The sequence below is a fragment of the Pseudochrobactrum algeriensis genome, assembly GCF_018436245.1.
GTDB classification, from domain to species: domain Bacteria; phylum Pseudomonadota; class Alphaproteobacteria; order Rhizobiales; family Rhizobiaceae; genus Pseudochrobactrum; species Pseudochrobactrum saccharolyticum.
In genome coordinates, this window is the sequence record NZ_CP075361.1 from 3,206,662 (window position 1) to 3,320,836 (window position 114,175).

Annotated in this window: 114 protein-coding genes, 1 tRNA gene and 1 pseudogene (2 of these 116 running past the window's edge); 62 read left to right on the forward strand and 54 right to left on the reverse strand. The window is 50.8% G+C overall.

The window, feature by feature from the left end; all coding sequences use genetic code 11:
- Window positions 1–299, reverse strand: the 5' end (the start) of a protein-coding gene (locus tag KHQ09_RS16950; RefSeq protein WP_213599493.1) for a class I SAM-dependent methyltransferase. Its footprint begins 481 nt before the window's first position; only the first 299 of its 780 coding nucleotides appear in the window; the start codon lies at window positions 297–299; its stop codon lies beyond the left edge, outside the window.
- Window positions 300–368: 69 nt separating this feature from the next.
- Window positions 369–638 (reverse strand): hypothetical protein, encoded by a 270-nt coding sequence (locus KHQ09_RS16955; protein ID WP_075653856.1) that lies wholly within the window; start codon window positions 636–638, stop codon window positions 369–371.
- 392 nt (window positions 639–1,030) lie between these two features.
- Between KHQ09_RS16955 and aqpZ the strand changes: the two genes are divergently transcribed.
- Window positions 1,031–1,717 (forward strand): aquaporin Z, encoded by a 687-nt coding sequence (gene aqpZ / locus KHQ09_RS16960; RefSeq protein WP_028233318.1) that lies wholly within the window; start codon window positions 1,031–1,033, stop codon window positions 1,715–1,717.
- 62 nt (window positions 1,718–1,779) lie between these two features.
- Here aqpZ and KHQ09_RS16965 read toward each other — a convergent pair whose 3' ends face one another.
- The 5 genes from KHQ09_RS16965 to hemC all read right to left on the reverse strand — a co-directional run bounded on the left by KHQ09_RS16965 (window position 1,780) and on the right by hemC (window position 7,357).
- Window positions 1,780–2,316 carry a tellurite resistance TerB family protein gene (locus tag KHQ09_RS16965; protein ID WP_022709665.1) on the reverse strand — a complete coding sequence of 179 codons (537 nt, stop codon included), beginning with the start codon at window positions 2,314–2,316 and terminating at the stop codon, window positions 1,780–1,782.
- Between the two features lie 194 nt (window positions 2,317–2,510).
- The gene (locus KHQ09_RS16970) at window positions 2,511–4,220 is read right to left on the reverse strand and encodes a heme biosynthesis protein HemY (RefSeq protein ID WP_213599495.1); all 1,710 of its coding nucleotides are present in this window, start codon (window positions 4,218–4,220) and stop codon (window positions 2,511–2,513) included.
- A gap of 24 nt (window positions 4,221–4,244) precedes the next feature.
- Window positions 4,245–5,633 (reverse strand): COG4223 family protein, encoded by a 1,389-nt coding sequence (locus tag KHQ09_RS16975; protein WP_213599497.1) that lies wholly within the window; start codon window positions 5,631–5,633, stop codon window positions 4,245–4,247.
- A gap of 80 nt (window positions 5,634–5,713) precedes the next feature.
- Window positions 5,714–6,424 (reverse strand): uroporphyrinogen-III synthase, encoded by a 711-nt coding sequence (locus KHQ09_RS16980; protein WP_213599499.1) that lies wholly within the window; start codon window positions 6,422–6,424, stop codon window positions 5,714–5,716.
- 3 nt (window positions 6,425–6,427) lie between these two features.
- The gene (gene hemC / locus KHQ09_RS16985) at window positions 6,428–7,357 is read right to left on the reverse strand and encodes a hydroxymethylbilane synthase (RefSeq protein ID WP_213599501.1); all 930 of its coding nucleotides are present in this window, start codon (window positions 7,355–7,357) and stop codon (window positions 6,428–6,430) included.
- Window positions 7,358–7,571: 214 nt separating this feature from the next.
- On the opposite strand from hemC, the gene tsaD reads away from it, so the two are divergent.
- The 5 genes from tsaD (at window position 7,572) to KHQ09_RS17010 (ending at window position 11,178) form a co-directional block, all read left to right on the forward strand.
- Window positions 7,572–8,663: a tRNA (adenosine(37)-N6)-threonylcarbamoyltransferase complex transferase subunit TsaD gene (gene tsaD / locus KHQ09_RS16990; protein WP_213599503.1), complete on the forward strand. Its 1,092-nt coding sequence runs from the start codon at window positions 7,572–7,574 to the stop codon at window positions 8,661–8,663.
- Window positions 8,660–9,640, forward strand: coding sequence for an NAD(P)H-dependent glycerol-3-phosphate dehydrogenase (locus KHQ09_RS16995; RefSeq protein ID WP_213599505.1), 981 nt, complete (start codon window positions 8,660–8,662; stop codon window positions 9,638–9,640). The genes tsaD and KHQ09_RS16995 overlap by 4 nt, the downstream gene beginning before the upstream one ends.
- A gap of 12 nt (window positions 9,641–9,652) precedes the next feature.
- The gene (locus KHQ09_RS17000) at window positions 9,653–9,943 is read left to right on the forward strand and encodes a YciI-like protein (protein WP_022709672.1); all 291 of its coding nucleotides are present in this window, start codon (window positions 9,653–9,655) and stop codon (window positions 9,941–9,943) included.
- Window positions 9,944–9,975: 32 nt separating this feature from the next.
- The gene (locus KHQ09_RS17005) at window positions 9,976–10,404 is read left to right on the forward strand and encodes an EVE domain-containing protein (RefSeq protein WP_022709673.1); all 429 of its coding nucleotides are present in this window, start codon (window positions 9,976–9,978) and stop codon (window positions 10,402–10,404) included.
- 90 nt (window positions 10,405–10,494) lie between these two features.
- Window positions 10,495–11,178: a class I SAM-dependent methyltransferase gene (locus tag KHQ09_RS17010; protein WP_213599507.1), complete on the forward strand. Its 684-nt coding sequence runs from the start codon at window positions 10,495–10,497 to the stop codon at window positions 11,176–11,178.
- 98 nt (window positions 11,179–11,276) lie between these two features.
- Here KHQ09_RS17010 and KHQ09_RS17015 read toward each other — a convergent pair whose 3' ends face one another.
- On the reverse strand, window positions 11,277–12,158 hold the full coding sequence (locus tag KHQ09_RS17015; protein ID WP_116088596.1) for a DMT family transporter: 882 nt from the start codon (window positions 12,156–12,158) through the stop codon (window positions 11,277–11,279).
- 237 nt (window positions 12,159–12,395) lie between these two features.
- On the opposite strand from KHQ09_RS17015, the gene KHQ09_RS17020 reads away from it, so the two are divergent.
- Window positions 12,396–13,769 carry an aminotransferase-like domain-containing protein gene (locus KHQ09_RS17020; protein WP_238481757.1) on the forward strand — a complete coding sequence of 458 codons (1,374 nt, stop codon included), beginning with the start codon at window positions 12,396–12,398 and terminating at the stop codon, window positions 13,767–13,769.
- 12 nt (window positions 13,770–13,781) lie between these two features.
- On the opposite strand, the gene KHQ09_RS17025 is transcribed toward KHQ09_RS17020, so the two are convergent.
- Window positions 13,782–14,345, reverse strand: a complete 564-nt coding sequence (locus KHQ09_RS17025; protein ID WP_213600075.1) for a L,D-transpeptidase family protein — start codon at window positions 14,343–14,345, stop codon at window positions 13,782–13,784.
- A gap of 310 nt (window positions 14,346–14,655) precedes the next feature.
- Here KHQ09_RS17025 and KHQ09_RS17030 point away from each other — a divergent pair, with 310 nt between their 5' ends.
- Window positions 14,656–15,336: a response regulator transcription factor gene (locus tag KHQ09_RS17030; protein ID WP_028233341.1), complete on the forward strand. Its 681-nt coding sequence runs from the start codon at window positions 14,656–14,658 to the stop codon at window positions 15,334–15,336.
- A 187-nt stretch (window positions 15,337–15,523) separates the two neighbouring features.
- The gene (locus KHQ09_RS17035) at window positions 15,524–15,979 is read left to right on the forward strand and encodes a cyclic nucleotide-binding domain-containing protein (protein ID WP_022709734.1); all 456 of its coding nucleotides are present in this window, start codon (window positions 15,524–15,526) and stop codon (window positions 15,977–15,979) included.
- 27 nt (window positions 15,980–16,006) lie between these two features.
- Here the strand turns inward: KHQ09_RS17035 and KHQ09_RS17040 are convergent, their stop codons facing one another.
- The 5 genes from KHQ09_RS17040 to tesB all read right to left on the reverse strand — a co-directional run bounded on the left by KHQ09_RS17040 (window position 16,007) and on the right by tesB (window position 23,091).
- Window positions 16,007–17,599 (reverse strand): ABC-F family ATP-binding cassette domain-containing protein, encoded by a 1,593-nt coding sequence (locus KHQ09_RS17040; RefSeq protein ID WP_213600076.1) that lies wholly within the window; start codon window positions 17,597–17,599, stop codon window positions 16,007–16,009.
- A 153-nt stretch (window positions 17,600–17,752) separates the two neighbouring features.
- Window positions 17,753–18,559, reverse strand: a complete 807-nt coding sequence (locus KHQ09_RS17045) for an exodeoxyribonuclease III (RefSeq protein ID WP_116088598.1) — start codon at window positions 18,557–18,559, stop codon at window positions 17,753–17,755.
- Window positions 18,560–18,716: 157 nt separating this feature from the next.
- Entirely contained in the window at window positions 18,717–19,358 is a 642-nt protein-coding gene (locus tag KHQ09_RS17050) for an outer membrane lipoprotein carrier protein LolA (RefSeq protein ID WP_238481679.1), read from the reverse strand.
- 94 nt (window positions 19,359–19,452) lie between these two features.
- Entirely contained in the window at window positions 19,453–22,011 is a 2,559-nt protein-coding gene (locus KHQ09_RS17055; protein ID WP_213600077.1) for an FtsK/SpoIIIE family DNA translocase, read from the reverse strand.
- 216 nt (window positions 22,012–22,227) lie between these two features.
- Window positions 22,228–23,091: an acyl-CoA thioesterase II gene (tesB, locus tag KHQ09_RS17060; RefSeq protein WP_033315854.1), complete on the reverse strand. Its 864-nt coding sequence runs from the start codon at window positions 23,089–23,091 to the stop codon at window positions 22,228–22,230.
- 202 nt (window positions 23,092–23,293) lie between these two features.
- Between tesB and KHQ09_RS17065 the strand changes: the two genes are divergently transcribed.
- Window positions 23,294–24,565 carry a ubiquinone biosynthesis hydroxylase gene (locus KHQ09_RS17065; protein WP_213599511.1) on the forward strand — a complete coding sequence of 424 codons (1,272 nt, stop codon included), beginning with the start codon at window positions 23,294–23,296 and terminating at the stop codon, window positions 24,563–24,565.
- Between the two features lie 93 nt (window positions 24,566–24,658).
- Window positions 24,659–25,096 (forward strand): OsmC family protein, encoded by a 438-nt coding sequence (locus KHQ09_RS17070; RefSeq protein WP_213599513.1) that lies wholly within the window; start codon window positions 24,659–24,661, stop codon window positions 25,094–25,096.
- 152 nt (window positions 25,097–25,248) lie between these two features.
- On the opposite strand, the gene KHQ09_RS17075 is transcribed toward KHQ09_RS17070, so the two are convergent.
- The 11 genes from KHQ09_RS17075 to rimM form a co-directional block, all read right to left on the reverse strand.
- Complete coding sequence (locus KHQ09_RS17075) at window positions 25,249–25,620, reverse strand: VOC family protein (RefSeq protein ID WP_122093025.1); 372 nt, start codon at window positions 25,618–25,620, stop codon at window positions 25,249–25,251.
- 268 nt (window positions 25,621–25,888) lie between these two features.
- Complete coding sequence (locus KHQ09_RS17080) at window positions 25,889–26,668, reverse strand: succinate dehydrogenase iron-sulfur subunit (protein WP_022709743.1); 780 nt, start codon at window positions 26,666–26,668, stop codon at window positions 25,889–25,891.
- 17 nt (window positions 26,669–26,685) lie between these two features.
- Window positions 26,686–28,521 carry a succinate dehydrogenase flavoprotein subunit gene (gene sdhA / locus KHQ09_RS17085; protein ID WP_121992197.1) on the reverse strand — a complete coding sequence of 612 codons (1,836 nt, stop codon included), beginning with the start codon at window positions 28,519–28,521 and terminating at the stop codon, window positions 26,686–26,688.
- Between the two features lie 8 nt (window positions 28,522–28,529).
- Window positions 28,530–28,913 carry a succinate dehydrogenase, hydrophobic membrane anchor protein gene (gene sdhD / locus KHQ09_RS17090; RefSeq protein WP_022709745.1) on the reverse strand — a complete coding sequence of 128 codons (384 nt, stop codon included), beginning with the start codon at window positions 28,911–28,913 and terminating at the stop codon, window positions 28,530–28,532.
- A 12-nt stretch (window positions 28,914–28,925) separates the two neighbouring features.
- The gene (sdhC, locus tag KHQ09_RS17095; RefSeq protein ID WP_213599515.1) at window positions 28,926–29,327 is read right to left on the reverse strand and encodes a succinate dehydrogenase, cytochrome b556 subunit; all 402 of its coding nucleotides are present in this window, start codon (window positions 29,325–29,327) and stop codon (window positions 28,926–28,928) included.
- A gap of 431 nt (window positions 29,328–29,758) precedes the next feature.
- Window positions 29,759–30,226, reverse strand: coding sequence for a GNAT family N-acetyltransferase (locus KHQ09_RS17100; protein ID WP_022709747.1), 468 nt, complete (start codon window positions 30,224–30,226; stop codon window positions 29,759–29,761).
- Between the two features lie 377 nt (window positions 30,227–30,603).
- Complete coding sequence (leuC, locus tag KHQ09_RS17105) at window positions 30,604–32,013, reverse strand: 3-isopropylmalate dehydratase large subunit (RefSeq protein WP_213599517.1); 1,410 nt, start codon at window positions 32,011–32,013, stop codon at window positions 30,604–30,606.
- A 246-nt stretch (window positions 32,014–32,259) separates the two neighbouring features.
- The gene (gene rplS, locus KHQ09_RS17110) at window positions 32,260–32,694 is read right to left on the reverse strand and encodes a 50S ribosomal protein L19 (protein ID WP_022709749.1); all 435 of its coding nucleotides are present in this window, start codon (window positions 32,692–32,694) and stop codon (window positions 32,260–32,262) included.
- Window positions 32,695–32,906: 212 nt separating this feature from the next.
- Entirely contained in the window at window positions 32,907–33,260 is a 354-nt protein-coding gene (locus tag KHQ09_RS17115; protein WP_213599519.1) for a DUF4260 domain-containing protein, read from the reverse strand.
- Window positions 33,260–33,955 (reverse strand): tRNA (guanosine(37)-N1)-methyltransferase TrmD, encoded by a 696-nt coding sequence (gene trmD, locus KHQ09_RS17120; RefSeq protein WP_213599521.1) that lies wholly within the window; start codon window positions 33,953–33,955, stop codon window positions 33,260–33,262. Before trmD ends, KHQ09_RS17115 begins: the two co-directional genes overlap by 1 nt.
- Complete coding sequence (rimM, locus tag KHQ09_RS17125) at window positions 33,955–34,578, reverse strand: ribosome maturation factor RimM (protein ID WP_213599523.1); 624 nt, start codon at window positions 34,576–34,578, stop codon at window positions 33,955–33,957. The genes trmD and rimM overlap by 1 nt, the downstream gene beginning before the upstream one ends.
- 91 nt (window positions 34,579–34,669) lie before the next feature.
- Here rimM and KHQ09_RS17130 point away from each other — a divergent pair, with 91 nt between their 5' ends.
- From KHQ09_RS17130 to aroB, 3 genes are all read left to right on the forward strand, one after another.
- The gene (locus tag KHQ09_RS17130; RefSeq protein WP_213599525.1) at window positions 34,670–35,641 is read left to right on the forward strand and encodes a tyrosine recombinase XerC; all 972 of its coding nucleotides are present in this window, start codon (window positions 34,670–34,672) and stop codon (window positions 35,639–35,641) included.
- Window positions 35,642–35,753: 112 nt separating this feature from the next.
- Complete coding sequence (locus KHQ09_RS17135) at window positions 35,754–36,362, forward strand: shikimate kinase (protein ID WP_213599527.1); 609 nt, start codon at window positions 35,754–35,756, stop codon at window positions 36,360–36,362.
- 22 nt (window positions 36,363–36,384) lie between these two features.
- Window positions 36,385–37,509: a 3-dehydroquinate synthase gene (gene aroB, locus KHQ09_RS17140; RefSeq protein WP_213599529.1), complete on the forward strand. Its 1,125-nt coding sequence runs from the start codon at window positions 36,385–36,387 to the stop codon at window positions 37,507–37,509.
- Window positions 37,510–37,575: 66 nt separating this feature from the next.
- Here the strand turns inward: aroB and KHQ09_RS17145 are convergent, their stop codons facing one another.
- The gene (locus KHQ09_RS17145; protein ID WP_022709756.1) at window positions 37,576–37,836 is read right to left on the reverse strand and encodes a DUF2798 domain-containing protein; all 261 of its coding nucleotides are present in this window, start codon (window positions 37,834–37,836) and stop codon (window positions 37,576–37,578) included.
- 202 nt (window positions 37,837–38,038) lie between these two features.
- Window positions 38,039–38,368 (reverse strand): BolA family protein, encoded by a 330-nt coding sequence (locus tag KHQ09_RS17150; RefSeq protein ID WP_022709757.1) that lies wholly within the window; start codon window positions 38,366–38,368, stop codon window positions 38,039–38,041.
- 180 nt (window positions 38,369–38,548) lie between these two features.
- Between KHQ09_RS17150 and KHQ09_RS17155 the strand changes: the two genes are divergently transcribed.
- From KHQ09_RS17155 to cobT, 3 genes are all read left to right on the forward strand, one after another.
- Entirely contained in the window at window positions 38,549–39,172 is a 624-nt protein-coding gene (locus KHQ09_RS17155; RefSeq protein ID WP_022709758.1) for a J domain-containing protein, read from the forward strand.
- Window positions 39,173–39,490: 318 nt separating this feature from the next.
- Complete coding sequence (cobS, locus tag KHQ09_RS17160; RefSeq protein ID WP_022709759.1) at window positions 39,491–40,477, forward strand: cobaltochelatase subunit CobS; 987 nt, start codon at window positions 39,491–39,493, stop codon at window positions 40,475–40,477.
- Window positions 40,478–40,571: 94 nt separating this feature from the next.
- Entirely contained in the window at window positions 40,572–42,458 is a 1,887-nt protein-coding gene (cobT, locus tag KHQ09_RS17165) for a cobaltochelatase subunit CobT (protein ID WP_116088610.1), read from the forward strand.
- 77 nt (window positions 42,459–42,535) lie between these two features.
- Here the strand turns inward: cobT and KHQ09_RS17170 are convergent, their stop codons facing one another.
- Together KHQ09_RS17170 and rpmB are read right to left on the reverse strand one after the other, a co-directional pair.
- On the reverse strand, window positions 42,536–43,204 hold the full coding sequence (locus KHQ09_RS17170; RefSeq protein ID WP_238481680.1) for a VUT family protein: 669 nt from the start codon (window positions 43,202–43,204) through the stop codon (window positions 42,536–42,538).
- An 81-nt stretch (window positions 43,205–43,285) separates the two neighbouring features.
- On the reverse strand, window positions 43,286–43,579 hold the full coding sequence (gene rpmB, locus KHQ09_RS17175) for a 50S ribosomal protein L28 (protein WP_022712289.1): 294 nt from the start codon (window positions 43,577–43,579) through the stop codon (window positions 43,286–43,288).
- 337 nt (window positions 43,580–43,916) lie between these two features.
- Here rpmB and KHQ09_RS17180 point away from each other — a divergent pair, with 337 nt between their 5' ends.
- A complete protein-coding gene (locus tag KHQ09_RS17180; protein ID WP_213599531.1) occupies window positions 43,917–44,765 on the forward strand; it encodes a DUF3108 domain-containing protein in 849 nt (282 codons plus the stop codon).
- A gap of 128 nt (window positions 44,766–44,893) precedes the next feature.
- Here the strand turns inward: KHQ09_RS17180 and KHQ09_RS18480 are convergent, their stop codons facing one another.
- The 6 genes and pseudogenes from KHQ09_RS18480 to dapF all read right to left on the reverse strand — a co-directional run bounded on the left by KHQ09_RS18480 (window position 44,894) and on the right by dapF (window position 50,502).
- Window positions 44,894–45,397 carry a hypothetical protein gene (locus tag KHQ09_RS18480; RefSeq protein ID WP_238481681.1) on the reverse strand — a complete coding sequence of 168 codons (504 nt, stop codon included), beginning with the start codon at window positions 45,395–45,397 and terminating at the stop codon, window positions 44,894–44,896.
- 28 nt (window positions 45,398–45,425) lie between these two features.
- The gene (gene gloB / locus KHQ09_RS17190) at window positions 45,426–46,190 is read right to left on the reverse strand and encodes a hydroxyacylglutathione hydrolase (protein WP_022712286.1); all 765 of its coding nucleotides are present in this window, start codon (window positions 46,188–46,190) and stop codon (window positions 45,426–45,428) included.
- A gap of 15 nt (window positions 46,191–46,205) precedes the next feature.
- The gene (locus tag KHQ09_RS17195) at window positions 46,206–46,880 is read right to left on the reverse strand and encodes a septation protein A (protein ID WP_022712285.1); all 675 of its coding nucleotides are present in this window, start codon (window positions 46,878–46,880) and stop codon (window positions 46,206–46,208) included.
- Window positions 46,877–47,884, reverse strand: a pseudogene (gene ftsY / locus KHQ09_RS17200) (signal recognition particle-docking protein FtsY); the annotation flags it as partial. The pseudogene ftsY and the gene KHQ09_RS17195, both read right to left, overlap by 4 nt.
- A 450-nt stretch (window positions 47,885–48,334) precedes the next feature.
- Window positions 48,335–49,615: a tRNA (N(6)-L-threonylcarbamoyladenosine(37)-C(2))-methylthiotransferase MtaB gene (gene mtaB / locus KHQ09_RS17205; RefSeq protein WP_213599535.1), complete on the reverse strand. Its 1,281-nt coding sequence runs from the start codon at window positions 49,613–49,615 to the stop codon at window positions 48,335–48,337.
- A 2-nt stretch (window positions 49,616–49,617) separates the two neighbouring features.
- Window positions 49,618–50,502, reverse strand: coding sequence for a diaminopimelate epimerase (gene dapF / locus KHQ09_RS17210; RefSeq protein WP_213600079.1), 885 nt, complete (start codon window positions 50,500–50,502; stop codon window positions 49,618–49,620).
- A 568-nt stretch (window positions 50,503–51,070) separates the two neighbouring features.
- Here dapF and KHQ09_RS17215 point away from each other — a divergent pair.
- The 15 genes from KHQ09_RS17215 (at window position 51,071) to KHQ09_RS17285 (ending at window position 68,170) form a co-directional block, all read left to right on the forward strand.
- Window positions 51,071–51,613: a protease inhibitor Inh/omp19 family protein gene (locus tag KHQ09_RS17215; RefSeq protein WP_028233952.1), complete on the forward strand. Its 543-nt coding sequence runs from the start codon at window positions 51,071–51,073 to the stop codon at window positions 51,611–51,613.
- 96 nt (window positions 51,614–51,709) lie between these two features.
- Entirely contained in the window at window positions 51,710–52,894 is a 1,185-nt protein-coding gene (zapE, locus tag KHQ09_RS17220; protein ID WP_213599537.1) for a cell division protein ZapE, read from the forward strand.
- 439 nt (window positions 52,895–53,333) lie between these two features.
- Window positions 53,334–54,296 carry a malate dehydrogenase gene (mdh, locus tag KHQ09_RS17225; protein WP_022712278.1) on the forward strand — a complete coding sequence of 321 codons (963 nt, stop codon included), beginning with the start codon at window positions 53,334–53,336 and terminating at the stop codon, window positions 54,294–54,296.
- 152 nt (window positions 54,297–54,448) lie between these two features.
- The gene (gene sucC, locus KHQ09_RS17230) at window positions 54,449–55,645 is read left to right on the forward strand and encodes an ADP-forming succinate--CoA ligase subunit beta (RefSeq protein WP_022712277.1); all 1,197 of its coding nucleotides are present in this window, start codon (window positions 54,449–54,451) and stop codon (window positions 55,643–55,645) included.
- Window positions 55,646–55,648: 3 nt separating this feature from the next.
- A complete protein-coding gene (sucD, locus tag KHQ09_RS17235) occupies window positions 55,649–56,551 on the forward strand; it encodes a succinate--CoA ligase subunit alpha (protein ID WP_022712276.1) in 903 nt (300 codons plus the stop codon).
- Window positions 56,552–56,835: 284 nt separating this feature from the next.
- Complete coding sequence (locus tag KHQ09_RS17240; protein ID WP_116088615.1) at window positions 56,836–59,832, forward strand: 2-oxoglutarate dehydrogenase E1 component; 2,997 nt, start codon at window positions 56,836–56,838, stop codon at window positions 59,830–59,832.
- A gap of 79 nt (window positions 59,833–59,911) precedes the next feature.
- A complete protein-coding gene (gene odhB, locus KHQ09_RS17245; RefSeq protein ID WP_213599539.1) occupies window positions 59,912–61,129 on the forward strand; it encodes a 2-oxoglutarate dehydrogenase complex dihydrolipoyllysine-residue succinyltransferase in 1,218 nt (405 codons plus the stop codon).
- A 99-nt stretch (window positions 61,130–61,228) separates the two neighbouring features.
- A complete protein-coding gene (locus KHQ09_RS17250; RefSeq protein WP_116088617.1) occupies window positions 61,229–61,888 on the forward strand; it encodes a LysE family translocator in 660 nt (219 codons plus the stop codon).
- 163 nt (window positions 61,889–62,051) lie between these two features.
- The gene (locus KHQ09_RS17255) at window positions 62,052–62,489 is read left to right on the forward strand and encodes a hypothetical protein (protein ID WP_420801487.1); all 438 of its coding nucleotides are present in this window, start codon (window positions 62,052–62,054) and stop codon (window positions 62,487–62,489) included.
- A 72-nt stretch (window positions 62,490–62,561) separates the two neighbouring features.
- Window positions 62,562–63,968 (forward strand): dihydrolipoyl dehydrogenase, encoded by a 1,407-nt coding sequence (gene lpdA / locus KHQ09_RS17260; RefSeq protein WP_213599543.1) that lies wholly within the window; start codon window positions 62,562–62,564, stop codon window positions 63,966–63,968.
- A gap of 154 nt (window positions 63,969–64,122) precedes the next feature.
- Window positions 64,123–64,350 (forward strand): hypothetical protein, encoded by a 228-nt coding sequence (locus KHQ09_RS17265; RefSeq protein WP_075653904.1) that lies wholly within the window; start codon window positions 64,123–64,125, stop codon window positions 64,348–64,350.
- Window positions 64,340–65,275, forward strand: coding sequence for a site-specific tyrosine recombinase XerD (gene xerD / locus KHQ09_RS17270; protein WP_213599545.1), 936 nt, complete (start codon window positions 64,340–64,342; stop codon window positions 65,273–65,275). Before KHQ09_RS17265 ends, xerD begins: the two co-directional genes overlap by 11 nt.
- A gap of 134 nt (window positions 65,276–65,409) precedes the next feature.
- The gene (locus KHQ09_RS17275) at window positions 65,410–66,363 is read left to right on the forward strand and encodes an acetyl-CoA carboxylase carboxyltransferase subunit alpha (RefSeq protein ID WP_075653906.1); all 954 of its coding nucleotides are present in this window, start codon (window positions 65,410–65,412) and stop codon (window positions 66,361–66,363) included.
- Window positions 66,364–66,705: 342 nt separating this feature from the next.
- Window positions 66,706–67,935 (forward strand): L,D-transpeptidase family protein, encoded by a 1,230-nt coding sequence (locus KHQ09_RS17280; RefSeq protein WP_213599547.1) that lies wholly within the window; start codon window positions 66,706–66,708, stop codon window positions 67,933–67,935.
- A 1-nt stretch (window position 67,936) separates the two neighbouring features.
- Window positions 67,937–68,170: a sulfurtransferase TusA family protein gene (locus KHQ09_RS17285; protein ID WP_213599549.1), complete on the forward strand. Its 234-nt coding sequence runs from the start codon at window positions 67,937–67,939 to the stop codon at window positions 68,168–68,170.
- Between the two features lie 110 nt (window positions 68,171–68,280).
- Here KHQ09_RS17285 and KHQ09_RS17290 read toward each other — a convergent pair whose 3' ends face one another.
- Both KHQ09_RS17290 and KHQ09_RS17295 read right to left on the reverse strand, forming a co-directional pair.
- Window positions 68,281–69,438 (reverse strand): CobW family GTP-binding protein, encoded by a 1,158-nt coding sequence (locus KHQ09_RS17290; protein ID WP_213599551.1) that lies wholly within the window; start codon window positions 69,436–69,438, stop codon window positions 68,281–68,283.
- 1 nt (window position 69,439) lies between these two features.
- A complete protein-coding gene (locus KHQ09_RS17295; protein ID WP_213600080.1) occupies window positions 69,440–70,522 on the reverse strand; it encodes a D-alanyl-D-alanine carboxypeptidase family protein in 1,083 nt (360 codons plus the stop codon).
- 425 nt (window positions 70,523–70,947) lie between these two features.
- Between KHQ09_RS17295 and KHQ09_RS17300 the strand changes: the two genes are divergently transcribed.
- The 7 genes from KHQ09_RS17300 (at window position 70,948) to holA (ending at window position 77,850) form a co-directional block, all read left to right on the forward strand.
- Window positions 70,948–72,144: a M20 aminoacylase family protein gene (locus tag KHQ09_RS17300; RefSeq protein ID WP_213599553.1), complete on the forward strand. Its 1,197-nt coding sequence runs from the start codon at window positions 70,948–70,950 to the stop codon at window positions 72,142–72,144.
- A gap of 151 nt (window positions 72,145–72,295) precedes the next feature.
- A tRNA-Arg gene (locus tag KHQ09_RS17305) sits at window positions 72,296–72,372 on the forward strand.
- Window positions 72,373–72,456: 84 nt separating this feature from the next.
- Entirely contained in the window at window positions 72,457–73,584 is a 1,128-nt protein-coding gene (locus tag KHQ09_RS17310) for an NAD(P)-binding domain-containing protein (protein WP_213599556.1), read from the forward strand.
- A gap of 221 nt (window positions 73,585–73,805) precedes the next feature.
- The gene (locus KHQ09_RS17315) at window positions 73,806–74,774 is read left to right on the forward strand and encodes an ABC transporter substrate-binding protein (protein ID WP_075653910.1); all 969 of its coding nucleotides are present in this window, start codon (window positions 73,806–73,808) and stop codon (window positions 74,772–74,774) included.
- Between the two features lie 248 nt (window positions 74,775–75,022).
- A complete protein-coding gene (locus KHQ09_RS17320; RefSeq protein ID WP_022709105.1) occupies window positions 75,023–75,904 on the forward strand; it encodes an ABC transporter permease in 882 nt (293 codons plus the stop codon).
- Window positions 75,901–76,695 carry an ABC transporter ATP-binding protein gene (locus KHQ09_RS17325; protein WP_022709106.1) on the forward strand — a complete coding sequence of 265 codons (795 nt, stop codon included), beginning with the start codon at window positions 75,901–75,903 and terminating at the stop codon, window positions 76,693–76,695. Before KHQ09_RS17320 ends, KHQ09_RS17325 begins: the two co-directional genes overlap by 4 nt.
- A 108-nt stretch (window positions 76,696–76,803) precedes the next feature.
- The gene (holA, locus tag KHQ09_RS17330; protein WP_213599558.1) at window positions 76,804–77,850 is read left to right on the forward strand and encodes a DNA polymerase III subunit delta; all 1,047 of its coding nucleotides are present in this window, start codon (window positions 76,804–76,806) and stop codon (window positions 77,848–77,850) included.
- A 58-nt stretch (window positions 77,851–77,908) separates the two neighbouring features.
- Here the strand turns inward: holA and KHQ09_RS17335 are convergent, their stop codons facing one another.
- From KHQ09_RS17335 to mnmE, 5 genes are all read right to left on the reverse strand, one after another.
- The gene (locus KHQ09_RS17335; protein WP_075653913.1) at window positions 77,909–78,787 is read right to left on the reverse strand and encodes a ParB/RepB/Spo0J family partition protein; all 879 of its coding nucleotides are present in this window, start codon (window positions 78,785–78,787) and stop codon (window positions 77,909–77,911) included.
- A gap of 51 nt (window positions 78,788–78,838) precedes the next feature.
- Window positions 78,839–79,639 carry a ParA family protein gene (locus KHQ09_RS17340; protein WP_022709109.1) on the reverse strand — a complete coding sequence of 267 codons (801 nt, stop codon included), beginning with the start codon at window positions 79,637–79,639 and terminating at the stop codon, window positions 78,839–78,841.
- A gap of 54 nt (window positions 79,640–79,693) precedes the next feature.
- The gene (gene rsmG, locus KHQ09_RS17345; RefSeq protein WP_213599559.1) at window positions 79,694–80,326 is read right to left on the reverse strand and encodes a 16S rRNA (guanine(527)-N(7))-methyltransferase RsmG; all 633 of its coding nucleotides are present in this window, start codon (window positions 80,324–80,326) and stop codon (window positions 79,694–79,696) included.
- Window positions 80,323–82,218 carry a tRNA uridine-5-carboxymethylaminomethyl(34) synthesis enzyme MnmG gene (mnmG, locus tag KHQ09_RS17350; protein ID WP_213599562.1) on the reverse strand — a complete coding sequence of 632 codons (1,896 nt, stop codon included), beginning with the start codon at window positions 82,216–82,218 and terminating at the stop codon, window positions 80,323–80,325. The genes rsmG and mnmG overlap by 4 nt, the downstream gene beginning before the upstream one ends.
- Before the next feature lie 219 nt (window positions 82,219–82,437).
- Window positions 82,438–83,766, reverse strand: coding sequence for a tRNA uridine-5-carboxymethylaminomethyl(34) synthesis GTPase MnmE (gene mnmE / locus KHQ09_RS17355; protein ID WP_213599564.1), 1,329 nt, complete (start codon window positions 83,764–83,766; stop codon window positions 82,438–82,440).
- A 91-nt stretch (window positions 83,767–83,857) separates the two neighbouring features.
- On the opposite strand from mnmE, the gene KHQ09_RS17360 reads away from it, so the two are divergent.
- Window positions 83,858–85,882: a thioredoxin domain-containing protein gene (locus KHQ09_RS17360; protein WP_213599566.1), complete on the forward strand. Its 2,025-nt coding sequence runs from the start codon at window positions 83,858–83,860 to the stop codon at window positions 85,880–85,882.
- A 55-nt stretch (window positions 85,883–85,937) separates the two neighbouring features.
- On the opposite strand, the gene rho is transcribed toward KHQ09_RS17360, so the two are convergent.
- The 3 genes from rho to hemE form a co-directional block, all read right to left on the reverse strand.
- The gene (gene rho / locus KHQ09_RS17365; protein WP_022709829.1) at window positions 85,938–87,203 is read right to left on the reverse strand and encodes a transcription termination factor Rho; all 1,266 of its coding nucleotides are present in this window, start codon (window positions 87,201–87,203) and stop codon (window positions 85,938–85,940) included.
- 244 nt (window positions 87,204–87,447) lie between these two features.
- Window positions 87,448–87,978 (reverse strand): protoporphyrinogen oxidase HemJ, encoded by a 531-nt coding sequence (gene hemJ, locus KHQ09_RS17370; RefSeq protein WP_213599568.1) that lies wholly within the window; start codon window positions 87,976–87,978, stop codon window positions 87,448–87,450.
- Window positions 87,978–89,003 carry a uroporphyrinogen decarboxylase gene (gene hemE / locus KHQ09_RS17375; protein WP_213599570.1) on the reverse strand — a complete coding sequence of 342 codons (1,026 nt, stop codon included), beginning with the start codon at window positions 89,001–89,003 and terminating at the stop codon, window positions 87,978–87,980. The genes hemJ and hemE overlap by 1 nt, the downstream gene beginning before the upstream one ends.
- 330 nt (window positions 89,004–89,333) lie before the next feature.
- Between hemE and KHQ09_RS17380 the strand changes: the two genes are divergently transcribed.
- The 5 genes from KHQ09_RS17380 (at window position 89,334) to dnaQ (ending at window position 93,135) form a co-directional block, all read left to right on the forward strand.
- Window positions 89,334–90,257 carry a pyruvate, water dikinase regulatory protein gene (locus tag KHQ09_RS17380; protein ID WP_370627017.1) on the forward strand — a complete coding sequence of 308 codons (924 nt, stop codon included), beginning with the start codon at window positions 89,334–89,336 and terminating at the stop codon, window positions 90,255–90,257.
- 111 nt (window positions 90,258–90,368) lie between these two features.
- Window positions 90,369–90,968, forward strand: coding sequence for a Maf-like protein (locus KHQ09_RS17385; RefSeq protein WP_116088633.1), 600 nt, complete (start codon window positions 90,369–90,371; stop codon window positions 90,966–90,968).
- Window positions 90,961–91,812, forward strand: a complete 852-nt coding sequence (locus tag KHQ09_RS17390) for a shikimate dehydrogenase (RefSeq protein WP_213599572.1) — start codon at window positions 90,961–90,963, stop codon at window positions 91,810–91,812. The genes KHQ09_RS17385 and KHQ09_RS17390 overlap by 8 nt, the downstream gene beginning before the upstream one ends.
- Window positions 91,813–91,823: 11 nt before the next feature.
- Complete coding sequence (gene coaE / locus KHQ09_RS17395; protein ID WP_213599574.1) at window positions 91,824–92,414, forward strand: dephospho-CoA kinase; 591 nt, start codon at window positions 91,824–91,826, stop codon at window positions 92,412–92,414.
- Window positions 92,415–92,433: 19 nt separating this feature from the next.
- Entirely contained in the window at window positions 92,434–93,135 is a 702-nt protein-coding gene (gene dnaQ / locus KHQ09_RS17400; RefSeq protein ID WP_213599576.1) for a DNA polymerase III subunit epsilon, read from the forward strand.
- A 71-nt stretch (window positions 93,136–93,206) separates the two neighbouring features.
- On the opposite strand, the gene secB is transcribed toward dnaQ, so the two are convergent.
- Window positions 93,207–93,692: a protein-export chaperone SecB gene (gene secB, locus KHQ09_RS17405; protein WP_022709144.1), complete on the reverse strand. Its 486-nt coding sequence runs from the start codon at window positions 93,690–93,692 to the stop codon at window positions 93,207–93,209.
- A 324-nt stretch (window positions 93,693–94,016) separates the two neighbouring features.
- Window positions 94,017–94,559, reverse strand: coding sequence for an FxsA family protein (locus KHQ09_RS17410; protein ID WP_116088637.1), 543 nt, complete (start codon window positions 94,557–94,559; stop codon window positions 94,017–94,019).
- A gap of 489 nt (window positions 94,560–95,048) precedes the next feature.
- Here KHQ09_RS17410 and KHQ09_RS17415 point away from each other — a divergent pair, with 489 nt between their 5' ends.
- The 4 genes from KHQ09_RS17415 to KHQ09_RS17430 all read left to right on the forward strand — a co-directional run bounded on the left by KHQ09_RS17415 (window position 95,049) and on the right by KHQ09_RS17430 (window position 98,155).
- Window positions 95,049–95,753 carry a Tim44/TimA family putative adaptor protein gene (locus KHQ09_RS17415; RefSeq protein ID WP_213599578.1) on the forward strand — a complete coding sequence of 235 codons (705 nt, stop codon included), beginning with the start codon at window positions 95,049–95,051 and terminating at the stop codon, window positions 95,751–95,753.
- 164 nt (window positions 95,754–95,917) lie between these two features.
- Window positions 95,918–97,033, forward strand: a complete 1,116-nt coding sequence (gene mltA / locus KHQ09_RS17420; RefSeq protein WP_213599580.1) for a murein transglycosylase A — start codon at window positions 95,918–95,920, stop codon at window positions 97,031–97,033.
- A gap of 58 nt (window positions 97,034–97,091) precedes the next feature.
- Entirely contained in the window at window positions 97,092–97,781 is a 690-nt protein-coding gene (locus tag KHQ09_RS17425) for a Smr/MutS family protein (RefSeq protein ID WP_213599582.1), read from the forward strand.
- Window positions 97,778–98,155, forward strand: a complete 378-nt coding sequence (locus tag KHQ09_RS17430) for a helix-turn-helix domain-containing protein (RefSeq protein WP_022709150.1) — start codon at window positions 97,778–97,780, stop codon at window positions 98,153–98,155. Before KHQ09_RS17425 ends, KHQ09_RS17430 begins: the two co-directional genes overlap by 4 nt.
- 218 nt (window positions 98,156–98,373) lie before the next feature.
- Here the strand turns inward: KHQ09_RS17430 and KHQ09_RS17435 are convergent, their stop codons facing one another.
- The 4 genes from KHQ09_RS17435 to hslV all read right to left on the reverse strand — a co-directional run bounded on the left by KHQ09_RS17435 (window position 98,374) and on the right by hslV (window position 102,050).
- Window positions 98,374–99,342 (reverse strand): DUF1402 family protein, encoded by a 969-nt coding sequence (locus tag KHQ09_RS17435; protein ID WP_213599584.1) that lies wholly within the window; start codon window positions 99,340–99,342, stop codon window positions 98,374–98,376.
- A 180-nt stretch (window positions 99,343–99,522) separates the two neighbouring features.
- Window positions 99,523–100,830, reverse strand: coding sequence for an ATP-dependent protease ATPase subunit HslU (hslU, locus tag KHQ09_RS17440; protein ID WP_075653920.1), 1,308 nt, complete (start codon window positions 100,828–100,830; stop codon window positions 99,523–99,525).
- Window positions 100,831–100,835: 5 nt separating this feature from the next.
- Window positions 100,836–101,435 carry a DUF2585 domain-containing protein gene (locus tag KHQ09_RS17445; protein ID WP_213599586.1) on the reverse strand — a complete coding sequence of 200 codons (600 nt, stop codon included), beginning with the start codon at window positions 101,433–101,435 and terminating at the stop codon, window positions 100,836–100,838.
- A 57-nt stretch (window positions 101,436–101,492) separates the two neighbouring features.
- Entirely contained in the window at window positions 101,493–102,050 is a 558-nt protein-coding gene (gene hslV, locus KHQ09_RS17450; protein WP_022709154.1) for an ATP-dependent protease subunit HslV, read from the reverse strand.
- Between the two features lie 166 nt (window positions 102,051–102,216).
- On the opposite strand from hslV, the gene hisB reads away from it, so the two are divergent.
- From hisB to coaA, 7 genes are all read left to right on the forward strand, one after another.
- A complete protein-coding gene (hisB, locus tag KHQ09_RS17455; protein WP_420801460.1) occupies window positions 102,217–102,819 on the forward strand; it encodes an imidazoleglycerol-phosphate dehydratase HisB in 603 nt (200 codons plus the stop codon).
- Window positions 102,820–102,821: 2 nt separating this feature from the next.
- Window positions 102,822–103,355: a DUF2628 domain-containing protein gene (locus tag KHQ09_RS17460; RefSeq protein WP_022709156.1), complete on the forward strand. Its 534-nt coding sequence runs from the start codon at window positions 102,822–102,824 to the stop codon at window positions 103,353–103,355.
- A 1-nt stretch (window position 103,356) separates the two neighbouring features.
- Window positions 103,357–104,007: an imidazole glycerol phosphate synthase subunit HisH gene (gene hisH / locus KHQ09_RS17465; protein ID WP_022709157.1), complete on the forward strand. Its 651-nt coding sequence runs from the start codon at window positions 103,357–103,359 to the stop codon at window positions 104,005–104,007.
- On the forward strand, window positions 104,004–104,747 hold the full coding sequence (hisA, locus tag KHQ09_RS17470; RefSeq protein ID WP_075653924.1) for a 1-(5-phosphoribosyl)-5-[(5-phosphoribosylamino)methylideneamino]imidazole-4-carboxamide isomerase: 744 nt from the start codon (window positions 104,004–104,006) through the stop codon (window positions 104,745–104,747). The genes hisH and hisA overlap by 4 nt, the downstream gene beginning before the upstream one ends.
- The gene (hisF, locus tag KHQ09_RS17475) at window positions 104,744–105,532 is read left to right on the forward strand and encodes an imidazole glycerol phosphate synthase subunit HisF (RefSeq protein WP_213599588.1); all 789 of its coding nucleotides are present in this window, start codon (window positions 104,744–104,746) and stop codon (window positions 105,530–105,532) included. The genes hisA and hisF overlap by 4 nt, the downstream gene beginning before the upstream one ends.
- 171 nt (window positions 105,533–105,703) lie before the next feature.
- Window positions 105,704–106,027, forward strand: a complete 324-nt coding sequence (locus KHQ09_RS17480) for a phosphoribosyl-ATP diphosphatase (protein WP_075653926.1) — start codon at window positions 105,704–105,706, stop codon at window positions 106,025–106,027.
- A 52-nt stretch (window positions 106,028–106,079) separates the two neighbouring features.
- Window positions 106,080–107,036 (forward strand): type I pantothenate kinase, encoded by a 957-nt coding sequence (gene coaA / locus KHQ09_RS17485; protein WP_022709266.1) that lies wholly within the window; start codon window positions 106,080–106,082, stop codon window positions 107,034–107,036.
- A gap of 62 nt (window positions 107,037–107,098) precedes the next feature.
- On the opposite strand, the gene lysM is transcribed toward coaA, so the two are convergent.
- The 3 genes from lysM to KHQ09_RS17500 form a co-directional block, all read right to left on the reverse strand.
- On the reverse strand, window positions 107,099–107,548 hold the full coding sequence (gene lysM, locus KHQ09_RS17490; RefSeq protein ID WP_022709265.1) for a peptidoglycan-binding protein LysM: 450 nt from the start codon (window positions 107,546–107,548) through the stop codon (window positions 107,099–107,101).
- A 102-nt stretch (window positions 107,549–107,650) separates the two neighbouring features.
- On the reverse strand, window positions 107,651–108,091 hold the full coding sequence (gene arfB / locus KHQ09_RS17495; RefSeq protein ID WP_151158834.1) for an alternative ribosome rescue aminoacyl-tRNA hydrolase ArfB: 441 nt from the start codon (window positions 108,089–108,091) through the stop codon (window positions 107,651–107,653).
- A gap of 104 nt (window positions 108,092–108,195) precedes the next feature.
- Entirely contained in the window at window positions 108,196–109,806 is a 1,611-nt protein-coding gene (locus tag KHQ09_RS17500; RefSeq protein ID WP_213599596.1) for a phosphoenolpyruvate carboxykinase, read from the reverse strand.
- 311 nt (window positions 109,807–110,117) lie between these two features.
- On the opposite strand from KHQ09_RS17500, the gene KHQ09_RS17505 reads away from it, so the two are divergent.
- The 5 genes from KHQ09_RS17505 to KHQ09_RS17525 form a co-directional block, all read left to right on the forward strand.
- Window positions 110,118–110,837, forward strand: a complete 720-nt coding sequence (locus KHQ09_RS17505; RefSeq protein ID WP_022709262.1) for a response regulator transcription factor — start codon at window positions 110,118–110,120, stop codon at window positions 110,835–110,837.
- A 196-nt stretch (window positions 110,838–111,033) separates the two neighbouring features.
- Window positions 111,034–112,875, forward strand: coding sequence for a sensor histidine kinase (locus KHQ09_RS17510; RefSeq protein WP_213599598.1), 1,842 nt, complete (start codon window positions 111,034–111,036; stop codon window positions 112,873–112,875).
- Window positions 112,876–112,894: 19 nt separating this feature from the next.
- Window positions 112,895–113,377 carry an HPr kinase/phosphorylase gene (locus KHQ09_RS17515; protein WP_213599600.1) on the forward strand — a complete coding sequence of 161 codons (483 nt, stop codon included), beginning with the start codon at window positions 112,895–112,897 and terminating at the stop codon, window positions 113,375–113,377.
- A gap of 285 nt (window positions 113,378–113,662) precedes the next feature.
- Window positions 113,663–114,064 (forward strand): PTS sugar transporter subunit IIA, encoded by a 402-nt coding sequence (locus KHQ09_RS17520; protein WP_022709258.1) that lies wholly within the window; start codon window positions 113,663–113,665, stop codon window positions 114,062–114,064.
- Between the two features lie 81 nt (window positions 114,065–114,145).
- Window positions 114,146–114,175, forward strand: partial view of an HPr family phosphocarrier protein gene (locus tag KHQ09_RS17525; protein WP_022709257.1) — the start only. It continues 282 nt past the right edge of the window; 30 of the gene's 312 nt are visible here — the first part of the coding sequence; the start codon lies at window positions 114,146–114,148; its stop codon lies beyond the right edge, outside the window.

The window sequence follows — 114,175 nt, forward strand, 5'->3', positions numbered from 1 at the left end:
AAGATGCGGTCTACAGAACTATCCGGCAAAGGCAGTTCCTCATCATAGACCAGCGCCGTGCTCAGCGCCTCGCCATGCGGCCAGCCGGTTGCGCCCTGCCGTGCAGGCATAAAAGCAAATGCACGCTCTGCCTGTGATGCAAAATGATCCAGATAAGGCAGCGTATAGCCGATCCCGACAAGCCGCTCCTGCGGCATTGATAGCCATAAAGGATCCAGTGCTGAAGTAATAACCGAAGCAGCCAGTTTGCCCAATGCTGTCGAATAAAATGACTGCAACTCTATAATATCCAGATGCATCATTTACCCTGAATCAATTGAGCAGCCCTGCATGTTTCAATGAAGCTGCCATGTCACACCGGCATATGGCTATTGCCAGCAACCAAGATTTTTACCCTTAAGATTATGGGAATCAATTTCCATAATCAGCGCAGGATCATCACGCATCAGCATGTAATAAGCACGCTGTTTCATATTAATCTTTTGCCATCCGGCGCATTCTTTTGGCAGTTCAACCTGTTCAATCGTGACTTTTTCAGTCCATGCCGTTGCAGTCCCTGTGCAACCTGCCAGTACAGCAGCCAAAGGCAAACAGAACAGTTTGAAATTAAAAGCCAGTCGGCGCTCGAACCTAGACATCAAGCCGGTACTCCGGAAACCGTTAATATTATCCCGAAACCTTATAAAGCGTCGAAACCGCTCATGAATTCCCAAGACGGTACAACACTTTAAAACACCATAACAGCCCGAAAAAATGAAAACCGCCACAATCCTGCAATCAGCCGTCTGTTGCTACCGGTTAATAACAGGATAGTTGCTTATCCTCGGCCTGACATCTGCGCCTATTTTATAATAATTATAATATAAGACAGAATATTTCTTTGTAAGACAAATATTTACACCAATTGTGTTCAAAAAAAGACTGTTCAATCCTGACAAATCTGTCCATATTCGGCGGGCAATATAAGTTCCGTGCAGATTTCATTTTTGTTCAATCGTCTACGGGGATTAACATGCAAGATACGCCTTCCATGATGAATAAATTGTCGGCAGAGTGTTTTGGCACCTTCTGGCTGGTCTTCGGCGGTTGCGGCAGCGCCGTTCTCGCTGCAGCCTTTCCGGAACTGGGTATCGGCTTTGCCGGTGTCGCGCTGGCATTCGGTCTGACTGTTCTGACAATGGCCTATGCTGTCGGTGGTATTTCGGGCGGACATTTCAATCCGGCTGTCACTCTCGGCCTTACTCTGGGCGGGCGCTTTGAGGCTAAAGACCTCATTCCCTACTGGATTGCACAGCTGGTCGGCGGCATTATTGCTGCTGCAATTCTGTATTTTATTGCCAGCGGTAAAGCTGATTTCAGCGCTGGCGGCTTCGCTTCCAACGGCTACGGCGATCTTTCACCAGGCAAATATAGCCTTGGGGCAGCCCTTGCCATTGAAGTCGTGCTGACTGCCTTCTTCCTGATTATTATTCTCGGCTCCACCTCATCACGGGCACCGGCCGGTTTTGCACCAATCGCGATTGGTCTCGGTCTGACACTGATCCACCTGATTTCAATTCCGGTGACCAATACATCCGTCAATCCGGCCCGCTCCACAGCTGCAGCCCTGTTCGCAGATACAGCTGCCATCAGCCAGCTCTGGTTGTTCTGGGTTGCTCCGCTGATCGGTGCCGCTATCGGCGCAATCATCTGGAAAGGTCTTCTCGCGAAAGACTGATTGACCGCAACAAATAAAAAAGGCCGTCAATGACGGCCTTCACTCTTTCAAATCCGCTGCTTTTATTCAGCCTTTTCGGCCTCGGCATTGGTCTGCTCTTCAGCCATGGATATCGAAGCCAAGGCATCGCGCATTGAACGGGCACGCTCAGCGACCCGTAATTTAATCCCGATGCGCTGCTCCTGATCCACACCGATCAGCTCGGCAATACGCCACATAATATTATCTTCGATTTCGCCGACATCACCATCGGCATAGACCATTTCCCACAGCACCTCGATAAAGCTCAAACGAGCCGGCACATCCAGATGACGTTTCAAAACACTGGTGAAACGATAAAGATCAATCGATTCCTGATCCGCAACTTCTGCCGCTTTAATCAAAGCCTGCAAGTCATCGCCCTGCAAATCATAGGCCTGCGACAGCAAATCCGACAGACGTTTGCGCTCTTTTTCGTGCTGCTCACCATCCGCTTCAATGACATGAAACATCAATGCAGCAGCGGCCAGACGTGGATCTTCATCAGAGAATGTTTGTTTTTTCTTCGAGGGATCAAAACCCGGCAATTCTTTGAAAAAACTGATCAGACGCTCAAACATACATGCTCCAGTGCTTATACAGCCTTTGACAGGTCTTACACATAGACCAGCATCCGGAAGGATGCCAAGCATACAGACATGTTTTGTCTTACAAGTATCTTCTAATCTTTCTCAGAGTCACCAAGCTGCAACAAAAATACTGTTTTGCAACGGAATTAACGGAATTCACTCTGTAAACCCGACCGGACGCAGTATTAAAACAGCCGGAACGTCCCTTCCTTGCGTATCGGCACATCATGTTCTGCCGCCACACCCGGATCATCAACAATCAGACTATGCTTATCCTTCGCAGCGTCGGAACTATCAGGCTGCGAATCCTTTGCGGCCTGTACCGCAGGATTATCGCCCGTCTCAGTGAGAATAGTTACTTTGGCATTGCGCAGATTATTGTCCTGCGGTTCCGTTTTCTTCGGAGCAGCTTTAGTTTTATCCGCAACAAGAGGCATAGTTTCCGCATCATCAGGATCATCGGCAAAGACCGGCTCCTTCACGGCAGGCATGTTTGACGTCTCAGCCTCTTCCGCACGCGAATAAGTGACGGGTAAAAACGGCTCTTTCAAACTGTCATCATCGAGAACCGGAGACGTATCCGCAGCTATTTCCGTAAACGGCACCTTCCATTCAAATGCGTTCAGACGGCCTGTCACCGGCGAGGCCGGCGCCCAATGGTCAGAAACAATACCGTCAGCCGTCCATGCCGGATCGCGCGGCGCTTTGACAGCCCGTGCAAGCCATTCACGCACGCGCCCCTGATCGCCTGTCTGCGCTTCTTCAATATCAGCCATCAGCAAATAAGCGCTTTCACGCGGATTAAGCTTCAATGCAGCTTCGGCATTTTCCCGTGCCAGTGTCAGCTCTCCGGCATCCAGCGCAGCCCGCGCAACAATCAAAACCGATTCCGCATGGTGACTGCGCAGACTTGCGAGTTGGCGCGCTTTTTTCAGCCGGTCAAGCGCCGTATCTCCGGCGCGTCCGTGAATATAGGCTTCGGCAATCTCAGGATGCGGCTCGCGTTTCCATGCCGCTTCAAGAATCCGATTACCCTTGCGGATACTACCGTCACGCAGCAAGCAACGCGCAGCAATCAATGCAGCCGGTATCAGTTCCGGTTCCAGCTTGAACGCCTCATTCGCTGCCTCGCGGGAAGCCACAGCATCCGTTTCAAAACTGTCCATCGCCTGTGCCGTCAGCAAAACCGCACGGTTGCGCTTCAATGTCTCACGGGCAGCTTTACCGTCTTTGCCATAAGGAATAACCGCTTTGCGTGCCTCCAGCACCCGCAATGCACCGGTAACATCGCCCTGCAAAACCTTATGTCCGAGCACTGCATTCGACGCCCATTCCAGCTGCGGTGCCATCGTACTGGCTTCCTGCGCATATTGGTAGGCTGCTTCCTGTACGCCTTCGCGGCTGGCCTCGAGATATAATCCCCGCAAACCCAGCAATTTGGTTTCAGGATCGGCAATCATTTCTTCAAAATAACGGCGCACATCATCTTTGCGCCCTTCCAGCAATGCGGTTTGCGCATCAAGCAGCCGGATCAGCGGCTCCTGATCCACGCTCAGCAATTTGGACGCCTGTTTACTCATACGACGCGCCGCTTCGGCATCACCGGCACCGGCAGCAATCAGGCCGGTTGAGAGTGACTGATAGCCACGGTCGCGTTTGCGGGCGCGAAAATGACGCTGCAAAATATAAGGCGAGCGAATAAGATTTTTGACGATCCACCACAACAGCATGGCACAGGCAATAGCGGCCACAACCATACTGGCGGCGGTCATCAGGGAAATATTGTGCCGCTCTCCGGCAAAAGTGAACACCAGATCACCGGGACGATCCGCCAGCCAGCCAAACCCCAGCCCCAGCAATGCGACTACAACAAGAAACAGGATTACCCGTATCATACCGTTCTCCCTTTCCTGTTTCGCTTATTGCGCAGGCTGTGCTGTTACAGCAATCAACTGTGCCAGCAATGCATCCGCATCGCGCCGTGCATTCAATGCATTATAAAAGCTCTGGCCAACCTGTTTGGCGGCTTCCGGCAATTGCGCCCATTCGGTCATAGCCCGCTGCACGTCACCATTCTGCAAAGCAAATTCAATACGGGCAGTCACCGGCCCGACACCGGAACCGGCGACATCACCGATTGGCCGTGACCGTACCAGATTTTTTGCACTGCCCACCAGCTGATCCCAGATACCGGCATCTGCTGCAGGCTTGTTAACTGCGGCCACCATATCATCAGCCAATGATGCAAATTGAGTGTTCAGGTGGCTTAGTGTCGGAATACCGGTTTCCGCCTGCGCCTCAAGCGCGGCAACAGAACCTGTCTGCTCCGGCAGCAATGATTTATAGGTCTGCAATTCATTCAGATAAGAACCGCCGCGATCAATCGCGGATTTCAAAGCATTAGCCGCAATAATCGCCGCCATATCCGGCTGCGTGGCCTGCGCATCAATCTTCGTCTGCAAAGCACCCAATTGCTGTTGCAGCGCTTTGACCTCGTCCGTATCGGTATTTAATGCGGCACTGGCCTGTTCTGCCTGAGAACCGATCGTATTGAGTTTTGTTTCCATCGCATTCAAGCGCTCGATCAGACCATTCACCAGCGCGCTATCCGCAGGCTGCGCCTGCCCTGCCAGTGCCTTCAGTTGCTCCTGCAAAGCTGTCATATCGGCACGGATCGCCTCATCATTTCCGGTTGGTGTTTCACTGGCCTGCGGCAGTGCATTCAGGCGTTGCTGAGCTTCTGCAGCATTTTTCTCTGCAGCTTCCAGACGTGTCAGTAAATCCGTATCCGGTTTGGTTGCGGCCTGCAAACCGGCAATCTGCTGTTTCAGATCTGCGATTTCTGCAATTGCCGCCTCATCACGATTGCTGGTCTGTGCCGGAAACAGACCCAGCCCCGCCCACTGCAGTGCGGTCGTGCCCAGCAGAACAATCACACCACCCGCCAGTCCGGCAATCCAGGGCGAAGTTGTTTTTTTCGTCTGCGGTGCGGAACTACTGGCAGAATTCATGGTTTTTCCTGATGCAAAAGGATTAGGGCCGGAAACACCGGCGGAAGAAGCCGGTCGGGATGTGTTCTGCGGCGGAACCGAGGTTGCAGGTTTCGCTTCGGCTTCAGATTTCGGCGCAGGCGACACAGAGGGTTTTATCGCTGGTTTCGGATCACCCACCGGCTCTGCATCCGGCACAGTTTTACCCGCAGATTTTGCAGCGGATGCCTCAACAGCTTTCACATCAGACGGATCAAGATCAATCACCACCGGTTTACGGGTGGTCTTGCTATGACGTGACACTGTGGATTTAGCCATGAGCCCTCTCGCAAAATCTGTATTTTAAACTTCAGATGCAACCTAAATGACGAAATTGAACAAATGGTTGCATATTTTCGTCAGATCAATGCCAGCAAGCGTAATAAAGCATCCTCATCCGGCGTTTCACTGATACGTACCTGTGCACTGCAATTATCTGGTAATTCTGCAGCAATCCGCTGCGAAAGACAAAAAATATATTTCGCGCCTTTGATAAAAGCCCCCTTTGCCTGCTTGTCCAGTGCAACAAACTGTCTGGCAGCGACAGCGGAATAGAGCAAAATCACCTCTGCCCTGCCGGTATCAGCAATCCGGTTCAGCTCGGCATCACTATAGGCAACAGGGCGGGTATCATAGGTCTCAGCAACCGTCAGATTGATACCAGCAGCAGACAATTGCGCCTCAAAATCCGGCCTCCGGATTTTGCCGGTCATATAAAGCACATGGCTGCCCGTTGGCATAACAGCTGCCACATGGCGCCCCAGATGCAGCCCCCAGCCATCACCGGCATAGATTGTCTCAAAGCCCGCATCCCGCGCTACAGATGCCGTTTTTTCACCCACCGCATAAAGCTGCAAATGCCGGTAAGGTGCCAGTAAATCAGGATTGATATGGCGCAAGGCATTGGCGCTGGTCACAGCAACGGCATCAAAACTGCCCAGCGGCAATGATGCGCCCGTCGCCACAGTTTCACTCACCGGCAGACAAACCGGCTGATAACCTGCCGCTTCAAGTTTAGCGGCGGTTAAAGCTGCATCCGGTTGCGGGCGTGTAACCAGAACCCTGCGCATGTTTCAAGCCCAGCTGGTGAAGAAGTCAGCACCGGCTTCTGCACGGATCCGCTCGGCAGCTTCCTTGCCCAACGCCGCCGCATCTGCTGCAGCACCATCAATGAAAACGCGATGCAGACGTGAACCGTCCGGTGTCAAAATCATACCGGAGAAATGCAAATACCCGTCTTTAACTTCCGCCAGACCGGCAATCGGCGTGCGGCAGGAACCGTCAAGCTGCGCCAGAAATGCGCGTTCGCAAGTCAGACGGATAAATGTTTCTTCATGATTGAGCGGCTTGAGCAGTGCATCGACACGTGCATCATTCACACGGCTTTCAATGGTGATCGCCCCCTGTCCCGGCGCAGGCAAAAACCGCTCGGTATCCATCAGCTCAGTCACCACATGCTCAAGCCCGAGGCGCTTCAGCCCTGCAAAAGCGAGAAATGTACCATCAACCTGACCTTCATCGAGCTTGCGCAGGCGGGAATTCACATTGCCACGGAAAATAATAACATTGAGATCAGGACGGATATGCCGGATTTGCGCCTGACGACGCAGACTGGATGAGCCGACCGTTGCCCCATGCGGCAGATCGGTCAGTTTTGCACTGGTTTTACCAACAAAAGCATCACGCGGGTCTTCGCGTTCGAGATAAGTGGAAAGATGCAAACCCTCCGGCAAAACCGTCGGCATATCTTTGGAGGAATGCACTGCAATATCAATACGCCCCTGCAAAAGCGCATCTTCGATCTCTTGGGTGAACAGGCCTTTACCACCAATCTCCGACAATGCACGATCCTGAATACGGTCGCCCTGTGTGGACATCGGCACGATTTCAACATCCGTTTCGCTTAAACCATGCGCAACCATCAGGCGTGCGCGTGTTTCCTCTGCCTGTGCCAGTGCTAAAGCGCTGGAACGTGTTCCGATTTTTAAACGTGGTGTTTGCATCTGGCTCTGTCCGTGATACGCGAATGTCAAAGGCTTCTCTAACTGCCTTTCACCTCAGGGGCAAATTCATGACTGTAATATCATGAATATAATGCCACTATCCGGTGCAAGACAGAAAGATCAGCGAAGTTTGTTTATTGAACGCATTCTCCTTATGCAAAAGTGCTCAGCGCTTTTTGCCGGAAATGCTTTGTTAATACGGGTCTAATCGCTTATGCGCGTGCTTGGAATAGAGACAAGTTGCGACGAAACAGCCGCAGCTATCATTGAACGCCATGAAAATGAACAAGGCGGGGTGTCTTCGCGCATCCTGTCTAATGTTGTTCTCAGCCAGATTGCCGAGCATGAACCCTATGGCGGCGTGGTGCCGGAAATCGCGGCACGCGCCCATGTGGAAGCGCTCGACGGGTTAATTGCCAAAGCACTTTCCGATGCGGATATGACCATCAATGATGTGGATGCTGTCGCTGCAACTGCAGGCCCCGGCCTGATCGGCGGGCTGATTGTCGGACTGATGACAGCAAAAGCCATGGCTTTTGCTGCAGACAAACCTTTCTATGCCGTCAACCATCTGGAAGGCCATGCCCTGACTGCGCGTCTGACCGACGGACTGGCCTTTCCTTATCTGTTGCTGCTTGTATCCGGCGGTCATACACAGGTTATTCTCGTGCACGGCCTCGGCCACTATGAGCGCCTCGGCACGACGATTGATGATGCGCTGGGTGAAGCTTTTGACAAGACCGCCAAGCTGCTGGGATTACCTTATCCTGGCGGCCCAGCCGTTGAACAGGCTGCACTCAAGGGCGATGCCTCACGGTTTGAACTGCCGCGCCCGCTCAAAGGTGAAGCACGGCTGGATTTCTCCTTCTCCGGCCTTAAAACCGCCGTGCGCCAGACAGCAACTCAGCTTGTACCGTTGAGCGATCAGGATGTGGCGGATATCTGCGCATCTTTTCAGACTGCGGTTGCCGATACGCTGAATGACCGTGTGAAGCGCTCACTACTCCGTTTTCGTGAAACCTATCCGGATAAAGCAAACCCGACGCTGGTTGTTGCCGGTGGCGTTGCCGCCAATAAAGTGCTGCGTAAAGGGCTTGAAACGCTTTGTGAAAAACACGGTTTCGATTTCCTCGCTCCGCCGCATATTTTGTGCACCGACAATGCAGCCATGATTGCATGGGCAGGTGCTGAACATGCAGCACGCACAGCGCCGGACAATCTCGATTTTGCACCGCGCTCGCGCTGGCCGCTGGACAGCACATCAGCGCCGTTGGTCGGTTTTGGCCGCAGGGGAGCAAAAGCATGAGTAAAAAGATTACGATCTTAGGTGGCGGCGCATGGGGAACAGCGCTCGGCTGCATGGCCGCGCAGAACGGACATGAGGTCGTGCTCTATGCCCGCGATCCGGCAACGGTTGATGATATCAACCACAACCACCGCAATGGCCGCTATCTTGGCAATATCGCCCTGCATGATAGTCTTCGCGCCACCAGCGATGCAACCGCAGCGCTGAACAATGCCGATACGGTTCTGGCCGTTATCCCTGCGCAATCCATGGCTGCCGCGCTGCAAGAGCTGAAACCACTCATTCCGGCTGATTGCCCTGTTGTGCTTTGCGCCAAAGGGATTGAACGCTCCACCGGACGTCTGATGTCGCAGATCATTGCCGATATTTTGCCCGATCATCCGATTGCAGCACTTTCGGGTCCGAGCTTTGCCAGCGATGTTGCCCGCGGCTTTCCGACTGCCGTGACAATTGCCTGTGAAAATATTGCCATTGCCGATGATCTGGCCACCCAATTTTCCGGCAGCACCTTCCGTTGCTATTCCTCCGATGATCTGACCGGCGTTGAAATCGGCGGCGCGTTGAAAAACGTCATTGCCGTTGCAGCCGGTGCCACGATCGGCAAAGGTCTGGGCGCATCGGCACAGGCAGCTTTGGTCACCCGCGCTTTTGCGGAACTGCGCCGCATTGCTGTAGCCTTTGGCGGGAGACCTGAAACCCTGATGGGATTGTCCGGCCTCGGCGATCTGATGCTGTCCTGCTCTTCACCGCAATCGCGCAATTACTCCTACGGGCTGGCCTTGGGACGCGGCGAACCGCTGGAAGGCCTGCTGCTTGCCGAAGGTGTGGCCACAGCGCCGGTGATTGCCGAGCTTTGCGCGCGCAAACAGATCAATGCACCAATCATCACCACAATTGCGGCTTTGCTCAATGGCAGTATTACCATTGATGCGGCTGTTACCGGATTATTGTCCCGTCCTTTGAAAAACGAAGATTAGGAACCTGACCTCATGCTGTTCGCCATTCTCTGCAATGACAAAGCCGACCATCTGCAACTGCGTCTTGATACCCGCCCTGCCCATCTCGATTATCTGAAAAGCCTCGGCGACAAGATCAAATTCGGCGGCCCTTTTCTGAGCGAAGCCGATCAGAAACCGGTTGGCAGCATGCTGATGGTTGAAGCTGAAACCATTGAAGATGCAAAAGCCGTTGCCGCGGCAGACCCTTATGCGCTGGCTGGCCTGTTCGACAATGTGACTGTGCGCCCGTGGAACTGGGTCATCAACAAACCTGCTGAATAAACCTGGCCTGCTGAATAAATCCGGAGAAAACTGTGGCATATTGGCTGTTTAAATCTGAACCATTCAAATGGTCGTGGGAAATGCAAAAGGCCAAAGGCGCTGTCGGCGAGCAATGGGACGGCGTGCGCAATTATCAGGCACGCAATAATATGCGCGCTATGCAGCTTGGCGATAAAGGCTTTTTCTATCATTCCAATGAAGGACTGGAAGTCGTCGGCATTGTGGAAGTTTGCGCGCTGGCGCATCCTGACAGCACAACGGACGATCACCGCTGGGAATGTGTGGATATCCGCGCCGTCTGCGATATGCCGAAGCCGGTGACACTGAAAGATGTGAAGGTCAATCCGCTGTTGAGCGATATGGCGCTGGTCACATCCATGCGTCTTTCCGTACAGCCGGTTAAAGAAGATGAATGGATCGAGGTCTGCCGGATGGGCGGATTAGATCACACAAAAATCTGAGATCATAAAGATGCAGAACGCAACCCAAACACTATTTCGGAAGCGTTCTGCATTTGCAGTCGCTTATCCTCTGCTTGATCCGGAGCGTCTATGCCCCTCCTGATCCCAGACGCAGACCGCGCAACACAATTCATCCTCCAAAATACCGGCATTCACCACCCGCCCCATGTGCCGGAAATCGCGCTTCATCTTGCCGATGAGGCCCATGAGCTTTGGCACAAGACCGAAGAAGAACTTTCCGAAATCGGATTACCGCCGCCCTATTGGGCTTTCGCATGGGCAGGCGGACAGGGCGTTGCCCGCTATATTCTCGATCATCCACAGGCTGTGCAAAATAAACGCGTACTGGATTTTGCCTCCGGCTCCGGTCTGGTCGGCATTGCAGCCCTTTTGAGCGGAGCAAGTTCTGTAACCACCAATGATATCGATCCTTTTGCCCGCCATGCCATCAACCTGAACAGTGTTTTGAACAAAGTATCCTGTGACTTCAGTGACGCTGATCTGATCGGTCAGGATGTGAGCGGCACCACCGATGTTCTGCTGGCCGGTGATGTTTTTTATGACAAGCCATTGGCCGACCGGCTGATCATCTGGTTTGACATGCTGGCTGCTAAAGGCGTGCAGATTATCGTCGGCGATCCCGGACGGTCTTATCTGCCGCGGCACCGCCTGACAGAGCTGGAAGTCTATTCCGTGCCAGTCACCCGCGCTCTGGAAGATGCAGACGTAAAGCGCACCACCGTCTGGCACTATGGTGAAATAAAAAAGGCGTAGCTGAACGCTACGCCTGATTTGTGTCTTATGCAGCACCTGCACATCGCTTCGCACATTTTTTAGTTTTGTCGCTAAGCGCTATATTTGAGCAATAGTGCTCAAATATAGCGCTTAGCTCCGGCAACACACATCACCACAACACAAGCCACAGCCATCATCGCGATGCTCACCGGTTCGCCAAGCACAAAGGCTGCCAGAGCGAGGCCAAAAAACGGCTGCAATAATTGCAACTGACCCACGCCTGCCGCACCGCCAAGTGCCAGCCCGTGATACCAGAAGAAAAAGCCGATCAGCATACTGAACAGCGATACATATCCCACACCCAGCCATGCAGGCGCTTCAATGGCCGCAAAATTATCCGGCCGCAATGCGACAGCCAGCACCAGCATTACCGGCAGCGCCAATACCAGCGCCCAGCAGATCACCTGCCAGCCACCAATCGTGCGGGACAGCCGCGCACCTTCCGCATAGCCATAGCCGCAGACAATGATCGACAACAGCATCATCACATTGCCATAGAGCGAAAATTCTCCACCCGACTGATCTTTCGCCAAGGCGAAAAATGCCACCGCTGCACTGCCCGCCAGCGAGAACATCCAGAACCTCCATGACGGATTACTGTCTCCCCGCAACACCGCAAAAATTGCAGTACTCAGCGGCAGCAGACCGATAAAGACAATTGCATGGGCAGAGGTCACATATTGCAAAGCCAGCGCCGTAAATAACGGGAACCCGACCACAACACCGCCTGAAACCAGCGCGAGTGAAATCAGCTCAGATGGCGTCGGCAATTTCTCGCGAAATGCCAGCAACAGAGCGCCGCCCAAAAGACCGGCTATGGTCGCCCGCAGCACTGTCAGAAAAACCGGATCAATCTGCAAAACAGCCAAACGTGTTGCAGGCAGAGAGCCGCTGAAAATTAAAACACCTATAAAACCGCTGATCCAGCCAGCACTTTGGCTATCCGCCTGCTTATTCATTTTCACATATTCTCGAAATTTATTGCGTATTTCGCGATAAATATTGATACACAGGCAAAATTGTCAGATACAATTTCAGTACAATTTAAACAAACTGTACTGCTCAATTCGGAGATACAGATGACTTATCATTCCGGATATACAGCGCCGGACGCGCTGCAAACAGCAAGCGATACGGCTGATCAGCTTTCCGTCAGTCAGGAAATTCTGGAAGCGACAACGCTGGTTGAGAAGGTGATGACAATCATCCGCGACCGTATCAGCGCCATGAGCCTGATGCCAGGCGCGCGCCTGCCTTCCATCCGCCGTCTGTCGGAAACCATGTCCATATCCAAATCCACAGTGGTGGAGGCCTATGACCGGCTGGTGGCTGAAGGCATTATTCAGGCGCGGCGCGGTGCCGGTTTTTATGTCGCTGAGAAAAATCATCCGCCGCTCATCAGCTCGGATTTTGCAGACACTCATAACCGCAATATCAATCCCTATTGGGTGATGCGGCAATCACTGAGCAATACAGAAACCACCTTCAGACCGGGTTGCGGCTGGCTGCCGTCAGACTGGCTGCCGGAAGAAGCCATCCGCCGCGCCTTGCGCCAGATCGCCCGCAACCCTGCATCGAATATATCGGAATATGACGAACCGCTCGGCCTGCCGCTGCTGCGCCAGTTGCTCAGCACCCGTCTTCGTGAACAGGGCGTTACAGCAGCCCCGTCACAAATCCTGCTCACCGATTCCGGCACCAATGCACTTGATCTGATCTGCCGTACCTTTATCCGTTCCGGTGATACGGTGCTGATTGATGATCCGTGTTATTTCAATTTCCGTGGCCTGTTACTGGCGCAGGGCGTCAATCTTGTCGGCGTGCCTTACACACCCCAAGGCCCTGATCTGGAAAGCTTCGCACGCCTTTGCACCCAATACCGGCCAAAACTCTATCTCTGCAATTCCGGCATTCACAATCCGACCGGTGCCACCATACAACCGGCAACGGCGCATCGCCTGCTCAAACTTGCCGAACAGCATGATCTGATTCTGGTTGAGGATAATATTTTTGCAGATTTTCATCAGAATCCGCCACCGCTCTTAGCAGAACTCGACGGTCTGGAGCGGGTGATCCATATTGGCAGCTTCTCCAAATCCCTGTCAGCGGCCACCCGTACCGGTTATATTGCCGCGCGTCCTGACTGGCTGGAAAATCTTACCGACATGAAACTGGCGACCAACTTCGCCAGTAATGCACTGTCCTCACAGATCATCTATCAATTGCTGACAGACGGCAGTTACCGCAGCCATATTGAGAAAATCCGCGTCCGGCTGGCAGAATGTCAGACACGGACGCGGCAGAAGCTTCTTAATGCAGGCTTCAAGCTCTGGTGTGAGCCGGTTGGCGGCATGTTTCTCTGGGCGCAATTGCCAGATGATCTGCCGGAGGGTGTGGACAGCGACATGATTGCCAGACGCGCTTTGGATCACAATATCGTTCTGGCGCCCGGTAATATTTTCAGCCAGTCACAAACATGCAGCCGGTTCATGCGCTTTAATGTTGCCCAGTCCGTTCATCCGAAGATTTTCGATACGCTCAGACAAATCATGTATCTGCCTGCGACATGAATGTGAGATAAATCAGCCGCGTCGCACACGGATAACCGTATCTCCCGAAAGATGCGGTAATAAACGCATCATGTCGCGACGGCTCAGAGCAATACAGCCTTCTGTCGGCGTATAGGTTTCCCGTGAAAGATGGAAAAATATCGCGCTGCCGCAGCCTTTTTTGCGCTCGGTAATATTCCAGTCCATGACCACGCAAATATCGTAGAGTTCATCCTTGCGCCACATCTTCTCATGGCTGCGCTTATAGGTGGCTGCGACCGGCCGGTTATAATTGCGGTCATTGGCGGCATCACACCAGCCATCCTGCAGCTGAGTAGCCCGAAAGCGCAATGCTGTTGCCGGCTGATCCCCGATCACCGGTGTCTGACGGCGATATCCGTAAAGCAGACGCATCTGCGTCAAAGGCGTTGCACCATCCCCTTCGCGCTTGCGGGAAGACACGCCGCCCTTGCCCAAAGCACAGCGCAGCACCAGTGGTCCGGCAACCAGATAACCCTGACTGCGATGCCCTGGACGCACATGAACATCCATAACTTTAATCGTGCGGGATGTTTTTCTGCCTGTGTCGCCCTGCATCAGGCCGCTTTGCTTTGCTTCTCTGCCGAGTATCATATGTATAGGCCCCCTCCGGACCGGTTTTGTATGCTATTTTCCGGTAACGCTCTGGAAACACCAGAGAATCATTTCCCATGCCATATATTTACACAGCTAATTTTATTCACATCCATAAACTGATGTCAGATCGCTTAAAAGCAGCATTAAAAGCGTATTTTATAAGGTAAATTTTGTTTCATCTGACCTCTCTTTAGTTTTTCTTCGTTAAATGTCATAAATCACCCATCTTGCTGATGTTCAGCTCCCGTTTTTGAAACCGAATGAGGCAGATATGATCGCCCATACACTTCTGATCGTTGATGATGATGAGGATCTTCGTTCCATCCTGATCGACCAGCTGTCACTTCATCCTGAATTTCAGATCCTGCAGGAAGACACTGCCGGCAAAGCAATTCAGACCGCACGGGCAAATAATATCAGCCTGCTGATTATGGATGTCGGCCTGCCGGATATGGATGGCCGTGATGCCGTCAAACAGCTGCGTGCCGGTGGTTTTACATCACCGATCATCATGCTGACCGGTCACGATACGGATTGCGACACCATTCTGGGCTTTGAGTCCGGTGCCAATGACTATGTGACCAAGCCGTTCCGTTTTGCAGTGCTGCTTGCCCGCATCCGCGCGCAGTTGCGCCAGCATGAACAGAGCGAAGACGCGACCTTTATCGTCGGGCCTTATACATTCAAACCAAGCCAGAAGCTGCTGCTTGACCAGAAAGGCGATAAAATCCGCCTCACTGAAAAAGAAGCGGCAATCATCAAATTCCTTTACCGCGCCGGTGGCGTGGTCGGACGCGATGTCTTGCTGGAAGAAGTCTGGGGCTATAATTCCGGCGTTACCACGCACACGCTGGAAACCCATGTCTATCGCCTGCGTCAGAAAATTGAGCTGGATCCGTCCAATGCCAGCCTGCTGATTACCGAAAGCGGCGGGTATAAACTGGTTCCCTGAGAATGAAGGCAGCCCGGCATTCATTCTGTCCGGGCTGCTTAATATTCTGCATAAAAGATGATTTTATCGAAAACTTTAGATATTTTTCGGTAATTTGGGTTACAGCATAATTCTTCCGGAACAGGACACGATTATTCCCGAGCGGGAACCGGTTCCGGAATAAGGATTATGTGTAAGAAAGAGACATATGGCGCTCGATGATGACATTCAGTTCCTGAGTACGATTGGCCTTTTCGAGGCCTTCTCGGCTCAGCACCTGCGGCTGCTTGCCTTTGGCGCAGAACGCATGGTTCTGCGTACCGGCAGGGAACTGTTTCATGAAGGGCAAAGTGCTGACTGCGCCTATATTGTTGTCAGCGGCAGCATTACCCTTTTTCATGAAGGCAAGCAGGGACGCGTCAATCTGCGCTCAATCAGCACCGGTTCAGTGCTGGGTGAAATGGCACTGATTGCACAGACCAGCCGCCTGACCGGCGCCGTCGCCGATACAGAAACCGAAGTCATCCGTCTCAGCCGCTCCATCTTCCACCGCATTCTGGAAGAATATCCGGAGCTTGCCGCTTCGCTCTATCTGCATATCAGCAATAATCTGAATGAGATGGTCGAGCAGATCGACAAGCTGTCATCCCGTTTTTCCGATTAAAGCATCTCCGGCTTTGCCTGACGTGCTTTAAAGCGGCAATTCGATACGCCGCGTAAGTGCGATTGCGTTCAAAAATACCTCATCATGGCTGGTAATCAGCAATGCGCCTTCATAGGAATTGAGCGCCGTTTCCACCGATTTTAACGCGACAATATCCAGATGATTGGTCGGCTCATCGAGAATAAGCAGTTCCGGCGCCTGAACACCACCCAGAACACAGGCCAAACCTGCCCGCAGCCTCTCACCGCCGCTGAGTTCTCCAACCTTTTGCAAGGCCGCATCAGCACGGAACATGAAGCGCGCCAGTGCGGCGCGGCAATCATTGTCCGTAGCTTCAGGTTGCAGAAGCTTGAAATTATCCCTGATACTCAGATCATCATCCAGCAGGCTCACATGCTGATCCAGCATGGCGTGACGGACATAATATTGTACGCTGCCCTGCTGCGGTGTCAGCTTTCCCGCCAACAGATGCAGCAAAGTCGTTTTTCCTGATCCGTTTGGCCCGCATAATGCAATGCGCTCCGGCCCTGTAATCTGCAAAGACAAATCCTGGAATAGTGGCTGACGATCATTAAAAGCCATTGTCAGATGTTCCGCAACGAGTACCGTTTTCGTTGCCGCAAGACTGAGATTGCCGAGAGCAAAATTCTGCGGGATCAGCCGCTCAAACTTGCTCTGCGCCTCACTCAGTGCCTGCTGGCTGCTTTCTGCCTGCTTTTGCGCCAGTTGATTATTACGACCGCCGGTTGCCTGTGCGCGATCTTCTCTGGCATCCAGCAACAATTTGCTTTGCCCTGCACTAAAACGTGATTTCTTACCGGCAGAATCCCGCTTTTCCTGCCGTTCCCTGATGAGCCGCGCCTGTTTCTCCGCCTGCTTGACGGCTGTTTCCGCCACAACAAGATCATGACGGGCAGCGGCAAGTTCTTCCGCTTTGCGCGTCTCATAAAAATCCCAGTTACCACTATAAGACGACACTCCAATCGGCGTCAGCTCAATAATCCGGTCCATCTCGCGCAATAATGTGCGGTCATGGCTGACCACTAGCGCCCCGCCACGCCAGTTGCGTAGCAGATGCAGCACAGCCTCACGCCCCTGCATGTCCAGATTGTTGGTCGGTTCATCCAGCAGGATCAGATCCGGCTCGTGGAAAATCAGAGCTGCCAGAGCGGCACGGGTTTTCTGCCCGCCGCTCAAACTATCCAGCTGCATTTGCGCGCTGAGTTTTGGCAGTCCCATTTGGGAAAGCGCATCCTCAATCCTGCTTTCCAATGTCCAGTCCGCATCAGCCAGATCATCGTCGCTGCCTTCACCTGCCAGAATACGCGCCTGTGCAGCCAGTTGCGCTGTCACACCAAACAAGTCGGCAATCGCTTCATGCGCTTCATTCGTATTCTGATGCAGGAAGCCGAGCTTGGCATGACTGGTCAGCGAACCACTGGCCGGTGCTGTTTCGCCCGCTATGATACGCAATAAAGTTGATTTACCCGTGCCGTTACGCCCGATCAGACCGGTACGTTCACGGGACAGATGAAGAGAAAGATTTTGGAAAAGACTACGGCCGTCAGGCGTTTGCGCAGAAATATTTTGCAGTGTGTACAGAGTTATCAAGAGCAGCATCCAGTGAAACAACAAAAACATCAGTTAAGAAAAACTGTGCTGTCTGCTTCATTGTGATGAACTCCTCAAATACACTTTTAACCTGCATGAGTAACCGTAACATTTATTTAGATAGGCATCGTGACTTATTCAAGTCACGATGCCTTGAATGTTTCAGTCGAGATCGAAGCGGGCAATAACCGGCACGTGATCGGAAGGACGCTCCCAGCCACGGGCATGGCGCAGAACCTGCAATTCTTTCATATGAGGTTCAAGATCTTTGGAACCCCAGACGTGATCAAGACGACGGCCGCGATCAGATGCATCCCAATCCTTGGCACGATAGCTCCACCAGGTGTAAATTTTCTGATCTGCAGGGATGACCTGCCGCATCAGATCACTCCAGCCGCCTTTCACCCGCAAATCTTCCAGTGTCTCGGTTTCAACCGGCGTATGGCTGACAATTTTCAGCATCTGCTTATGTGACCAGACATCATTTTCCAGCGGTGCAATATTGAGATCGCCCACCAAAATGGAAGAAAAACCATCACCGCGATCTGCCGTTACTGCCCGCATTTCCTCAAGGAAATTCAGCTTATGGGCAAATTTCGGATTGATCGTCACATCCGGCTCATCCCCGCCGGCAGGCACATAGAAATTATGGATGCGGATTGATTTACCACCCGCCTGCACAACACTGCTGAGGTGACGGCAGTCCCCCATATCACAGAAGCCAATAACTTCCGTATTTTCCATCGGCCTGCGCGACAGAGTGGCCACGCCGTGATAGCCCTTCTGACCGCTGATCGCGATATGTTCATAACCGGCATTGCGCAGCTCTTTGAGCGGAAACTGATTATCAGGACATTTGGTTTCCTGCAGACACAACACATCCGGTGTGTGCTTCTCCAGAAAGTCCAGAACCAGCGGCAAACGAAGGCGAACTGAATTGATATTCCAGGTGGCGACGGAAAAACTCATTAAACTGCTCAACGGGCTGAAGGGTAAAAGACAAAACAGGTGAGATCTCACCATAGTTTGCGTAACATAAGCCGCTTATGCAGGATGTGCAAATGCCGGATAAATAAAAAATGCCGCGCTAAAGCAGGCGCGGCATTTTCAATAGTTTTAACAAGGATCAGCGATTTTTGCGCTTCATAGCCAGACGCTGATAGTCAATCTTGAACATATTATCCGCAAAACGCACACCTTTCTGCACGTTGAAGATCATCACAGTGGTATCCTGACGCTGCGCATCAGTAATCGTCCACTGCTTCAGTTCCGCATTGGCCGGATCAAACATCAGCGCGATTGTGGCATCGGCAAAAACCGCTTTGTCGCCCAAAATCATGGTCAGCGCATCCGGTTCGTTTTTCAAACCGCGCAAACGGCCGCCGCCCAGATCAACATGGTCGCTCAACAAGAGTTTCAATGGTGTTTTCGACAGCGGATACAAATCCCATGTATCCAGCTTCTTATTATTGACGACGACAGATTCACCATCGGAAATCACGGTGATCGGCGATTTATCATAGTTGAAACGAATTTTACCCGGACGCTCAATGTAGAATTTACCGCCGGTCTGATCGCCTTTCGGGCCAAACTGCACAAATTCACCTGTCATGGTTTTCACAGCTGTAAACTGATTGGCAATAGCCTGTGCCTGTGCACCACTATTTGCTGATTGCGCCTGCGCAAAACCGGCAGGCAGCAGCACGCCCAGAGCAACGGATGCAACAGTGAGATATTTTACGACCATGAAAGGCAATTTCAGTTTCATCAGAGACATATGCTCCCGTATTCGGTATGACGGTTTTCACCGTGTTCTTTTATCTTTTAAACCGGCAGTTTGACCTGACTGTGGCAGAGCAGGATCAGTAATCATCATCCTGCGTCGGGACAAGAATATCACGTTTGCCCGCATGATTGGCAGGCCCCACAATACCTTCATCTTCCATACGCTCAATGATTGAAGCTGCGCGGTTATAGCCGATGCCGAGACGGCGCTGGATATAGCTTGTTGAAGCCTTTTTATCGCGCAGCACCACGGCTACAGCCTGATCGTAAGGATCATCGGAGTTTTCCAGATTGGACGTACCGGAAGGTGCGGAACCACCCTCGTCCTCATCATCTTCCATAACAGCATCCAGATATTCCGGCACACCCTGCGCTTTAAGGTGCTGAACCACCTGTTCAACTTCATCATCGCCGACAAAAGGCCCGTGAACACGCTGGATACGCCCGCCACCGGCCATAAATAACATATCACCCATACCGAGCAGCTGTTCAGCGCCCTGCTCGCCCAGCACCGTACGGCTGTCGATTTTGGAGGTAACCTGAAACGAAATACGGGTCGGGAAATTCGCTTTAATCGTACCGGTAATCACATCCACCGACGGGCGCTGCGTTGCCATAATAACATGGATACCGGCAGCACGTGCCATCTGCGCCAGACGTTGCACCGCGCCTTCAATATCCTTACCGGCAACCATCATCAGATCAGCCATTTCGTCGATAATCACGACGATATATGGCATTGGCGACAGATCCAGCTCTTCGGTTTCATAAACCGCCTCACCGGTATTGCGATCAAAGCCGGTCTGTACCGTACGGGAAATCTGCTCGCCTTTTTTCTCGGCCAGTGAAACACGGCTGTTGAAACCGTCAATATTGCGAACGCCGACTTTCGACATTTTGCGATAGCGGTCTTCCATCTCGCGCACTGCCCATTTCAGTGCGACAACCGCTTTCTTCGGATCAGTCACAACAGGGGTGAGCAAATGCGGAATCCCGTCATAAACGGAAAGTTCCAGCATTTTCGGATCAATCATAATCAGGCGGCATTCCTGCGGGGTCATGCGATAGACCAGCGACAGGATCATGGTATTAATCGCCACAGATTTACCGGAACCTGTGGTACCGGCTACCAGCACGTGAGGCATTTTGGCGAGATCGGCAATCACCGGTTCGCCATTAATGGTCTTGCCCAGTGCCAGTGCCAGTTTGGTTTTGGTCTGCATGAAATCGCGGCTCGCCAGCATTTCACGCAGGAATACCATTTCACGCTTTGGATTAGGCAGTTCAATACCAATGGCATTGCGCCCCGGCACCACCGCCACACGGGCAGAAATCGCACTCATGGAGCGGGCAATATCATCGGCCAGACCGATCACACGGGAAGATTTAATCCCCGGTGCCGGCTCCAGCTCATACATGGTCACAACCGGACCCGGCTTGACCTGAATAATCTCACCGCGCACGCCGAAATCTTCCAGCACACCTTCCAACACACGGGCATTCTGCTCCAGCGCTTCCTTTGACAATGACGGATCGCGTGCAACCACTTTCGGTTCGCTCAGATAATTGAGATCCGGCAGCATGAAGCGGCCGCCATTATTCACCGGATGCGTTGGTGCGCGGGCTGTCGGAGCTTTGCGTGCCGCCTGCATACGCGGAGCTTGTACAGCAGCAGGTTGCTGCGGCACCGGTGCATCATCATAATCATCATCGTCAAAATGCATGTCATCAACAGCATGACCGGCAGGTTCAAAGCCCGGTTCAAAGCGTTGACCAGCTCCCCGACGCGCAACTGTAACATCACCGAACGGATCATCATCACGGTTGCGTTTGCGCAATGAAGAAGGATTGCGCTTCAGACCAAACATGCGCCGTACCGATGCCTTGGCGCTCAGCATCCAGTGGGATGCAGCACCCAAGGTCGATGCGGACAGAGTTGAGAAGAAGCCCGCGCGAATTTCACCGGTTTCCTCATCATAGTCTTCATCAAAATGATCGTCTGCGACCTGACGTGCTTTGGCGCGGATAGGTTTTGTCAGGCTGCGCTCACGGCCGATCAGGCCGCTGGCAAAGGCGCATAACCACAAAGCCGGAACAGACAAAATAACGGCAATACCAAGTGCAATCACACCGGTAGGGAATTCACCTAAGAACACGCCCGGCACTTTGAGCACCATATCGCCGAACACACCGCCAAGGCCGATCTGCATCGGCCAGCTTTCCGGCGGCGTGACACAGCTGGCAATCGCAGCAAACAGCAATGATGCAAAAAACCATGCGGAAATACGTCGTGCCAAACGGTCAATACGACCATTGACGATCATCAAAATGCCCCAGAAAACCAGCGGCAGCAGCACAACAACACTGGAAAGACCATAAAACTGCATGGCAAGATCGGCAAAAACCGCACCCGGATAGCCTGCAGCATTGGTCACTTCATTGGCAGTCGCATGGCTGAAACTCGGATCAGCCACATTCCATGTGGCAAGTGCGGCAACAGCGCCCGCCACCAAAGCCAGCAGCAACAGGCCGGAGAAAATATCAATCTGACGACGCAGCAAAGCGCTGAGCCTCAGACGTTCTCCCCGAATTTCCTGTTCATCTGGCCCGTAGGACGGTGAATAGCCTTGCCGCATGAAACCTGCCTCAATTTTTTTCACCTGTTTCACCCCGCAGAAATGCGGAAGACAGGTAAATTTTATGAATCGCGTCCGATCATACAATAACGGTAGTTAAGACAGCATTAACCATGAGTCCGTCATTCCTTGACATATTCAGCAGGCTTAAAATACAAAAACACGCCCGTTTTCGGGCGTGTTTCTGTATTTTCACTCTGTTTTGCAGTGCATATCTCAATCGCGGACGCGGATCAGACCTTCCTGCGCCGTAGAAGCAATCAGCACACCGTCACGGGTAAAGATTGAACCACGGTTGAAACCACGTGCACCGGTCGCCATCGGGCTGTCCTGACTATAGAGCAGCCAGTCATTCAGCCGGCACGGATGATGGAACCACATCGAATGATCAAGACTGGCAACCTGCATCCCCGGATCAAACACCGCGCGTCCATGCGCATGAAGCGACGTATCCAGCAAAGTCATGTCTGAGAGATAGGCCAGAATTGCCGCCTGCAAGGCACGGTCATCCGGCACCTCACCACAGGCGCGCACCCAGACATTCTGCTCCGGCGGCAGCGGATCTTTGGTCAGATAATGACTGAGCGATACCGGTTTCATATCAATCGGCTGGTCGCGCTCCAGATATTTGCGCACGGCCTTTGGCGCCATCTGGATATATTGCTCTTTCATATCTTTGATGCTGAGCAGTTTTTCCGGCATCGGCACATGAAGCGGCATCGGAATCTGATGCTCAAGCCCTGCTTCATCAATCTGGAACGAGGCAGACAAAGTAAAAATAGCTTCGCCATGCTGGATCGCAACCACCTGACGGGTCGAGAAACTGGAACCATCACGCAGGCGTTCCACACGATAAATAATCGGAATTGAAGGATCACCGGGGCGCATGAAATAGCCGTGTAGGGAATGGACAAAGCGTCCTTCCTCAACGGTGCGTTGTGCCGCAACCAGCGCCTGACCGATCACCTGTCCGCCAAAAACCCGCTGCCAGCCCACCTGAGGGCTACGTCCGCGAAACAGATTATGTTCTAGCGGTTCCAGATCAAGGATCGACAAAAGTTCTTTCATTGCTTCAGACATAGGAAACTCATTTTCTGCAGTAGCTATACTATGGCTACAACCGGTCGTCTGACGGCGCAAGGGATTGCGGGTAAAAACTGCGGCATTTCCGCTTGAGACAAACCGGCTTAAAGCCTATCTACATCTATGTGTTATAAAGCACGAACTGGTTGAAAGAGAACTGACAGTCCTGCAAACCTGTCGTGCAGAGAAGGAAACCGTCATGGCCAAATCATCTCGCAAATCATCTACGGCTACTGCTGAAGCGGCATCTGCTCCGGTCAAAACAGATGTTCTGATCGCGGGCGCGGGTTATGTGGGGATGACCACGGCAGTTGCCATTAAAACCGGCGCACCTCAGTTGGATGTCACAATCATTGATGCCGCACCGGCCAGTCAGTGGAAAAAAGATCCGCGTGCTTCAGCGATTGCCGCCGCCGCAACCCGTATGCTGGAACAGCTTGGCTGCTGGCAGGCGATCAAACCGGATGCACAGCCGATCAATGACATGGTGATCACCGATTCCCGCGTGTCCGATCCGGTGCGCCCTGTTTTCCTGACCTTTGCCGGTGAAGTAAATCCGGGTGAACCTTTCGCCCATATGGTTGAAAACAAGGTTCTCAATGCCTCGCTCCATGCCAAGGCAGCTGAACTCGGCATTCATGTGATTGAAGGCTGCGGTGTTGACGGTTTTACCACCGAATCCAATGCCGTGACTGTAACACTGGCCGATGGACGCATACTGGAAACAAGACTGCTGGTCGGCGCCGATGGCGTGCGCTCACGCATGCGCGATCAGGCCGGTATCAAAACCGTTCACTGGAGCTATGGTCAGTCCGGCATTGTCTGCAATGTCTCCCATGAGCGTCCGCATGAAGGCCGCGCGATTGAACACTTCCTGCCTGCAGGACCGTTTGCCATTCTGCCGCTCAAAGGCAACCGCTCCTCCCTCGTCTGGGCAGAGCGCACTGAAGATGCAAACCGTCTGGTTGCGCAGGATGACTTCGTGTTTGAGGCTGAACTGGAACAGCGCCTCGGTCATCATCTGGGTGAAATCCGTATTGAAGGCAACAAGCGGGCTTTCCCGCTGGGTCTCACATTGGCGCGTGAATTTGTAAAGCCACGTTTCGCACTGGTCGGTGATGCCGCACACGGTATTCACCCGATTGCCGGACAGGGGCTGAATCTCGGTTTCCGCGATGCGGCAACGCTGGCACAGGTGATTGTTGATACCGAGCGCCTCGGTCTCGATATCGGCTCTTTTGCTGCGTTGGAAAAATACCAGACATGGCGTCGCTTCGACACCGTACAGATGGGCGTCAGCACCGATGTTCTGACCCGATTGTTTTCTAATGACAGTCTGGCACTGCGCACCGTACGTGACATCGGGCTCGGTCTTGTTGACCGCCTGCCGGTGATGAAAAACTATTTCATCAAACAGGCTGCAGGTTTCGGCAAGGAAAACCCGCGCCTGTTACAGGGTGAGGCGATCTGACAAAAATCTGCTTGGATTGCACTGGATAATAGGCACGTCAAAACTATTTCTTTTCATAGAGTCTCAGACACGGGATCAATTAGGAGAGAGACAATGAACCGAACTGCCACGGCCATCTGGAACGGCGACCTGAAAACCGGCACCGGAAAACTGACAACCCAGAGCACCGCACTCAATGAACTGCCTTACAGCTTTAAATCACGGACTGAAAATATACACGGTAATGCAGGCACCAATCCTGAAGAACTGATTGGTGCCGCCCATGCCGGTTGTTTTGCCATGATGCTGTCGTCCCTGCTTTCCACCAATGGCACACCACCAACGGAATTACAGGCAACCGCGACCATCAGCACCGTTCCGAATGAAGGCGGCGGTTTTTCCATTGCCAAAAGCGATCTGACCTTGCGCGCACGTGTTGCCAATATTTCGGAAGCTGATTTTCAGAAACTGGCCAAACAAGCCAAAGAAAATTGCCCCGTCTCCCGCGCTTTGAATGCGCTGGAAATCAATCTCACGGCCACATTGCTTTAAATCTGAGTACAATTAAAAAAAGCCGCAGATTTGATCTGCGGCTTTTTTCTTTCAAGCGCAGCCCGAAAAGTGTGAAGCGGTTTTCGGAATAAGATGCGCGTCAAATCATATAAAAAGAGCGGTTCTATCGATTAGCATTAACTGGAACCGCTCTAAGCGGGCATATGACAGACAACTTCTATCATATGCCCGTCAGGATCTTTTACCAACGCACTGTAATAATCGGCATGATAATTCGGGCGTAAAACCGGTGCGCTGTGCTCAACACCGCCTGCACTGAGTGCTGCCTGATAAAAGCGCTCAACCTCGCCACGTGTACCTGCCAGAAATGCCAGATGCATCTGCCCCTGATAGGCAGAACCTTTTTGCGAGCCGATCCAGAATTCCGGCTTGCCATGACGGCCATAACCCTGCCAGTTGCCGAATTCCGTGACAGCATCAATGCCCAGTGGTGCCAAAGCAGCAGAGTAAAAAGCCCGCGCCTTATCTTTATTGGTGACCATAAATCCGATCTGATCCAGCATAGCGGCCTCCGCCAAAGATTACACAACTTATGCAAACACGAAACGCTGACAGCGCGTAAGAGTTGCAGACTAAAGCATAAAAATTTAAGCGCGCTTAATCAGGCAGATTTATGAAGCCAATAAAAAAGGCACCGCGAACGGTGCCTTTTCTGGATAAATACTTGAGCAGCTTATACGCGGCGCTCAACCATCATCTTTTTGATTTCGCCGCCATGAGGCGTGGAAGCCGCAGGCTGACAGGGAAACAAGAAAAAAGCGATTGCCGCGATTACACGCGGCGCTCAACCATCATTTTCTTGATTTCGGCAATCGCCTTCGCAGGGTTCAGGCCTTTAGGGCATGTCTGCGCACAGTTCATGATTGTGTGGCAGCGATAAAGACGGAACGGATCTTCGAGATTGTCGAGACGTTCGCCTTTTGCTTCATCGCGGCTATCAATCAACCAGCGATAAGCCTGCAGCAATACGGCAGGTCCGAGATACCGATCACCGTTCCACCAGTAGCTCGGGCACGAAGTCGAGCAGCAGGCACAGAGAATGCACTCATAAAGGCCGTCCAGTTTAGCGCGGTCTTCATGGCTCTGCAGCCACTCTTTCTGCGGCTCAGGCGAAACCGTTTTCAGCCATGGCTCAATGGAGCGGTGCTGCGCATAGAAATGGCTGAGATCAGGCACCAGATCCTTCACAACCGGCATATGCGGCAGAGGATAGATCTTAACAGTGCCTTTGATGTCTTCCATGCCTTTAGTACATGCAAGCGTATTCGAACCATCAATATTCATGGCGCAGGAGCCGCAAATACCTTCACGGCAGGAGCGCCGCAGCGTCAGCGTCGGATCAATCTTGTTCTTGATATACAGAAGTGCATCGAGAACCATCGGGCCGCAATCATCAAGATCGACATAAAATGTGTCGAGACGCGGGTTCTGACCGTCATCCGGCGACCAGCGGTAAATCTTGAATTCACGCAGGTTCGTTGCACCCGCAGGCTTGTCCCAGACTTTGCCGGGACGGATCTGCGAATTCTTGGGAAGTGCCAGTTCTACCATTGCTCTTTCCCCAATCCTTAGTAAACACGCGCTTTAGGCGCAATTTTAGCGAGGCTGATACCACCGTCTTCTTCCTTGACCAGCGGGTCAAGATGAACTGGGCGGCTGCCAAGCGTAACTTTACCGTCTTCTGAGAGCCAGGACAGCGAATGCTTGCGCCAGTTCACGTCATCACGGTTCGGGAAATCCTCATGGGCATGGGCGCCACGGCTTTCCTTACGGGCTTCAGCGGCCACAACAGTGGTCATCGCATTGGCCATCAGGTTTTCCAGCTCCAGCGTTTCCATCAGATCGGAGTTCCAGATCAATGAGCGATCAGTCACTTTAATATCCGGCATTTCTTTCCAGATCGCGGCCATACGTTCACAACCCTGTTTCAGGGATTCTGAGGTACGGAACACTGCAGCATCTTCCTGCATGGTGCGCTGCATTTTTTCACGCAGAACAGCAGTCGGTGTGCCGCCGTCAGCAAAACGCAGACGGTCAAAACGTTCCATGATCTTATCGCAAGCTGCGAGATTGAGATCAGGAATTTTTGCAGCGCGGTCAATCACTTCACCGGCGCGGATTGCAGCCGCACGGCCGAATACCACGAGATCGATCAGCGAGTTTGAACCGAGACGGTTTGCACCATGCACAGACGCACAACCGGCTTCACCCACAGCCATCAGACCAGGCTGTACGCGATCAGGGTTCTCTTCCGTCGGGTTCAGCGCTTCGCCCCAATAGTTGGTCGGCACGCCGCCCATATTGTAGTGAACTGTCGGCAGAACCGGGATAGGCTCTTTGGTCAGATCAACACCGGCGAAAATCTTGGCGCTTTCCGAAATACCCGGCAGACGCTCATGCAGAATTGCCGGATCCAGATGATCCAGATGCAGATAGATGTGATCTTTGTTCTTGCCAACGCCGCGGCCTTCACGGATCTCAATGGTCATGCAGCGGGACACAACGTCACGCGATGCCAGATCTTTGGCGGAAGGTGCATAACGCTCCATGAAGCGCTCGCCTTCGGAGTTAACCAGATACCCGCCTTCACCGCGTGCGCCTTCAGTAATCAGGCAGCCTGCGCCGTAAATACCGGTCGGGTGGAACTGAACGAATTCCATATCCTGCAGCGGCAGACCGGCACGTGCAACCATACCGCCGCCATCGCCGGTGCAGGTATGGGCAGAAGTTGCCGAGAAATACGAACGACCGTAACCGCCGGTGGCCAGAACGACCATTTTGGCGGAGAAACGGTGAATTGTACCGTCATCGAGGTTCCAAGCCACAACACCGGTGCAAACACCGTCAGTCATGATCAGATCAAGCGCGAAATATTCGATAAAGAACTGCGCATTGTTCTTGAGCGACTGGCCGTAAAGCGTGTGCAGAATAGCGTGACCGGTACGGTCAGCAGCAGCACAGGTACGCTGTACCGGAGGGCCGTCACCGAAGTTCTGCATATGGCCGCCGAACGGACGCTGATAGATTTTGCCTTCCTCTGTACGGGAGAACGGCACGCCGTAATGTTCCAGCTCATAAACCGCCGCAGGCGCTTCACGGGCCAGATACTCCATAGCGTCTGTATCACCGAGCCAGTCGGAGCCTTTAACAGTGTCATACATATGCCACTGCCAGCTATCCGGTCCCATATTGGAAAGCGAAGCAGCAATACCGCCCTGCGCTGCAACCGTATGGGAGCGCGTCGGGAAAACCTTGGTAATACAGGCTGTTTTAAAGCCCTGCTCTGCCATACCCAGTGTTGCACGCAAACCTGCACCACCGGCACCGACAACCACAACGTCAAATTTGTGATCGACAAAGGTGTATTTGCTGCCGTTAGCAGCTGTGTCTTTAGTTGTTGCCATTTGGCCTATCAACCTCCGAAGCTGAGCTTGAGGATTGCAAATACACTCGCGCCGCCAACAACAATCGCAAAGAAGGTGTTGAGCATAACGCAAACAATCTTCAGGCCTTCGCCGTGAATATAATCTTCGATAATAACCTGCATGCCCAGACGCATGTGATAAACACCGGTCAGAACAAACAGCGCCATCACAATCGCATTAAACGGATGGGCGATTGCAGCGCGGACTTCTGCATAATCTGCACCATTGAGGCAGATAATCAGGCCGATGAAATAAATCACCAGCGGCACAAGTGCGACAGCACTCATACGCTGTGTCCAGAAATGACCGGTGCCTTCCTTGGCGGAACCAAGGCCGCGAACCTTACCCAGAGGGGTGCGCATATCTTGCATATATCAGTCCTCTCAGCGCAGGCTGTAAGCCACAACCCAGATCAGGATTGTCGCAACAACTGAAAACACCACCGTGGCCCAGGCCATTTTGCTGGCGGTGTGTTTTTCGAGGCCTGCGCCCATATCCCAGATGAAATGGCGGATACCGCCCGCCAGATGCTGCATCAAAGCCCATGTGTAGCCGAACAGCACAAGCTGTCCTACCCAGGAGCCGAACAGGCCATTAATGAGATTGAAGCAATCTTCACTGACGGCTGCGGAAATCAGCCATACGGCAAGCAATACAGTGCCGAAATAAAGAGCGCCGCCGGTAATACGGTGAATAATCGACGTCGTCATCGTGATTGCCGGTTTATAAATCGACAAATGCGGTGACAGCGGGCGCTGGCTTTTGACTATTGGTCTTGTTGTCATAGCTATCCTGGTAAATGTTACCGATAAACAGGCCTTGCTAAACATACCGGCAATCCGGCAAAATCTATGGTCTGTTCATGCCCAACAGAGTTTATATCTATGATGAACCTGCGCCCAGCATAGATATAAACTCTGTCATTTTAACATGCTGCGCAATTCTTGAAGCTTCACAGGCTCAGGAGCCGCGCAGTAGAGCGAATACGGCCAAGATCGTTTAAAGGACGACCATGTTAGGGCTTATCTACTGTGCTTTTGTCACCACGTCAAAGTCACAACCATGCGACCAGCCATGCAATTAGTCGCACCTGAGCAAGGAGAGGACGTTTTAAACGGTTTTATGCGGCCTATTACCTGACATCCGCGATAAAAATAAAATCCGGCGGCGTTTAAATTGTCCTGATTATGAGCCGCTGGACAGTGTTTCAACAGGTTTACTGAAGATGTGGTGCAAAACGAATCACAAAACTGCTCCAGTCGGCAGTTGCAGCCACCTGCTCATAGAGCTTGCGACCATCTTCCGGCTGACGCGGTGCATTGAGTGCCAGCTTGCTCCATGAGCGCTCTTCAGCCTTATCGGCCAGCACATCAATCAAAGCCTTGGCGATACCTTTTTTGCGGTGCTCGTGATGGACGTAAATATGATCCACCTGCCCTGCGCGCATACCCGATACCGGCTCCGGCAGATCGTAGAAAATCACAAAACCAACCAGCACGCCGTCGAGCCGTGCACCGAGCAATTCGGCACTGCGATCCTGCAGCAGCTTTTCCGCATAATATTCATCCGGACGGCGTGGTGCACCGCGCTTCAGCGCCTGCGCATAATCGGCTAGCAAAGGGGCAAGCTCACGGGCATCACGTAAGTGAAGCAATGAAATATCAATAGCGTGATCCTGTGTCATGATAGTTTCCCCATTGAGACTACGAAGCAGAGTAACTGCTTCTTTTAAAAACACCAGTCTAATCAGTGCTGTTTAGCTGAAAAGAAAAAACCGCCCATTGATCTTACGCAATGAGCGGGTTTTTTCTTAGGATCCCGAATTAATACCTGAATCAAAAAGCGACAGGCGCAAGCGAAAATGGTGATTTGCGAGCATCGGAACGGAGCGTACCTCTGCATAATCCTTTCATCATACGATGAAAGATAAGATTATGCAGCAACTAAAGATCATGGCGTCCTTTGCACGTCCTACGGACGTGCGGCGCCATGTGTACGTGAGTACCGAAGCACAGAAATTTGCCATTTGCAGCCAAGCATGGCGACTTTTAAATCAGCTATTTAGTTCCAGTCGCGGATATCAACAAAATGCCCTGCCACAGCTGCTGCCGCTGCCATTGCTGGCGACACCAGATGAGTACGGCCTTTAAAGCCCTGACGGCCTTCAAAGTTACGGTTAGAGGTCGATGCGCAACGCTCACCCGGCTTCAGACGGTCATCATTCATTGCCAGACACATCGAACAACCCGGCTCACGCCAGTCAAAGCCTGCTTCGATAAAAATCTTATCCAGACCTTCAGCTTCAGCCATTTCTTTTACAAGGCCGGAACCCGGAACAATCATCGCATTAACAGTGGAGGCAACTTTCTTGCCTTCAACCATGCGCGCAGCATCGCGCAGATCTTCAATACGGCCATTGGTGCAGGAGCCGATAAAGACGCGATCAATCGCGATATCTGTGATCTTGGTGCCAGGTTTCAGATCCATATATTCCAGCGCACGCCACTTTGATGAACGCTTGGTGTCGTCCTGAATATCATCCGGATTAGGCACTACATCGGTCACGAAAACCACATCTTCCGGTGAAGAGCCCCATGTGACAACCGGCGAGATTTCAGCGGCATCAAGGGTCACAATCTTATCGAAATGCGCGCCTTCATCGGAACTCAGCGTCTTCCAGTAAGCCAGTGCCTGTTCAAACTGCTCACCTTTTGGCGCGCGCGGCTTGCCACGGATATAATCAAAAGTTGTCGCATCAGGCGCGATCAGACCAGCGCGTGCACCGCCTTCAATCGACATGTTACAGACCGTCATACGGCCTTCCATGGTCAAAGAGGTGATTGCATCGCCGGCATATTCGATCACATAGCCGGTACCGCCGGCAGTGCCGATTTTACCGATGATCGCCAGTGTAATGTCTTTCGCAGTCACACCTGCTGCCAGTTTGCCATCCACACGCACCAGCATGTTTTTAGCTTTTTTCTGGATCAGGGTCTGGGTGGCCAGTACGTGCTCCACTTCGGATGTACCGATACCATGCGCCAGCGAACCGAAAGCGCCGTGGGTAGAAGTGTGGCTGTCGCCGCAAACAATCGTCATGCCCGGCAGGGTGAAGCCCTGTTCAGGACCAACAATATGCACAACGCCCTGACGCTTATCGCGCTCGGAATAATATTCAACGCCGAACTCGGCCGCATTTTTGGCCAGAGCTTCAACCTGAATACGGCTTTCTTCATTCTTGATGCCATTCACACGATCTGCCGAAGTCGGCACGTTATGGTCAACAACAGCAAGGGTGCGTTCCGGATGGCGCACTTTGCGGCCAGCCATACGCAGACCTTCAAAAGCCTGAGGGCTGGTCACTTCATGCACAAGATGGCGATCAATATAAAGCAGGCAGGTACCGTCATCCTGCTGATCTACCAGATGATCGTCCCAGATCTTGTCATAGAGTGTACGCGGCGCGCTCATGGCTCTTAGTATCCTTTGCAAGCGTTCTGCAGCCATTACCTCCCGGCAATCACAGGACCACAGAACCGATATGATTATGGTTCATATGCACCCGCTATGCGATTTCGTCAAGAAATGACAAGCGGAACAGGGTGTCGCAGCAAGATTATTACCCAAGCGGCATTTAATCTTTGCAAATAGAAAAAGGGCGACCCTGAGGCCGCCCTTATCCCTGGAAATTTTATAATCGCAGAAAGATGCAGAAAATTATTCTGCAGCTGCCTTGGCAGCAGCATCACGCTCAGCAGCGCGCTTGTCTGCTTCACGTTCAGCTTTCGAACGATTGTCTTTTTTCTCAACGATACGGGCAGCCTTACCGGTAAGGCCACGAAGGTAATAAAGTTTCGCACGACGGACTTTACCGCGGCGAACAACTTCAACGCCTTCAACCAGCGGAGAATAAACAGGGAATACGCGCTCTACGCCTTCGCCGTAAGAAATCTTACGAACGGTGAAGCTTTCCTGCAGACCTGCGCCCGAACGGCCGATGCAAACGCCTTCGTAAGCCTGTACACGGGTACGGGTACCTTCAGTTACGCGTACGAGAACGCGAACTGTGTCACCGGCGTCGAAATCTGGCAGAACGCGCTTTTCAGCAATCTTTGCAATCTGTTCAGCTTCAAGCTGCTTAATAATGTTCATAGTTTTAATCCTTCTGATTCTTCTCGAACAGTCAGAGCGCTATCACTTGCAAAACAGTCTTTGCCGTCATGCTATGCCGTTAAGGCAGGAGCGGTTTCACTACTCATTGATTTCAGGTCAACGAAAATCGGATTTCAGGAAATCCCGAAATGTGAGGCGGCAATACACCATTACCGCCTGTGAATCAACTCAACTCTGCAAGAAGTTCTGATTCAATTACGCCCGATACGCCCCAGATGCGTATCCTGAAAAGAGGACCCATATTTCAGCCCGTAGCCCAGCATCCGGTCAAAAGCGATATGGGCAGTCCAGATCAGCACATAAGGCCACAACCATTGCTGCCCTGAGACATACATCAGCAGACCAAGCGCGGCCACACTCAGAAAACTGTGACCGGCATTATAGACCAGCGCACCGATACGGTTGCCAAATACATAGCCTGCCATAGTAATGTCAGGCACCAGAAACAACAGCGCAAACCACCACCAGCCCTCACCGCTTTGCGCATAAAACCCCAGAGTAATCAGCAAAATAGCTGCATATTCCGCACGTCTCAGAATCTGCATTATTTACTCCTGTTCTGATAGGCCTCCCACAAATCGGGGCGGCGCTCACTGGTAATGCGTTTGGCTTCGTCCAGCCGCCACTGATCAACAGCCTTATGATTGCCGGAGGTCAGCACCGCAGGGATCGAGCGCCCTTCCCATTCCTGCGGACGGGTATAATGCGGATGCTCCAGCAGGCCGGTTTCAAAACTCTCGGTTTCACCGGATTCATGATTGCCCATCACACCCGGAATCAGGCGGACAATCGCGTCAAGCAGCACCAGCGCACCGGTTTCACCGCCGGAGAGAATATAATCCCCGACAGAGACTTCCATGAGATTTCGCGCTTCGATAACACGCTCATCCACTCCCTCAAAGCGCCCGCAGAGAATCACTGCGCCGTCGCCGCTTGCCAATTCACGCACCAGATCCTGTGTCAGCGGCCGCCCACGCGGGCTCATCAGAATACGCGGGCGATTATCCTGCTCCACACTATCCAGCGCTCTGGCCACGACATCCGGCTTCATCACCATACCCGCGCTGCCGCCAGCCGGTGTGTCATCAACCATCCGGTGTTTATCGAGCGCAAAATCTCTGATCTGGACGGTTTCAAGCTGCCATTTATCATCGCGCAAGGCGCGCCCTGCAAGGGCAGCGCCCAGCGGCCCCGGAAACATCTCAGGATAAAGGGTCAGGACAGATGCTTTGAAACTCATTACCGCGCCCATCCGTCATCATCAGTCTCAGGTGCCTCAGGCTCATCACCCTCTTCATCCGCAGAGGCTGAACCATCATCAACAAGACCTGCCGCCAGCGGATCAATCAGAATGGCACCTTCTTCCATCAGAATTTCCGGTACAGAAGTCAGTGTGAACGGGATCATAACCGGCTTTTTGCCGCTTTCCTTAATCTCCAGCACATCACCGCCGCCGAAATTAAACACGGCAGAGACTTTACCATAGGACACGCCTGCGCTGTCGCGCACGGCAAGGCCGATCAGATCAGTATAATAAAACTCGTCCTCATCAAGATCCTGCGGCAGCTGCGCATGATCGACATAGAGCTCTTTGCCATTCAGCGCTTCCGCCGCATTGCGATCCTCAACACCGGCAAAGCGCACCACGACTACGGTTTTACTCGGGCGGATCGATAGCACTTCATAGCTTTTACCGGATGCATCATAAAGCAGACCATAGGAGCCCAGATCCATAGGGTCGCCCGTATAGGTTTTAACGCGCACTTCCCCTTTGATGCCATGGGCAGCGCCGATAACGGCGAGCTGAACCGGATTATCAAGATTTGCAACCCGCACCGGACTGCCTTTTTTCTGAGAAGACATGAAAAACCTTAAACTGTGGCGGCAACGGTTCCGTAACCTCGCCGTGAGAAACTCTATTTTTATTAAGATAACCGGATTACAGATTCAATCCATGCAAACGGCCAAAACGGAAACCTCAAAAGCAGAATTTCTGATTATCGCTGCGCCCGACCTCAATCAGGCGCGTCAGGACTGGCTTGGCAGCTTAACCAACAGCCGCAGACTGGCCGCCCATACGCTGAATGCCTATGAGCGCGATACCCGTCAGTTTCTGCAATTCATGACCGGCCATCTGGGCACACCACCGGCTTTGAAAGATGTCTCGAATCTACGCATTACAGATTTGCGCTCCTATCTGGCCTCACGCCGTAATGACGGAGCCGGTGCCCGCACTCTCGGGCGCGGTCTTGCCGGTGTGCGCTCGCTGCTGCGCTATCTCGAAAAACAGGGGCTGGCCAATGCAGCTGGTGCCAGCGCTATACGCGCACCACGCCAGCCGAAATCTCTGCCCAAACCTTTGTCGGCTGATGCAGCTTTGCGGGTTGTCAACACACAGCAACAGCTGGCGGAAGAGCCATGGATTGCCGCACGCAATGCCGCTGTTCTCACTCTGCTTTACGGCTGCGGCTTGCGTATTTCAGAAGCGCTTGGTCTGACACCGGATGCCGTGGCCGACACAACAGCCCGCTCCCTGACAATTCAGGGTAAAGGCGGCAAAAGCCGCCTCGTACCGCTGCTGCCTGCTGTTCATCAGGCAATTGCCGAATATCGCCGCCTCTGCCCCTTTCATTTGAACGGCACAATGCCGCTGTTTCGCGGTGCTAAAGGTGGTGCACTCCATGCCGGTATTATTCAGCGGGAAATGCAGAAGATGCGCTCCGCGCTCAACCTGCCGGAAACCGCAACTCCCCATGCTTTGCGGCATTCTTTTGCGACCCATCTTCTGGCACGCGGCGGCGATCTTCGCACTATTCAGGAACTGCTCGGCCATGCCAGCCTTTCCACCACACAGGTCTATACCGGCGTGGATACCGATCGCCTGCTGGAGATTTACGACAAAGCACACCCCCGTGCGCATCCTTAAGCACCATCAATAGCGGCAGAAAATCTCCGATCTTTCTTGACAAGCAGCAGATCAGCAGCGATTGACTTTACTCAAGTGTTTCAAATGGAAGCACCGTCACGAGAAGAAGACGATGCCGAACCCAAATAAAAAAGCTGACCAGACGCATTTGCGCAGTCAGGCCGACGAAATTAAAGCCCTCCTGAACCAGCGCCCTGTGGTGCTTGTCGGACTTATGGGAGCAGGAAAATCCACCATCGGCAAGAAAATGGCCGCCATGCTGGATTTGCCGTTTTTCGATCTCGATACGGAAATCGAAAATGTCTCCCGTATGAGCGTTACTGAATTATTTGCCTCCTATGGCGAGCCGGAATTCCGCGATCTTGAACGCCGTGTCATGCAGCGCCTGCTGGAAGGCGGATCAATGATCCTCGCCACCGGCGGCGGTGCTTTCATGAATGAACAGACCCGCGAGAATATTGCGGAAGCCGGTATTTCCGTCTGGCTCAATGCGGAACTGGATGTGCTGATGGAGCGCGTATTGCGCCGTCAGGATCGTCCGCTTTTGAAAAATGACGATCCGCGTGCAGTGATGCAGAAGCTGATGACCGAACGTTATCCGGTCTATGCCACCGCTGATCTGAGTATCATCTCCCGCGATGAAAAACGTGAAGTGATTGCACAGGAAGTCATCACCTTGCTGCTCGATCATTTACGCAAGACCGAACCAATCCAAGACTAAATCATAATCACGAGTATCTCCCATGACATCTACCGGACATGTTGCAACCGAAACCGTTCATGTATCACTGGGAGACCGCTCTTATGACATTCTCATCGGCAGCGGCCTTATTGCCCGCGCGGGTGAGGAAATTGCTGCACGTCTGCCGGGCATCCGTGCGGCTGTGGTCACCGATGAAAATCTTGCCAAGCTGCATATGCCATCACTGCTCGACGCTTTGGAGGCTGCCGGTATTAATGCGACACCGGTTATTGTTGCAGCCGGTGAAAAGTCCAAAGGCTTTGCCACGCTTGAAACTGTGACCAACGACATTCTCAAAGCCCGTCTTGAGCGCGGCGATGCTGTTATTGCTCTGGGCGGTGGTGTGATCGGTGATCTTGCCGGTTTCGTTGCCGGTATTGTACGCCGCGGCATGAATTTCATCCAAATCCCGACTTCACTTCTGGCACAGGTTGATTCTTCTGTCGGTGGTAAAACCGGCATCAACACCGCTTACGGTAAAAACCTTGTCGGCGTTTTCAATCAACCGCAACTGGTGCTGGCCGATACGGATATTCTCGACACTTTGAGCAAGCGTGAATTTGCTGCGGGTTATGCAGAAGTTGCCAAATATGGTCTGATTGACCAGCCGGAATTTTTCGAATGGCTGGAAAACAACTGGCAGGGTATCTTTACAGGCGGTGCTGCACGACAAAAAGCCATTGCCACTTCCTGCCGCGCCAAGGCAGCCGTTGTTGCCCGCGATGAACGTGAAACCGGTGACCGCGCCTTGCTCAATCTCGGCCATACATTCGGCCATGCGCTGGAAACCGCCACCAATTATGATTCCTCACGCCTTGTGCATGGTGAAGCCGTTGCCATCGGCATGGTACTGGCGCATCAGTTCTCCGCACGTCTCGGCCTGATTTCAGAGGATATTGCTGCACGGGTTGAAGCGCATTTGAAAGCTGTCGGCCTGCCGGTTTCCATGAAAGAGATTGCCGGACTGCCTTCCGCAGATGTGCTGATGTCTTATATTGCACAGGATAAGAAAGTGTCGCGCGGCTCGCTGACTTTCATTCTGACCCGTGGTCTTGGCCAGTCTTTCATCGCCAAAGATGTCAATGCGGCTGATGTAGAGGCTTTCCTGCAGGAAAAACTGGCTTAAAGCTCGTATCATCAATTTAAAAAACCGCTCGCAAATGATCTTTGAGAGCGGTTTTTGTTTAAGCGCTTATGGCTTGTGACAGACAATGCCGACCAGACGCCGTACCAGCGGCAGCACCAGTAACAACACCGGAAATGCCACGATCCACGACAGCCCCCATGCGGGCATCCAGTGCGATAAAAGATCAGCCCTGAACCCGAGATTTTTCAGTGTGGCAATCAGAGACACAACAAAAGTCATCAGGACAGAGAGAATAAAAGGCATCACAACAGGAATGTAACGTGCCGGAAGTTTCGGAAAAGCAGGAACAGATTTGGAAGATTGCATAATCATTTCCGTAAATTTGCGGCCTTACACATCAGCACATCCCTCCCGCCCGAGGCAGGAGCTTGTCCAGTGTAAGACCGGCATGGATGCGTTGCTTAACGTTAAACGCTTACGGAAGAGCCAAAAGCTCACTGCCGTCTCATAACAGCAGATGACAAAGGAAACAAGTAACCGGAAGTCTGCGGTTACTTGTTTTGAATAATCAGGCCGGTTTGCGGGTACGGCGGGTCGGCTCCCCCGGTGCGCTCGGTTCCAGCGCAATCGCATGCAGACCCGATTGCAGTTCTTCATCCAGCTGCGCATTGATCGCACGATGACGGTCAACGCGGCTCAAACCTGTAAAAGCCTCTGCCACAATTATAACGCGGTAATGTGTTTCACCGGTACCGTCGAACACTTCCTCATGACCGCCGTCTGTGTGATGATGACCGGCATGAAGATGACTTTCATTGATGACATCAAGCAACACAGGCTGAAAAGCCTCAGATAGTTTTGCGGTAATCCGTTCTTGACGCGTCAAAGGAATAGACATTCTGATCTCCTGCCCCCATATAGGGACTATGTTATGTGCATGCGTTACCATTCCGGTATACATAATGCAGCTAAATCCCGATTTCACGTCTGCTTCGACTCTCGGCCCCGCAGGGTTCGGTCATGCGTCGTGAAATGTCAATTCTTGTATCATCAGATCTGACCCCGTAATATTGATATCATGGCAACGAATTCAAAATTTTTTGACAGCATCCGTATCCGTTCCCGCAAGGAAGACAAAAAACCGGCTGGCCCGCAGTGCCAGTGGGAAGGATGCGAAGAAACCGGAACACACAAAGCGCCTGCGGGCGGTGCGCGTGAAGGTCTTTATCTGCACTTCTGTCTGGATCACGTCCGCGAATATAATAAAAACTTCAATGCTTTCTCCGGTCTTAGCGATGAGGAAATCGCCAAGTTCCAGAAGAATGCGGCCGTTGGTGACCGTCCGACATGGACAACCACCAAAAACTCCACTTCGCGCCAGTCAGCCCCGCAATTTGCCCGTATGCGTTCAGGCACCGCAGCCTATCACAACAAGATCCGTGATCCGCTGAATCTCTTTGAACAAACACGCGCCCGTGCGGAAGCTGCGACCCCGACCAGACGCCCGCGTCCGCTCGAATCCAAGGCTTTTGCGACCCTGGGCATTGCGGCAAATTCGACCAGTGACGCGATCAAATCGCGCTATAAAGAGCTGGTAAAGCAGCATCATCCGGATGCCAATGGCGGCGATCGCGGTTCGGAAGAACGTTTCCGCGAAGTTGTGCAAGCTTATCAATTGCTAAAGACCGCAGGTTTTTGCTAAACAGGCAAAGACTAAAGCATGCCGCCCGAAAACGGATACCTGTTTCGGGTGAAAGACATGCGGTAAAATAAAGATTATTTGCAGGGAACAAAGGGAAATTACGGAAGCAAGAAACTTTCGTTCCCTGTTAACCTGCCGAAACAACTACACCGGCACAGCACTTCAGACAGTTTCAGCAAAAACCGGAACTGTTTGTGCCGGAAGAACTGAGCCAAGACGAACTGAAAGCGATAGAGGGGTTTTCCGCTGCAGGAAAAGGGAAAGGCTCTCTGAACATATGATGATACAGCGGCATGCAGGCGCCGCTCAGGAGGCATGATGAGCAAGGTTGATCTCGACATAAACAATATGCCGGACACAACTGTATCGGTGCGTGACGTGTTCGGGATTGATTCCGATATGATCGTGCCCGCTTACAGCAAAAAAGATCCGCATGTACCGGATGCAGATCCGGATTACATTTTTGACCGCCAGACAACCTTGGCGATTCTCGCCGGCTTTGCCTATAACCGCCGCGTTATGGTCTCCGGTTACCACGGTACCGGTAAATCCACCCATATTGAACAGGTTGCAGCCCGTCTGAACTGGCCTTGCGTGCGCGTCAATCTCGACAGCCATGTCAGCCGTATTGATCTGATCGGTAAAGATGCCATCGTTGTCAAAGACGGTATGCAGGTTACAGAATTCAAAGACGGTATTCTGCCATGGGCCTATCAGAACAATGTTGCTCTGGTTTTCGACGAATATGATGCCGGTCGTCCGGACGTGATGTTCGTTATCCAGCGTGTTCTGGAATCGTCCGGCCGTCTGACCCTGCTCGACCAGAGCCGCGTTATCAACCCGCATCCGGCATTCCGCATGTTTGCAACCGCAAACACTGTCGGTCTCGGTGACACCACCGGTCTTTACCACGGCACCCAGCAGATCAATCAGGCGCAGATGGACCGTTGGTCGATCGTCACCACGCTGAACTATCTGCCGCACGACAATGAAGTTGAGATCATTCTCGCCAAGTCCAAGCATTACCAGAATGCGGAAGGCCGTGAGATCGTCTCGAAAATGGTTCGCGTTGCCGATATGACCCGTCAGGCTTTCATCAATGGCGATCTGTCGACCGTTATGAGCCCGCGTACTGTGATTACATGGTCTGAAAATGCCAATATTTTCACCGATGTCGGCTTTGCATTCCGCTTAACCTTCCTGAACAAATGCGACGAGCTGGAACGCCCGATTGTTGCAGAGTTCTACCAGCGTGCTTTCGGACAGGAACTGCCTGAATCCGCAGTTAATGTCGTGCTTGCATAAAACGCACAAAGCGTCCCTGTCATCACAGGGGCGCTCTCGCTTCATTATGACAGCGAAACAAGGTTAAGTTCTTCTGATATAAGGCAGTTTCATCATGGCAGGCCCCGGCGATAACACACGTGAACGTCCTAAAGGTCCGGTCGATTCCGAACCTTTCAAACGCGCGGTCACAGCCTGTGTGCGTGCAATCGCCGGCAGCAATGAGTTTGAGGTCGGCTTCAGCCATGACCGTCCGGCACTGACCGGCAATCATGCCCGCCTGCCGGATCTGCCAAAGCGCCCGACTGCAGAAGATATTTCCATCATCCGTGGTCTTGGTGACTCAATGGCGCTGCGTCATGCACGTCATGATCCGCGCATTCATGCGCAGCTTGCGCCGCAAGGCCAACAGGCACGCGCAATTTACGATGCCGTTGAACAGGCACGCGTTGAAGCGATCGGCGCTCTGGCTATGGAGGGCGTGGCAAGCAATCTGTCGGCCATGCTGGCTGACAAATACAGCCGCGCCAATTATTCCGCGATTACCTCGCGCGATGATGCGCCGATTGAAGAAGCTATCTCCCTTCTGGTTCGTGAAAAACTCACCGGCTACCGCCCGCCGGTACAGGCAGGCAATGTTGTTGAACTGTGGCGCGACTGGATTGAAGACAAAATCGGTGACCGCCTCGAAACGCTCAGTGACCGCCTGAACAGCCAGCAGGATTATGCCCGTCTGGTGCGTGAAATGCTGGTTGCGCTGGATATGGCGGAAGAGCTGGCCGAACCATCCGAGAGTGACGACGAGGAAAGCCAGCAGGAAGAACAGGCTGATCCGGAAGAATCGCAGGAAGGTGCATCCGAAGAAGATGCAGAAAACCAGTCCGGCGACGGCGACAGTTCTGAAGATACCAATGATGACCGTGAGCGCGGCGATCTTGAAGCTGAAGATGCCGCCTATGAAGATGCTGATGACGGTGAAGAGGAAGATGCGGAAACACCGGGCGAAGCGCGCCGGTCTAACCAGCCGTTTTCCGATTTCGACAAGCATCATGACTATAAAGTTTTCACCCGTGAATTTGACGAGATCGTAGAAGCAACCGATCTCTGCGATGATGCGGAACTGGATCGTCTGCGTGGTTTCCTCGACAAGCAGCTTGCGAATTTGCAAGGCGTTGTCGGACGTCTCGCCAACCGCCTGCAGCGCCGTTTGATGGCGCAGCAGAACCGTTCATGGCTGTTTGATCTGGAAGAAGGTCATCTCGACAGCGCCAAGCTGGTACGTGTGGTGATTGACCCGACCCAGCCGCTGTCTTTCAAAACCGAACGCGATACCAATTTCCGCGATACGGTTGTGAGCCTGATTATCGACAATTCCGGTTCGATGCGCGGACGCCCGATTACTGTGGCTGCCACCTGTGCCGATATTCTGGCACGCACGCTGGAACGCTGCGGCGTGAAGGTTGAGATTCTCGGCTTTACCACCAAAGCGTGGAAAGGCGGCCAGTCCCGTGAGGCATGGCTCGATCGCGGCAAACCTGCCCAGCCGGGTCGCCTCAATGATCTGCGCCATATTGTTTATAAAGGCGCAGATGCGCCTTGGCGTCGCGCAAGACGCAATCTCGGCCTGATGATGCGTGAAGGGCTGCTGAAAGAGAATATCGACGGTGAAGCGCTGATGTGGGCGCATAACCGTCTGCTCGGCCGTCCTGAACAGCGCAAAATCCTGATGGTGATTTCTGATGGTGCGCCGGTTGATGATTCGACCCTGTCGGTTAATCCGGGCAATTATCTGGAACGTCATTTGCGCGCCGTGATTGATGAAATCGAAAACCGCTCACCGATTGAGCTGATTGCGATTGGTATCGGCCACGATGTGACCCGCTACTATCAGCGCGCGGTGACCATTGTTGACGCGGAAGAACTAGCCGGTGCGATGACCGAGCAGCTCGCCTCGCTGTTTGATGATCAGGACCAGCCAAAAGGCCGGACAGCACGGCGCTGATTTGCAATGCTGAATGAAAAGCCTCCCGAGGATGATCTCTTCGGGAGGCTTTTTTGATGTGCTTGTTCTGCAGGCGCTTACCGGATAGCCGGTTTAGTAGCATCGGATTTACCTGCGCCATAAATCGACGGGGCAAACAGTGCCAGAATCGCCCCGTAAGGCACCAGCATCACCACACTCATCAGAACCTTGATACCAAAGTCACCAAGCGCCAGAGACAGCCACAGTGGCATTGCAAGGCCAAACCACTGCACCTGATCGGTCATGGAGCTGTCAGCCAGCCCGAAAGCCGTATCAAGCATGCTGAACGGTGCCGCAAAAGCCAGCGAGAAGAACAGGATCGTATCCAGCACAGAACCGCAAAGTGCTGCCGCCAGCGGTGCTTTCCACCAGCGCAAACGACGCAAACGGCTGAACACACTGATATCCAGCAATTGTGCAAACAGAAATGCACTTCCTGAGGCCACAGCAAGGCGCGGGCTTGCAAGCCAGATCGACATGATAACACCCAGCGCAAAACCGGCATAAACGACCTGACGGGCGCGTTGCGGGCCAAAGCGGCGATTGGTCAGATCATTGACCAGAAAGGCAAACGGATAAGTAAATGCGCCATAGGTAAGAATATCCTGCAAGCCGAAATAATGAACCGGATATTGCACAAGGATATTGGAAGCGGCGACAGCCGCACACATGGCCAGAACGGGAAAAATCAACGCTTTAATAGCGGAATTATGCTGTAGAGGCATTTTTTTATCCTGGGTAATGGAACCAGCAAAAAGGCCGGACGAACCGGCCTTTAGCAAAACTAAATTCAGCCGTGAAAGCTATTAAGCAGCAGCTTCGGCCAGTTTCTTGGCAACCTGACGCTTCAGCAGACGTGCGCGCTGTGACAGTTCATTGTCAGAAGCTTTCGCAAGGAATGCATCCAGACCACCGCGATGCTCAACAGTACGCAGCGCATGCGCAGTAACGCGCAGACGGTAGCTCTGGCCCATTGCATCGGACATCAGGGTTACATTGCAAAGATTTGGCAAATAACGGCGACGCGACTTGTTGTTCGCATGGCTTACATTGTTGCCGTAGAGGACCGCTTTACCGGTCAGTTCACAAGCGCGGGACATTGGTCTCACCTTCAAAATTCTGTTTCAGGCCCCGGCACAAATATCCGATACCGTCTTCGCTACTATCATAATCAATCCGTGATTGATATGTCGCGGCGCGCAATATCGGACAGCGGCCCATTGGGAAAGTCGGGTTTCTATAGTGAAAGCAGCCCTTCCCGTCAAGCCGTTTCAAGCTGATTACGGGTTCAATTGCAGGAATGACAAGGAATTGACTGTCATTGACTGCATTTTGCCGCTTTTATCATACAAATAGCGGGCACAAAAGTCACCAGTTCTGCATTTTCAGACTGGGTGCTGCACATTATCCGCTCAGGTGAGTCTCAGGGAGATCTGAATGATGTTTACGGACAAGGCTGCAAGAATCCATACAGTAACCGGTCAAAACCGGATATTTGCAGCAGCAATTCTCACTGCCCTCTCCGTAATGCCCGCTACCGCTTTTGCCGCTGATTCCGGCTACCGCACGGAATATGGTATTTCCGTTTTTGGCATAACAATCGCGCGTTCCGAACTGAACACCAGAATCACGAATAATGCTTACGCACTCGACGGAAGTTTTCACAGCTCCGGCCTTGCCCGTATTTTTGACAGCACCAAAGGCTCCATCACTATTAATGGCAATATGCGCAAGCAAGGCGCAGCCGCCGCTGTTCAGCCCGTTTCTTATCTCACCACATATCGCAGCGGTAAAAAACACAAGCGCACAGCCATCAGCTTCAAAAACGGCTCGGTCAGTGCTTTTGACAATCAGCCGCCGATCCGGAAAAATGACCCGTGGGTAGAAACCCGCCCCGATGATCTGAAAGCAGTTTTTGATCCGATCAGCGCGATGATGATTACCAGCCCCACTGCCGCAGCAGTCTGCAACCGGACATTACAGATTTTTGACGGGCAGACGCGGGCACAGATAGTGTTAAGTCCTGCAGGCGCCGAGAAGCTTTCAGTGAAAGGTTTCGACGGCACCGCAATCATCTGCAATGCTAAATTTGTCCCTGTCTCCGGCTATGAGAAAGACAAGAAATCCGTGCGTTTTCTGGCTGACAAAAGCAAAATCACCATCAGCTTTGCCTCGCTGAATACAGATAAGCAGGGTGCAGGAATTTACGCCCCTGTGGCCGCCAGTGTCGGCACACAGATCGGCACGGTTAAAGTCCGTGCAACACGTTTCGAGCAGACGAAATGATTAGAGCGGCTTACGTTCATGTTGGATCGCAGTGCTTGCTCTAGATTCCTTAGTTTGTCGCATTATCCCGACGTCAAGTTAACCCAACTTGACTGTGAAATGCTCTAGCAATATGCCCAGAGGGTCAATTATTCGCCCAACAGCTTATGGATACGATCAATATACTGTTTGCCGAAAGTGACATGCGCCGGATTGATGCCTTTTAATTCATCAACAAGCTGTTCTTCATTTTCAGCTTCCACGGCGCTTACACTGCTGACCAGAGCGAAATAACCGTAAATATAATCCTGCGCGGTCAAGCCGTGTTTTTCGAGCACAGCCATTACTTTCGGCTGCTTTTCAATACGGGCAGCCAGCGCCTTTGGTGAATGATCGCCGGTTCCGGCCTCATCATCACCGGTGCCGGACATATCCATGGTGTTGAGCTCGGCCTGTGCGGCTTCCATTTTAGTCAGAAATTTCTCATCAAGCGGATAATTATTCACTTCCGCCGGTACTTCCGGTTTGGCCACTTCCGAAAAGCTCTGCGCAAATGCCGCATGACCGGTCAAAGGCATAACAGCGAAAAAACCCGCTGCGAGAAAAGAACCGGCGATAAATGTAACAGCCGGACGACGGAACAGACAAACCATACTATACCTTTGCCTCAAACGGCTTTTGTCAAAAATGATCTTTGCGTTTACGCAGTTCCGCAAAAACCTGCAACTCGCTGGCATCTTCCATCCCAAGCTGTTTGCGCACTGCACTGTCATGCACGCGCAAGAACGGATTGGTGGCCATTTCCAGCCCGATACTGGTCGGCAGGGTCGGCAGACCTTCCGCCCGCAGCCGCTCAATCTCACGACCGCGCTCTTTCAATGCCGGATTGGTACCGTCAACATCGAGCGCGAAACGCAGATTATTCAGCGTATATTCGTGCCCGCAATAGACTTTTGTATCAACCGGCAGCAAAGCCAGCTTTTGCAGCGATGCATACATATCTGCCGGCGTGCCTTCAAAAAGGCGGCCGCAACCCAGCGCGAATAATGTATCGCCCGTAAAAGCAACTTTTGCCTGCGGCAGATAATAACTCACCTCTCCGGCCGTATGACCGGGTGTAGAAATCACCTGCACTTCAAACGAGCCGAACTGAAACCTGTCACCGTCTTTCACACCGCGATCCGCGCCCGGAATTTTTTCCGCTGCGGGTCCTGTGATCTGTGCCCCATAGATGCGTTTTAAAGCTTCATTCGCATCGACATGATCGAGATGATGATGGGTCGTAAAAATATAATCGAGCTTCCAGCCGCGACGCGCCAAAGCCGAACGGATTGCCAGTTCTTCCGGCGCATCAATTGATGCTGTCAGCCCCGTTTCCGGATCATGAATCAGAACGCCGAAATTATCTTCGCGACAATAGAACTGTTCAATTTCAAGACGAGCCATCCGTTTTGCTCCCGATTATTTTTTATCCGCTGATGCTGCGTCATCTTCTGTGCCCCACGGCACCAGAGAATGTTTTTTAATCAATGGCAGCTGGAACATTGTAAAAGCAATGGTCAGCGGCATAACGCCCCACACTTTGAATGTGACCCATGTATCGGTCGGGAAATTCCGCCATACAACTTCATTAATCACAGCCAGCACGAAGAAAAACAAACCCCAGCGCAATGTCAGCTTACGCCAGCCTTCCGCATCCAGCTTGAAAGCCTGATCGAAGACATAGCCGAGCAAAGCTTTGCCAAACAGCAGACCGCCCAGCAGAATCGCACCGAACAGGCTGTTAACAATGGTTGGTTTCATTTTTATGAAAGTATCATTGTGCAGCCACAGCGTCAGCGCGCCGAAAACCAGCACCACAATACCCGAGACCAGCGGCATGATCGGCAGGCTGCGCGTCATGATCCATGATACAACCAGCGCAATCACCGTAGCGGCCATAAACAAGGCCGTTGCAATGAAAATCGGCTGACCGATCTGTGCCAGAACCGGAAAACGCTCAACCAGCCACTCACCGCGCGAATTGGCAAAAAAGAACACCAGCAAAGGTCCGAGTTCCAGCGCCAGCTTTAACAGCGGCGGCACTTCCTTGCGCTGCGGGTCAGACGGATCGCGCTCAAAAATATGATCGTTCATCGTGCTTCTCCTGCAATCGCCCCTGCAAAATCCTGCGCCGTAAACGGCTCAAGATCATCAATCTGCTCACCGACACCAACAAAATAGACCGGCAATTTATGTTTGGCGGCAATTGCCACCAGAATACCGCCACGTGCGGAACCGTCGAGCTTAGTCATCACCAAGCCGTTCACACCGGCAATATTCTTGAAAATTTCAACCTGATTAAGCGCATTCTGACCGGTGGTGGCATCCAGCGTTTGCAGCACTGTGTGCGGCGCTTCCGGATCATGTTTGCCAAGCACGCGCACGATTTTAGCCAACTCATCCATCAACTCGGCTTTGTTCTGTAAGCGCCCTGCCGTATCAATAATCAGCACGTCGCTGCCGGCATCTTTGGCCTGCTGCCATGCGTCATATGCCAGCCCCGCCGCATCAGCACCAAGCTTGGAAGATACGACCGGAGAACCGGTACGCTCGCCCCATATATGCAATTGCTCAATCGCTGCGGCACGGAATGTATCGCCCGCTGCCAGCATCACTTTCAATCCGCCTGCGGTCAGTTTTGCCGCCAGCTTGCCGATTGTTGTGGTTTTACCTGTGCCATTAACGCCGACTACGAGAATAACATGCGGCTTGTGTGACAGATCAAGTTCCAGAGGCTTCGCCACCGGAACCAGCACTTTTTCGATTTCGGAGCGCATAATGCGGCGCACTTCATCGGTCGAAATATCTTTGCCGTAACGACCCGAAGACAGGCTGTCTGTGATACGCATCGCGGTTTCCAGACCAAGATCGGCCTGAATCAGCACATCTTCCAATTCCTGAAGTGTGTCTTCATCCAGTTTGCGCTTGGTGAAAATGCCGCCAATAGAATCGCCCAGCTGTTGTGAAGAGCGCGACAGACCGCTGCGCAGTCGCTCAAACCATGACAGTTTCTTTTCCGGCTCAGCTTCGACAACAACCGGTTCCTGTTTTGCTTCAACCGCTTTACTGACTGTCACTTTCACCGGTTTTGGTGCAGGAACCACTTCCGCATCAGCATCGGTAATTTCAGGCTCGGTTTCAGGATAGACCGGTGTCAGTTCAATCGTTGCCGGATCAGCGATGACCGGCTGGGAAAGCAGTTCTTCTACCTTTTCCAGAAAAGTCTCGTGAGGCGGCTCTTCCGTCTGCAGCTTCTCTTCAAGGTCGGTCTCATCCGGCTCCGGCGTATCATAAACCGGTGTCAGTTCAATCGTCGCCGGATCAGCAATAACCGGCTGGGAAAGCAGCTCTTCGATCTTTTCCAGCACAGTCTCATGATGCGGTTCAACAAGAGCATGTTCTGCTGCAACCGGTGCGCCCTCTTCTGCTAAAGGCGACAGAACTTCCTCTGACGGAGCGGAAGAAGCCTCTTCCTTTTTGCCGAAAGAAAAAATCTTTTTTATAAAACCCATAGCCATGAATACAGCGCTTCTTATTTCGAATGATAATCAGATATTTTGCGGAACAGCCAGCAGCTTGTCACCATCATGACCGGAGATCATGCGGCTGACAATCTGTCCGGCGCTCAGATCGTCCGTATTCAGCCCTGCCAGTGTAAAGCCTTCCGTACGGCCTAAACCATCCCGCTCCACCAGAATATTCTGCACAGTGCCTTTGAGGCTTTCCAGATGCAAGCGATAAGCTGCATCACCGGCAACACGCAGACGGGCAGCCCGTTCCTTGATCACTTCACGACGCAATTGCGGCATACGCGCGGCAGGCGTGCCTTCACGCGGACTGTAAGGGAAAACATGCAAATGACTGAGGCCGCATTCTTCCACAATACGGATAGAATTCTGGAACATCTCTTCCGTTTCAGTAGGGAAACCGGCGATAATATCCGCACCAAACACCGCATCAGGACGCAGCTTGCGCACATCCTCACAGAAACGGATGGAGTCATCACGCAAATGACGGCGTTTCATCCGCTTGAGGATCATATTATCCCCTGACTGCAATGAGAGATGCAAATGCGGCATCAGACGCTTTTCGTTAGCCAGCGCTTCCATCAGGTCTTCATCCGCCTCAATCGAATCGATGGAAGACAAACGCAGACGCTGCAAATCCGGCACCTGTGCCAAAACGGTTTTCACCAGCTTGCCAAGGCGCAAATTGCCCGGCAGATCAGGCCCGTAGGAGGTCATGTCCACGCCGGTCAGCACCACTTCCGCATAGCCATTGCCAACCAGTCTCTTGACCTGTTCAACCACACCGCCCATCGGGACAGAACGGGAATTACCGCGGCCATAGGGAATAATGCAGAATGTGCAGCGATGATCACAGCCGTTCTGCACCTGTACAAAAGCACGCGCACGGCCTTCAATCGCGTCCACCATATGACTGGCGGTTTCGCGCACTTCCATAATATCGTTGACGCGCACCTTCTCGAACTGGTTCACACCAAAATCCGGCAACATGCGATAAGAATTGGATTTCAGTTTTTCTTCATTGCCGAGAACCAGATCAACCTCGTCCATCGCCGCAAAATCATCGGCACCGGTCTGCGCTGCACAACCGGTTACAATAATACGGGCTTCCGGATTATCACGACGTGCTTTACGAATGGCTTGCCGTGCCTGACGCACCGCTTCCGCCGTGACTGCACAGGTGTTGAAAATAATCGCGCCGTTTTCCAATGTACCGAGACCGGCCTCATCAGCTTCGCGTTTCATCACTTCGGATTCATAAGTATTCAGCCGGCAGCCGAATGTTACAACCTCAACCGCCATAATCAGGCACCTTCCGCTGTTGTGTCTTTTGCCCAAAGACCTGTTGCCGGATCAAACTGCCCCGAAAACTCCCATTCAGCCGGTCCTGTCATTAAAACATGATCGTCATCGCGCCAGTCGATCTGCAACGGCCCGCCCGGTACAATGACTTTTACATTGCGACCCGTACGGCGCGTGCGTGCCGCCGATACACCAGCGGCACAGGCAGCAGAGCCGCAAGCCCGCGTCAGACCAACACCACGCTCCCAGGTGCGGATGGTCAGCTCATCTTTGCCCGTGACCTGCGCGATTGAAATATTTGCCTTTTCCGGAAAGATCGGATGATTTTCCAGCAATGGCCCGAACTTATCCAGCTCATAGGACCAGACATCCTGATCAACCCAGAAAATCGCATGGGGATTGCCCATCGAAGCCACAGATGGCGAATGCAGCACCGGCGCATCAATCGGCCCGATCTGTAATTCGATCATCCGCGTATCACGAAATTCTTCTGCCAGCGGAATAGCCTGCCACTCGAAACGAGGCTTGCCCATATCGACACGGATCTGGCTGTCCGGTAGTTCCTCTGCCAGCAACAGTCCTGCCAATGTCTCAAAGGTGAATTGTGATTTGCCGGTTTCCGCAGCAAGTGCCTGCACCACACAGCGTGTGCCATTGCCGCAAGCCTGCGCTTCACTGCCATCGCAATTGATAATGCGGATATAATAATCCGTACCCGCCGTTTTCGGATCATGGATCGCCATGATCTGATCAAAACCGGTCGCAGCATCAGCATTCAGTGCGCGCGCGGCATCAGGCGTGATCCGGTCACTCCGGCCGCGCATATCCGCCACAATAATTTTATTGCCAAGGCCATTCATTTTGGCAAAAGCAGCATCAACTGACATAGCTACAGACATAGTTTCACAATTATAAGATATATTCCGGTTACGGCATATCAGCAGCCTTAATGCGGAACATCGACAAAATTCGGTTCGCAGAGATACGAAAAACAGGCAGCATCCGGAGATTTTGCCTGAAAGCACATCCTGAAAGCGCTTCACACTTTGCGCAAGGCACTCCGGACATACATTTACAGGCCTATATGGCGGAACTTCTCTCAAATTGCCAGTATATGTGCCAATGATTCGAAAAGCAGTGATGCGTTTTTGCCTGAATCTGCCGTAGAAGACAGATCACGCCTTGGCCTGCCGGTAAAATATGTTTATCTTTAAAACATAATCTGCTCAAATTTTGCTGCCAGACAGGCTTTCACATTGTCAGGCCATAACCTGTCAGATTAAAACAAGGCTGAAGCCGTAAAATCGTGCAACCAACCTTATTTCCCTTTTGTTCAATGATTCCTTTTGATTACAAAATGGTCTAAAGTGCAGCGGATTTTGCCTCATTATTGACCTGAGGACGGAACTGTTTCAAAGATTCCGCTTCAGAAACCACACTATCAAGGAGATGGGTATGGGAGTTTCTAAGATTGGCCTGCTCGGACTTGCAGCTGCCACCATTCTCGCCGGTTGCCAGAGTTCGCGTTTTGACAATATGGCCAGCAACACTCCCCCGCAGGCACAGCCTGCTCCTTTGCGCCCTGCTCCGACGACATCGGTTCAGTCCGGATCGCTGAATGATGTGAACGCATCGCAGTTTCCGGCTAATCCGAATGATATGAATTCACAGCCGCAGGGCAATACACAGGTTGCCAGCCTGCCGCCTGCATCTTCCGTAGACCTGACACCGGGCAAAGTTGCCGGTGTGTGGAATGCATCGCTTGCCGGTCAGAGCTGTAAAGTTGCCACCCCGCAGACCAAATTCGGTCAGGGTTATCGCGCGGGTCCGCTGCGTTGCCCGGGTGAACTCGCCAATCTGTCCTCATGGTCGGTCAACGGCAAGCAGCTGGTTCTCTATGATGCAAATGGCGGCACTGTAGCTTCGCTCTATTCGTCTGCTGACGGCCGCTTTGACGGTCAGACTTCCGGCGGCCAGCCGATCAGCCTGTCCCGCTAAAAACTTGCTGACATTATAGAATTATAAAAGCTGCAGACACAATCTGCGGCTTTTCATTTATAGAACAGCGCCTGAATGAGCCCGAATGAGGTTGTCATGTCTTTCAATGAAACGCTGAAAGCCTATCCGTCCGTATCAGAACGCTACGACTCTCTGGCCATGGCCGGAGATATTGAAGCAGATCCGCAGCAGCAAATTCTGGCAAAGCGCTTTGATGCTCTGATTGATGCAATTTGCAGCAAACGCCTTTCACGCAAATCCAGTGCTTTGGGCTGGCTGTTCGGCAAGTCCAAAAAAGTGGCTGAGCCGATCAAAGGTCTGTATATTCATGGTGAAGTCGGCCGCGGCAAGACCATGCTGATGGATATGTTCTTTGAATTGCTGCCGGTTGAACGCAAACGCCGTGCGCATTTCAATGATTTCATGGCCGATGTGCATGAGCGCATTCATGCCCATCGTCAGGCTTTCAAAAAAGGTGAAACCAAACAGGAAGACCCGATCCCGCCGGTTGCTGAAGCACTGGAAAAACAGGCATGGGTTCTGTGTTTTGATGAATTTACCGTCACAGATATTGCCGATGCGATGATCCTGTCGCGTTTGTTCTCAGCGCTGTTCGAGCGTGGCGTGGTGCTGGTTGCCACATCCAATGTGGCACCGGACAATCTCTATCCGAATGGTCTCAACCGTCAGCTGTTCCTGCCTTTTGTCAGCATTCTTAAAACCCGCGTTGATGTGATCAATCTGGATTCGCGCACAGATTACCGTCTTGAAAAGCTCGACCGCCAGCCGGTCTATCTCACACCGCTCGGGCTTAAAACAGATGCCAGAATGGACGAGGCATGGCATGTTCTGACAGAAGGCGGAATTGAGACAGCAGAGGTTATCAAGGTCAAAGGCCGCAGCATTCATCTGAACCGCACAGTCGGCAAAGCCGTTCGTGTTACTTTTGATGAACTCTGCGCCAAACCGCTGGCTGCCGCAGACTATCTGGCGATCATGGCGCGTTTCCGCACTATGTTTATCGATCATGTGCCGGTGCTGGATCTTGCTAAGAGAAATGAAGCCAAACGTTTCATTCTGCTGGTGGATACACTTTACGACCAGCGCGCCCGTGTTATCATCTCTGCCGCAGCGACACCCGACAAACTCTATAGTGCCTCCAGCGGCACAGAAGCTTTTGAATTTGACCGTACCGCATCGCGTCTTTTTGAGATGCAGAGTGCGGAATATCTTGAAGCATTTGAGACAAATGAATCAGCTGTAATACGGGCAACAGCCTGAGTAACACGTGAAACACAGGCCAATTCTCTGATCGTCACTATTTTGTGACGATCATGGCCTAATTTATGCCAGTCAGGGGAATCATAAGAGCACTTATGATTCATCAAATAAGCATTCCGCAATCGGGCTGACTGTAAGCCATTCTGAACAAACAAAAATCAGCTGTAAGCGGCCAAAAATTCCGGTAAAATTCCTTTCCCTGATTTCATGATATGAAACAGGAAAAACTTCGGCTTTTGTCAAAAATGACTTACGTTTACGTAAGAACATATTTAGCTAAACGATTGAAATCTTTAAATACAAAATTATTAGTTGAGTTATTTTGAAAACGGGCATATCGACCATACAGCGTAATGGCCTCTGCGGGCGTAACCGATCGGAAAGCTCAAGCAGAGGTAAAGCTGTTTTAGTTAGATTTTAGATCAGGGAAGTAACCAGCATGGCTCGCAATAAGATTGCTCTCATCGGTTCAGGCATGATCGGCGGAACGCTCGCCCATATGGCCGGTCTCAAAGAGCTCGGTGACATTGTGTTGTTCGATATCGCCGAAGGTATCCCGCAGGGCAAAGGCCTCGATATCGCGGAATCCTCACCGGTTGACGGTTTCGATGCCAAGTTCACCGGTGCCAATGACTATGCCGCCATCGAAGGCGCAGATGTTGTTATCGTTACCGCCGGTGTACCACGCAAGCCGGGCATGAGCCGCGATGACCTGCTGGGCATCAATCTGAAAGTCATGGAACAGGTCGGCGCCGGTATTGCCAAATACGCCCCTGATGCTTTCGTGATCTGCATCACCAACCCGCTTGATGCGATGGTTTGGGCTCTGCAGAAATTCTCCGGTCTGCCGGCAAACAAAGTTGTCGGTATGGCTGGCGTGCTTGATAGCGCCCGTTTCCGCTACTTCCTCGCTGAAGAATTCAACGTTTCCGTTGAAGACGTCACCGCATTCGTTCTCGGCGGTCACGGCGATACTATGGTTCCTTCCAGCCGCTATTCGACTGTTGCCGGTATTCCTCTGCCGGATCTGGTCAAAATGGGCTGGACCACTCAGGACAAGCTGGACAAGATCATTCAGCGTACCCGCGACGGCGGTGCTGAAATCGTCGGCCTGCTGAAAACCGGTTCTGCTTATTACGCACCGGCTTCTTCCGCTATCCAGATGGCTGAATCCTACCTCAAGGATAAGCGCCGCGTTCTGCCGGTTGCAGCTCAGCTGACCGGCCAGTACGGCGTGAAAGACATGTATGTCGGCGTACCGACCATTATCGGTGCGAACGGCGTTGAACAGGTTATCGAAATCCAGCTCGACAAAGAAGAACAGGCCGCATTTGAGAAATCAGTTGCTGCAGTTCAGGGTCTTTGCGACGCCTGCATCGCGATTGCACCAAATCTGAAATAAGCTCCCTTATTCAAGTTCTGGGATGTTTCGGGGCGCTTTTCCCAAAGTGGCCCCGAACTGGTCTCTGGAACTTCATATAAAAATCACGAAGCCTGTCTATCAACACAAGTTGAAACCACAGGTTTCAGGAGCGCCCTTAAAAGGACAACCAGATGAATATTCACGAATATCAGGCTAAGCGCCTGCTCCACTCCTACGGCGCACCGATTGCCAACGGCGTGGCTGTTTACTCCGCTGAACAGGCTGAAGAATGGGCAAAAACCCTTCCTGGCCCGCTTTATGTGGTCAAGAGCCAGATCCATGCCGGCGGCCGCGGTAAAGGTAAGTTCAAAGAACTGCCAGCCGATGCTAAAGGCGGCGTGCGTCTTGCCAAATCCATCGAAGAAGTTGTTGCGAACGTTAAAGAAATGCTCGGCAACACTCTGGTGACCAAGCAGACCGGTCCTGCCGGTAAGCAGGTTAACCGTCTTTACATCGAAGATGGTGCGGACATCGACCGCGAACTGTATCTCTCCCTGCTGATCGACCGCTCCGTCGGCCGTCCGGCTTTCGTTGTTTCCACCGAAGGCGGTATGGACATCGAAGCTGTTGCGGAAGAAACACCGGAAAAGATCATCAATGTTGCAATCGATCCTGCCAAAGGCGTGACCGATGAAGACAATGCCAAGCTTGCCGATGCTCTGAAGCTCGAAGGCGAAGCCCGTGAAGACGCTCTGAAGCTGTTCCCGATCCTCTACAAAGCTTTTGTTGAAAAAGACATGAGCCTTCTGGAGATCAACCCGCTGATCGTCATGACCAATGGTCGTGTACGCGTGCTGGATGCCAAAGTATCCTTCGACGGCAATGCTCTGTTCCGTCATCCTGACATTCAGGAACTGCGCGATCTGTCGGAAGAAGACGAAAAAGAAATCGAAGCTTCCAAGCATGATCTGGCTTATGTTGCCCTCGACGGTAATATCGGCTGCATGGTCAATGGTGCCGGTCTTGCTATGGCAACCATGGACATCATCAAGCTTTACGGCGCAGAACCGGCAAACTTCCTCGATGTTGGCGGCGGCGCTACCAAAGAAAAAGTAACAGCTGCATTCAAGATCATCACTGCTGATCCGGCTGTTGAAGGTATTCTCGTGAACATCTTCGGCGGCATCATGAAATGCGACGTTATCGCTGAAGGCGTGATCGCTGCTGTTAAAGAAGTTGGCCTTAAAGTTCCTCTGGTCGTTCGTCTCGAAGGCACCAATGTTGAGCTCGGCAAGAAAATCATCAACGAGAGCGGCCTGAATGTTATTTCAGCTGACGATCTCGACGATGCAGCGCAGAAAATCGTTGCTGCAGTGAAGGGAAATTGATCCATGTCTATTCTTGTAAACAAGGACACCAAGATTCTCGTTCAGGGTCTGACCGGTAAGACAGGTACTTTCCACACTGAACAGGCTCTTGCCTATTACGGCACCCAGATGGTCGGCGGTATCCACCCTAAAAAGGGCGGCGAAACCTGGACAGGCTCCAAGGGCGAAAACCTGCCGATTTTTGCAACTGTTGCTGAAGCTAAAGAACGTACCGGTGCAGATGCATCCGTAATCTACGTTCCGCCTGCAGGTGCAGCTGATGCCATCATCGAAGCAATCGAAGCTGAAGTCGGCTTCATCGTCTGCATCACCGAAGGTATTCCGGTTATGGACATGGTACGCGTGAAAGAACGTCTGGAACGTTCAAAATCACGCCTGCTCGGCCCTAACTGCCCGGGCATCCTGACCCCTGAAGAATGCAAAATCGGCATTATGCCAGGCAACATCTTCAAAAAAGGTTCGGTCGGCGTTGTTTCCCGTTCCGGTACACTGACTTACGAAGCTGTGTTCCAGACCTCCAATGAAGGCCTCGGCCAGACAACCGCTGTTGGTATCGGCGGCGATCCGGTTAAAGGCACAGAATTCATCGACGTGCTGGAAATGTTCCTCGCAGACGACAACACCAAGTCGATCGTTATGATCGGTGAAATCGGTGGTTCGGCTGAAGAAGAAGCAGCTCAGTTCCTCAAAGACGAAGCCAAGCGCGGCCGTAAGAAGCCAATGGTTGGCTTTATCGCCGGTCGTACTGCTCCGGAAGGCCGCACCATGGGTCATGCCGGTGCTGTTATCTCCGGTGGCAAGGGCGGCGCTGAAGACAAGATTGCAGCTATGGAAGAAGCCGGTATCCGCGTTTCCCCATCCCCTGCACAGCTCGGCAAGACTCTTGTTGAAGTTCTCAAAGGCTAATTGCCTTTGGGCTGAGGTGCTCAAGGGCTAATCCCTTGGAACTCTGACAATATTGGCAGTCGCGCAACGTGACTGCCTCTAAAAAGCCCGGTTCGTGGCCCATGGCACGCCTGAATCCCGAACCGGGTTCGCTAGACTAAAACTTATGCCCGTTTCTGTTGGAAATCAGTACAAACGTACTATTTCTCAGAACAGAGACAACAGACCAGCAACTTAAAACGGGACCGGAAGATTTTCCGGTATGGCCGGTATAAGGAGACGGAGTGGATACTCCGGCAAGGACAATGGCACGGCAAGAAGAAGCCAATGACGTTTTCGCCCTGACCTCGTTTCTCTATGGCGGCAATGCCGACTATATTGAGGAGCTCTATGCTGCATATGAAACCGATCCGAATTCGGTCAATGCAGAATGGCGCGATTTTTTCGCAAATCTCGGTGACAATCCGAAAGATGTGATTGAAAATGCCCGCGGTGCATCCTGGGAAAAAAGCAGCTGGCCTGTGACGCCGAAAGATGAGCTGACCAATGCTCTCGACGGCAACTGGGCAGATGTTGAAAAACATATGACAGACAAGCTGAAAGGCAAAGGCGGCAAAGCTGTTGCTGCTGCACCGGCTCTGTCTGAAGCAGAAATTACACAGGCAGCACGCGACAGTGTTCGCGCGATCATGATGATCCGCGCTTACCGTATGCGCGGCCACCTGCATGCCAATCTCGATCCGCTCGGTCTTTCCGAAAAGCCGAATGATCATAATGAACTGGCTCCGGAAAATTACGGTTTCACACCGGCTGATTTTGACCGCAAAATCTTCATCGACAACGTGCTCGGCCTCGAATATGCGACCGTTCGCGAAATGCTCGATATTCTGAAGCGCACCTATTGCTCGACAATCGGCTTTGAATTCATGCACATTTCTGATCCGGCTGAAAAAGCCTGGCTTCAGGAGCGCATCGAAGGCGCCAATAAGAGCATTGCTTTCACACCGGAAGGTAAGAAAGCCATCATGTCCAAACTGATCGAAGCTGAAGGCTTTGAACAGTTCATTGACGTGAAATACAAAGGCACCAAGCGCTTTGGTCTCGACGGTGGCGAGTCCCTGATCCCTGCCCTTGAACAGATCGTCAAGCGCGGCGGCTCCATGGGCGTAAAGGAAATCATTTTCGGTATGGCTCACCGTGGCCGTCTGAATGTGCTTTCGCAGGTTATGGGCAAGCCGCACCGTGCTATTTTCCACGAATTCAAAGGCGGCTCCTATGCGCCGGATGATGTGGAAGGTTCAGGCGACGTTAAATACCATCTGGGTGCGTCTTCCGACCGCGAATTTGACGGTAACTCCGTTCACCTGTCGCTGACAGCCAACCCTTCACATCTGGAAATCGTCAATCCGGTTGTTATGGGTAAAGCCCGCGCCAAGCAGGATCTGCTGGCTGGCCGCACCCGTGATGAAATCGTACCTTTGGCAGAACGCGCCAAAGTCATGCCGCTGCTGCTGCATGGTGATGCGGCATTTGCCGGTCAGGGCGTTGTTGCGGAATGTCTTGGTCTGTCGGGTCTGCGCGGTCACCGCGTTGCCGGTACAGTTCACTTCATCATCAATAACCAGATCGGCTTCACCACCAATCCGGCCTTCTCCCGTTCTTCGCCATATCCTTCCGATGTAGCGAAAATGATTGAAGCACCGATTTTCCACGTGAATGGTGATGATCCGGAAGCTGTTGTATTCGCTGCAAAAGTTGCAACCGAATTCCGCCAGACTTTCCATAAGCCGGTTGTTGTAGATATGTTCTGCTACCGCCGCTTCGGTCACAACGAAGGCGACGAGCCTGCGTTCACACAGCCTTTGATGTACAAAGAAATTCGCAAGCACAAAACCACTGTACAGCTCTACAGTGAAAAGCTGATCGGCGAAGGTCTTCTGACACAGGCTGACATCGACCAGATGAAAGCTGACTGGCGCGACAAGCTGGAAACAGAATTCGAAGCCGGCCAGAACTACAAGCCGAATAAAGCCGACTGGCTTGACGGTGCATGGGCAGGTCTGCGTACAGCTGACAATGCCGATGAACAGCGTCGTGGTAAAACCGGCGTACCAGCGAAGACACTCAAGGAAATCGGTAAGAAACTTTCCGAAACCCCTGAAGGCTTCAACGTACACCGCACCATTCAGCGCTTCCTCGACAATCGCTCGAAGATGATCGACAGCGGTGAAGGCATTGACTGGGCAACAGCTGAATCGCTGGCATTCGGTTCGCTGTCTCTCGAAGGCCATCCGATCCGTTTCTCCGGTCAGGACGTGGAACGCGGTACATTCTCGCAGCGCCACACTGTTCTTTACGATCAGGAAAATCAGAGCCGCTATATTCCTCTGAATAATCTTCAGAAGGGCCAGGCGATCTACGAAGCCATCAACTCGATGCTTTCGGAAGAAGCCGTGCTCGGTTACGAATATGGTTACTCGCTGACAGATCCGCGCGCACTCGTGTTGTGGGAAGCCCAGTTCGGTGACTTCGCCAACGGTGCTCAGGTTGTATTCGACCAGTTCATCTCTTCGGGTGAGCGCAAATGGCTGCGTATGTCCGGTCTCGTCTGTCTTCTGCCGCACGGCTATGAAGGTCAGGGGCCTGAACATTCGTCCGCACGTCTGGAACGTTATCTGCAGCTTTGCGCGGAAGATAATATGCAGGTTGCCAATGTTACGACACCGGCAAACTACTTCCACATTCTGCGTCGTCAGATGAAACGCGACTTCCGTAAGCCGCTGATCATGATGACACCGAAGTCCCTGCTGCGTCACAAGCGTGCGATTTCTTCCTTGAGCGAACTGTCCGGAGACAGCACATTCCACCGTCTGCTGTGGGATGATGCACAATATCTCAAGGATCAGCCGATCAAGCTGCAGAAAGATGCCAAGATTCGTCGCGTCGTTCTCTGCTCCGGTAAAGTCTATTACGATCTTTACGAAGAGCGTGAAAAACGCGGTATCGACGATATCTACCTGCTGCGCGTTGAACAGCTTTATCCGTTCCCGGCAAAAGCTCTCATCAACGAACTGTCCCGCTTCCGCGGTGCAGAAATCGTCTGGTGTCAGGAAGAGCCGAAGAATATGGGCGCATGGTCGTTCATTGAACCTTATCTGGAATGGGTTCTGGCGCATATTGATGCGAAATACCCGCGTGCCCGCTATGCTGGCCGTCCGGCTGCCGCATCGCCTGCAACAGGTCTGATGTCCAAGCATCTTGAACAGCTCGCAGCCTTCCTTGAAGATGCGCTCGGTTCTTAAAATTTAAATTTCTGACCCGCTGATTTATCCTCAGCGGGTCGCCTATCATTCAGATTAAAGATCCAGGGAAGATAAAACCATGGCAACCGAAATCCGCGTTCCCACCCTCGGGGAATCCGTCACAGAGGCAACTATCGGCAAATGGCTCAAAAAAGTCGGCGACGCTATCGTTGCTGATGAACCATTGGTTGAACTGGAAACTGACAAGGTTTCTATTGAAGTTCCTGCGCCTGTTTCCGGCGTTCTGACAGAAATCACCGCTCAGGAAGGTGACAATGTTGGTCTCGATGCCCTGCTCGGCCAGATTGATGCATCGGGCGCAGCTGCTGCTCCTGTTGCAAAACCTGCTGCTGCTGCGCCAGCCGCTGCACCTGTAGCCGCTGCTGCACCTGCCGCAGCTTCTTCTTCCATGCCTGCGGCACCGGCAGCTGCCAAGCTGATGGCTGAAGCCGGCCTGAACAGTGATCAGGTTGACGGTTCCGGCAAGCGTGGTCAGGTTCTTAAAGGCGATGTTCTTGCAGCGCTTGCAAAAGGCACTGCACCTGCAGCCGCCGCCGCTCCAGTTGCTGCACGTCCTACGTCCCCTGCCGGTGATGCACCACGCGAAGAACGCGTGAAAATGACCCGTCTGCGTCAGACCATTGCACGTCGCCTGAAAGATGCTCAGAACACCGCAGCCATGCTGACCACCTATAACGAAGTCGACATGTCGGCTGTTATGGATCTGCGTTCACGCTACAAAGATATCTTCGAGAAGAAGCACGGCGTTAAGCTCGGCTTCATGGGTTTCTTCACCAAAGCTGTAACTCACGCTTTGAAAGAAATTCCTGCTGTTAATGCCGAAATCGACGGCACAGACATCATCTACAAGAACTTTGCTCACGTCGGCGTTGCTGTCGGTACAGACAAGGGTCTCGTGGTTCCTGTTGTTCGCGATGCAGACCAGATGTCGATTGCTGAAATCGAAAAAGAAATCGGTCGTCTTGGTCGTGCAGCCCGTGACGGTCAGCTTTCCATGGCTGATATGCAGGGCGGCACATTCACCATCTCCAATGGTGGTGTATATGGTTCCCTGATGTCTTCCCCGATCCTGAACGCACCGCAGTCCGGTATTCTCGGCATGCACAAAATTCAGGAACGTCCGGTTGTTGTCGGCGGTCAGATCGTTATCCGCCCGATGATGTATCTGGCTCTGTCCTACGATCACCGTATCGTAGACGGCAAAGAAGCTGTGACCTTCCTCGTTCGCGTTAAGGACAGCCTGGAAGATCCGGAACGTCTGGTTCTCGACCTGTAATAAACTGACTAAGAGCGCTGTCTCACGACAGCGCTCTTTTCAACTGCATCTTTTCTGAGCCCTGCGGCTCTTTCTTTTTCTGATCTCACGGAGCCTCTCATGCAGTATGTGATCGAATTCACCGGTCTGATGGCGGTATTCGTGATCCTGCTCGTTGCACCCGGTGCGGATTTCGCGCTGATTGTGCGTCAGAGCATTGTGCATGGCCGCCGTGCAGCCTTCATCACCAGTTTAGGCATCGGCGCATCGCTGATGTTCCACATTTCCTATACGATCCTCGGTATCGGCCTGATCGTATCCCAGTCTCTGTTTCTGTTTTCGCTGATTAAATGGGCAGGTGCTGCCTATTTGTTTTATCTTGGCATCAAGGCGCTGCGCGAAAAACCGCTCAATGCAGCCGATGCAGATAAAATAATTCAGACAGACGGCGAAGCTGCTCAACCACAACAAAAAGCAATTTCGGCCAAGCGCTGCTTTACTATGGGTTTCATCACCAATGCGCTGAACCCGAAAGCCGTGTTGTTTTTCCTCTCCCTGTTCTCATCCCTTGTCAGCCATGAAACACCGGCTGCAATTCAGGGTATTTACGGGATTCTGATCGCAATCGTCGTCATCGGCTGGTTTGCAATTGTGACTTTGTTCTTTACGCTGGAACCCGTGCGTAAACGCTTTTTCGCTCTGGGTGCATGGTTTAATCGCGTGACCGGTATGGTATTTATCGGATTAGGAATTAAGCTGGCCAGCCAGCAAGCCCATTAGAAAGAACGACGCATCGTACTTCAGGCCGATGCTGTAAATCAGACTTTTAAAGCCCGGTGAGGGAAAAATGCTTATCAAAACAGTCATTTTAAAAAAGACTTTTGCCTGTCTCGCAAGCTGCACAATTCTGCTGACCGCCACAGCGGTTGCTTCGGCGGCCTGTATGCAAAACCGTGCGAGCTATTCCGACAAAGACCAGAATTACACCCTGACTTTCAGCCCTGTTCAAAAAGACGATGAGCAGTCAGGCAACAGCTTCACAATCATTGCCAATGACAAACCTGAATTCAAATTACAGGGCATTGTCCAGTGGTCAGAAGGCGCAGCCCGCCCTTCTGCAACAATCACTTATAATTGCGCCAGCGATGATGTAGCTGAAGATGAAATTGATGACTGCACAATCTGGCAGGGCGTAGTATATGCGCTTAAAGATGGTGCAGATGCAGAGTTTCTGCCCCGCAATGATGAACCGGCTGCCGCAGCAATCCTCCTGCCGGATTTTGTCAGTATGCTGGACAGTTATGATTTTGGAACGGCCAAACCGGCCGAGCCGCTGAGCTGGGAAGTGTTTCGCTTTAAAGCCTGCACACCCGAAGAATAAAAGATCGACCCTTGTCTTCATGCAGAAATCCCCTGCCTGAACGGACTTAAAAAGAGTTAAAAGGATTAAGCAATGTCTTATGATGTCGTTGTTATCGGTACCGGCCCCGGCGGTTATGTTGCAGCTATCAAAGCTGCCCAGCTCGGCCTGAAAGTTGCCGTTGTTGAAAAACGCAGCACTTTCGGCGGCACCTGCCTCAATGTCGGCTGTATCCCTTCAAAGGCATTGCTGCACGCTTCTGAAGTTTTTGCTGAAGCCGGTCATTCTTTCGACGCGCTCGGCGTTGAAGTGAGCGCACCGAAGCTGAACCTCGAAAAAATGCTGGCGCATAAAATTGCAACTGTTAAAGCCAACACTACCGGCGTTGAATTCCTGTTCAAGAAGAACAAGATCGAAGCTTTCACCGGTTTTGGTAAAGTTGTTGCTGCAGGCAAAGTTTCTGTGACTGCTGAAGACGGTTCTGTCAAAGAACTCGAAACCAAAAACATCATCATCGCCACCGGCTCTGATGTTGCCGGTATTCCGGGCGTTAATGTTGATATTGATGAGAAAGTCATTGTTTCTTCAACCGGCGCGCTGGAATTCACCAAAGTGCCTGAAACTCTGGTTGTTGTCGGCGGCGGAGTGATCGGTCTGGAACTCGGTTCCGTATGGTCGCGTCTCGGCTCCAAAGTGACTGTTGTTGAGTATCTCGACAAAGTTCTCGGCGGCATGGACGGTGAAGTTTCCAAGCAGTTCCAGCGCATGCTGGCCAAGCAGGGCATTGATTTCAAACTCAGCGCTAAAGTGACAGCAGTTGAAAAATCCGGCAATGGCGCCAAGGTTACTTTCGAGCCTGTTAAAGGCGGCGATGCAGTGACCCTTGAAGCTGAAGCCGTTCTGATCTCGACCGGCCGTCGTCCTTACACAGATGGTCTGGGTCTGGCCGAAGCCGGTGTTGCTGTTGATGAACGCGGCCGCGTTGCGATCAACGATCATTGGCAGACCAATGTTGCCGGAATTTATGCGATCGGCGACGTGGTTAAAGGCCCGATGCTGGCGCACAAAGCCGAAGATGAAGGCGTTGCCGTTGCAGAAATCATCGCCGGTCAGAAAGGCCACGTCAATTTTGATGTGATCCCAAGTGTTGTTTACACTCAGCCGGAAGTGGCTTCTGTTGGTAAAACCGAAGAAGAACTGAAGGCTGCCGGTATTGAATATAAAGTCGGTAAATTCCCGTTCACAGCCAACGGCCGTGCACGCGCCATGCAACACACAGACGGTTTTGTGAAAATTCTGGCTGACAAAGCCACCGACAAAGTTCTCGGTGCGCATATCCTCGGCTACAATGCCGGTGAAATGATCCACGAACTGACCGTTCTGATGGAATTTGGCGGTTCTTCGGAAGATCTGGCGCGTACCTGCCACGCACATCCGACCATGTCGGAAGCTGTTCGTGAATCGGCAATGGCCACTTACGATAAGCCGATCCATATGTAATTGGTCAGATATAATCTGCGGATTATACAGAATGCGAGGCCCGGTTTTTACCGGGCCTTTTCTTTTTCCTGTCGAATTTAGTTAGGCTTTATTGAGATTATCAGGGCACAATGCACTAAATAAAGCCTAACCAAATGAAAGCACTGCTGCCTCTATGCCAACCCTCACCCGCCTGATTATCATTCTGGCTCTGATTTCTGCCTGTATTTACGGGCTGATGCTGGTGCTTGTGAAAACAGTCAGTCCGGTGACATCAGAGATTATTGTGCGCGTACCGGCACATAAAATGGTGCAGCAACCGCGCGATACTGCACCTGTCAGCCCTGCCCCTGTGCCATCGCCCTATACAGAGGGTGAACCGGAGGCTGAAGATGCAGAATAATCTCTCAACAGATGCCGCCATTGACTCCTTTCTGGAAATGATGAGTGCTGAACGGGGTGCCGCCGGGAATACGCTGGAATCCTATCGCCGCGATCTGGAAACCGCTGCGGAATTTATGGCAGGTCGCAAAACCGGACTGGTTTCAGCCAATTCCGTCGATATTAAAGCCTGCCTTGATGAGATGAATATTCAGGGCTTCGCTTCCACTTCACAGGCACGCCGCCTCTCCTCTTTGCGGCAATTCTTCCGCTTTCTCTATACTGAAGGCATGCGCAGCGACGATCCGACCGGCATTATCGATGCGCCGAAGAAAAATCAGGCGCTACCAAAAATTATGAGCGAAGACACAGTTTCAAAGCTGCTGACGCAGGCTGAAACAGAAACGCAGCCCCAGGAAGATATGAGCGGCTATTTCAACGCCGTGCGTCTGCATGCGCTTCTGGAACTGCTCTATGCCACCGGTATGCGTGTCAGCGAGCTTGTCGGTCTGCCGGAAAAAACCATCCGCAGCAATCAGCGTTTTCTGCTGGTGCGCGGTAAAGGTGCCAAAGAACGTATGGTACCGCTCTCGGTCAAAGCGCAGAATGTCCTGCAACTTTATGTGGGTCTGCGTGACAGAGTACCGGAATGGCAGGATAGTCCCTGGCTGTTTCCTGCCCGCTCGGAAAGCGGTTATCTGGCACGGCAGGTCTTTGCCCGTGATCTGAAAGCACTGGCAGCGCGTGCCGGTATTGCAGCCGCTGCGGTTTCTCCCCATGTGCTGCGTCACGCCTTTGCCAGCCATCTTTTGCAAAATGGTGCAGATTTACGTGCAGTTCAGCAATTATTAGGCCATTCGGACATTTCTACGACACAAATTTATACCCATGTGCTGGAAGAAAGACTGCATCACCTCGTTGCAACGCATCATCCGCTTGCCGATTGACGCTATGAAGTTTAAGAGAAACATATTCGGCAGATAGATTTTTCTGTCAGACAATCTATATAGGACAGATGAAACCCTCTCTCAGACCTTAATGTCTGATGGTTTTAGTCTCCGGAGCGTAATAGTCAGGTCATATGTATAATTACCTTGATTTCGAAAAACCCGTCGCAGATCTCGATGGTCAGATCCTCGAACTGAAAAAACTGGCGCAGGAAAGCGGCAGTGTCGAGATGAGTGATGAGATACGGCGCCTTGAAAAGCGCTCTAGCGACGCGCTGAAAGATATTTACCGCAAACTCACCCCTTGGCAGAAAGTGCAGATCGCCCGTCATCCGGACCGTCCGCATTGTCTGGATTATGTGAACCGCCTGTTTACAGAATTCACGCCGCTGGCCGGTGACCGTAACTTTGCTGAAGATCAGGCCATTCAGGCCGGTTTTGCGCGTTTTAACGGTCAAGCTGTTGCGGTGCTCGGTCAGGAAAAAGGCAACGACACCAAGACCCGCCTGAAACATAATTTCGGCTCCCCGCGTCCGGAAGGCTATCGTAAAGCCATCCGTATCATGGAGCTGGCTGACCGTTTCAAACTGCCGGTAATCACATTCATTGATACTGCCGGCGCCTATCCGGGTGTGAGTGCGGAAGAGCGCGGTCAGGCAGAAGCCATTGCTCGCTCGCTGGAAATGAGCCTGAAACTGCGTGTACCGGTTATCACGGTTGTGATTGGTGAAGGCGGTTCCGGTGGTGCGATTGCGATTGCTGTCGCCAACCGCGTTTACATGCTCGAACATGCAATCTATTCGGTGATCTCACCGGAAGGTGCTGCTTCTATTCTGTGGCGTGATTCGACCCGTGCCAAAGATGCAGCCACCAATATGCGCATCACTGCGCAGGATCTGCTTGAGCTGAAAATCATTGATAATATTATTCCTGAGCCTCTCGGCGGCGCACATCGCGGTAAAAATGCGATTATCGATGCTGCAGGCGAAGTGATCGCAACAGCGCTGAAATCTCTTGAAGGCGTGGACGGCGAAACACTGAAACAGGAACGTCGTCAGAAATATCTGGCCATGGGTCGTAATCTCTGAGTGAGATTTCAACCACTTGTTCCACATAAAGGCCGCGCAACCAGCGCGGCCTTTATGTTTTAAGAGCATTTCCGGCAAAAGTGCTAAGCCGTTTTACGTTGGACAATGTGCTTAACAAAAAGAGAGAGCATTTCCGGCAATTCAGCCGTCACAGGAACTGCTCTAAGACATATGGTCAATACGGGTCATTTGTTGTAAATATTGCCCGATGCTAAGTTAATAACACTTTATCAATCATACTGACCGATACTACGGGACAAACTGATTGCGGCTGAAAATTTGCCTTTTTGCTATTTCAGGATATTTTGTTCCAACTCTTGCCTAATATTGCCGGTGACACTCATGAAACTCAGAACTGCAATTTTTGCTTCACTGATCGCAACCGTAGCACTTGCCGGTTGTCAGGGTTCAGTCTTTGATGGTGTCGGCGCCAAAGCAGAGCGTGAGCTGCCTTCCAAAGTTCTGGCTAAAATTAAAGCCAAGGGCATGAACAAGACATCGCCGGTTATGGCGCGTATCTTCAAGGAAGAAGGCGTTCTGGAAGTCTGGAAACAGAAAACCAACGGCCGCTATGACATGGTTGCCTCCTATGAGATCTGCAAATGGTCAGGCAAACTCGGTCCTAAATATGTAGAGGGTGACCGTCAGGCACCGGAGGGTTTCTATTCGGTCTCTGCTGCGCAGATGAACCCGAATTCACAATATTACCTGTCGTTCAATCTCGGCTTTCCGAATGCCTATGACCGTGCCAATGGCCGTACCGGTCAGCATCTGATGGTGCATGGCGCTTGTTCTTCTGCCGGTTGCTATTCCATGACTGACGAAAGCATGTCCGAAATTTATGCTTTCGGACGCGATGCCTTTAAGGGTGGTCAGCGCGATTTTCAGGTTCAGGCCTATCCGTTCCGTATGACCGCCGCCAATATGGCGCGCTATAAGAATGATCCGAATTACCAGTTCTGGACCATGCTTAAAGAAGGCTATGACCAGTTCGAAATTACAAAAGTACCGCCGAAAGTCGATGTTTGCGGCAAGCGTTACGTCTTTAATCAGAACTTCCCGGGACAGCAGGGACTTTCGGCTTCTGCCGCCTGCCCGCCAATGTCACAGCCGGATTCAATCCAGTCTGCTTATTCCAGCTACCAGAAAACCTATGACGCAGCTTTTTCGAGTGCGCTGAATAAATCATCGAAAAAACAGCCTGCGCCTTCAATCATGGGTGTTCAGGAAGCAAAACTGGTATCTGACTGGAGTGCACGTCGCGCACGTGGTGAGAAAGTATCCCGCACGCCGCCATCCTTAAGCCCTGCCTCTTCCGAAACACCGGGCGCGCCGGATACTGCTGCACCGACAGCGATCGCTCAGACACCTGTAACAGCACCTGCTGCAACCTCGGTTGCAGCTAATGTACCGGCAGCCCAGCCTGTTCTGGATCAGAATGCAACCGCTTCTGTTCCTGTGCCGAACAATAATCCGGCAGCAACAGCCGTTGTTGCCCCTCAGGTAACACCGGATATGCCGGCGGCAACAGCTGAGAAGAAATCTCTCTGGAACCGGCTGACCGGCCAATAAAATGACCGCTGAAGCTGAAGTTTTTTATGATTTTAAGGGGCTGCAATGCCCCTTACCTGTTTTGAAAACCCGCAAAAAATTACAAGACTTGTCTGCCGGTGACCGGATCAGGATTGAAACCACTGATCCGCTTTCCCCGCTTGATATTGCCCATTTCTGTCAGTCAGAAGGGCATATTCTGCTGGAACAGCAGAATGAGGGTCGGGTTTTTCATTTTCTGATAGAGAAAGGCTAGAGCATTTCACAGTCAAGTTGGATCAACTTGACGCCCGTGATAATGCGACCAAATAAAGAATCTAGAGCGAGCACTATGATCCAATCTGGACGTAAACCGCTCTAAGACTTTTAGCCCTTCATGGAAAAACCGGGAATTGCCAGCGGATTATCAGTCAGAGCCTGTGCATCAGCCTGATCAATACGTGGCTTGCCTAAAAACGCATCAAACAGATCACGTATATAGGTCTCATCCAGATCTTTGGTAATCAGAACCAGACGTGTCTGATATTTGCTGTCCTGTAATTCCAGCGGCCAGCTTTTCAGGCGCACAGGCGGATGTAAAATCTGCTGCACACCATGAATAACCAGCGGTCGTTCAGCATCTTCAGCAACAGCGATAATCCCTTTCATGCGCAGTAATTTGTCGCCGTGGGTAGAGCGCAGCAAATCCAGAAACATTTCAATGGCTGCAAAAGGTACCGGCGCATCATGTTTCAGCGAGAATGAACGGATTGTCTCATCGTGATGGTGGTGATGATGATGTCCATGCTCACCGTGATGATGGCCGGAACAGCCTGCACCATGTATCTCACAAACATGGTCGTGATGGTCATCATAGCTGTCTGCTTTCAGCCAGTTCTGCACGTCCGGTGTCTTGCCTGCCGGATTGTACAATCCGCAATCAAACAAAGCTGCATAACCGATATCATCAGCAACATTGTCATAGATTTCGGCTGCCGGATTAAGGTTTCTGATCCGCGTCATTAAAGCTGCAATCTGTGTTGTATCGGCAAGATCAGATTTGGTCAGAACAATCCGGTCGGCAACAGCAACCTGTTTCACGGCCTCGATATGGGCATCCAATGTTGCCATACCATTCACAGCATCAACTGCGGTAATCACACCATCGAGTTTCAGAACCTGCATCAAAACCGGATGCCCCATCAGCGCCTGCAATACAGGCACCGGATCGGCCAAACCGGTTGTCTCGATAACAATGCGCTGCAAGGCATTGATCTTGCCCATCTGCACCCGTTCAATCAAATCCGCCAGTGTATCCACCAGCTCACCGCGAACGGTGCAGCACAGGCAACCATCTGCAAGCTGGATAACCCCGTCAGCCGTCTGCTCAACAAGCAGATGATCTATACTGACATCACCAAATTCATTGATGATAACCGCCGTATCCTGCAAGGCAGGATCTTTCAGCAGCCGGTTTAGTAATGTGGTTTTTCCTGCTCCCAGAAAACCTGTGAGCACAGAAATGCTGATCGGTTTGAAGGACATGTTAATTCACTGCTGTTGTCAGATTACCGCGCATAGGACGCTGCATCGGAATCGGCACTTGTGAAATATGCAGCACACCGCCTGCCTGCACTTCCGGTGCTTTGGCAACCAGTCCGACAGGAACCGCGACCGGTTCACGGGTCATCGCCGTAATATAAGGCGAATTGATTTTCAAGCGGCCTTCCACATCACGCCCGTCCCAGCGATCCGACATAGCCTGCTGGCTGCAAATCTGCGCCCGCAAATCTGTGGCCTGATTATTATTGCCCCCGTAAGGAGCAAGGCTGGCAAGTGTTGCGCCACCGCCGCCACGGGTAGCAAACCCATTTTGCAGCAATTCCGCAGCCTGCACGGCACGGTCTTCCTGTTTGGCTGCACCCAGCACAACAGCAACAATTGTACGACCGTTTCGGGTTGCAGAACCGGCGAGGTTAAATCCGGAAGCACAAATGAAGCCGGTTTTCATACCGTCAGCGCCGTTAAACCGGCCGAGCAGAATATTGTAATTGGCCTGAACTTTTTTGCCCTCACCCGGATCAATCGCCTCCGTATTAAAGTAATGGGCATATTCAGGAAATTCACGACGCAGCTGCGCGGCAAGCAAAGCCATATCGCGCGCGGTCGAATAATTGTTCGGATCAGGCAGACCATGCGGATTGGTAAAGTTTGAACCGAACATGCCAATGCGTCTTGCCTCGGCATTCATCATTTTTGCAAATCCGGCTTTGCTGCCGCCAACGGATTCAGCCACCGCAACGGACACGTCATTGGCGGATTTCACCATCATGATTTTCAAAGCACTGTCCAGTGTCATCACCGAACCGGCTTTATAGCCCATTTTACTCGGCGGTTCTTTTGTCGCCGCAACAGACATACGCACCGGTGATTCCAGTGTTTTCTGACCGGAGCGCAAAGCGCGGAACACCACATAGGCTGACATCATTTTGGTCAGCGATGCCGGATACCAGCGCTTAAAAGCATCATTATGCGCCAGTACCTTACCGGTCGACACATCAACAGCCATATAGGGATTGGCTTGCGCCACTGAAACAGCCTGCGAAATTGCAAGGCATGAGACAGTCATTGCCAGAACAGATTGTTTTAAAATATTCGGGATCATGGGATGACCACCTTTCAAGGCGTAATATTCGGTATTCAGATATCCGGAACTATATCCTGCTTCACCGCAGATCAGAACCTGCATTTGTTTCGTCAGGTCTTCAAACGGTATAAAGCGGCAAAAATCCGGTCATCAGAAAAAATGCCTGCACATTTTTCTTAAGTAAACTTTTCTACCTCAGACACTGCATAAAAGGCAAAGACCGATTGGCGAAATTTTATAAAACACACTATGTTATCTGAGAGCGTTGTGTTTTACCCACACCCGCTCATAGTGTGTATAATTTTATTGCATCATTACTGTGACGAGTGATTTCAGTTTTATGCAGTCCACATACCGCCTCGCTCATAATGCCTCGGAGGAGAGGCACACAGGTTCGGAGAACAGAAATGCCGCTTTTAGATCGCGCCGCACAATTAAAACAGGAAGTCAGCCTGTGGCGCAGACATTTACACAGCAAACCGGAATTACTCTATGACGTGCATGAAACTGCGGCATTTGTAGAACAAAAACTGCGTGAATTCGGCTGTGATGAAGTTGTTACCGGTATCGGACGCACCGGTGTTGTCGGCGTCATTAAAGGCAAAAAAGGCGCAGGTCAGGCAATCGGTCTGCGTGCGGATATGGATGCATTACCGCTGACTGAAACCGGCACTCCGGAATGGGTTTCGCAAAATCCGGGTAAGGCACATTCCTGCGGCCATGACGGTCACACATCTATGTTGCTGGGCGCTGCAAAAATTCTCTGCGAGACCCGTGATTTCTACGGCGAAGTCATCGTCATTTTCCAGCCAGCTGAAGAAGGCGGTGCCGGTGGTCTGGCCATGGTCAAAGACGGTATGATGGAGCGCTTCAATATTGTTGAAGTTTACGGCATGCATAATATGCCGAGCATTCCTGTCGGTGAACTGGCCGTTTGCAAAGGCCCGATCATGGCCGCGACTGATGAATTTACCATCACCATTAACGGCAAAGGCGGCCATGCCGCACAGCCGCATCGCAATATTGATCCGATCGTTATCGGCTCCCAGCTGGTCACCGCATTACAGAGCATTGTTTCACGTGGATCAAACCCGCTGGATTCACTGGTAATCTCGGTCACCAAATTTAATGCCGGTGAAGCTTACAATATCATTCCGGAAAAAGCCGTGCTCGCGGGCACAGTACGCAGCCTCACAAAGCACAACCGTGCATTTGCCGAGCAGCGTATACGTGCCCATTGTGAAGCCTTTGGTCTGCTCAATAATATCAAGATCGATCTTGATTTTAAAAACAACTATCCGGTGACATTCAACCATTCCGGCCAGACAGAAATCGCCGCCGATGTTGCTGACAAGGTCAGCATCAATGGTCCGATCACCCGTGAAGTTGAACCGATGATGGGTGGCGAAGATTTCTCCTATATGCTCGAAGCGCGTCCGGGTTGCTATATTTTCCTCGGCAATGGCGAGAGCGCAAACCTGCATCATCCGGCCTATGACTTTAATGATGATGCCCTGCCCTATGGCATGAGCTACTGGGTTGAGCTTGCACAATATCGTCTCAAAGACGCGCAGCTAGCGCCGGCTGAGAAAATGGCAGCCTGATCTCAGACTGCAAATTAAACAGGTTTCTGTTCAGCGAAGAGGCATAATCCCCTCTTCGCTTTTTATTTCTCATCAGACTATTCCGGTATTTTCTGCCCTGCCTGCCCTTGGCTTACGGTCAAAAAATCAGTATGTGTGCACCATACTATCCGGTCCCGTAGCTCAGTAGGATAGAGCGACAGATTCCTAATCTGTAGGCCACTGGTTCGAATCCAGTCGGGATCACCATTTCTCTCTCCCCTACCAACCGCTTGTATGAACGGAACAAAAACCTAAGTAAGGTTTAGTTGTTCGATAAAGCGGATTCTGGCCATGAGTGATAATCAAGAGACTGTAACAAAACCGGCACTGCATATGGCCTTTAAAACCGATATTCTCATTATCGGTGCCGGACAAGCCGGTTTGTCTTCTGCCTATCATTTACAAAAACTTGGCCTGCAGGCGGGCAAGAATTTTATCATTCTCGATAAATCGCCCGATGCCGGCGGCGCATGGCAATATCGCTGGCCTACCCTCACACTCAGCACAGTAAACCGGATTCATGACCTTCCGGGCATGTCCTTCTCAGATGTTCTGGAGCCGGAAGTATCAGAGGTCAAAGCATCCATTGCTGTTCCCCGATATTATGCGGCCTATGAAAAGAAGTTTCATTTGCCGGTTTACAGACCGGTGAGCGTCAATGTTGTTTGTGAGCGCAATGAGCGTTTTCGTATTGAAACTGATCGGGAAACTTTCACTGCCCGCGGATTAATCAATGCCACCGGCACCTGGGAGACACCGGTCATACCGCATTATACCGGTGCTGAACTTTTCAAAGGACAGCAGCTTCATACCCGCGATTATCAGACAGCTGAAGCATTCGCCGGCAAACATGTTGTCATTGTTGGCGGTGGTATTTCCGCTCTGCAGCTGCTTGATGAAATTTCACAGGTCACCACAACAACATGGGTAACCCGCAGCGAACCGCAATTTCGGGAAACACCATTTACAGAAGAAGATGGCCGCGCAGCTGTAGCCATTGTCGAAGATCGTGTCCGTCGCGGTTTAATCCCCGGCTCTGTTGTTTCCGTAACCGGTGTTCCCCTCACCCCCGCATTACGCGCAGCCCGTGAACGCGGCGCATTAAACCGCCTGCCAATGTTCAGCGAGATAACAGAAACAGGCATCCGTTGGACAGACGGCACAGAACAACACGCCGATGTCATCTTATGGTGTACCGGCTTCCGCAGTTCACTGGATCATCTTGCACCATTACAAATCCGCGAAACCAATGGCGGCATTATTATGGGCGGCAGACTGGCAACAGAAGTTGTCAAAGATCCGCGCATTCATCTGGTAGGGTATGGACCATCGGCATCAACCATCGGAGCTAATCGCGCAGGCGCTGCAGCAGCTAAAGAGCTGAGCGAATATCTTGAGCTGCATAAACAATATGCATAACGGATTTTGATTTCGTGAAACCTGTAAATCATAAAATATGTCGTTAAGTTTTTGCTAACCACGATGATTCACGTGAAACAACTATGCTTTTACCGCCACGCCTGCCGGTAAGAATAGCGCTAAAGTGTCCGCCTCTTGACTATCCCATATGATGCGCGTTGACCTCTCTCCGAGAACTGATTATTCGTTTTGATCGGGACGCGGAACAGAGGGAGATTTTCATGCGTACACTTTTCCTGGCTTTGCTGTCGACAGCTATGGCCACAACAATGATTGCTGCACCGGCAAATGCCAAAGATGTCAGTGTTGCTGTCACAGCAATTGTTGAACATCCGGCTCTTGATGCTGCCCGCGACGGTGTAAAAGATGCACTGGCCGCAGCCGGTTTTAAAGAAGGTGAAAATCTGAAATTCACCTATCAGTCTGCTCAGGGCAATCCTGCTACAGCTGCACAGATCGCCCGTCAGTTCATCGGCGAAGCACCGGATGTAATTGTACCGATCTCCACACCATCTGCGCAGGCCGTGGTTTCCGGCACCCGCGATATTCCGGTTGTGTTTACTGCCGTGTCTGATCCGGTTGGCGCACAGCTTGTTAAAAGCATGGAAAAGCCTGGCGGCAATGTCACCGGTCTGTCCGATCTTTCACCGGTTGCTGATCACATAAAACTGATCAAAGAAGTAGCTCCGAATGTAAAGACCATCGGCTTCCTTTATAATTCCGGTGAGGCCAATTCGATTTCGCTTCTCGAGGGCCTGAAAGTTGCGGCCAAAGAAGGTGGTCTGGAAGTGGTTGAATCAGCTGCAACCAAATCGGCTGAAGTTCAGGGCGCAGCCCGCGCTTTGATCGGTAAAGCAGACCTGATTTATATCCCGACCGACAACACTATTATTTCTGCGCTTGAAGGTGCGGTCAGTGTTGCGGAAGAAGCCAAGATTCCTCTGATGACTGCCGATACAGATTCCGTCAGCCGCGGTGCTTTCATCGCTCTCGGTTTCAACTATTATGATGTTGGCAAGCAGACCGGTGAAGTTGTTGTCCGTATTCTGAAGGGCGAAAAGCCAGGTGATATTCCGGTGAAAGTTGCCGCCGGTACAGATCTTGTTGTCAATCTGGTTGCAGCAAAGAAAATGGGTATTGAAATCCCGCAAGCTGTGGTCGATCGCGCAAGCAAAGTCATCAAAGAATAATCTGCATTCAAACCGGTAAAGCACCTTTACCGGTTTTTCATCATCCGGATATTCGGGTTCAATTTTTTAGACCTCAATATCCGGGTCATCTCCTTTGTATCTTTTAAATCCGGCACAGACCGCAAAACAAAAGATACTCAGATTTCAACAGGCAGGCTGCCCCGTATTATCAGACGGTCAGAACAGAAACTCTGTGATTGACCCGCTTGAGAGTGCCGGCCGTCTGCACAAGCCGAAGGAACATTATTGTGAGTCTGATCGCTTTTTGGGGTGCGGTCGAATTAGGTCTGGTCTTTTCATTTGTAGCCCTCGGCGTATATCTGTCGTTTCGTGTGCTTGATTTTCCAGATCTGACTGTGGATGGTTCCTTTCCACTCGGCGCCGCTGTTACTGCTGTTTTAATTATTGCCGGTGTTAATCCGTGGCTTGCCGCGCTGATTGCCATGATGGCAGGCGCTGTTGCCGGACTTGTAACCGCAACATTGAATATCCGCTTCGGCATCCTTAATCTTCTGGCCTCCATCCTTACCATGACTGCGCTTTTCTCAGTCAATCTGCGTGTGATGGGCAAGCCGAACGTCGCTCTGATTAATCAGGATACAATGATCTCACCTTTTTATGGGTTAGGTGTTCCTGAATATTATGTGCGTCCGCTTTTTGTTGGCGTTCTTGTTATCATCGCCGCCCTGCTCATCTGGCGTTTTCTGGAAAGCAATATCGGTCTTGCCATGCGTGCAACCGGTACCAATGCGCGTATGGCACGCGCACAGGGCGTGAAAACCGATCGTCAGATTTATCTCGGCATGGCTATGTCCAATGCTCTGGTTGCTCTTGGCGGTGCATTATTTGCTCAGACAAACGGCTTTGCAGATGTCACCTCCGGTGTAGGTACAATTGTTGTCGGTCTTGCCGCGGTGATTATCGGTGAAACATTATTCCGCACGCGCTTTTTGCTCTGGGCGCTGATCGGCTGTATCATCGGTTCCATACTTTATCGTATCGCCATCCAGCTGGCGCTGAGCAGTGATTTCATCGGGCTCAAAGCGTCTGACCTTAATCTGGCAACAGCCGTACTGGTGACACTGGCACTTATTCTGCCACGCCTTCGTCGCGGAGGAGCCTCCAAATGATTGAAGTCTCAAATCTTGGTGTTGTGTTCGGACGTGGCACACCTCTGCAGAAACAGGCACTTTCCGGCATCAATCTGAAGATTGAAGAAGGCACATTTGTTACCGTAATCGGTTCCAATGGTGCAGGTAAATCCACCCTGCTCGGTGCCCTCGCCGGTGATGTTCAGGCCTCTGAAGGAAAAATCCTGATCGGCAATAAAGATGTCACCAAACAGTCGACCGCTGACCGTGCCTCCATGGTAGCACGCGTGTTTCAGGACCCGCTGACCGGCAGCTGCGGTGCATTGTCGATTGAAGAGAACCTTGCTCTCGCAGCCATGCGCGGTCAAAAGCGTGGCCTGTCCCATGCGCTTAATCATAAGCGTCGTGAATTGTTCCGCGAACGGATTGCAGGGCTTAATCTCGGTCTGGAAAACCGTGTGCAGGATCGTATGGATCTGCTTTCCGGTGGTCAGCGTCAGGCACTGTCTCTCATCATGGCCACCCTGACAAAATCAGAAGTCTTGTTGCTAGATGAACATACAGCTGCGCTTGATCCGGGCATGGCAGATTTCATTATGAAACTCACAGCCAAGCTGGTCAGTGAAAACAAGCTGACGACGATGATGGTGACCCACTCCATGCAGCAGGCACTTGATTACGGTACCCGTACAATCATGCTGCATGGCGGTAATATCATCCTCGATGTTTCTGGCGATGAGCGTAAGAACCTTACCGTTAAAGACTTGATTGATATGTTCAAAAAAGTACGCGGTGAAACACTGGATGATGATGCATTGCTGATTCAGTAAATAGCTCTGTCATCTGAAACTTAAAAATGCCGCGCTCATCCCGCGGCATTTTTATTTGAAAGCTGAAACACGGATTTCACTTTAGCCGCCTTTGTTGTAAGCAGACTTATGGCACAGAAAAAAGCACATGAAGTTGACGGGTTTCTCGCGCGTCCGGCTCAAACCGGAATGGTAGTCTTGCTCTATGGTCCCGACAAAGGTCTTGTTAGCGAGCGTGGCGCAAAATTCGCCAAATTGACCGGCCTGCCTCTGGATGATCCGTTCGCGGTTTTACGGATTGAAGCGGATGAAATAGACAAGGACCCTGCCCGCCTGATTGATGAAGCCCGAACAATTTCCATGTTCGGCGGAGATCGTCTGATCTGGATTAAAAATGCTTCGGCACAAAAAAATCTGGCTGAGGCCGTTAAGAACCTGATTTCAGAGCCACCTCAGGACACCTATATTCTGGTTGAGGCCGGTGATCTGAAAAAAGGTGCAGCACTGCGCACCAATGTGGAAAACGGCTCCACAGCCATGGCTCTGCCCTGCTATAGCGATGATGCGCGCGGCATTGACGGTTTGATCGACGATGTGTTGCAAGCCAATAATTTGCAAATTTCCAATGATGCCCGTCAGTTTCTGCGCCTGAGCCTTGGCGGCGACCGTCTGGCCACACGCGGTGAACTTGAAAAGCTTTGCCTTTATGCGCGCGGTCAGCAGCGTATTGAGCTTGAAGATGTGCGGGAATCTGTCGGCGATGTCGCCGCTCTTTCTCAGGATGGGGTGATCGACGCTGTTCTGATTGGTGATCTGCCAAAGTTCAACATTGCCTTTGACCGCGTAGTCAATACCGGCACCCACCCTTTCCTGCTCGTCAATTCGGCTATCCGTCAGTTCAGCCAATTACAGACATTGCGCTATGCTATGGAAACAGGAAATGTACCGGCAGGGCTTGTTGTCAATTCTGCAAAACCACCGATCTTCTTTGCCCGTAAAAAGCTGGTTGAGACGGCTTTGGGACTCTGGAGCGTTGCAGCGCTCAACAAGGTGACAGACAGGCTTCAGCGCACAGTTCTGGAAAGCCGACAGAATTCGGCCCTGTCAACAGCAATCATCAGACAGGCTTTTATTGCTCTGACAGTAGAAGCAATAAGAAATAAACAAAGACGTTGATTTTATCATAATAAAAAAGCCGGTACTCAGACCGACTTTTCTTTTAATTTTTAGTAAATCAACTTTGCAAGCGGCGGCAAATTTCATCCAATTGTTCAAGAGAACTATAACGGATGCGAACTTCACCACCACGATCACGATGATTAATTTCAACTTTCATACCGGTTACATCAGAAAGCAGCTTTTCTAATGCCCGTGTATCAGCATCTTTTTCAACCGGTGCACGTTCAGGCTTAACCGCCGGAATACCCTTGCTCTCAGCCTGAGACAGAGCCTCAACCTGACGGACTGACAAACCTTCTTTGACGATGCGTTCTGCAACAGCCTGAGGATTTTCCATTGTAATCAGTGTGCGTGCATGACCGGCAGTCAAAGCACCATCATTGATCAGCCCCTGCACTTCAGTCGGCAGCTTAAGAAGACGCAGCGTATTCGCAACATGACTGCGGCTCTTACCGATAACCTGTGCCAGATCAGCTTGCGTGTAATCATGTTCATCAATCAGCAGCTGATAACCCATTGCTTCTTCAACAGGATTCAGATCAGCACGCTGAACGTTTTCGATAATTGCCAGCTCAAGAGCAACGCGATCATCCACATCGCGCATAATAACTGGAATTTCGGTTAAACCGGCACGCTGTGCCGCACGCCAGCGACGTTCACCGGCAATCAGCTCAAAATGCTCACGATTTTCCGGTGCCGGACGCACGACAATTGGCTGTACAATGCCATGCTCACGAATGGACTGTGCCAGATCTTCCAGCTCAGCTTCCGTAAAAATGCGACGCGGATTGCGCGGATTACGGCTTACAAATTCAATAGGCACATAACGTTCAAGCGGAACCGGTGCCTTACGTTCTTCCACAGGCCGGTCGATATCCCCAATCAGAGCTGCCAGACCGCGACCAAGACGCTTTTTTGAAGGATCATCGTTCATCAGTTGAATGCTTTCTGCAAATTGTTACGTAGTCGAATCGAATAGTCAGTTTCATGCTGCGGTACGAAGCTGGCGTTCTCGCTGGATTACTTCGGATGCCAGCTGAAGATAGGCCTGACTTCCCGCGCATTTCAGATCATAAAGAATGGCCGGTTTACCATGAGACGGTGCCTCCGATACCCGCACGTTGCGCGGAATAACAGTCCGGTAAACCTTCTCGCCCATAAAGGCGCGCACGTCATCAACAACCTGATTGGCCAGATTGTTTCGGCTGTCATACATGGTCAGCACAACCCCCTGAATCGACAATTCAGGATTAAGCGAATTGCGCACCTGATTGACGGTTTCGAGCAACTGGCTCAGGCCTTCCAGAGCAAAAAACTCACATTGCAACGGTACCAGAACAGAGTCTGCGGCAGCCATTGCATTCAATGTCAGAAGATTGAGTGACGGCGGACAATCAATCAGAATATAGCTGAAATGATCGGCAATACCTGAATCAAAGCGCAGCGCATCACGCAAACGTCTGGTTCTGTCCGGTGCATGGGAAATTTCCATTTCAATACCGAGCAAATCCAGTGTCGATGCAACCAGATAAAGATTTGGTACATCAGTCGCAATTGCTGCATCCGGCACAGAAGCATTCTGCGTCAGCACATCATAAGATGACAATGGACGATTTTTACGGTCTACTCCAAGTCCGGTACTGGCATTGCCCTGCGGATCGAGATCAACAATCAATACATTTTCACCGATTGCAGCCAAAGCAGTTGCCAGATTAATAGCCGTTGTGGTTTTCCCCACACCGCCTTTCTGGTTCGCGATCGTTATAATCCGTGTTCTGTTATTCATAATAATTGTCCCGAATAACTTCCGTTTTCAATGCTCATTCAATGTCATTGCCATTCAACGGCGTCGTAAATTACTGATTTCCAGAATGACTGAATCCGCTTCTATTGCGCTTCCATGTCGTACAAGGTCAAATTTCCAGTTCAGCAGACTTTCATCAATTTCACGCTGATAGTCCCGCCCTTTTTGAAACAAAGCCTTAGCACCTTTTGCCATCCAGGGTTCTGTCAGTTCAAACAGCTTATCCAGCGAAGCCAAGGCTCTGGCAGTGATGATTTCCGGAACCTGAATTTGCTGATAACAGCTTTCAATTCTGGCATTCACAACCTGTCCGCGCGTCTGGAATTGAGCCAATGCATTTCTCAAAAACGCTGATTTCTTACTGTTACTCTCAACCAGTTTTATTGAACCGCCGGCTTCTTTCAGCATGATTGCCAAAACCACACCAGGGAAACCGCCGCCTGACCCCAAATCCAGCCACTGTTTTGCTTGAGGCGCCAGTTTAAAAAGCTGAACACTATCAAGAATGTGTCGTTCCCACAGTGTTTCCAGTGTACTCGGCGAAGCCAGATTGATTGCTTTGGACCATTTTTTGAACAGCGTTTCAAAACCAATCAAATCATCGGCTGTTTCACGTGAAACAGATGGGTATATTTGTTTCAGTGAATCAAAATATTTATCTTTTGTCATGCTGGTTTTGCCAAATCACCCGAAATATCCTGTGCAATACCATGTCTGCGGATATGTGTTATCAATAATGCGATGGCAGCAGGCGTCATCCCCTCAATTCTTTGCGCTTCTGCAATATTTGAAGGCTGACGCTTCTCAAGCTTTTGCTTCAATTCAAGGGAAAGACCAGAAATTGTCGAGAACTGGATTGATCGTGGTATAATCAACTGCTCTTCGCGCTCCATCACAGCAATATCGGCTGTCTGGCGATCCAGATAAACGGAATATTGCGCTTCAATTTCCAAAGCTTCCTTTGTCGCCGAAGACAAACCAGCAAGCTCAGGCCAGACTTCTGTGAGGCGCTCCAGATTAATATCCGGATAGGAAAGCAGATCATAAAGCGTACGGCGAATCCCATCTTTGTTGAGATTCAAACCAAAACCAGCCGCAGCATTTGGTGTAATGGACAAGGATTGAGCAAGCTCCCTCGCCTGATCCAACTGCTGCTTTCTCTCATTGAAACGTGTTTGCCGTGCAGAACCAATAAGTCCCCAGTTTTCACCCAAAGGCGTCAAACGACTGTCGGCATTATCTGCACGAAGTGAAAGTCTGAATTCTGCACGTGATGTAAACATGCGATATGGTTCACTGACACCACGCGCAGTTAGATCATCAATCATCACACCGATATAAGCTTCTGTACGCTGAAGAATAACGGGTTCACTACCACCGGCATGTCTGGAAGCGTTTAAACCAGCAAGTAAGCCTTGTGCTCCGGCCTCTTCATAACCGGTTGTACCATTAATCTGGCCAGCTAAGAACAGACCTTTTACACGACGAGTTTCAAGGCTGCGCTGCAATTCGCGCGGATCAATAAAATCATATTCAATAGCATAGCCTGGCTGCAGCATTTTCGCATGCTCCAATCCGGGTATGGTTTTCAAAATATCAAGCTGCACATCTTCCGGCAGGCTGGTCGAAATACCATTCGGATAAACAGTATCATCATCAAGACCTTCCGGTTCAAGAAAAATCTGATGCCCGTCACGGTCACCGAATTTGACGATTTTATCCTCAATCGACGGGCAGTAGCGCGGACCAATGCCTTCAATATTTCCTGAATACATTGCCGAGCGATGGATGTTATCGCGGATCAATTGATGCGTCGCATCCGTTGTCCGTGTAATTCCGCAATCAATTTGTGGTACTGTAATCTTATCCGTCATCATTGAAAACGGAACCGGATCTTCATCTGCTGATTGTTTATCCAGACTTGCCCAGTCAATCGTCTTGCCATCAATACGGCAAGGCGTACCGGTTTTCAAACGACCTAAAGCAAAGCCAAGACCAATCAAACGTTCAGATAGTCCCAGTGCCGGTTTTTCACCCATGCGTCCGGCAGGGATAGTTTTCTCACCAATATGAATAAGGCCATTCAAGAATGTTCCGCTTGTCAGCACAACAGATGCACAATTGATAATTGTACCATCCATGAGTAGAACAGCTTTGACTACACCATTTTCAACGAGAATATCTGCTGCACCACCTTCAATGACCGTCAGGTTTTGCTGTTCTCTGATGAAGTTTTGAATAGCCAGACGGTATAATTTGCGATCCGCCTGAGTGCGCGGCCCACGAACAGCAGGACCTTTACGACGGTTCAACAAACGAAACTGAATACCTGCCTGATCGGCAGCTTTGCCCATCAAACCATCAAGCGCATCAATTTCACGAACAAGCTGTCCTTTTCCTAATCCGCCAATAGCAGGGTTACAGGACATAACACCGATCGTATCAAAATGATGCGTTACTAAAGCAGTTTTAGCGCCGGTTCTTGCTGATGCTGCGGCTGCTTCTGTGCCGGCATGACCACCACCAATAACAATGACGTCGTAAAAACCTGTCATAATCATATCCAAAACTTGTTTGGTTTCACGTGAATCATCATTCTCATGTTCTCTCTGAAAAGGGAACACATAACTCAAGAGTGTACAAGAATTTCAGACGTGGGAATCTGTCGACTCAGAATAATTCAGTCGAGTCAAATTGTGTTTTTAGATTCCACAGAATGTTTCACGTGAAACATCTCTGATTGTTAATCAGCCTATATCATGAAATTTGTTTCACGTGAATCATTTTCCGATGCAAAATTGAGAGAATACGAGATCGAGAATATCTTCTACGTCTACGTCGCCGGTAATTTTTCCAAGGTGCTGAGAAGCAATGCGTAGATTTTCTGCTCTTAATTCTAGTGGTAGGATTTTCGAATTAACGGCTTTCTCAATTTCAGATTTGCATTGATTTAATAAATCAATATGTCTGCGGCGCGTCGGAACGACATCGTTTTGAAGTTTTGTTTTCTCTGAAATATAAGTACTCAACCTGTTTAGAAGGTTGTTTATGCCTTCGTTATTTTTGGTCGAAATCAAATAATCATAGTTTGGGATGGTTTCAGATTTAAGATCGGCTTTGTTACCAATCGTCCAGATATCTGTCTGGAACTCAGAAATGTCTACAGTGATGGGATTTGATATATCCTCTATGTATAAAATCAAATCTGCTTCCGCAGCTTTATCCATTGCACGCTGAATACCAATCTGTTCAACTTTACCGGAGGTTTCCCGAATGCCGGCTGTATCTGTTACATAAGTTGCAACGCCATTCAGATTTAGCTTCACTTCAAGCAAATCGCGCGTTGTACCGGCTTCATCAGAAATAATTGCCACATCACGTGCCGCCAATAAATTCATCAAGCTGGATTTTCCGGCATTTGGTGCGCCAATAATGACTATATGAAAACCGTCACGCAGCATCGAACCGCGCTTGCCATCTTCAATATGTTTTTCAATAATTTTGGTGAGATCATGCATCTCACTCCAGACGCGATCCGATACTGATCCCGGCACATCGCCTTCATCGGCAAAATCAAGTTCCGCCTCGATAAATGCACGCGCTTGAATGAGTTTCTGTCGCCAGTCCATGTAAAGATTGCGTTGCGCGCCGGAAGCAACTTGCTGCGCTAAACGTCTTTGCGTTTCTGTCTCAGCGGAAATCAGATCGGCCAGCCCTTCGGCCATCGTCAAATCCATCTTGCCATTCGCAAATGCGCGACGCGTAAATTCTCCGGCTTCGGCTAAACGACATTTTTCAAATTCTGACAGGCTTTCCAGAAATTTTTCAACCACAGCAATTCCGCCGTGAATATGAAATTCCACACAATCTTCACCGGTAAAGCTTTTAGGTCCCTCAAAAAAAAGTGTCAGACCGCTGTCCAGAACTTCTCCTGTTTTGCTTCTAAGATTACTAAATACGGCTTTTCGCGCTTCCGGCAATTTTCCAATGATAGTTTCGGTAATGAATCGAGTTTGTGGGCCTGATAATCTGATAATTGCCACGCCTGAAGGCAAACGCCCGCTTGAAAGCGCAAAAATAGTATCGTGATGAAAAGACTGCACTGACATCGAAAATCCGTTACAAGTTAAAAGAATGATTGCCGTTCTTTAGCTGCCTGAAGCACTACTGTATCGGCTTGAAAATCGGAAAGGCAAAGCCATGAACCCGACGCAAAGCCCGACACAAAACAATGCCAGCTCTAATCGCCTTCATACAGCGAACAGCACATATTTGAAACAGCACAGTGCAAATCCGGTCAACTGGCAGCTCTGGGACAATGAAGCGCTTGAACTTGCCCGTTTTCATGACAAGCCGATTTTGCTTTCGATCGGCTATTCCGCCTGTCACTGGTGCCATGTCATGGCGCATGAATGTTTTGAGGATGAGCAAGTTGCTCAACTGATGAATGAGCATTTTATCAATATTAAGGTGGATCGGGAAGAACGACCGGATATTGACCAGATTTATATGTCAGCCCTCACAGCCATGGGGGAACAAGGCGGTTGGCCGCTCACAATTTTTCTAACGCCTCAGGGGGATGCTTTTTGGGGTGGCACATATTTTCCAAAACATGCCAATGGTCGTCTGCCCGGCTTTATGGATATTCTTCAAAGCCTCGGCACTTTATGGAAGAATGACCGCGAGCGGATTAGCGGCAATGTGACAGCGCTTAAAACACATTTGCAGACTGTTTTAACACCGGATGCTAAACCTGCTGAGAATGATGAAAGCGCTTTCCAACGCTATGCTGATACAATAGCCAGACGTATTGATACGACTTATGGCGGTCTCAGCGGACAACCTAAATTTCCGAATTTTCCGTTCATGTCGATGCTCTGGACATCATGGAAAATCAGTCAGCAGCAACAACATCATGATCTGTTTATTCTCAGCACTGAGAAAATGCTCAATGGCGGTATTTATGACCACCTCGCCGGTGGCTTAGCCCGCTATAGCACTGATGCATTCTGGCTCGTGCCGCATTTTGAAAAGATGCTTTATGATAATGCGCAGACGATCAGGCAATGCTTATGGGCATGGAGCAGCACACAAGATCCATTGTTTCGGAATCGAATCGAAGAAATTATTCAATGGATTACATCTGAAATGGCTTTGCCGGATGGTGGTTTTGCCTCCGGACTTGATGCTGACAGCGAAGGTGTTGAAGGCAAATTTTATATCTGGGATCAGTCAGAAATAGAGAGCATTCTCGGCAAAGATGCTCCTGAGTTCATCACAAAATACAATGTCAGTCCTGCTGGAAACTGGGAAGGCAGCAATATTCTTCACCGGCTGGATATGCTGAATTTCAGCGAAGAAGATGATAAAATATTTAAACCACTGCGGGAAAAACTGCTTGGCATCAGAAATCAGCGAACCAGACCCGGCCGCGATGAAAAATGTCTGACAGACTGGAATGCCTATTTCATTCGTGCTTTGGCTGAAGCTGCCCGTGGTTTTGAACGTACCGATTGGCTGGAACTCGCAAAAACAACCTATCACCTATTATATCCTCAGCAAGGCGCTGCGATCAGACATGTCTGGTCAAAGTCTGCATCAAAGCTTCCTGCCCTGTCATCTGATTATGCGGCGCTCATCAATGCAGCCTTGTCGCTTTATCAGGCTGATCCGCAGCAAAACTATATTGATGATGCCAAAGCATTGTTAATCTCACTTAATCAGCATCATCTCGACCAGAATGGTGATTACCGACTGACAGCTTTGGATAATGATGATGTCATTTTCTATCTTTTTGGCGATCAAGATGAAGCTATTCCAAGCAGCACCAGCCAGATTATTGAAGCCTGTACAAGACTGGCGTTGATAGCAGAGGATGAAGCGCTTTTAACAAAGGCCAACAGGCTTACAGAGCGTGCTTTGGGGCGTGGTCAACATATGGCTTATGGACAGGCAGGAATTCTCAATGCCTCAGTGCAACTGCTTGATCCGGTTAAACTGGTTCTGATCGTTGAGAATACGAATGATGAATTATATCACTGTGCATCACGTCATGCTGATCCTTGCCGTACAGATATCATTCTAAGCCGTAGCCAAGCCTCACAGCAGCCGCAATGGGCTTCTTTCCTGTCTCTGGCTGGCGAATGCTCCTGTGCCATTCTGTGCCGCAATCAGGTCTGTTTACCGCCGGTCTATGATGCCGCTGATCTTGAGAAGCTGCTCTAAATAAAAACGCCGCCCTTTTGAGGCGGCGTTTTTAATATCAGCATAATGAAACAAATTACGTATTCATTGAATCGAAGAATTCAGCATTATTCTTCGTCTGCTTCAGCTTATCGATCAGGAACTCAATCGCATCGGTTGTGCCCATTGGCGAAAGAATACGACGCAGAACAAAGATTTTCTGCAGATCCTGACGTGGTACCAGCAGATCTTCCTTACGTGTACCGGATTTGAGAATATCCATTGCAGGGAAGATGCGCTTATCAGCAACCTTACGGTCAAGCACGATTTCCGAGTTACCGGTACCCTTGAATTCTTCAAAGATAACTTCATCCATACGCGAACCGGTATCGATCAGCGCGGTTGCGATAATCGTCAGCGAACCACCTTCTTCGATATTACGGGCGGCACCGAAGAAGCGTTTCGGACGCTGCAGCGCATTCGCATCCACACCACCGGTCAGAACCTTACCTGATGAAGGAATTACGGTGTTATAAGCGCGGCCGAGACGGGTGATCGAGTCAAGCAGAATGACCACATCACGGCCATGCTCAACAAGGCGTTTTGCCTTTTCAATCACCATTTCGGCAACCTGAACGTGACGGGATGCCGGTTCATCAAAAGTCGAGGATACAACTTCGCCCTTTACCGAGCGCTGCATATCGGTCACTTCTTCAGGACGCTCATCAATCAGCAAGACGATCAGATAGCATTCCGGATGATTAGCGGTAATCGAATGCGCAATATTTTGCAGCAAAACCGTTTTACCGGTACGTGGCGGCGCCACGATCAGACCACGCTGACCTTTACCAAGCGGTGCAACCAGATCGATCACACGGGCTGAATTGTCTTTATTGGTCGGAACATCCAGTTCCATTTTGAAACGCTCATTCGGATAGAGCGGTGTCAGATTATCAAAATGGATTTTATGACGGATCTTTTCCGGATCCTCAAAATTGATTGTATTGACTTTCAGAAGTGCGAAATAACGTTCGCCTTCTTTCGGGCTGCGGATTGGTCCTTCAACAGTATCGCCGGTTTTCAGCGAAAAACGGCGGATCTGCGAAGGAGAAATGTAAATATCATCCGGGCCCGGAAGATAATTGGCATTTGCCGAGCGCAAAAAGCCAAAGCCGTCCGGCAATAATTCGACGACACCTTCACCGATGATTTCGACTTCCTGAGAGGCAAGGCTCTTCAGAATAGCGAACATCAGTTCCTGTTTACGCATAACACTGGCGTTTTCAACCTGCAGCTCTTCAGCGAGAGCGAGCAAATCGACAGGTGTCTTGTTCTTAAGATCTTGTAGTTTCATTTCCTGCATGGGTGCGGAACTCATATTATAAAAGATTGAAAAAAGAAAAATGCAGTTGTGCGCTCATAATGGTCATGAGGGGCATGACCGGCATCGGAAACCTGCTATTCTTGAAGGAAGGTGTCTTTCCTTAACCGGTTCCGGTGATTTGAGCAAGAGGCAGACCGCTCTGCAGCTCTATAAAATCGTCTCAGAGAGGAAAATTACGCTCTGAACTGCGTCCCAAGCGTAATTTCTTATCTTAATATAGGGATCAGAATGGCTTTACGACAACCAGAATGACGATCAAAATCATCAGAACTGTCGGAATTTCATTCACAATGCGCCAATGTTTGGTTGATTTAGTATTTTTATCCTGAGCGAACATCCGCACGCTCTTGGAAAGATAACCATGAAGGCCGGACAGCAAAACAACCAGAAAAATCTTGCCGTGCAACCAGCCGCCGCGGAATTCAAAGATTTTCCACGCCAGCCACAGGCCTAAAACCCAGGTCACAATCATTGCCGGATTGATGATATAGCGCAGCAACCGGCGTTCCATAATTTTAAAAGTTTCGGAGGCTTCAGATCCGGTCTTTTCCTGAGCGTGATACACAAAAAGCCGCGGCAGATATAACATACCCGCCATCCATGCGATCACAGCGATAATATGAAACGCTTTGATCCAGAGATAGGCTGCATCTGTCGCTGCAAAAAACAGCGCATAGGCTGCAATGGCAGTGATGACGACAGCAATGACCGCTCTCACAGCAGGATTGCCTGTATTTGTGCCGGATTTATCCATTATGCACCTGCCTGACGGATACGATTGACCATTTGAGCAACATTTTCGAGCGGTGCTTGCGGTGTAATTCCGTGACCAAGATTAAAGATCAGCGGTCCCTGCCCCAGTTTTTCGAGAATAACATCCACGCCTTCATCGAGAGCCTTACCACCGGCAACCACACGCAGCGGATCCAGATTGCCCTGTACAGTGCCTTGTTGCTGTAATTCTTGAGCGAAGGTCAAAGGAACAGACCAGTCCAGCCCAAGAGCATTTACGCCGGTTTTGGCGCGGTAATCCCGATAGAGCATCCCTGCCCCTTTCGGAAAACCGATAATCACAGCATCAGGATGGGTTTCGCGAACTTTTTTAACAATGCGGGCAACCGGCTTGATACAGAAATCTTCAAAGCAATCTTCATCCAGCACGCCGGACCATGAATCGAATATCTGAACCGCATCGGCACCGCAATTAAGCTGCTCAATCAGATATTCCGCAGAAATATCTGCAAGATCAGTCAGCAGTTTAATGAAAACATCGCGGTGCTGATAGGCAAACAGACGTGCCGGTGCCTGATCCGGTGTGCCGTGGCCGGCGATCATATAGGTGGCAACAGTCCACGGGGCACCGCAAAATCCGAGCAGCGTGGTTTCATTTGGCAATTGCTCGCGCAAACGGCTGACGGTTTCATAAACAGCGCTTAATTTGGCTGCTTTACCTGTAATGTCGAGATCTTTAATTTCATCAACTGTCACAGGTGTCATTAAAGGTCCCCTTCCTTCTTCAAAGCGAAGGTCACGTCCAAGAACGTGAGGGATGACAAGAATATCTGAAAAGAGAATGGCTGCATCAAAGCCATAACGGCGGATAGGCTGAAGTGTCACTTCAGTTGCCAGTTCAGGATTATAGCACAGATCAAGAAAGCTTCCTGCCTGCTGCCGTGTCTGGCGATATTCCGGGAGATAACGTCCTGCTTGTCTCATCATCCAGATTGGTGGTGGAAAGACGGTTTCACCTTTGAGAACGTTCAGAACTTTACGTGTCATGCGATTTACCCACACCGGTTTTCCCCGGTTATCCCATAAAGAAAGTGATGATTTTTGGATTCTTATGATTCTTAGAGTCTGTTGATAACGGGGATTAAATGTTTCCCTGAGTTTTCCCACAGGCTGATCATGAAAACCGGCTGATGTGGATAAATTGCCCATCAATCTGGAAAAAGCAATGCGACCAAAAATTCATCAATAAAAACGGATACTTATTGAAAAATTCATTCATGCTATCCTGTGGACAACCATTGAATGAATTCTTTCCATCTTTGAATTGCTCCTGTTACCCACAGTGTTTATTGTCACGAATATACAGTCCGGCGCGCTGTGGATGAATCCTGTTTAAATCAACAGGCAAAGAAAGACGTCTCTGAGCCGGTACTTTTTACACACAGCCATCAACAGGGATGTGAGAAATCTGTGACAAAGACTCTTTCTTACTTTCATCTTCATCTGATTTCAGATGCAACAGGAGAGACTCTCCTTGCAGCAGGCCGTGCGGCGGCCGCTCAATACAGTCATGCGCGGGCGATTGAGCATATGTATCCGCTGATCCGCACCGAGAAACAGCTGGCTAAAATTCTGGAGAATATTGATGCCGAACCAGGCATTGTTCTCTACACAGTGGTGGATCAGAAACTGGCTTTGAAAATTGATGAAGCCTGTTCGCAGATGGGTATTCCGAGTGTTTCTGTACTTGAACCGGTGCTGGCAACTTTTCAATCCTATCTCGGTGCGCCTGCCCATCGCCGTGCCAGTGCGCAGCATGTGCTGGATGCTGATTATTTCCGCCGGATTGATGCGCTGAATTTCACGATGGAGCATGATGACGGGCAATTGCCGCCAGATCTGGAAGAAGCCGATATTATTCTGATTGGTATTTCACGCACATCCAAAACACCGACCAGTATTTATCTGGCCAATCGCGGTATCAAAACCGCCAATATCCCGTTGGTTTTAGGCATACCGCTGCCGGAAGCGCTGCTTCATGTGAAAAAGCCGCTTGTTGTCGGGCTGATTGCCAGTGCCGAGAGAATTTCTCATATCCGTCAGAACCGGTTGCTCGGCACATCTCCGGGGTTGGATACGGAAAGCTACACAGATCGTATCAATATTGCACAGGAACTGGCCTATGCGCGTAATATTTGCGAGCGCAATAACTGGCCGGTGATTGATGTGACACGCCGCTCTATTGAAGAGACAGCCGCAGCTATTCTGGCTCTGCGCCCGCGTGTCAGAACCGATGATTGATAGGTATTTTTTCACTGTGCTGTGTAGTGAAATATCTGATATTCTTCAGAGAAGTATTTTGAACTGCGTATATGGCAGTGAGTTTTTTGATATTTAAACGGAGTTTTCAATATGGCACTGCCTTTGATCCTTGCTTCTCAAAGCCCTTTTCGTGCAGCACTTTTAAAGAATGCGGGCATTCAGTTTACATCGCAGAAAGCCAATATTGATGAGCGCGCAGTGGAAGCACCGCTTTATGAAACCGGTGCAACGCCGGAAGACGTGGCGCTGATCCTTGCAGAAACCAAAGCGGAAGAAGTGAGTGAACGTTTTCCGCATGCACTGATTATCGGTTGTGATCAGACATTGTCGCTTGGCAATGAAATTTTCCACAAACCTGCGGATATGGACGGCGCACGCCGCCATCTTCTGGCTTTGTCGGGTAAAACCCATCAGCTGAACAGTGCCGTGGTACTGGTTCAGAACGGCCAGACCGTATGGCGTCATGTTTCAGTTGCCTATATGACCATGCGTCATCTGGAGCCGGGCTTTATCGGCCGTCATCTGGCGCGGGTCGGCGATATTGCGCTTTCCAGTGTCGGTGCTTATCAGGTTGAAGGTGAAGGTATTCAGCTTTTCGACAAAATAGACGGTGATTATTTCACCATTGTCGGCTTGCCATTACTGCCTTTGCTGAAAGAATTGCGTGCCAGAGGAATTATTGATGGCTGAGATGAAACAGGCCTTTGTAACCGGCTTTCCGATTAAACATTCGCGCTCGCCTTTAATTCATAATTACTGGCTGCAGCGCTATGGTTTGAGCGGCTCTTACAAGGCGATTGAAAACAGCCCTGAGAACTTTCCGCATTTTGCCAAAACCCTTGCAGAACAAGGCTTGCGTGGCGGGAATGTGACTATTCCGCATAAGGAAACTGCCTTTGCATTATGTGAAAAACGTGATGCCGCAGCAGAGGCTATCGGGGCTGTGAATACGCTGTGGATAGATGCGGAAAATAAGCTCAATGGCGGTAATACGGACGCCTATGGTTTTGTCGCAAATCTCGATGCGCAATTGCCGGATTGGGACAAAGGCGGCAAAACGGCTTTGGTTCTGGGGGCAGGCGGTGCCAGCCGCGCAGTGCTTTATGCTTTGCTGAACCGTGGATTTGAGAAAATCATTGTAGTGAACCGCACTGTGGAGCGGGCGCAGGCTCTGGCTGATCATTTTGGTTCAAAAATTGAAGCTACAGGCTGGGATCAGGCACAGGGCTTTGTCAGCTCTGCTGATGTGATTGTGAATACAACTTCGCTGGGCATGAGCGGTCATGGCGAGGCAGAGGCCTTTCCGCTTGATTTTTCCGCAGCCAAAGCCGGTGCGGTTGCAACGGATATTGTCTATATTCCTTTGGAAACACCGTTTTTGGCTCAGGCGCGTCAGGCTGGATTACGCTGTGTGGACGGCCTTGGTATGTTGTTGCATCAGGCGGTGCCGGGCTTCGAGCATTGGTTCGGGTTGCGTCCTGAGGTGACAGATGAACTGCGTCAGATCATATTGAATGATGTTCAAAAATCTTGATAGGCAGACTTATGATAAAGCTTGGACTGACAGGCTCAATCGGCATGGGGAAATCTACAACCGCACAGATTTTTGCGGATAAAGATGTGCCGGTTTATGATGCCGATGCGGTCGTGCATCAGCTTTATCAGTCTGAAGCCGTGCCGCTGATTGCGGAAGCTTTTCCGGAAGCTGTTATTGACGGGCAAGTTGATCGTAAAATCCTGTCGGCCAGTGTTCTGGGCAAGCCGGATGAGCTTAAAAAGCTTGAGAATATTGTTCATCCACTCGTCCATGCTAAAGAACAGCAGTTTTTACGCGATGCTGAGGCCAAAGGTGCCAAACTCGTGGTTCTGGATATTCCGCTGCTGTTTGAAACCGGCGGAACGAACCGTGTGGATAAAATCCTTGTGGTCAGTGCGCCTTATGAAATGCAACGGGAACGGGTGCTTTCCCGGGAGAATATGACGGAAGAGAAATTTCAGTCTATTCTGGCACGTCAGATGCCGGATGCTGAAAAACGCGCAAAAGCCGATTTTATTGTTGATACGGGGCAGGACAAAGAATTTGCCCGTCAGCAAGTTTCAGAGATTTTAGAAAAGCTGTTAAACACAGCTTTATGAGCAATTTACAGGACGAACTATGCGCGAGATTGTTTTCGATACAGAAACCACCGGCCTTGAGAAAAATGAAGACCGGGTGATCGAAATCGGCTGTATCGAGATGGTGAATAAATTCATCACCGGCAAAACATTTCATATCTATATCAATCCGCAGGGCAAAAAGGTTCATCCGGACGCATTGGCTGTTCATGGTATTACCGATGAAAGCCTGCTGGATAAGCCGACCTTTCCTGAAATTGCGGATGAGTTTCTGACTTTTATCGAAGGCGCAAAACTGGTCGCGCATAATGCGATGTTCGATATCGGCTTTCTGAATGCCGAACTGGAGCGGATTGACCGGACACCGATTTCTACCGACGTGGTGATTGATACGCTGGCTTTGGCGCGTCGCAAGCATCCTATGGGGCCAAACACGCTGGATGCGCTGTGTAAGCGCTATGGCGTCGATAATGCGCATCGTAAATTGCACGGTGCATTGCTTGATACAGAATTGCTGGCAGAAGTTTATATTGAGCTGCTCGGCGGCCGTCAGACATCTTTGGGTCTGAGCGTACAATCTGCCAATGAAGACAAGAACGGCAATGAACCTGTTGCCGATATTGTTCTGAAAGCACGCCCTCAGCCCCTGCCCTCACGCCTGACTGCTGATGATCTTGCTGCGCATCAGAAGCTCATTGATAAAATGGGTGATAAAGCAATTTGGAAAAAATATTTGAACTGATTATTGCTTAGAAAATAAAAAAGCCGCTGTGTCTGAGACGCAGCGGCTTTTTTGTAAAATTTTCAGAAAGCTTAGTTTTTAACCTGAGCTTTTGCCTGTTCTTCAGCCATACGCTGCTGGAACATGGTGGCGAAATCGATCGGATCGATCATCAGCGGCGGGAAACCGCCATTGCGTGTTGCATCAGCAATGATCTGACGGGCAAACGGGAACAGCAGACGCGGGCATTCGATGAACAGGATCGGCAGCATATGTTCCTGCGGAATGTTCTGAATGCGGAAAACGCCGCCATAAACCAGCTCTGTGCTGAACAGAACTTCTTTGCCTTCACCGGCCTGTGCGGTCAGGGTCAGAACAACGTCAAAATCACCTTCAGCGATCGGATTTGCGTTCACATTAACATTGATGCTGATGTTTGGCGCATTTTCACGCGGACGCAGGGAAAGCGGTGCATTCGGGCTTTCAAAGGAAAAATCCTTGATATACTGAGCCAGAATGTTGAGGGATGGCTGTGCACTACCGTTACCGTTCTGTGCTTCGTTTGGCGTCTCTGCCATTATCATATACCTTTTTGTTAACGATGATCGACAGACCGTCGAACAGTATGACAACACATGATTTGTGCTGTAACACTTTGAAAGCTTATACAATTTTATTGTAAAACAAACTTCGCAAGAAGCAATTGAACCATAAAATTGAACCCCTGATTTCAGAAAACAATGGCTGTTGCAAAAGCAATCCGAAACATGTGTCTTTTGGCTAGCATATGTACCTTTTACAGGCAATAACGCGGCGCATTATTTGATAATACTAAAAAGACAGGCGTAAAAACGCAGTACCGGCAATAAATTATGCTGTTCTGCGGTTTTCACGCCGCATATTCATTTTCTGTTGTCTTCAATCTCTTTCGGATCTGTACCCCAGGGAGAGTTCTTACTCTTTTTGTCCGCATCCGATGAACTGGAATAATCCTCAGGGTCGAGATCAATAATATCGTCATCCTGTGGCGTATGTCTTTGTCCGTAATGCTGATAGCTGGCGCTGCCTGCCTGAAAATCAGTCGCCATCACCACACGGTTACGTAAAAAACGATTCCAGATCAGGTCGCGGACAAACGGGATAAACAGCAAAAGCCCGATAATATCGGTCAGAAATCCCGGAATAATCAGCAAAATACCGGCAAAAATCAGCAAGGTTCCGTGAATGATTTCACGTTGCGGTGCACGCCCTGCGGCGGTTTCTGCTTTCATCTGGTTAAGCAGGCTCAGACCCTGACGACGCAATAATGCAAAACCCAGAACCGCACTGAGGATAATCAGACCAAGTGTTGCCAGCACACCGATTTCTGAACCGACAATGACAAAACCGGCGATCTCTATAAATGGCAGGGCTAAAAACAGCAGCAGGCTGATCGGACCAAGCATTTTTGTCACGGGTGATGAACCTCTTGATAGTGGAGCGGCACGGACGGATTTTACCGTAAATATGCCGGATTATGATTTTAAACAGGATATACAGATAAGAATTCCGGTTTGGCATTTGAATGCCGGAATGCGGTGAACTATATATTTTTTCAAAACATAGCGTTTTTATGGTATCTTTGAGCCGTCTTAATAACTGGTTGCAGCACATCTGGCAGATTGCCCGTACTGAAGAATTATACAATATCCGGTCTGGTACAGCATATTCAGAATATGTTCTGTAAAAAAGATATTGTATAATTCTTCAGTACAGGCAAAACCTGAAACTGAATAGCTGGAGTGCATCCCGAAAAGTGGGAACCGGTTTTCGGAACAAGATACGCATAAAAACAAAAGACTAGAGCATTTATAATGATTCAATTTAAACTGGAAATGCTCTAGAAGTTCATTGTGAGTTCCGGCAGATCACTGCGGAGATAATTGGCGAGCGGTATGAATTTTTTCAGTTTTGGCACATTCTTTTTCTTCATTGTTGCAGTGATTATTTTCCTGCAGCTGCGCAGTGTATTGGGCAAACGCACAGGCAATGAGCGGCCGCCTTTTGATCCTTATACAACGCGTCAGGATGATACTGCCGCTCTGTCGCAGCAGAAAGACAATGTTGTTTCGCTGCCGCAACGCCAGACAATTGAAAATCAGGCAAAAGATTTTACAACAATTGATGCAATGGCACCGGAAGGCTCGGAGCTGAACAACGGTCTGCGCAATATTCGCGCACAGGATGCCGGTTTTGATCCGAAAGAATTCCTCAACGGTGCCAAAATGGCCTATGAGATGATTGTACTGTCCTATGCGGACGGTGATCGTAAAACCTTGAAAAACCTGCTTTCCAAAGATGTTTATGAAGGTTTTGATGCTGCGATCAAAGAACGTGAAACCCGCGGTGAAAAGGTCAATTCCACCTTTGTCGGTATCAATCAGGCGAAAATTGTTGCGGCTGATATGAAAGGTAAGGATGCGCAGGTCACAGTGCGTATTGTCAGCGAGATGATCTCTGCGACACAGGACAAGCAGGGCAATATTATCGACGGTGATCTGGAAACAGTTGCGGAAATCCGCGATGTCTGGACTTTTGCCCGCAATACTGCAAACCGCGATCCGAACTGGAAACTGGTGGCAACCGAAGCGGAAGATTAAAGCATTTCCAGCAAAAGTGGGAACCGGTTTTGCGCCAGGAAATGCGTAAAAACAAAGAAATAGAGCATTTCCTCAGATTATACAAAAACTGGAAATGCTCTATCTTTGTTACTGGGTCAGCATCGGTAAGTGTCAGAACTTAAAAATATTTGAGGAGCAGTGTTATGTCAGATCTGTCTGCTGCGCACTGCTCCACTGAGCTTCTCAATTTCACCGATTGCGCTGGCTGGGCAGAAGATAATCACGCTGCAGCTTTTAATACTTTTTTGAAATCCGCCATCTATGCCGAAACGCACCTCTATAAGAGCGGTAGTCTTGGCCCGCAATTTGAAGACCTTGTGCCTGTTTTTGCGCAGGCCCGCTCATTGGCGGCGGCACAACAAATCGACCGGCAGACAGCGCGTGTATTTTTTGAGCGCTGCTTTTATCCCGTTAAAATCATTCCCCATGACCGGAAAACCGGTTTTGTAACCGGTTTTTACGAACCGGAAATTGCTGCTTCCCGTGTAAAAACTGCACAATATTCAGTGCCGTTTTATCGAAAGCCGCCAGATCTCATCAAGCTGGATGCGGATAACCGTCCGAAAAATTTGCCCGAAGATATGGTTTTTGGCCGTTATCATAATGGGCAGGTGACAGAATATTTTGACCGGCAAGCAATTGATCAGGGTGCGCTGGCAGATCAGGGGCTGGAAATTGCCTATGTAGACAATAGAGTGGATGTTTATTTCGCTCATGTACAAGGCGCTGTGCGTCTGAATTTTGACGATGGCACGCAGATGCGCCTGACCTATGCGGCTAAGTCAGGCCATGGCTTTACCGGTGCAGGACGGGTTCTGATTGATAAAGGCGAGCTGGAACCTGCAAAGGTCACTATGCAGTCGATCCGGCAATGGCTGGCAGAGCGCCCTGCTCGTATTGATGAAATTCTGTGGCATAACCGGTCTTATATTTTCTTCCGTGAAGCTCCGGTGGATGATCCTTTGTCAGGGCCGGTGGCGGCTGCCAAAGTACCTCTGTCCGCACAAAGATCGCTGGCGGTGGATCGTAAATATCATTGCTTTGGCACGCCGTTTTTCATAAACACACATAAGAATTTAGAAAATGGCGAGGTTTTTCGTCATTTGATGATTGCTCAGGATACCGGATCAGCCATTCTTGGCCCTGCCCGCGGCGATCTGTTTTTCGGTTCCGGCGATGCGGCTGGCGAGCTTGCCGGCGGAATACGCCATGATGCTGATTTTATAATGCTGGTTCCCAGAAAAACTGTGGCGGATTAGCATTATGAAACACAAAAAGAATAAGCGCCCTGCCACGCGCATTTCGGATAAAAATATAATGAAAATACCAAAAAATCCGAAAGTGGAACCCGATCCGGCTGAGGTTTTATCAAAACAGAATTCTGGCTTTCTCAAAAATGAGGATCGTATTCTCTGGGAAACAGTTGCACGAACAACCCGTCCTTTGCGTCCTGTTAAGCCACGACAGGCCTTTGTGATCGAGGATATGCATCTGTGGGATATTGAGAATGGTATCAATATTCCGCAGCGTGTGGAGGCCGAGCCGGTCAAAGCGTCTGTTGCCAAAGCAGCCGGTGAAACATCTCTGCAAAGCCGTAAGAAACAAGATGTGGTCACCAATCCGCTTCACGATATCGACCGGCCGACAATCCGTAAGATTGCCAAGGGGCGCGTTGAAATTCAGGCGCGGATCGATCTGCATGGTATGCGCCAGCATGAAGCGCACGATCTGCTATATGGTTTCCTCTCAGATGCCTGGCACAGAGGTCTGCGCTTTGTCTTGGTGATTACCGGCAAAGGCACATCTATGGGCAGTGACGGCGTGTTAAAACAGGCTGTGCCGCATTGGTTCTCCACGCCCCTCTTCCGCCTCTATGTGAGCGCCTATGAGGATGCTGTGCGCCATCACGGCGGGCAAGGAGCGCTCTATGTCAGGCTGCGTAAAACACCGGCTGAGAAGCTCGCAGAGCGCCAGTCCTTCCCGTCAGGAAAGCGGCCATTATCATGACACCATTTGGTCAGCGTTTACGGAAATTGCGTGAGGAACGCGGTGTCAGCCAGAAGGAAATGGCGACAGCTATCCGCGTGTCGGCCGCTTATCTTTCAGCACTGGAGCACGGGCGCCGCGGTCAGCCGACATGGGATCTGCTGCAAAGAATTATCGGCTATTTCAATATTATCTGGGATGAGGCAGAGGAATTGCAAAATCTGGCAATGATCTCGCATCCGCGTGTGACAATCGACACTTCTGGCCTGTCGCCGGAGGCTACAGAATTAGCTAATCTCTTGGCCAATCATATCCGTATTCTGGACAGGAATATGATCGAAAGCCTCAGCACAACGCTGCGGCTGGCTCATAAAAAACATCGCAGCCTGCGTTAGAGCATTTCACCGTCAAGTTGATCCAACTTGACGGTAGTGATAATGCGACCAAATAAAAAATCTAGAGCGAGCGCTGTGTTCCAATCTGGACGTAAACCGCTCTAGAGCAGGTCGCGGAAAGGCGGACACCGGTTTTCCGCTAACGACATGCGTAAAAACAAGAAGACAGAGCGAGCGCAGCGGATACAACTAAACGCGACACGCTCTGAAACCTCAATTTAAAATAATGATTTCAGATCATCGATTTTGGAATTGACCAGCCAGCCATAGTAATTTTCCTGCGGCAGCTGTTTATTCTGTTTGCCTGCATTGATAGCCGCCAGAGCGCGGGCGCGGCTGTCTGCACCGCCGGTATTATACAGAGTTGCGGTAATACCCGGATTTTTCGAAATATCGAAATCAGCATATTTATTATAAGCTGTGATGGAATGTTTGATGGTCGCCGCCATATAGTGCAGGCTCAGATCAGGGTCCATAATGGTTTTATAAACCTGTGCACCATCATCGGCACTGAGCTTCGGCAGGCCGGATACGCGGTTGACCATGTCAGACATTTGCAAAGCCGTCAGCGGACTGATCTGACCGAGACCAAAGGTCTGACCTGCATAGAAAGGTTGGAAAAATACGGCAGCGAAGCGGTTATTCGGATAGGAGTTTCCGTCGACTTTTTTGCCGCGGAATTTGCTGTCCCAGATATTTTCACGACATGTCCAGAGGGAATAACTATCTGACAGACCGGCACATTTCTCAAATTCAGGACGTTTGATGAAATCGCTGACAGATTCACCTTTATAGCTGAAGCTGACACCTTGTTTCACATAGGAAATAGCTTTGACATAATAGGTCTGCAGCTGGTCATAGGCATCAACATTATAGGTGTGCTCGCCGATAATCGCACCGGCAATATGCACGGGATCAACATTATAAGCTGCGGCCGCCGATTTGATTTTGGTGCGCAAGCCACGATCCGATTTCAGCAATCCGTAGATTTTCTGATATTTGGCTTCATAAGTCGTGCGCATTTTTTTGGTGCGGTTGGCGGAAGCGCCGGGAATGGTCGGCTGCTCGGCATTGCGGTTACCGGCCGGTACGACAGTTGTAGCCTGTGCATTTGAGACGAGTGTAAGTGCAAAAAAACCTGTTCCGGCAGCAATTGCTATCCGTTTAAAATTGTTGCCGAGGTTCATAGGTATTTTTGCTCCGTTCGCATTTGCTGTCCTGCTGAATGGGAATTTCAGGAAAGCACGGCATTTTAACTTCGCGCAGAAAATATGAAACCCTCGCGCACAAGTCGAGAGGGTTTCAAAAACTTAACTGCATATGATGTGTGAATGTCACACAATGCTTATAGTCGGCTTATATCCGCATTAAAGGATGAAGCGTGACAGGTCGATATTCTTGGCCAGATCACCGATGCTGCTGCGCACATAAGCTGCATCCACGGTGAAAGTGGAACCGCTTTTATCCGGCGCATTGAATGAAATATCATCCAATACTTTTTCCATTACCGTTTGCAGACGGCGTGCACCGATATTCTCAATGGTGGAATTGAGATCAACGGCAATATCCGCAAGCGCATCAATGGCATCGTCGGTGATTTCCAGCGTCACTTCTTCTGTGGCCATCAGCGCCACATATTGTTTCAGCAGGCTGACTTCGGTTTCCGTCAGGATCGAGCGAAAATCTTCGCGTGTCAGAGCATTCAGCTCAACACGAATCGGCAGACGTCCCTGCAATTCCGGCAACAGATCCGATGGTTTGGAAACATGGAAAGCACCCGATGCGATAAACAGAATATGGTCGGTTTTAACCGGCCCGTATTTGGTCGCAACGGTTGTGCCTTCGACAAGCGGCAACAGATCGCGCTGCACGCCTTCGCGGGAAACCCCTGCCCCCATACCGCCTTCACGGGATGCGATCTTGTCGATCTCGTCAAGGAAAACGATACCGTCATTCTGGGTGACTTCCAGTGCTTCCTGTGTCACCTGATCCTGATCGAGCAGCTTGTCGGATTCATCATTGATCAGCAGCGCATAGGATTCTTTAACCGTGGTTTTGCGCGGTTTTGTCCGCCCGCCCATGGCTTTGCCCAGCATATCGCTTAAATTGATCATGCCGATATTGGCGCCTGGCATACCCGGAATTTCAAAACCCGGCATACCGGAGCTGTTATCTGCCAGTTCAATCTCGATTTCTTTATCATCGAGATCGCCTTCACGCAGTTTCTTGCGGAAACTGTCACGGGTTGCAGGGCTGGCAGTTTTGCCGACCAATGCGTCCAATACGCGCTCTTCCGCATTGATATGGGCTTTGGCTTTCACTTCTTCGCGCTTTTTCTCACGAACGAGGCCAATGGCGATTTCCACCAGATCACGGATAATCTGTTCCACATCGCGGCCGACATAGCCGACTTCAGTGAATTTTGTTGCTTCAACCTTGATGAAAGGCGCACCGGCCAGCTTGGCAAGACGGCGTGAAATCTCCGTTTTACCGACACCGGTTGGTCCGATCATCAGGATGTTCTTCGGCATCACTTCTTCGCGCATATTGCCTTCCAGCTGCTGACGGCGCCAGCGATTGCGCAGGGCAATGGCAACAGCGCGCTTGGCAGCTTTCTGACCGATAATGAAGCGATCAAGCTCAGAGACGATTTCACGAGGAGAAAATGTGGTCATATTTATCAGGATCCGCTTTGCCACTGCCGGATAAAGTCAACCGGATGCAGCAGCATGATAACATTGAGAATAAGGTTGTCTCGAATAACGATAAGGGCAAGAATTTCGAAAAACACTGCCGTGACGATAATCACCCATATAGGAAGCCGGGCTGCGAGAAAAAAGCCCAGTACCATGGAGAGCGTATCGAATACGGAATTGAGAATACTGTCGCCGAAATAATCCACGGAGGATGTATTGGCCCTGTAGCGCTCAATAATGAAATTCGAATTCTCAACCAGCTCCCAGCCGATTTCCAGTCCGAGCGCCAGCAGCAACCGCACATGCAGCGGTGCTTTTGGTGCAATCAGCCAGAACAATCCGTAGAAAATAAAACCGTGAATGATGTGAGACAGCGTGTACCAGTCAAAGAATTGCTGGGAATTTTCATTGCTGTTCACTTCATTGACGAAGAGACGGATTGTTCCGCATTCGCAGACCGGAACGCGCCCCATCATGTACAAAGTAACCGCCTGAATGGCTGCTGTGATTGCAATGATGAGCAGGATTTTATCCCACTGCCAATGTGGCTTTGACGCGGCAGGCGGAAGTGATGATGCGGTCACGATAAACCTTTAGTGTTTTACAAAACTAAATAACGATACCGCATAATTGGCAGGTTCTTACGCGCAATCAAGACTTTCGACAGTGAAATTGCTGTTTGTGTAAACGCAGATTTCCGCTGCAATGGTCATTGCTTTACGGGCAATGGTCTCCGCATCCATGTCTGTGTCAATCAGTGCACGTGCTGCCGACAGCGCATAATTACCACCGGAACCGATGGCCATCACGCCATTTTCCGGCTCCAGAACATCACCAAGACCGGTAATGGCCAGCGTGATATTTTTATCAGCAACCAGCATCATGGCTTCAAGTTTGCGCAAATAGCGGTCTGTACGCCAGTCTTTGGCCAGCTCTACGGATGCGCGCATCAGCTGATCGGGATATTGTTCCAGTTTGGCTTCCAGCCGTTCAAGCAGGGTGAAAGCATCAGCAGTCGCACCGGCAAAACCGGTAATCACGCTGCCGCCTTTGCCGATACGGCGCACTTTGCGGGCATTGCCCTTCATAATGGTCTGGCCGAGGGACACCTGTCCGTCACCGGCGATCACCACTTTATTGCCCTTGCGCACGGTGACAATGGTGGTGCCGTAAATTGTATTCGGATTATGTTCAATCATTTGCGCAACTCCGCTGATTGGTCTTCATCAAATCGATCTGCTGTATTTATGATCTCATACGTAAATTACAACGGACAATAATACAGCCTGTTTCATCAAAGCATTTGGCAAAACTCAACCACTGTTCTAGAACAAGGCCGGAGAAGAACAAGATCGGGTTATCAATATGAGCAATCAGCGTATAGCAAAAGTCAGCCGCAGCACCAAAGAAACCAGCATTGAAGCTGAAGTCTTTCTGGATGGTACGGGCCGTTTCGATATTTCGACCGGCGTTGGCTTTTTCGATCATATGCTGGAGCAATTATCGCGACATTCGCTGATTGATATGAAAATAACCACCAAGGGTGATACGCATATTGATGACCATCATACGGTTGAAGATACCGGCATTGCCATTGGTAAAGCCATTGCGGAAGCTCTGAGTGAACGTCGCGGCATCGTGCGTTATGCCTCGATTGATCTCGCTATGGATGAGACACTGACCTCTGCGGCGCTGGATGTATCCGGTCGTCCGTTTCTGGTGTGGAATGTGGCCTTCAATGCACCGAAAATCGGCACATTCGATACGGAACTGGTGCGGGAATTCTTTCAGGCGCTGGCGCAGAATGCGGGCATTACCCTGCATGTGAATATGCGCTATGGTATCAATAATCATCATATTGCCGAGACTTGTTTCAAGGCTGTGGCGCGCGCATTGCGTATGGCGATTGAAACCGATCCGCGGCAGAAAGATGCCATTCCTTCGACAAAAGGCACGCTGAAAGGCTGATTATGGCCAGCTATATCGTTCTGGAACCAACGGACGCGGTAAAACTGAAACCGGTTAAAGCTGTTGCGGGTGATCATACGATTTTTGTGCGCGATGAATTTACCGTCTTCGCGCTGATCCTGCCGTTTCTCTGGTTATTGGTGCATCGCTTGTGGTGGCATGCGCTTATGGTGGCTCTGATCGGTTGGGGTGCATTCAGCGTTTTGGGCTCTTATCTTTCTTCTGCTTTTGTCGTTTCCGGCCTGTCACTTTTGCTGTCGCTGTTTGTTGCGCTGGAAGGGCGTAACTGGTATCTCACAGCGCTCAGACGCAAGGGGTATGAGGAAGTGGCACTCATCAGCGCCAATGACTTGAGCGATGCGGAAACTCTTTATTTTTATGGTGCTGCAAAACCGGCAGAAAAAGCAGAGCCTGTCTCTGTATCTTCTGACAATAAGGTTTTGTCCGGTACTGTGACCGGCACGGCGGTTCCTGCGGCAACACATGCTGCAGACGGCGCTATGATCGGTCTGGTTGATTATCACGGAAGGTCGTGACATGCGTGTTGCCATTATTGATTATGGTTCCGGAAATCTCAAATCGGTAGCCAAGGCTTTTGAACGTGCGGTATCGGATATGGGCAGTCCCATTCATGTGGACGTGACCAGTGATGCCAAAGCCGTACTGGCCGCAGATCATATTGTGCTGCCGGGTGTCGGTGCCTATGCCGATTGCCGACGTGGTCTGGATGCGGTTTCCGGCATGGTCGATGCTTTGAGCGAAGTGGTTCAGCATAAAGCGCGACCGTTTCTTGGTGTTTGTGTTGGGATGCAGCTGCTTTCAACGCGGGGGCTGGAAAAAAGCATCACCAATGGCCTCAACTGGATTGAAGGTGATGTGCGCGAGATGAAGCCGTCTGATGCCGCGCTGAAAATTCCGCAGATCGGCTGGAATACCATCGAGTTGAACCATGCCCATCCGGTATTCAACGATATAGAAACCGGCGAGCATGGCTTGCATGCTTATTTCGTGCATTCCTATATGTTTGATGTGAAAAACAGCGCTGATGTGCTGGCAACCACCAGCTATGGCGGGAGCGTAACGGCGGCAATTGCGCGCGATAATATTGTCGGCACGCAGTTCCATCCGGAGAAAAGCCAGCGCCTCGGCCTTAAACTCATTACTAATTTCCTGAAGTGGAAGCCATGATACTTTTTCCGGCAATTGACCTGAAAGACGGTGAATGCGTTCGCCTGAAACTGGGTGATATGAACCAGTCTACGGTTTATAACACTGATCCTGCAGCTCAGGCGAAAGCCTTTGAAGATCAGGGATTTGAGTGGCTTCATGTGGTTGATCTGAACGGTGCTTTTGCCGGTTCCAGCGTCAATGGCGCGGCCGTGGAAGCCATCCTCAAAGCGACTAAAAATCCGGTTCAGCTCGGCGGCGGTATCCGCACGCTGGAACATATTGAGGCATGGCTTTCCAAAGGACTTTCCCGCGTCATTCTCGGCACCGTTGCGGTGCGTGATCCGCAGCTGGTGATTGAAGCCTGTAAAGAATTTCCGGGCAAAGTCGCTGTCGGCATTGATGCCAAAGGCGGCAAGGTTGCGGTTGAGGGCTGGGCAGAGGCTTCAGAACTCGGCGTGATTGAACTGGCGCAGAAATTTGAAGGGGCAGGGGTCGCAGCGATTATCTATACGGATATTGACCGTGACGGTATTCTGGCAGGCATCAATTGGCCGTCAACTCTGGGCTTGGCAGAAGCCGTGTCCATTCCGGTGATTGCATCCGGTGGTCTGGCTTCGATGGATGATATTCATCGCATGACGCAGGCCGACGCCCGTAAACTGGAAGGTGCAATTTCCGGTCGTGCGCTTTATGACGGCCGTATTGATCCGGCTGAAGCGCTGGCACTGTTACGTGCCGCAAAGGAGGCCGCGCAATGACTTTGAAAGCACGCGTTATTCCTTGTTTGGACGTTAAAGACGGCCGCGTCGTCAAGGGCGTCAACTTTGTTGACTTGATTGATGCCGGTGATCCGGTGGAAGCCGCAAAAGCCTATGATGCAGCGGGTGCAGATGAGCTTTGCTTTCTCGATATCACCGCTTCATCGGATAATCGCGAGACAATTTTCGATGTGATTGCCCGCACGGCTGAACAATGTTTCATGCCGCTGACCGTCGGTGGTGGTGTGCGTGCGGTTGCTGATATCCGCAAGCTGTTGCTGGCCGGTGCGGACAAAGTTTCAATTAATACTGCTGCGGTACAAAATCCTGATCTGATCGCAGAAGCAGCGGATAAATTCGGCAATCAGTGCATTGTCGTGGCTGTCGATGCCAAAAAAGTATCGGGGGCAGGAGAGGCGGATCGCTGGGAGATTTTCACCCATGGCGGCCGCAATGCAACCGGTCTTGATGCGATTGAATTTGCCCGCACAATGGTTGATCGCGGAGCAGGGGAAATCCTGCTGACCTCGATGGATCGTGACGGTACCAAAGTCGGTTATGATCTGGCGCTGACCCGCGCTGTGGCAGATGCTGTGAGCGTTCCGGTGATTGCATCCGGTGGTGTCGGCTCTCTGGACGATCTGGTGGCCGGTGTGAAGGAAGGTCATGCCAGTGCGGTACTGGCGGCGTCCATTTTCCATTTTGGCACTTACACAATTGAAGAAGCCAAACGCTATATGGCAAGTCACGGTATTGCTATGCGTCTGGATGATGTTCGAAATTAACAGATCAAACTGGTTTTCGGAGAGGAAACCAGTTTGATTTACTGATAAAATTAAGTTGTTTCATGCAATGAGGGGTGCTTTTCATCCCTCATTTGCTTTAAAGACCATTCGCATTGCTGTGCGGGATTCTCATCGCGCATTCTATAAATTGCACTGAAACAGGAGTGCAGCATGACAGATTTCACCCTTGCTGAGCTTGAGCAGATTGTTGCTAATCGCGCGGCTGCAACAGATGGTTCATCTTATACAGCCTCACTGATTGCCAAAGGTCAGCATAAGGCCGCCCAGAAACTGGGCGAAGAAGCGGTTGAAACTGTTATTGCGGCGATGATGCAGGATGAAAAAGCTGTCATTTCTGAAAGTGCCGATCTGCTCTATCATTTGCTGGTTGTGTGGAAGATTGCAGGCGTCTCGCTGGAATCCGTGATGCAGGAACTGGATAAACGTACCTCGCAAACCGGACTTCAGGAAAAAGCTGCACGAAAACCGGAATAGGCTGAAGCATTCATCTGGTTCCCGGGTTTATTCAGAGATCGAAATGCACTCCATGGATCTTTTTAAAAAGAAGCATTATTCGCCTTATCAGGTTTTTACCGCTGCGGAATGGGCAGAGTTTCGTGCCGATACGCCGCTGACCCTGACGCTGGATGAAGTGAAACGTCTGCGCTCACTCAACGATCCGGTGGATCTGGATGAAGTGCGGCGGATTTATCTGGCTTTGTCGCGTCTGCTGTCGACCCATGTGGAGGCGCTGCAATCGCTCTACAAACAGCGCAAACAGTTTCTGATGAAGGATGATACGGTCAAAACACCGTTTATCATCGGCATTGCCGGTTCTGTAGCGGTCGGAAAATCGACCACAGCGCGTATTCTGAAGGAATTGCTGAGCCGCTGGCCATCGAGTCCTAAAGTCGAGCTGGTGACGACTGACGGCTTTCTCTATCCCAATGAAGTGCTGCGTGCTGAAGGACGGATGGAGCGGAAAGGTTTTCCGGACAGTTATGACGCCGGCGCCATTCTCAACTTCCTGTCATCTATGAAGGCAGGCATGAGCCATGTTCAGGCACCGGTCTATTCGCATCTGACCTATGACGTGGTTGCCGGTAAGCATGTGACCATTGACCGGCCGGATATTCTGATTTTTGAAGGCATCAATGTGCTGCAGGTCCGTGATCTGCCCGCAGACGGCAAGGCCGTGCCATTCGTGTCGGATTTCTTTGATTTCTCAATCTATATTGATGCTGATCCGGTGCTGATCCACAAATGGTATATCAACCGCTTCATGAAACTGCGTGAAACGGCATTCCGTGATCCGCAGAGCTTCTTCCATCGCTATTCGCAATTGTCGGAAGAGGCGGCATTGTCGATTGCCGAAGGCTTGTGGACGAATATCAATCTCAAAAACCTGTTTGAGAATATTCTGCCGACCCGTCCACGCGCAGATTTGATCCTGCGCAAAGGGGAAAATCATATGATTGAAGAAGTGGCTCTGCGCAAAATCTGAGCTTCAGAGTTGTAAAAAAGCCCCGCTGTTGATGACAGCGGGGCTTTTTGTTTTGATCGGAATTACGCCAGCGGCGGAATGCGCAGAACCTGACCCGGATAGATTTTGTCCGGCGAGGTCAGCATCGGTTTATTGGCTTCAAAGATTTTCGGGTTTTTATCGCCATGGCCTTTGCCATATTGGGCTTCAGCGATTTTCCAGAGATTGTCGCCCTTCTTCACGGTGTAGAAAACCGGTGCCGCACCTTCAGCAGCACCATCAACTTTCAGTTCCGAGGCTTCCACTTTGGAAACACCGAGGGAGTTACCGACAGCAATAATCGCTTTTTCAAAAGCGGACTGATCTTTGACATTGCCGGAAAGTACAGCCTTGTCGCCCTGAACAGTTACCTGCACATCACTGGTACCGAGATTATGGGAATCCAGCTCTTTTTTCAGATCTTCTGCTTTAGGCTCATCGTCACCAAAGCCAAGTTTGGTACCAACCGATTTCACAAAATCAAATATGCCCATTCCGTTTCTCCTTTGAGTGTCAGATATCATCCGCTTCAAGAATATAGGCAGGTAAATGAATTAAGGAAGCCACCCGTATAAAATAACAGGCATTATCGAAGATTAATCACCTTTGACACGCTGGCGCATTTTCTTGACATCTGCACGACCGGATTTTGCTTTCAGACGCCGTTCGACAGAGCCTTTGGTCGGCTTGGTCTTTTTACGCGGTGGCGGTGGTGGTTTGGCAGCCTCGATAATCAAAGCAATCATACGGTTGCGGGCATCTTCACGGTTCTTTTCCTGACTGCGGAAGCGGCTGGCTTCAATTACAATCTCACCGTCTTTATTGGCACGCTGCCCTGCTAGGCTGATGAGGCGCGCATAGACATCTTCCGGCAAGCCCGCTTGCATGGCTGCAAAGCGCAGCTGCACGGCTGTTGAAACCTTATTCACATTCTGTCCGCCTGGACCGGAAGAGCGGATAAAGCTCTCCTCCAGCAGGTTTTCATGAATGCTGATCCGGTTGGTAATGCGGATAAGATGTTTGTTTTGTTCCGTCATGAGCGGATTTATAACGGAATATCTGAAATCTGCGAAGATAAGTGCAGAAATAAAAAAACGGTGCCTGCAAGGCACCGTTCTTAATTTCAGAAATGCAGATTTATTTATTCAGCAGCAATTGCCAGAGCCGGTGCAGCCGAACGGACTTCCGCATCTACATGGTCTTCAAACTTGGCAAAGTTTGTGATGAACATGTTGGCCAGTTTTTTAGCCTGTGCGTCATAGGCAGCTTTATCCGCCCATGTTGAACGCGGGTCGAGAATGCTTGAATCAACACCCGGAACAGCCACAGGAACTTCAAAACCGAAGTTCGGGTCTGTGCGGAATTCCGCGCCATTGAGCGAACCGTCAAGTGCTGCGGAGAGCAGGGCGCGTGTTGCCTTGATCGGCATACGATTACCGGTGCCGTAAGCGCCACCTGTCCAGCCGGTGTTTACCAGCCAGCAGTCAACTTTGTGCTCCGCAATCAGCTTGCGCAGCAGATCGCCGTATTCCGAAGGATGGCGCGGCATGAAAGGCGCACCAAAGCAGGTGGAGAAGGTTGCTTCCGGCTCGGTCACACCTTTTTCAGTACCGGCAACCTTAGCGGTGTAACCGGACAGGAAGTGGTACATAGCCTGAGCAGGGGTCAGCTTGGCAATCGGAGGCATCACACCGAACGCATCAGCAGTCAGCATGATGACGTTTTTCGGCTGACCGGCAGTACCGGTTTTGGATGCATTGGAGATGAAGTCCAGCGGATAGGCTGCACGGGTATTTTCTGTGCGCGAACCATCGTTGAAATCCGGCTGGCGGTTTTCATCGAGAACAACATTTTCCAGCACAGTGCCGAAACGCTGTGTTGTGGAATAGATTTCCGGTTCAGCTTCTGCCGAGAGACGGATGGTCTTGGCGTAGCAGCCGCCTTCAAAATTGAAGATGCCGTTTTCGCTCCAGCCATGCTCATCATCACCGATCAGCGTGCGTGTCGGATCAGCGGAGAGGGTGGTTTTACCGGTGCCGGACAGACCGAAGAAAATCGCGGTATCGCCGTTTGGTGCTTCATTAGCCGAGCAATGCATTGGCATAATGCCTTTTGCAGGCAGAATGTAATTCAGAGCGGTAAAGACCGACTTCTTCATTTCACCGGCATAGGAAGTACCGCCGATCAGCACAACTTTGTTGACCAGATCGCAGGCGATCACGGTTTCTGTGCGGCAGCCGTATTTTTCAGGATCTGCGCGGAAGGATGGCAGATCAATAATGGTCATTTCCGGCATGAAGCTCTGCAGGGCAGCAATTTCAGGACGGATCAGCAGGTTGCGGATGAACAATGAGTGCCATGCAAATTCGGTTACAACACGAACCTTGATATTGTGCTCGGCATCGGCACCGCCGATCAGGTCCTGAACGAACAGTTCTTTGCCTTTGGCGTGCTCAATGAAATCGGCATGCAGCTTGGCAAAATTTTCCGGGCTCATCGGCTTGTTATTGTCCCACCAGATCTGGTCTTCGGTGGTTGCATCACGCACAACGAATTTGTCTTTAGGGCTACGTCCGGTATGTTGTCCGGTTACGGCCATCAAAGCGCCCTGTGCAGTCAGAGTTGATTCACCGCGGCGGATCGACTCCTCATAGAGCTGAGCCGGTCCGAAATTATAATAGACCGCGGCGAGGTCTTTTAGCCCCGTCGTTGCAATGGAAGCAGCTGGATTGCGATTGCCAGTCTCGATCATAATTTTCACTCGCAGTTTTCATTGGTTGGTCGACAGCGCATTTTCTCTCCGCGCTAAGGCAAAGTCACAACCAGATTAGCGAGACAATTTCAAATCTTTAATCGTTTAAAATTTTTTAAATTTTTTTTAAATCGTTTTTATGGCAATTTATTTTGCCGCTATCCACATAAGCAAGGTGTCTGGCGCGGGTATAAATTGCAGGCGAAGCATCAGAAAAATTGCTGCTGCCTTACTTTGTACTTAATTTGTCCTGCTTAAAAGACGTGCTATATAAGTTGAATAGTCGAATTTGATTGAGGAGAAGCGACCTGATGAGGGAAGTTCCGGTAACACAGACCATTGCGCTCGTAGATGATGACCGCAATATCCTGACTTCTGTTTCCATTGCTCTGGAGTCGGAAGGCTATCGGGTCGAGACCTATACAGACGGTGCTTCCGCGCTGGATGGTCTGATGGCGCGTCCGCCAAATCTTGCAATTTTCGATATTAAAATGCCGCGTATGGATGGTATGGAGCTGCTCCGCCGTCTGCGCCAGAAATCTGATCTGCCGGTGATCTTCCTGACATCGAAAGATGATGAGATTGATGAATTGTTCGGCCTGAAAATGGGTGCGGATGATTTTATCACCAAGCCGTTCTCCCAGCGTCTGCTGGTAGAGCGTGTTAAAGCGGTGCTGCGCCGTGTGGCGGCTCGTGAAGGTGCGGTTAAAAATCCGGGTCAGCCGACAAAATCATTGCAGCGCGGCCAGCTGGAAATGGATCAGGAGCGCCATACCTGCACATGGAAGGGCGAACCGGTTACATTGACAGTGACTGAATTCCTTATCCTGCATTCACTGGCACAGCGTCCGGGTGTTGTGAAAAGCCGTGATGCGCTGATGGATGCCGCTTATGACGAGCAGGTTTATGTGGATGACCGCACGATCGACAGCCATATCAAGCGTCTGCGTAAGAAATTCAAAGTTGTTGACGATGATTTTGAAATGATTGAGACGCTTTACGGTGTTGGCTATCGCTTCCGCGAGGCGTAAAAGCCTCGCAATATAAGAAAGCACGAGGCGTAAAAGCCTCGCATTTTAGAAAGTACGAAGCGTAACCGCTTCGTAATATAAAAAAAAGCCCGAAGCGTGAAGCTTTGCAAATATAGCTGATATAAAAGCACGGAGCGGTTATAATGCATTGCATAACCGCTCCGTCTTAATTCGCTGAAGGAACTGATCGCCCTCAATGGTCGCTGAAACGGAAAACAGAACGACATTGCGCCGCAAGGAACGTCTTGCGCGCCGTCAGCGCTCGCTTGTCTGGCGGCGACTGTTTTCACCGCTGCGCCGTACATTGGGCAATTATGTTTTCTCCAGTCTGACCAAGCGTATTCTGTTTCTTAATCTGGCAGCGCTTGCGGTGCTGGTTTCGGGGATCATGTATCTCAACCAGTTTCGTGATGGTCTGGTGGATGCGAAGATTGAAAGTCTTCTGACGCAAGGTAAAATTATCGCGGCTTCCATTGCCTCATCGGCAAGTGTTGATACCAATTCGATTATGATCGATCCGGATAAGTTGCTGGAGCTGCAGGCCGGTCAGAGCATTACTCCGTCACCGGACTCTCCGGATAACTGGGAATTTCCGATCAATCCGGAAAAAGTAGCGCCACTGCTGCGGACATTGATTTCTCCGACCAGTACCCGTGCGCGTATTTACGATAATAATGCCAATATCCTGCTCGACTCGCGCCATCTCTATTCGCGCGGACAGGTACTGAGCTATGATTTGCCGGTACTGGATGAGGATGATCAGAGTTTTGGCGAGCAGATCAGCACATGGTTCAATAATCTGATTAACCGCAACAGTCTGCCGCTTTATCAGGAGCCGCCGGGCGGTAACGGTTCTGTCTATCCGGAAGTGATTACAGCTTTGACCGGTTCTTCCGGCAAAGCACAGCGCCGGAATGAAAAAGGCGAGCTGGTTGTTTCGGTTGCTGTGCCGATCCAGCGTTACCGTGCGGTGCTCGGCGTTTTGCTGATGTCGACCGAGGGCGGTGATATTGATAAGATTGTTCGCGGTGAGCGCAATGCGATCCTGCGTGTCTTTGTTGTTGTATCACTGGTGATGGTGATCCTGTCGTTGTTTCTGGCTTCAACGATTGCCAATCCGCTGCGAAAATTGTCTGAAGCGGCAGATCGTGTGCGTCACGGTATTAAAGGCCGTGTTGAAATTCCGGATTTCTCTGACCGTCAGGATGAAGTCGGCCATCTTTCCACGTCGATCCGCGATATGACCGATGCGCTTTATGCACGTATTGAGGCGATTGAAAGTTTTGCGGCCGATGTCAGTCACGAGTTGAAAAATCCGCTGACTTCCCTGCGTAGTGCAGTTGAAACGCTGCCTCTGGCAAAAACCGATAGTGCTAAGAAACGTCTTCTTGACGTGATCCAGCATGATGTGCGCCGCCTTGATCGTTTGATTACCGATATTTCCGATGCATCGCGTCTGGATGCGGAACTTGCCCGTGAACATACGGATCGTGTGGATATGCAGGCACTGCTCAATAATATTGTGGCAGCTGCGAGAGAAGTGCGCCGCAATAAAGTGGGCACAAAAATCCTGCTGGATATCGGTAAGCTTCCGGCAGGAGCAAAAGGTTTTTATCTGCCGGGGCATGATTTGCGGCTTGGTCAGGTTGTCTCTAACCTGATTGAAAATGCCCGTACCTTTGTGCCGGAAGATAATGGTGAAATCAGAATTTACCTGAACCATAAAGGTTCAAAAATTCAGGTTGTCGTTGAGGATAATGGTCCGGGTATCGGCGCTGAAAATATTGAGCGTATTTTCGAGCGGTTCTATACAGATCGCCCGTCTTCGGAGGCTTTTGGTCAGAATTCCGGTCTTGGACTTTCAATCAGCCGGCAGATTATTGAAGCACATGGTGGTGCACTAACAGCTTCTAATATTCCTGATCCTGAAGATGCTGAGCATTGGCTGGGCGCGCGGTTCCTGATTGATCTGCCGGCGGAATTACCGGAAAACACCAGACGACAGCGTGCACAGGCGGCACAGAATACGGAAAACTGATAATAAAGCGGAGAAACGCATGAGCAATTCTGAAAGTTTTGTGTTTCACGCCACATCTCTGGTTCTTGGTTCCTTTGGCATTTTAATATGCGGAGCTTCCGGCTCGGGAAAATCATCACTGGCGCTCACTCTGATCGAACGTGCGCAGCAGACAGGCCGTGTCGGCACATTGATTTCTGATGACCAGACGACGATCAGTACAGAAGAGGGGAAGCTGATCGCTTCCACACCTTCAGCGATTGCCGGTGCTGTTGAAATTCGCGGTGCAGGTTTATTTGAGGTGCCGTATCAGCAACAGGCAGAGCTCAACCTGTTGGTCGAGCTGGTGAGTGCGGATAAAGCGCCTCGTTATCCGGCAGATGAAAAGCGCGAACTGGCAGGAATTATGGTTCCTGTGCTGGTCTTGCCGGAATTGGCAGGGGATTGCGATTCGCTGCAATGTGCCAGAGCGATAGAAGCGACTTTATTTATGAAACGCTGGGGCAGCCGTGAAACTGCCTGAAAGCCTTTGTTTTTTAACGGCTGGTTTAGAATAAAATCTGTGTTTCAGTGCGGCATAACCGACGAAAGCCGTGGGGGGCTTTATTTTTTGCTTGCACTCATTATTCTCGGTGCCAACATAGAAGGTCTGGCCAATATTAAAAATCTGAGCCTGAATTCAGAAAATTACGGCCATAAAATTTATGTCTTAGGGGTAAATGTCTGAACTTTTGGTTCGGATTGAGCTTACAAGCTTTTATATTGTGAGTGCGACAATGGAAAAGCGACCAGCAGGAGCAGTTTAATAATGATCGGACTCGTGCTTGTTACGCACGGAAGGCTGGCCGAAGAGTTTCACCATGCTGTTGAGCATGTTGTCGGCCCTCAGGAAAATTTCGAAACCGTTAGTATCGGTGCCGATGATGATATGGAAAAACGCCGTGAGGATATTGTCGCGGCGGTTGCTAAGGCCGATCAGGGGCAGGGTGTTATTATTCTAACCGATATGTTCGGCGGTACACCTTCCAATCTGGCAATTTCGGTGCTTGATGCAGGCAGGGTTGAGGTCATTGCCGGTGTTAATCTGCCGATGCTGATTAAACTGACCAGTGTGCGTCAGTCCGGTGATATGGAAGCATCATTGCGTGAAGCGCAGGATGCAGGCCGTAAATATATTAATGTTGCCAGTCAGGTACTGACGAGTAAGTAATAATCTCAGGTACTGACGAGCAAATAACAAAGTCAGGCACTATACGGGTAATCAGATTAGGCACTGACGGGAAAAATAAATATGGCTCAGGTTGCTGTCAGCGGATGTTAT

Coding starts and splice junctions, on each gene's coding strand:
- KHQ09_RS16955 (WP_075653856.1), bottom strand. CDS start 638: ATGTCTAGGTTCGAGCGCCGACTGGCTTTTAATTTCAAACTGTTCTGT.
- aqpZ (WP_028233318.1), top strand. CDS start 1,031: ATGATGAATAAATTGTCGGCAGAGTGTTTTGGCACCTTCTGGCTGGTC.
- KHQ09_RS16965 (WP_022709665.1), bottom strand. CDS start 2,316: ATGTTTGAGCGTCTGATCAGTTTTTTCAAAGAATTGCCGGGTTTTGAT.
- KHQ09_RS16970 (WP_213599495.1), bottom strand. CDS start 4,220: ATGATACGGGTAATCCTGTTTCTTGTTGTAGTCGCATTGCTGGGGCTG.
- KHQ09_RS16975 (WP_213599497.1), bottom strand. CDS start 5,633: ATGGCTAAATCCACAGTGTCACGTCATAGCAAGACCACCCGTAAACCG.
- KHQ09_RS16980 (WP_213599499.1), bottom strand. CDS start 6,424: ATGCGCAGGGTTCTGGTTACACGCCCGCAACCGGATGCAGCTTTAACC.
- hemC (WP_213599501.1), bottom strand. CDS start 7,357: ATGCAAACACCACGTTTAAAAATCGGAACACGTTCCAGCGCTTTAGCA.
- tsaD (WP_213599503.1), top strand. CDS start 7,572: ATGCGCGTGCTTGGAATAGAGACAAGTTGCGACGAAACAGCCGCAGCT.
- KHQ09_RS16995 (WP_213599505.1), top strand. CDS start 8,660: ATGAGTAAAAAGATTACGATCTTAGGTGGCGGCGCATGGGGAACAGCG.
- KHQ09_RS17000 (WP_022709672.1), top strand. CDS start 9,653: ATGCTGTTCGCCATTCTCTGCAATGACAAAGCCGACCATCTGCAACTG.
- KHQ09_RS17010 (WP_213599507.1), top strand. CDS start 10,495: ATGCCCCTCCTGATCCCAGACGCAGACCGCGCAACACAATTCATCCTC.
- KHQ09_RS17015 (WP_116088596.1), bottom strand. CDS start 12,158: ATGAATAAGCAGGCGGATAGCCAAAGTGCTGGCTGGATCAGCGGTTTT.
- KHQ09_RS17020 (WP_238481757.1), top strand. CDS start 12,396: ATGACAATCATCCGCGACCGTATCAGCGCCATGAGCCTGATGCCAGGC.
- KHQ09_RS17025 (WP_213600075.1), bottom strand. CDS start 14,345: ATGCAGGGCGACACAGGCAGAAAAACATCCCGCACGATTAAAGTTATG.
- KHQ09_RS17030 (WP_028233341.1), top strand. CDS start 14,656: ATGATCGCCCATACACTTCTGATCGTTGATGATGATGAGGATCTTCGT.
- KHQ09_RS17035 (WP_022709734.1), top strand. CDS start 15,524: ATGGCGCTCGATGATGACATTCAGTTCCTGAGTACGATTGGCCTTTTC.
- KHQ09_RS17040 (WP_213600076.1), bottom strand. CDS start 17,599: ATGCTGCTCTTGATAACTCTGTACACACTGCAAAATATTTCTGCGCAA.
- KHQ09_RS17045 (WP_116088598.1), bottom strand. CDS start 18,559: ATGAGTTTTTCCGTCGCCACCTGGAATATCAATTCAGTTCGCCTTCGT.
- KHQ09_RS17050 (WP_238481679.1), bottom strand. CDS start 19,358: ATGAAACTGAAATTGCCTTTCATGGTCGTAAAATATCTCACTGTTGCA.
- KHQ09_RS17055 (WP_213600077.1), bottom strand. CDS start 22,011: ATGCGGCAAGGCTATTCACCGTCCTACGGGCCAGATGAACAGGAAATT.
- tesB (WP_033315854.1), bottom strand. CDS start 23,091: ATGTCTGAAGCAATGAAAGAACTTTTGTCGATCCTTGATCTGGAACCG.
- KHQ09_RS17065 (WP_213599511.1), top strand. CDS start 23,294: ATGGCCAAATCATCTCGCAAATCATCTACGGCTACTGCTGAAGCGGCA.
- KHQ09_RS17070 (WP_213599513.1), top strand. CDS start 24,659: ATGAACCGAACTGCCACGGCCATCTGGAACGGCGACCTGAAAACCGGC.
- KHQ09_RS17075 (WP_122093025.1), bottom strand. CDS start 25,620: ATGCTGGATCAGATCGGATTTATGGTCACCAATAAAGATAAGGCGCGG.
- KHQ09_RS17080 (WP_022709743.1), bottom strand. CDS start 26,668: ATGGTAGAACTGGCACTTCCCAAGAATTCGCAGATCCGTCCCGGCAAA.
- sdhA (WP_121992197.1), bottom strand. CDS start 28,521: ATGGCAACAACTAAAGACACAGCTGCTAACGGCAGCAAATACACCTTT.
- sdhD (WP_022709745.1), bottom strand. CDS start 28,913: ATGCAAGATATGCGCACCCCTCTGGGTAAGGTTCGCGGCCTTGGTTCC.
- sdhC (WP_213599515.1), bottom strand. CDS start 29,327: ATGACAACAAGACCAATAGTCAAAAGCCAGCGCCCGCTGTCACCGCAT.
- KHQ09_RS17100 (WP_022709747.1), bottom strand. CDS start 30,226: ATGACACAGGATCACGCTATTGATATTTCATTGCTTCACTTACGTGAT.
- leuC (WP_213599517.1), bottom strand. CDS start 32,013: ATGAGCGCGCCGCGTACACTCTATGACAAGATCTGGGACGATCATCTG.
- rplS (WP_022709749.1), bottom strand. CDS start 32,694: ATGAACATTATTAAGCAGCTTGAAGCTGAACAGATTGCAAAGATTGCT.
- KHQ09_RS17115 (WP_213599519.1), bottom strand. CDS start 33,260: ATGCAGATTCTGAGACGTGCGGAATATGCAGCTATTTTGCTGATTACT.
- trmD (WP_213599521.1), bottom strand. CDS start 33,955: ATGAGTTTCAAAGCATCTGTCCTGACCCTTTATCCTGAGATGTTTCCG.
- rimM (WP_213599523.1), bottom strand. CDS start 34,578: ATGTCTTCTCAGAAAAAAGGCAGTCCGGTGCGGGTTGCAAATCTTGAT.
- KHQ09_RS17130 (WP_213599525.1), top strand. CDS start 34,670: ATGCAAACGGCCAAAACGGAAACCTCAAAAGCAGAATTTCTGATTATC.
- KHQ09_RS17135 (WP_213599527.1), top strand. CDS start 35,754: ATGCCGAACCCAAATAAAAAAGCTGACCAGACGCATTTGCGCAGTCAG.
- aroB (WP_213599529.1), top strand. CDS start 36,385: ATGACATCTACCGGACATGTTGCAACCGAAACCGTTCATGTATCACTG.
- KHQ09_RS17145 (WP_022709756.1), bottom strand. CDS start 37,836: ATGCAATCTTCCAAATCTGTTCCTGCTTTTCCGAAACTTCCGGCACGT.
- KHQ09_RS17150 (WP_022709757.1), bottom strand. CDS start 38,368: ATGTCTATTCCTTTGACGCGTCAAGAACGGATTACCGCAAAACTATCT.
- KHQ09_RS17155 (WP_022709758.1), top strand. CDS start 38,549: ATGGCAACGAATTCAAAATTTTTTGACAGCATCCGTATCCGTTCCCGC.
- cobS (WP_022709759.1), top strand. CDS start 39,491: ATGAGCAAGGTTGATCTCGACATAAACAATATGCCGGACACAACTGTA.
- cobT (WP_116088610.1), top strand. CDS start 40,572: ATGGCAGGCCCCGGCGATAACACACGTGAACGTCCTAAAGGTCCGGTC.
- KHQ09_RS17170 (WP_238481680.1), bottom strand. CDS start 43,204: ATGCCTCTACAGCATAATTCCGCTATTAAAGCGTTGATTTTTCCCGTT.
- rpmB (WP_022712289.1), bottom strand. CDS start 43,579: ATGTCCCGCGCTTGTGAACTGACCGGTAAAGCGGTCCTCTACGGCAAC.
- KHQ09_RS17180 (WP_213599531.1), top strand. CDS start 43,917: ATGATGTTTACGGACAAGGCTGCAAGAATCCATACAGTAACCGGTCAA.
- KHQ09_RS18480 (WP_238481681.1), bottom strand. CDS start 45,397: ATGGTTTGTCTGTTCCGTCGTCCGGCTGTTACATTTATCGCCGGTTCT.
- gloB (WP_022712286.1), bottom strand. CDS start 46,190: ATGGCTCGTCTTGAAATTGAACAGTTCTATTGTCGCGAAGATAATTTC.
- KHQ09_RS17195 (WP_022712285.1), bottom strand. CDS start 46,880: ATGAACGATCATATTTTTGAGCGCGATCCGTCTGACCCGCAGCGCAAG.
- mtaB (WP_213599535.1), bottom strand. CDS start 49,615: ATGGCGGTTGAGGTTGTAACATTCGGCTGCCGGCTGAATACTTATGAA.
- dapF (WP_213600079.1), bottom strand. CDS start 50,502: ATGTCAGTTGATGCTGCTTTTGCCAAAATGAATGGCCTTGGCAATAAA.
- KHQ09_RS17215 (WP_028233952.1), top strand. CDS start 51,071: ATGGGAGTTTCTAAGATTGGCCTGCTCGGACTTGCAGCTGCCACCATT.
- zapE (WP_213599537.1), top strand. CDS start 51,710: ATGTCTTTCAATGAAACGCTGAAAGCCTATCCGTCCGTATCAGAACGC.
- mdh (WP_022712278.1), top strand. CDS start 53,334: ATGGCTCGCAATAAGATTGCTCTCATCGGTTCAGGCATGATCGGCGGA.
- sucC (WP_022712277.1), top strand. CDS start 54,449: ATGAATATTCACGAATATCAGGCTAAGCGCCTGCTCCACTCCTACGGC.
- sucD (WP_022712276.1), top strand. CDS start 55,649: ATGTCTATTCTTGTAAACAAGGACACCAAGATTCTCGTTCAGGGTCTG.
- KHQ09_RS17240 (WP_116088615.1), top strand. CDS start 56,836: ATGGCACGGCAAGAAGAAGCCAATGACGTTTTCGCCCTGACCTCGTTT.
- odhB (WP_213599539.1), top strand. CDS start 59,912: ATGGCAACCGAAATCCGCGTTCCCACCCTCGGGGAATCCGTCACAGAG.
- KHQ09_RS17250 (WP_116088617.1), top strand. CDS start 61,229: ATGCAGTATGTGATCGAATTCACCGGTCTGATGGCGGTATTCGTGATC.
- KHQ09_RS17255 (WP_420801487.1), top strand. CDS start 62,052: ATGCAAAACCGTGCGAGCTATTCCGACAAAGACCAGAATTACACCCTG.
- lpdA (WP_213599543.1), top strand. CDS start 62,562: ATGTCTTATGATGTCGTTGTTATCGGTACCGGCCCCGGCGGTTATGTT.
- KHQ09_RS17265 (WP_075653904.1), top strand. CDS start 64,123: ATGCCAACCCTCACCCGCCTGATTATCATTCTGGCTCTGATTTCTGCC.
- xerD (WP_213599545.1), top strand. CDS start 64,340: ATGCAGAATAATCTCTCAACAGATGCCGCCATTGACTCCTTTCTGGAA.
- KHQ09_RS17275 (WP_075653906.1), top strand. CDS start 65,410: ATGTATAATTACCTTGATTTCGAAAAACCCGTCGCAGATCTCGATGGT.
- KHQ09_RS17280 (WP_213599547.1), top strand. CDS start 66,706: ATGAAACTCAGAACTGCAATTTTTGCTTCACTGATCGCAACCGTAGCA.
- KHQ09_RS17285 (WP_213599549.1), top strand. CDS start 67,937: ATGACCGCTGAAGCTGAAGTTTTTTATGATTTTAAGGGGCTGCAATGC.
- KHQ09_RS17290 (WP_213599551.1), bottom strand. CDS start 69,438: ATGTCCTTCAAACCGATCAGCATTTCTGTGCTCACAGGTTTTCTGGGA.
- KHQ09_RS17295 (WP_213600080.1), bottom strand. CDS start 70,522: ATGACTGTCTCATGCCTTGCAATTTCGCAGGCTGTTTCAGTGGCGCAA.
- KHQ09_RS17300 (WP_213599553.1), top strand. CDS start 70,948: ATGCCGCTTTTAGATCGCGCCGCACAATTAAAACAGGAAGTCAGCCTG.
- KHQ09_RS17310 (WP_213599556.1), top strand. CDS start 72,457: ATGAGTGATAATCAAGAGACTGTAACAAAACCGGCACTGCATATGGCC.
- KHQ09_RS17315 (WP_075653910.1), top strand. CDS start 73,806: ATGCGTACACTTTTCCTGGCTTTGCTGTCGACAGCTATGGCCACAACA.
- KHQ09_RS17325 (WP_022709106.1), top strand. CDS start 75,901: ATGATTGAAGTCTCAAATCTTGGTGTTGTGTTCGGACGTGGCACACCT.
- holA (WP_213599558.1), top strand. CDS start 76,804: ATGGCACAGAAAAAAGCACATGAAGTTGACGGGTTTCTCGCGCGTCCG.
- KHQ09_RS17335 (WP_075653913.1), bottom strand. CDS start 78,787: ATGAACGATGATCCTTCAAAAAAGCGTCTTGGTCGCGGTCTGGCAGCT.
- KHQ09_RS17340 (WP_022709109.1), bottom strand. CDS start 79,639: ATGAATAACAGAACACGGATTATAACGATCGCGAACCAGAAAGGCGGT.
- rsmG (WP_213599559.1), bottom strand. CDS start 80,326: ATGACAAAAGATAAATATTTTGATTCACTGAAACAAATATACCCATCT.
- mnmG (WP_213599562.1), bottom strand. CDS start 82,218: ATGATTATGACAGGTTTTTACGACGTCATTGTTATTGGTGGTGGTCAT.
- mnmE (WP_213599564.1), bottom strand. CDS start 83,766: ATGTCAGTGCAGTCTTTTCATCACGATACTATTTTTGCGCTTTCAAGC.
- KHQ09_RS17360 (WP_213599566.1), top strand. CDS start 83,858: ATGAACCCGACGCAAAGCCCGACACAAAACAATGCCAGCTCTAATCGC.
- rho (WP_022709829.1), bottom strand. CDS start 87,203: ATGCAGGAAATGAAACTACAAGATCTTAAGAACAAGACACCTGTCGAT.
- hemJ (WP_213599568.1), bottom strand. CDS start 87,978: ATGGATAAATCCGGCACAAATACAGGCAATCCTGCTGTGAGAGCGGTC.
- hemE (WP_213599570.1), bottom strand. CDS start 89,003: ATGACACGTAAAGTTCTGAACGTTCTCAAAGGTGAAACCGTCTTTCCA.
- KHQ09_RS17385 (WP_116088633.1), top strand. CDS start 90,369: ATGGCACTGCCTTTGATCCTTGCTTCTCAAAGCCCTTTTCGTGCAGCA.
- KHQ09_RS17390 (WP_213599572.1), top strand. CDS start 90,961: ATGGCTGAGATGAAACAGGCCTTTGTAACCGGCTTTCCGATTAAACAT.
- coaE (WP_213599574.1), top strand. CDS start 91,824: ATGATAAAGCTTGGACTGACAGGCTCAATCGGCATGGGGAAATCTACA.
- dnaQ (WP_213599576.1), top strand. CDS start 92,434: ATGCGCGAGATTGTTTTCGATACAGAAACCACCGGCCTTGAGAAAAAT.
- secB (WP_022709144.1), bottom strand. CDS start 93,692: ATGGCAGAGACGCCAAACGAAGCACAGAACGGTAACGGTAGTGCACAG.
- KHQ09_RS17410 (WP_116088637.1), bottom strand. CDS start 94,559: ATGCTTGGTCCGATCAGCCTGCTGCTGTTTTTAGCCCTGCCATTTATA.
- KHQ09_RS17415 (WP_213599578.1), top strand. CDS start 95,049: ATGAATTTTTTCAGTTTTGGCACATTCTTTTTCTTCATTGTTGCAGTG.
- mltA (WP_213599580.1), top strand. CDS start 95,918: ATGTCAGATCTGTCTGCTGCGCACTGCTCCACTGAGCTTCTCAATTTC.
- KHQ09_RS17425 (WP_213599582.1), top strand. CDS start 97,092: ATGAAAATACCAAAAAATCCGAAAGTGGAACCCGATCCGGCTGAGGTT.
- KHQ09_RS17430 (WP_022709150.1), top strand. CDS start 97,778: ATGACACCATTTGGTCAGCGTTTACGGAAATTGCGTGAGGAACGCGGT.
- KHQ09_RS17435 (WP_213599584.1), bottom strand. CDS start 99,342: ATGAACCTCGGCAACAATTTTAAACGGATAGCAATTGCTGCCGGAACA.
- hslU (WP_075653920.1), bottom strand. CDS start 100,830: ATGACCACATTTTCTCCTCGTGAAATCGTCTCTGAGCTTGATCGCTTC.
- hslV (WP_022709154.1), bottom strand. CDS start 102,050: ATGATTGAACATAATCCGAATACAATTTACGGCACCACCATTGTCACC.
- hisB (WP_420801460.1), top strand. CDS start 102,217: ATGAGCAATCAGCGTATAGCAAAAGTCAGCCGCAGCACCAAAGAAACC.
- KHQ09_RS17460 (WP_022709156.1), top strand. CDS start 102,822: ATGGCCAGCTATATCGTTCTGGAACCAACGGACGCGGTAAAACTGAAA.
- hisH (WP_022709157.1), top strand. CDS start 103,357: ATGCGTGTTGCCATTATTGATTATGGTTCCGGAAATCTCAAATCGGTA.
- hisA (WP_075653924.1), top strand. CDS start 104,004: ATGATACTTTTTCCGGCAATTGACCTGAAAGACGGTGAATGCGTTCGC.
- hisF (WP_213599588.1), top strand. CDS start 104,744: ATGACTTTGAAAGCACGCGTTATTCCTTGTTTGGACGTTAAAGACGGC.
- KHQ09_RS17480 (WP_075653926.1), top strand. CDS start 105,704: ATGACAGATTTCACCCTTGCTGAGCTTGAGCAGATTGTTGCTAATCGC.
- coaA (WP_022709266.1), top strand. CDS start 106,080: ATGGATCTTTTTAAAAAGAAGCATTATTCGCCTTATCAGGTTTTTACC.
- lysM (WP_022709265.1), bottom strand. CDS start 107,548: ATGGGCATATTTGATTTTGTGAAATCGGTTGGTACCAAACTTGGCTTT.
- arfB (WP_151158834.1), bottom strand. CDS start 108,091: ATGACGGAACAAAACAAACATCTTATCCGCATTACCAACCGGATCAGC.
- KHQ09_RS17500 (WP_213599596.1), bottom strand. CDS start 109,806: ATGATCGAGACTGGCAATCGCAATCCAGCTGCTTCCATTGCAACGACG.
- KHQ09_RS17505 (WP_022709262.1), top strand. CDS start 110,118: ATGAGGGAAGTTCCGGTAACACAGACCATTGCGCTCGTAGATGATGAC.
- KHQ09_RS17510 (WP_213599598.1), top strand. CDS start 111,034: ATGGTCGCTGAAACGGAAAACAGAACGACATTGCGCCGCAAGGAACGT.
- KHQ09_RS17515 (WP_213599600.1), top strand. CDS start 112,895: ATGAGCAATTCTGAAAGTTTTGTGTTTCACGCCACATCTCTGGTTCTT.
- KHQ09_RS17520 (WP_022709258.1), top strand. CDS start 113,663: ATGATCGGACTCGTGCTTGTTACGCACGGAAGGCTGGCCGAAGAGTTT.